Here is a 111,649-nt window from a genome sequence, read left to right on the forward strand (position 1 = left end):
CGATGCCGGGGTCGGCCACTTCGTCCACGACGTCGTCCACCTCGCGGCAGAACGCATAGAACGCGGTGATCGCCTCGCGGCGGGGCTTGGGCAGGAAGAGGAAGGCGTAGTAGAAGCTGCTGCCGGATGCTGCCGCCTTCTCCTGGACGTATTGCTCCGGGGTCATGGGGGCGATTGTCACATCCATGCGGACCGCCACAGGATGCGCGGGATGTCGGCGCGGCCGACGGTCGGCCGGCTCGCGAGCGTGTCGAAGCCCTGGGCCTCGATCCGGTCGAGGATGCGCAGTCCGCCCTGCACCACGGCGCGCAGCTCCCAGCCGGCGCGGCCCGGCACCCGGTGCACGAGCGGCGCGCCCTCGCGCATCAGCGAGCGGGCCCACGCGCATTCGGCCGCGAGCAGGCGGGCCCGGGCGGGCGCCGGGGCCGACTCGGGATGCCTCGGATCGATGCCGTGCGCGGCGCAATCGGCATCGGGCAGGTAGCGCCGGCCTCGCGCGAGGTCGCGCCCGAGGTCCTGCCAGAAGTTGATCAACTGCAGCGCGCTGCAGATCGCATCGCTCTCGCGCAGCGCCTGCGCGCCGTGCACGCCGTACAGGTGCAGGAGCAGGCGGCCGACCGGGTCGGCCGAGCGGCGGCAGTAGTCCAGCAGTTCGGCGCGATCCGCATAGCCGGCGCCGTCGCGCGTCTTCACGACGTCCTGCTCGAACGCGCTGAGCAGGTCCTGCAGCAGTGGCATGGGCAGGCCGAAGGCGGCGATCGCCCGGCCCAGGGGACCGAACACCTCGGGCCAGCGACCGGACACGTGGGAGGGATCCGCGGTGCCGGCCAGCTCGGCCCGGTAGGTCGCCAGGTCGGCCAGCCGCTGCGCGGCGGGCGCGTCGCCTTCGTCGGCGATGTCGTCGGCGGTCCGCGCAAACCAGTAGATGGCGGCGATGGGCGGGCGCAATCGGGGCGGGCACAGCCACGAAGCCACCGGAAAGTTCTCGTAATGGTCGACCGGTCGTGCCGGATGCTCTTCAGTCACGGGGCACGATTGTCGCTTGACACCCGCGATCTGCCACAATAGATTACTAACCAGTCAGTCAGTAAGAGGTCGCTTCGCCATGTCCACGCTCGTCCACGGCCGCCTGCTGCCGCTCCTTGCCGCCGCCGTGCTGGCCAGTGCGTGCTCCAAGCCGGAGCCCGCCCCGGAGCCGATCCGCTCGGTCAAGGTGATCACCACCGGCGTGAGCAGCTTCGAGTCCGGGCACGAGTTCTCCGGCGAGGTGCGCCCGCGCATCGAATCGCGCCTGGGCTTCCGGGTGGCGGGCAAGATCGTGCGCCGCCAGGCCGAGCTCGGCCAGCGGGTCAGGCCCGGCGACGTGCTCGCCCAGCTCGATCCGCAGGACTACCGGCTGGCCGCCGAAGCGGCCCGCGCCCAGGTCACGGCCGCCCGGACCAACCGCGACCTGGCCGCCGCCGACTTCAAGCGCTATGCGGCGCTGCGCGACCAGAACTTCATCAGCGGGGCCGAGCTGGAGCGCCGGGACACGGCGTTCAAGGCCGCCCAGGCGCAGCTGGACCAGGCGCAGGCGCAACTGGCCTCGCAGAGCAACCAGGCCCAGTACACGACCCTGGTGGCCGACGCCGCCGGCGTGGTCACCGCCATCGAGGCCGAGCCCGGCCAGGTCGTCACGGCTGGCGCCCCGGTCGTGCGCATCGCGCAGGACGGCCCGCGCGACGTGGTGTTTTCCGTGCCCGAGGACAAGGTGGCGGCGATCCGACCCGGCTCGCCCGTGGCCGTGAAGGTCTGGGCCGGCGGCGCCTTCGACGGCAGGGTGCGCGAGGTGGGCGCGAGCGCCGACCCGGTCACGCGCACCTTCACCGTGAAGGTGGGCATCGAGGGCGCGAACCAGCCGCCGCTCGGCACCACGGCCAGCGTCACGCCGCAGGCCCTGAGCCTGGCCGGCACGCCGGTGATCAAGCTGCCCACCAGCGCCTTGCGGCAGGACGGCAAGGCGACGGCCGTGTGGGTGCTCGACCGCACCACGATGACCGTGCGCTCGCAGCCGGTGCAGGTGGCCACCGCCGACGGCAACGAGGCCGTCATCGCCTCCGGGCTGCAGCCCGGCATGACCGTCGTGGCGGCGGGCGTGCACGTGCTGTCGCCCGGGCAGAAGGTGCGCATCTGGGAGGAGCGCTCGTCGGCCGCCGCCATGGCGCCGTCCGCTTCGGTGGCCGACAGCGCCGTGCACCCCGTGGCGATCCGGTGAGGGCGGGCATGAGCGACGACGACACCGGCCAGTCCGGCTTCAACCTCTCGCGCTGGGCGCTCGAACACCCGGCGCTCACCCGCTACCTCATGGTGGTGCTGATGGTCTTCGGCCTGGCGGCGTACTTCCAGCTCGGCCAGGACGAGGACCCGCCGTTCACCTTCCGCGCGATGGTGGTGCGCACGTACTGGCCGGGCGCCACCGCCCAGCAGGTGGCCGAGCAGGTGACCGACAAGCTCGAGCGCACGCTGCAGGAAGTGCCGTACGCGGACAAGATCCGCAGCTACTCCAAGCCGGGCGAGTCGCAGATCATCTTCCAGATCAAGGACTCCTCGCGCCCCGGCGACGTGCCCAACGTCTGGTACGCGGTGCGCAAGAAGATCGGCGACATGCGCTACCAGCTGCCCGCCGGCATCCAGGGGCCGTTCTTCAACGACGACTTCGGCGACGTGTACGGCGTGATCTATGCGCTCGAGGGCGACGGCTTCAGCTACGCCGAACTCAAGACGTTCGCCGACGACGTGCGCCAGCAGTTGCTGCGCCTGCCGGACGTGGCCAAGGTCGAGCTGTTCGGCGTGCAGGACGAGAAGCTGTACGTGGAGATCTCGCAGAAGCGCCTGTCGCAGCTGGGCCTGGACTTCAACCAGGTCCTGCAGCAGCTCGGCCAGCAGAACGCGGTGGAGTCGGCCGGGGCCGTGCAGACGCCGCTGGACGTGGTGCAGGTGCGCGTGGGCGGGCAGTTCCAGGCCGTCGAGCAGCTCGCCGCGATGCCGATCCGCGGCAGCTCGGGCAGCCAGCTGCGCCTGGGCGACATCGCCGAGATCAAGCGCGGCTACGTCGACCCGCCGCAGGTCAAGGTGCGGCACGCCGGCAAGGACGTGATCGGGCTGGGCGTGTCGATGGCCAAGGGGGGCGACATCATCGAGCTGGGCAAGTCGCTGCGCGGCGCCTTCCACCGCATCGAGGACGGGCTGCCCGCGGGCGTGCGCCTGGTGCAGCTGCAGGACCAGCCCAGGGCGGTGGCGACCTCGGTCAACGAGTTCGTGCGCACGCTGGTCGAGGCGGTGGTGATCGTGCTGGCCGTGAGCTTCCTGGCCCTGGGCTTCCACAAGCGGCCGGATGCCGCGGCGCTGCCGCTGTGGAGGCGCTACTACGTCGACATCCGGCCCGGCCTGGTGGTGGGCATCACGATCCCGCTGGTGCTGGCGGTGACGTTCCTGGCCATGGACTACTGGGGCATCGGCCTGCACAAGATCTCGCTCGGCTCGCTGATCATCGCGCTGGGCCTGCTGGTGGACGACGCCATCATCGCCGTCGAGATGATGGTGCGAAAGATGGAGGAGGGTTACGACAAGGTCCGCGCCGCCACCTTCGCCTACGAGGTGACCGCGATGCCGATGCTCACCGGCACCCTGATCACCGCGGCCGGCTTCCTGCCGATCGGCATGGCGCGCTCGACCGTCGGCGAGTACACCTTCGCCATCTTCGCGGTGACGGTCATCGCGCTGGTGATCAGCTGGTTCTGCTCGGTGTACTTCGTGCCCTACCTGGGCACGCTGCTGCTCAAGGCCAAGCCGGTCACCGGCGAGCACCACGAGCACTTCGACACCGCCTTCTACCGCGGCTTTCGCCGCACCGTGAACTGGTGCGTGGCGCACCGCTGGGCGACCCTCGGGCTGACGGTCCTGGTCTTCGTGCTGGGCATCGCGGGCATGGGCCGGGTGCAGCAGCAGTTCTTCCCCGATTCCAGCCGCCCGGAGATCCTGGTCGACATCTGGTTCCCCGAGGGCACGTCGTTCGCCGCCAACGAGGCCACGACCCGCCGCGTCGAGCAGCGGCTGCTGCGCGAGCCCGGCGTCACGGACGTGAGCACCTGGGTCGGCTCGGGCGTGCCGCGCTTCTACCTGCCGCTGGACCAGGTGTTCCCGCAGTCCAACGTGTCGCAGTTCATCATCCAGCCGCGCGACCTGCACACGCGCGAGACGCTGCGCATGCGGCTGCCGGCGCTGCTGGCCACCGAGTTCCCCGAGGTGCGCGGCCGCGTGAAGCTGCTGCCCAATGGGCCGCCCGTGCCGTACCCGGTGCAGTTCCGCGTCGTCGGGCCCGAGCCGCAGGCGCTGCGCGAGCGCGCCGACGAGGTCAAGGCCGCGATGCGCCAGAGCCCCAACACGCGGGGCGTGAACGACAACTGGAACGAGTCGGTGAAGGTGCTGCGGCTGGAAGTCGACCAGGCCAAGGCGCGCGCGCTGGGGGTGACCAGCCAGTCGATCGCGCAGGCCGCCCGCACGATCCTGTCGGGCAACACCGTGGGCCAGTACCGCGAGGGCGACAAGCTGATCGACATCGTGCTGCGCCAGCCGCTGGACGAGCGCAATGCGATCACCGACATCGGCGACGCCTACCTGCCCACGGCCTCGGGCAAGTCGATCCCGCTCACGCAGATCGCCAAGCCGGTGTTCACCTGGGAGCCGGGGGTGATGTGGCGCGAGAACCGCGACTACGCCATCACCGTGCAGGCGGACATCGTCGAGGGCCTGCAGGGCGCGACCGTGACCAGCGAGCTGCTGCCCACGCTCCAGAAGCTGCAGGCCAAGTGGCCGCCGGGCTACCGCATCGACGTGGCGGGCGCGGTGGAGGAAAGCTCCAAGGGCTCCTCGTCGATCGCGGCGGGCCTGCCGGTGATGCTGTTCATCACCTTCACGCTGTTGATGCTGCAGCTGCAGAGCTTCAGCCGCGCGATGCTGGTGTTCCTGACCGGCCCGCTGGGCATCGCCGGCGTCGCCGGGGCGCTGCTGGTGCTGGACCGCCCGTTCGGGTTCGTGGCCCTGCTGGGCGTGATCGCCCTCATGGGGATGATCCAGCGCAACTCGGTGATCCTGATCGACCAGATCGAGCAGGACCGAGCCCGCGGGGTGCCGGCCTGGGACGCGATCGTGGAGTCGGCCGTGCGCCGCCTGCGCCCGATCGTGCTGACGGCCGCGGCGGCGGTGCTGGCCATGATCCCCCTCTCGCGCTCGGTGTTCTGGGGCCCGATGGCGGTGGCGATCATGGGCGGCCTGATCGTCGCCACGGTGCTGACGCTGCTGGCCTTGCCGGCGATGTACGCCGCCTGGTTCCGGGTGCGGCGCGACGAGGTTGCGCTGGCCGGGCAGGGCGCCGGGGAGGCCCGTCCCGCGTAAGCATTAAAATCGCAGACTGACCGAATTCGGGCGGGCGGCCGGTGTTTCCAGATCCGGGCCGCCCGCCCTGCTTTTGGACCGCGCGGGTGGCGAAATTGGTAGACGCACCAGGTTTAGGTCCTGACGCCTTCACGGGCGTGTCGGTTCGAGTCCGACCCCGCGCACCACAGAATCATCGCAAGAGAGAAACACCATGGCCGTGACCGTTGAAACCCTCGAGAAGCTCGAACGCAAGATGACGCTGACCCTGCCGGTCGGCGTGATCCAGTCCGAGGTCGATTCCCGCCTCAAGCGCCTGGCGCGCACCGTCAAGATGGACGGCTTCCGCCCCGGCAAGGTGCCGATGAACGTCGTGGCCCAGCGCTACGGCTACTCGATCCACTACGAGGTGATGAACGACAAGGTGGGCGAGGCGTTCGCCCAGGCCGCCAACGAGGCCAAGCTGCGCGTGGCCGGCCAGCCCCGCATCACCGAGAAGGAAGAGGCGCCCGAGGGCCAGCTCGCCTTCGACGCGGTGTTCGAGGTCTATCCCGAGGTGAAGATCGGCGACCTGGCGACGGCCGAGGTCGAGCGCATGACGGCCGAGGTGAGCGACGCCGCCATCGACAAGACGCTGGACATCCTGCGCAAGCAGCGCCGCACCTTCGCCCAGCGCGCCCAGGACGCCGGCGCCCAGGACGGCGACCGCGTGACGGTCGACTTCGAGGGCAAGATCGACGGCGAGCCGTTCCAGGGCGGCAAGGCCGAGGACTTCCAGTTCCTGGTCGGCGAAGGCCAGATGCTCAAGGAGTTCGAGGATGCCGTGCGCGGCATGAAGGCCGGCGAGAGCAAGACCTTCCCGCTCGCCTTCCCGGCCGACTACCACGGCAAGGACGTGGCGGGCAAGACCGCCGACTTCCTGGTCACCGTCAAGAAGATCGAGGCCGCCAAGCTGCCCGAGGTGAACGAGGACCTGGCCAAGTCGCTGGGCATCGCCGACGGCACCGTGGACGCCCTGCGCGCCGACATCAAGAAGAACCTGGAGCGCGAGGTCAAGTTCCGCCTGCTGTCGCGCAACAAGCAGGCCGTCATGGACGCCCTGGTCGCCAAGGCCGAGCTGGACCTGCCCAACAGCATCGTGCAGGCCGAGGTCGACCGCATGGTGGAAGGCGCCCGCGCCGACCTGAAGCAGCGCGGCATCAAGGACGCCGACAAGGCGCCGATCCCCGACGACGTGTTCCGCCCGCAGGCCGAGCGCCGCGTGCGCCTGGGCCTGGTGGTGGCCGAGCTGGTGCGCGCCAACGACCTGCAGGCCAAGCCGGAGCAGGTCCGCGCCCACGTCGAGGAGCTGGCGGCCAGCTACGAGAAGCCGGCCGACGTGGTCCGCTGGTACTACAGCGACAACCGGCGCCTGGCCGAGGTCGAGGCCGTGGTGATCGAGAACAACGTCACCGACTACGTGCTCGGCAAGGCCCAGGTCAAGGACAAGCAGGTCTCGTTCGACGAGCTGATGGGCCAGGGCTGACGCGGCCGGCCTGCCGGCTGCGGCAGGCGCCAAGGCGGGGCTCGCGCGCGGGACTTGCAGTCCGGCGCCCGGGCCCCATCTCTTTTTTGGCTACAGTCACACCCGAACTTCCCAAATTCCAATGAGCGCACTTGACACCCAGGCCCTCGGCATGATTCCGATGGTCATCGAGCAGTCCGGCCGCGGCGAGCGGTCGTACGACATCTATTCGCGCCTGCTGCGCGAGCGGGTGGTGTTCCTGGTCGGTCCCGTGAACGACCAGACGGCCAACCTGGTGGTCGCCCAGCTGCTGTTCCTGGAGAGCGAGAACCCCGACAAGGACATCTCGTTCTACATCAACTCGCCCGGCGGCAGCGTGAGCGCCGGCATGGCGATCTACGACACCATGAACTTCATCAAGCCGGACGTCTCGACGCTTTGCACCGGCATGGCCGCCAGCATGGGCGCGTTCCTGCTGGCCGCGGGCGCCAAGGGCAAGCGCTTCTCGCTGCCCAACTCCAAGGTCATGATCCACCAGCCGCTGGGCGGCATGCAGGGCCAGGCCTCGGACATCGAGATCCACGCCAACGAGATCCTCAAGACCCGCGCGACGCTGAACAAGATCCTGGCCGAGAAGACCGGCCAGCCCCTGGAGCGCATCGAGCGCGACACCGAGCGCGACTACTTCCTGTCCGCGGACGAAGCCAAGGACTACGGCCTGGTCGACCAGGTCATCGCCAAGCGGCCCTGACGGGCTGAACCCGCCCGCGCCGGCCGGGTCCAACTCCCGGTTGCGGCACAACAACGGCGTCTCCTCCGACAGGGGACGCCGTAGTTGCTTTGGGTATCATTGAAACCACCAGTCGGAAGAGGCAGCGCCAATGGCCGAAAAAAAGGGCTCGTCCAGCGAGAAAACGCTCTATTGCTCGTTTTGCGGCAAGAGCCAGCACGAGGTCAAGAAGCTGATCGCCGGACCCTCGGTGTTCATCTGCGACGAGTGCATCGACCTGTGCAACGAGATCATCCGCGACGAACTCCCCGCGGGTGACGAGCAGCGCGAGGCGCGCGGCGACCTGCCCACGCCCGCCGAGATCAAGGCCAACCTGGACAACTACGTGATCGGCCAGGAGACGGCCAAGCGCGCGCTGTCCGTGGCGGTCTACAACCACTACAAGCGCCTGCGCCACAAGGACAAGGCCAAGAAGGACGACGTCGAGCTCACCAAGAGCAACATCCTCCTGATCGGCCCCACCGGCTCGGGCAAGACGCTGCTGGCGCAGACGCTGGCCCGCATGCTGGACGTGCCGTTCGTGATGGCCGACGCCACCACGCTCACCGAGGCGGGCTACGTCGGCGAGGACGTCGAGAACATCATCCAGAAGCTGCTGCAAAGCTGCAACTATGAAGTCGAGCGCGCCCAGCGCGGCATCGTGTACATCGACGAGATCGACAAGATCTCGCGCAAGAGCGACAACCCCAGCATCACCCGGGACGTCTCGGGCGAGGGCGTGCAGCAGGCGCTCCTGAAGCTGATCGAGGGCACGATGGCCAGCGTGCCGCCGCAGGGCGGGCGCAAGCACCCGAACCAGGACTTCCTGCAGATCGACACGACCAACATCCTGTTCATCTGCGGCGGCGCCTTCGCCGGCCTCGAGAAGGTCATCGAGCAGCGCACCGAGGGCTCGGGCATCGGCTTCGGCGCCGCGGTCAAGAGCAAGAAGGAGCGCAGCCTCACCGACGTCTTCCGCGACGTCGAGCCCGAGGACCTGATCAAGTTCGGCCTCATCCCCGAGCTGGTCGGCCGCATGCCGGTGGTGGCCACCCTGGCCGAGCTGTCCGAGGAGGCCCTGGTCCAGATCCTGACCGAGCCGAAGAACGCGATGGTCAAGCAGTACGCCAAGCTGCTGGCCATGGAAGGCGTCGACCTGGAGATCCGCCCCAACGCACTGCGCGCCATCGCCAGGAAGGCGCTGGCGCGCAAGACCGGCGCCCGGGGCCTGCGCTCGATCCTGGAGCAGTCCCTGATCGACACGATGTTCGAGCTGCCCAACACCTCGAACGTCGACAAGGTGGTGGTGGACGAATCCACCATCGAGGAAAGCAAGCCGCCGCTGCTGGTCTATCGCGAAGCAGCCAGGAAGGCCTGACCGCCCGCATGAGGAAAGGCGTCCGCCGTCTTTCTTTCACCGGAGCGACCACAAGTCCCCCGCGGACAGCCCCGCGGGTTGAAAATCGGCCATTCCAGTCCATCTGGGTCTGGTAACCAAGGAGTCCCATGTCCGGACACGTGCCGCTTCCCTCCACACCGATCGACCTGCCGCTGCTGCCGCTGCGGGACGTCGTGGTGTTTCCCCACATGGTGATCCCGCTGTTCGTCGGCCGGCCCAAGAGCATCAAGGCGCTCGAGGCGGCCATGGAGGCGGAACGCCGCATCATGCTGGTCGCGCAGAAGGCCGCGGCCAAGGACGAGCCGTCGGTCAGCGACATGTTCGAGGTCGGCTGCGTCTCCACCATCCTGCAGATGCTCAAGCTGCCCGACGGCACCGTGAAGGTGCTGGTCGAGGGCCAGCAGCGCGCCCGCGTCAACAAGATCGAGGAAGGCGAGCAGCACTTCGTCGCCAACGTCTCCCCGGTCGACCCGGCCGAGCAGGACAGCAAATCCAGCGAGATCGAGGCGCTGCGCCGCGCCGTGATGCAGCAGTTTGACCAGTACGTCAAGCTGAACAAGAAGATCCCGCCGGAGATCCTCACCTCCATCTCCAGCATCGACGACCCGGGCCGCCTGGCGGACACCATCGCCGCGCACCTGCCGCTCAAGCTGGACAACAAGCAGATCGTCCTGGACCTGGCCGACGTCAAGGGGCGGCTGGAGAACCTGTTCGAGCAGATCGAGCGCGAGGTCGACATCCTGAACGTCGACAAGAAGATCCGCTCGCGCGTGAAGCGCCAGATGGAGAAGAACCAGCGCGACTTCTACCTGAACGAGCAGGTCAAGGCGATCCAGAAGGAGCTGGGCGAGGGCGAAGAGGGCGCCGACATCGAGGAGATCGAGAAGAAGATCAAGTCGGCCAAGATGCCCAAGGACGCGCTGAAGAAGGCCGAGGGCGAGCTCAAGAAGCTCAAGCTGATGTCGCCCATGTCGGCCGAGGCCACGGTGGTGCGCAACTACATCGACGTGCTCACCGGCCTGCCCTGGAGCAAGAAGACCAAGATCAAGCACAACCTGGCCCATGCCGAGGACGTCCTCAACGAGGACCACTACGGCCTGGAGAAGGTCAAGGACCGCATCCTCGAGTACCTCGCGGTGCAGCAGCGCGTCGACAAGGTCAAGGCCCCGATCCTGTGCCTGGTGGGCCCCCCCGGCGTGGGCAAGACCTCGCTCGGCCAGTCGGTGGCCAAGGCCACCGGGCGCAAGTACGTGCGCATGGCCCTGGGCGGCATGCGTGACGAGGCCGAGATCCGCGGCCACCGCCGCACCTACATCGGCGCGCTGCCGGGCAAGGTGCTGCAAAGCCTGTCGAAGGTCGGCACGCGCAACCCGCTGTTCCTGCTGGACGAGATCGACAAGCTGGGCACCGACTTCCGCGGCGACCCCTCGAGCGCGCTGCTCGAGGTGCTGGACCCGGAGCAGAACCACACCTTCGGCGACCACTACGTCGAGGTCGACTTCGACCTGTCGGACGTGATGTTCGTGGCCACGTCCAACTCGATGAACATCCCGCCGGCGCTGCTGGACCGGATGGAGGTGATCCGCCTCTCGGGCTACACCGAGGACGAGAAGACCAACATCGCCATCAAGTACCTGCTGCCCAAGCAGAAGAAGAACAACGGCGTGAAGGACAACGAGCTCGAGGTGACGGACGACGCCATCCGCGACATCGTGCGCTACTACACGCGCGAAGCCGGCGTGCGCTCGCTCGAGCGCGAGCTGTCCAAGATCTGCCGCAAGGTGGTCAAGGGCCTGCAGCTGAAGAAGCTCACGCCCAAGGTGGTCGTCGACGCCGGGAACCTGAACGAGTACCTGGGGGTGCGCAAGTTCACCTACGGCCGCGCCGAGCAGCAGAACCAGGTCGGCCAGGTGGTCGGCCTCGCGTGGACCGAGGTGGGCGGCGACCTGCTCACCATCGAGGCGGCGCTGATGCCGGGCAAGGGCAACATCCTGCGCACCGGCTCGCTGGGCGACGTGATGAAGGAGTCGGTGGAAGCCGCGCGCACCGTGGTGCGCAGCCGCGCGCGTCGCCTGGGCATCAAGGACGAGATGTTCGAGAAGAAGGACATGCACGTGCACGTGCCCGACGGCGCCACGCCCAAGGACGGCCCCAGCGCCGGCGCCGCGATGACCACCGCCATGGTCTCGGCGTACACCGGCATCCCGGTGCGCGCCGACGTCGCGATGACCGGCGAGATCACGCTGCGCGGCGAGGTCACGGCGATCGGCGGCCTGAAGGAGAAGCTGCTCGCGGCCCTGCGCGGCGGCATCAAGACGGTGCTGATCCCCGAGGAGAACACCAAGGACCTGCAGGACATTCCCGAGAACGTGAAGAACGGCCTCGAGATCGTGCCGGTCAAGTGGATCGACAAGGTGCTCGAAGTCGCCCTGGAGCGCCAGCCCACGGCATTGCCGGACGACGAACCGCCGACGGCGGAACCCGCGCTCGCCCCGGCGCGCCCGGGTGCGGAACCCGGGGCGAAGCCGGTGTCGGTGAAGCACTGAGTTTTTTTCGCACGCCGGCGAAAGCGCGATTTTTTCGCGCTACAATGGCGTCCTCACGCGGGAGTAGCTCAGTTGGTAGAGCGCAACCTTGCCAAGGTTGAGGTCGAGAGTTCGAGACTCTTCTCCCGCTCCAGATGCAAAAGGGAAGCAGCCGCTTCCCTTTTTTCTGTGGCCCCGAATGCCTCAGTGGCGCGGTAGCAAAGCGGTTATGCACCGGATTGCAAATCCGTGTAGGTCGGTTCGACTCCGGCCCGCGCCTCCAGACACCCGCAGCCCCGCATCCGTGCGGGGCTGTTTTTTTTTGGCGTACAGTGGGTGCGCCGCGGGCCTCGATGGTGGAATTGGCAGACACAGCGGACTTAAAATCCGCCGCTTGCTGAAAGGCGGCGTACCGGTTCGACCCCGGTTCGAGGCACCACCGCCCCCGCGCGCGGCAAGCGCCGCACAGGCAACTTCCCAGATGGCCAACTACGACAACGCTCCCTTCGAGATCCACGTGCACGGGGACGTGCCCCTGCGCGCGGACGTCACCTATGCGCAGCTGCAGGAAGCACTCAGGCCGCTGTGGAAGTACGCCGGGGCCAAGTCGCTCGCCGACGGCGCCGAGAGTGCCTACGAGGAGGAGCCGGGCATCAAGTTCGACGCCCACGAGCACCTCCTCACCATGTGCTGGACCGTCGCCGGCGACGAGGACTTCCGCCAGTCGCTCGACGAGATGTGCATGAGCCTCAACGAGCTGGCCGAGCAGGGCGCCGCGATCGAGGTGACCTTCTACGACGCCGAGTTCGACGAGGAGGAGGAGCCGCCCGAGGCCGAGTCGCGCGACGACTTCATCATGCTGTTCGTCGGCCCCACCCCCGCGGCCATCATGCAGGTGCAGCGCGACCTGCTGGTCGAGGACGTGGTCAACCTGATGGAGCGCCATTTCGACAGCGCCGAGCTGGGCGGGGTGGTGGCCGAGATCGACAAGCTGTTCTCGCAGCGCTTCGACGCGCTGGTCAGCTCGCTGGAGATCGGCAAGCCCCCGCGCGGCAGCGGCGGCGGCGGCAGCCACGGCGGCGGACGCCGCCCGCGGCACCTGCACTGAGCGCGCTCACGCCGGCGCGGCGTGCTGCTCGTACAGCCTGGCGATCTGGGTCGCGAAGCGCTCGACCAGCTGCTTGCGGCGCAGCTTCATGGTCGGCGTGATCAGCCCGTTGTCGGTGGTCCAGGGCTCCAGCGTGAGCCACACGTCGCGCACCCGGGCATAGGACGGGAACGCCGCCACGCGCGGCTGGATCCGCCGCAGCACTTCCTCCTTCAGCGCGGGCTGCTCCAGCGCGTCCGGCGCCTCCACGTCGATCCCCAGGTCGCGCACGAGCGAGCGCAACGTGTCCTCGTTCAGCACGGCGAGCGCCGAGACGAACGGCCGGCCTTCGCCGATGACCATCACCTGCTCGAACAGCGGGTCTTCCATGATCGCCAGCTCGACGTCGGCCGGCGGGACCTTCTCGCCGGTGGAGGTGACGAGGATCTCCTTGAGCCGCCCGACGATGTAGATGTGCCCGCGCTCGTCGATGCGTCCGATGTCCCCGGTGCGCAGCCAGCCGTCGGCATCGATCGTGTCTGCCGTCTTGGCCGGATCGTTCCAGTAGCCCAGCATGACGTTCGGCCCGCGCACCAGCAACTCGTCGCGCTCGCCCAGGCGCACCTCCAGCCCCGGCAGCGGCAGGCCGACCGATTCGGGCACGTTGTCCTCCAGCGTGTTGGCGCTGACGATGGGCGCGGCCTCGGTGAGCCCGTAGCCTTGCAGCAGCGGCAGGCCCAGGCCGATGAAGCAGTGCATCAGCCGGGCCGAGACCGGCGCGCCGCCCGACACCGCGATGCGCAGGCGCCCGCCCAGGCGGGCCAGCAGCTTGTCGGCAACCAGGTGTCGCAGCGCGGGCCACATCATGTGGGCCAGCGGGCCGGGCTCCTGGCCTCGGTGCTGGGCGGCCTCGAAGCGGTGCCAGCCGATCTGCTCGGCCCAGGCGAACAGCGCCTTCGCCGGCGCGCCCTTGTCCTCCAGGCCCTGCTGCAGCTTCGCGTACACGCGCTCGTACACGCGCGGCACGGACACCAGCACGGTCGGGCGGATCGTGACGAGGTCTTCGGCCAGATCCTGCACCGAACGGGAGAACGCGACGCAGCTGCCCGTGGCCATCGGCAGGTAGTAGCCCACCGTGCGCTCCAGCGTGTGCGACAGCGGCAGGAACGACAGGAAAAGGTCGTCGGCGTAGCAATCCACGCGTTGCAGCACGGCCTCGACGTTCGCGAGGATGTTGCGGTGCGACAGCATCACGCCCTTGGGCCGGCCGGTGGTGCCCGAGGTGTAGACGATGGTCGCGAGGTCGCCGGGCGCCGCGGCACGCGTGACTGCCGGTCCCCCGGCGGCAGCGAGCCACTCCGGCAGGGATCGCACGTCGCCGGCGGCCGGGTCCTGCGGCGGCACCGCGTCGAGGCACACGATGCGCGCCAGTTGCGGCAGCCGGGCGCGCAGCCCCGCCAGCGGCCGCCAGGCCGCGAACTGGCCCACCAGCAGCGCGCGCGCGCCGCAGTCGGCCAGGATGTACGCGAGGTTCTCGGCGTTGTCGGTGGGGTAGAGCGGCACGACCACCAGCCCCAGCGACTGCGCGGCCTGGTCGAAGCACACCCACTCGACGCTATTGCGCAGCAGGATTGCCACACGGTCGCCCGGGGCGAGCTCTTCCGCGGCGAGCGCCGCGCGCCATCGCTCCACCTGCGCGCGCATCTGCGACCAGGTGAACGACTGCCAGCCCGAGGCCGCGTCGAACTGCCGGTAGGCCTCGCCGTCGGGGGTGCGCGCGCAGCGCTCCTCGAACATGGCCGGCAGCGTCTTGCCGGCCAGGGCGGGGATGGGATCGAGGTGGTGGGGGGCGGCTGCCTGCATGGCCTGTCTCCTTGGGGCGGCGGGGCATCGTCGGTCGTCCTGCCAGTATGGGCGGCACGCGGCGCCGCGACGTGAGGCAGATCAAGCCGCGTCGTCCATCGCGGCTCAGCTATCCTGCGCGCAAGAGGAGGTCGCATGGCCGTTTTTTCCGCAGATGCCCTGAACCCCGGCGTGCGCAAGCGCGAGGTGTTCGGCTGGGCCATGTATGACTTCGCGAACTCCGGCTACACCACCGTCGTCATCACGGCCGTCTTCGCCGCCTATTTCGTCGGTGGCATCGCGGGCAAGGCGCCGTGGGCCACCTTCGCCTGGACCGCCGCGCTGAGCATCTCCTACGCGATCGTGATGCTCACGATGCCCAGCCTCGGCGCGTATGCCGACCTGCGCGCCGCCAAGAAGCGCATGCTCGCCGTCGTCACGGCCGCCTGCGTGGTGAGCACGGCCGCGCTGGCCTTCGCCGGCCCGGGGTCGGTCGCGCTGGCCATGCTGCTGATCGTGGTGTCCAACACCTTCTACAGCTACGGCGAGTCGCTCACCGCCGCCTTCCTGCCCGAGCTCGCGCGGCCGCAGGCCATGGGCAAGGTCAGCGGCTGGGGCTGGGGCTTCGGCTATTTCGGCGGCATGCTGGCGCTCGGGCTGTGCCTGGGCTACGTGCTGTGGGCACAGAAGCAGGGCCTGCCCGCCCGGCAGTTCGTGCCGGTGACCATGGTGCTGACCGCGGCCCTGTACGGGCTGGCTTCGCTGGTCACGTTCCGGTTGCTGCGCGAGCGCGCGCAGCCCGATCCATCGGCATCGCGGCAAGGGGGCCTGCGGGCTTCGCTGCAGCAGCTGCACCGCACCTTCCTGCAGGCGCGCCGCTACCGCGATTTCATGTGGCTCATGGGCTGCGCGGTGTTCTACCAGGGCGGGGTGGCCGTGGCCGTCTCGCTGGCCGCGATCTATGCCGAGCAGGTGATCGGGTTTGAGCAGCAGGAGACCATGGTCCTGATCTTCGTGCTCAACCTCGCGGCGGCCGGCGGCGCCTTCGCCTGGGGTTACCTGCAGGACCGCATCGGTCACAAGCTGGCGCTGGGAAGCACGCTGGTGGGCTGGATCGCCACCTGCCTGATCGCCGCGGCCTCGGCGACCAAGGGCCAGTTCTGGTGGGCCGCCGCGATCGCCGGCCTGTGCATGGGATCGAGCCAGTCGGCCGGGCGGGCACTGGCCGGCGTGTTCGCACCGCCGCGCCAGGTGGCCGAGTTCTTCGGCCTGTGGACCTTCGCCATCCGGCTGGCCAGCATCATCGGGCCGCTGATGTACGGCGCGATCACCTGGGCCACCGGCGGCAACCAGCGCGCCGCCATCGTGGCGACCAGCGGCCTGTTCGCCGCCGGCCTGGTGCTGCTGCTGCCGATCGACATCGCACGCGGTCGCGCGGCCGCCGCACCGCTCGAGGAGGTCCCCGGATGAGCGCCCTGTTCGATCCCGCGCGCCACGAGCCGCTGCAGGCCGGCAGCTGGCAGCCGGATGTGGCGCGTGACGCCATCCACCGCATCGTCGCCGGCACCCTCGCCGGCTACCAGCCGGGCCGGGGCTGGGCCACGCATCCCAACGACCACCCCAGCCCCGAGCCGATGCAGGGCCTGTACTTCGGGTCGTGCGGCATCGCGTGGGCCTTGCGCTACCTGCATGCGCGCGGGATCGGCGACGCGCCGCCGGACCTGGGCGGGCACCTGCGGGCGCTGCGTGGCGAACCGGACCACCCGGGCTCCTACCTGTTCGGGGAAGTGCCGGTGCAACTGCTGCTGCATGCGATGGATCGCGAGCCGTCGCGAGCCGACCGGCTCGCCGTGCTGATCCGCCAGACGCGGGACGCGCCGGAACGCGAGCTCATGTGGGGCTCGCCCGGCACCATGCTCGCGGCCCTGTTCATGCACCGGCGCACGGGCGAGCCGCGGTTCGCCGACCTGTTCCGCGCGACGGCGGCGACCCTGCGCTCGCAGCTGCAATGGTCCGACGAGTTCCTGTGCGACTACTGGACGCAGGACCTGTATGGCACCACGTCGACCTACCTCGATGCGGTCCACGGCTTCGTCGCCACGGCCAGCGTGCTGGCGCAGGGCCGCGACCTGCTGCCGGCGGGTGCGTGGGACGACTGGATGCACCGCATCGGCCGCACCGTGCGCGCGACGGCTGACTGGGAGGACGGGCTGGTGAACTGGCGGGCCTGGCTGGTGCCGCCGGCCGGCCGGCCGGCCGGGCCCGCGCGGCCGAAGCTGGTCCAGTTCTGCCATGGCGCGCCGGGCTTCGTGATCTGCCTGGCCGACAGCCCCGACGCGTCGCTGGACGAGATCCTCCTTGCCGCGGGCGAGACCACCTGGAGGGCTGGGCCGCTGCGCAAGGGCAGCAACCTGTGCCACGGCACCGGCGGCAACGGCTACGCGTTCCTCAAGCTGTTCGGCCGCACCGGCAACGAGGCCTGGCTGGAGCGGGCGCGGGCGTTCGCGATGCACGGCATCGCACAGGCCGACGCCGACCACCAGCGCTTCAGCCAGTGGCGCCACGGCCTGTGGACCGGCGACATCGGGTTCGCTGTCTACCTGCTCGACTGCATCGAGGCGACCAGCCGGTTCCCGACGCTGGACGTCTTCGACGCCTGAGGGCGGGGCAGGGCGGCCGGGGCCGCCCCGGCTCAGGCCGCCGCGACGGGAATGCTCTTGAACTCGCCCGTGGCGATGCGCTTGCTCCACTCGGCCGGGCCGGTGATGTGGGCGCTGGTGCCGCCGGCGTCCACCGCCACGGTGACCGGCATGTCGACCACGTCGAACTCGTAGATCGCTTCCATGCCCAGGTCCTCGAAGCCGACCACGCGGGCCGTCTTGATCGCCTTGGAGACCAGGTAGGCGGCGCCGCCGACGGCCATCAGGTAGGCCGACTTGTGCTTCTGGATCGCCTCGATGGCCGCCGGGCCGCGCTCCGCCTTGCCGATCATCGCGATCAGGCCGGTCTGCGACAGCATCATGTCGGTGAACTTGTCCATGCGGGTGGCGGTGGTGGGACCCGCGGGACCCACGGCCTCGTCGCGCACCGGGTCCACCGGGCCGACGTAGTAGATGACGCGGTTGGTGAAGTCCACCGGCAGCTTCTCGCCCTTGGCCAGCATGTCCTGGATGCGCTTGTGCGCGGCGTCGCGGCCGGTGAGCATCTTGCCGTTGAGCAGCAATGTGTCGCCCGGCTTCCAGCTGGCGACCTCCTGCCTGGTCAGCGTGTCCAGGTTGACGCGCTTGCTCTTTTGCGTGTCGGGCGCCCATTCGACCTTGGGCCACAGGTCCAGGCTCGGCGCCTCGAGGTAGACCGGGCCGGAGCCGTCGAGGACGAAGTGGGCGTGCCGGGTGGCCGCGCAGTTCGGGATCATCGCCACCGGCTTGCTGGCCGCGTGGGTCGGGTACATCTTGATCTTGACGTCCAGCACGGTCGTCAGGCCGCCCAGGCCCTGAGCGCCGATGCCCAGCGCGTTGACCTTCTCGAACAGCTCCAGGCGCAGTTCCTCGACCTGCGTGAGCTTCTCGCCCCGCGACGCCTTGGCCTGCAGCTCGTACATGTCCAGGTCGTCCATCAGGCTTTCCTTGGCCATCAGGACCGCCTTCTCGGCCGTGCCGCCGATGCCGATGCCCAGCATGCCCGGCGGGCACCAGCCCGCGCCCATGGTGGGCACCGTCTTGAGCACCCAGTCGACGACGGAGTCGCTGGGGTTGAGCATGACCATCTTGCTCTTGTTCTCGCTGCCGCCGCCCTTGGCGGCGACGGTCACGTCGACGGTGTTGCCCGGCACGATCTCGGTGAAGATCACCGCCGGCGTGTTGTCCTTGGTGTTCTTGCGCGCGAACTGCGGATCGGCCACGACGCTGGCGCGCAGCGTGTTGTCCGGGTGGTTGTAGCCGCGGCGCACGCCCTCGTTGATCGCGTCCTCGAGGCTGCCGGTGAAGCCCTCCAAGCGCACGTCCATGCCCACCTTCAGGAAGACGTTGACGATGCCGGTGTCCTGGCAGATCGGCCGGTGGCCGAAGGCGCTCATCTTGCTGTTGGTCAGGATCTGCGCGATCGCGTCCTTGGCCGCCGGGCTCTGCTCGCGCTCGTAGGCGCGGGCGAGATGGGCGATGTAGTCGGCGGGGTGGTAGTAGCTGATGTACTGCAGCGCGGCGGCGATCGATTCGATCAGGTCGTCGGCTTTGATCATTGTCGGCATGGTTTCAGGGAAGGAAAGAAGGCCTTGCGGCGGATTATCCCAGACGCTGTTGAGCCCGCTTCTGCCACGCTTGGGCGGCACTTGGAACGCTCGGGGCCGCGCTGCTGCAACGCTGCGCACCTGCACAAGATCAGCACAAACGCCTGGTTGTCGCGCTGAAGAAGTTCGACCACATGCTGAGCTTTCCCCGACGCTGCTGAGACCTTCCTGCAGCGACCAACTGTGCAGCCGTCCATCCCGATGACTCCTTGGCTAGGGAGAGAAGTCGTTGCCCGCCGCCCCTGACGGTTGATGCATGTCAAAACCCCGGACATTGCCGGCGTCAAAGTAGGCGGGTGCAGGTCGATTGCATGTTCATAGGTTGGAGGTACCACCATGCCGATTCGAACGTTCGCTGTTGAGCATTTCATGGCCGGCTCGGTAGCGGCTCTTGCACTCACATGGAGCCTGCCGGCGGCAGCGCACTGCGACACGCTCGACGGCCCGGTGGTGGGGGCGGCACGAAAGGCGCTGGAGAGCGGAAACGTCAACCCCGTCCTCGTCTGGGTGCAGCAGAAGGACGAGGGGGAGATCAGGAATCAGTTCCAGAAGACCGTCGCCGTGCGCAAGGTCAATGCGCAAGCCAGAGATCTCGCGGACATGTATTTCTTCGAGACCTTGGTGCGCCTGCACCGCGCCGGCGAGGGTGCCGGCTACACGGGGCTGAAACCGGCAGGCTCCGTCGAGCCGCCCATAGCGGCAGCTGACAAGGCGCTGGAATTTGGGAAGCTGGACGACGTGGTGAAGCTCGTCAGCGACCGAATGCACGCCGGCCTCGAGCAGCAATTCAACGCCGTGATGTCGAAGAAGAACTACAACGCCAATGACATTGGCGCTGGGCGCGCCTTTGCGAGCGCTTATGTCGAGTACACGCATTACGTCGAGCGCTTGTACGACGCGGGGGAGACCCTGGCTCCCGGCCGGGTGCAAAAGGAGGCGCCGGGTCTGGCGCACACGCATTAGGCCAAGCGATGGCGAGGTGCCCCTTCGTGCCCGCCGCGTGACCGGCACTTTGCATCCGCAAGGGCGACAGGAGGACTGCGGGTGAAGCGGGCTTCGGCAGCACGGTAAAAGCCGCAGTGACGGCCTCGTGCAGCCTGTTGGTGTAACCCGTCATGAGCACGACTGGTATCTGCGCCATCTGCACGCTGCGCAACACGCTGGCCGAAGCCGCTTGCTCCGACGCTTCCGCTGACTGCTGACTTAGCTGATGTACTGCAGCGCGGCCGCGATGGACTCGATCAGGTCGGCTGCTTGGATGGTCGTCGGCATGGTGTTCGCACAGTAATGGAGGGGCCTACATCCATAAAAGGGGACGGGAGGGCACGCCAATGGTGCCGAACACGTGCTCACAGTCCGTCACCGCCGCGCGCCCACCGATACGCCGCGGCGCACTAGCCTGCGGGGTTAGCACACACGTTGGTTGGGGGTTGCCATGGTCACGCATGGATTGCTGGTGCGCCTCGAAGCGCAGCACGGCCGCGGCGAGGAGCTGGAGACGTTCCTGCGGTCGGCGCAGCCCCTCGTGCGCGCCGAGCCGGACACGACGGCCTGGTTCGCCCTGCGGTTCGGGCGCTCGGCGTACGGCATCTTCGACGTCTTCCCGCACGAGGCGGGCCGGCAGGCCCACCTGTCCGGCGCGGTGGCTGCGGCGCTGGGCAACGAGGGCCGCTGGCTGCTGGCCGCCGACCCGCGCATCGAGAAGGTGGCGATCCTGGCCAGCAAGCTGCCGGGCCAGCCGCCGGCCGCCAGCGCGATCACGCGCGGCCTGCTGCTGACCTTCCGGGCCAGGCAGGGGCACGAGGCCCAGGTCGAGGAGTTCCTGCGCGGCGGCCGCGCGCTCGTGCAGGAGGAGCCGGGCACGCTGGCCTGGTTCGCGCTGCACCTGGACAGCGGCGACTACGGGATCTTCGACGTGTTCCCCGACAACGGCGCCCGCATCTCGCACCTGACGGGGCGGGTGCCGCGCGAGTTGACCAAGCAGGCGCTGGCGCTGCTGGGCGGCATGCCGCACGTGGACACGGTGCAGGTGGTGGCCGCGACGTTCTCCGAGCGGGAGCTGGCGCACCCCGAGCCAGCCTGAGCCACGGCGCTGCAGCGTGGAGCCCCGCCCGCCTGGCCGCGCGCACGCGGTCCCCGCGCGCGCACCCAAGCGCACCCGAGTCTGCTACGGTGCGGTGGCCGCCACTTCACCGCCATCCGCACCATGCCCAGCCGCACCGAGAAAGACACCTTCGGCCCGATCGAGGTCCCCGCCGAACGCCTGTGGGGCGCGCAGACGCAACGCTCGCTGCAGAACTTCGACATCTCCGGCGAGCGCCAGCCGCGCGAGATCATCCGCGCGCTGGTGCAGGTCAAGCGTTCGTCCGCGGTGGCCAACCACCTGCTGGGCCTGATGGACGACCGCAAGGCGTCGGCCATCATCGCCGCCGCCGACGAGGTGCTGCGCGGCGGGCATGACGGCGAGTTTCCGCTGGTCGTCTGGCAGACCGGCTCGGGCACCCAGACCAACATGAACGTGAACGAGGTGCTGGCCAACCGGGCCAGCGAACTGCTCGGCGGCCAGCGCGGCGAAGGGCGGCTGATCCATCCCAACGACGACGTGAACCGCAGCCAGTCGTCCAACGACGTGTTCCCCACCGCGATGCACGTGGCGGCGGTGGAGGCGATCCGCAACCGCCTGCTGCCTTCGCTGATGACGCTGAAGGAGACGCTGGCGGCCAAGAGCGAGGCGTTCCGCGACATCGTGAAGATCGGCCGCACCCACCTGCAGGACGCGACCCCGCTCACCCTGGGGCAGGAGTTCTCCGGTTACGTCGCGCAGCTGGAGCAGTGTGACCGCCACCTGCACGCCAGCCTGCCGCACCTGTGCGAACTGGCGCTCGGGGGCACGGCCGTGGGAACCGGCCTGAACGCGCCGCCCGGCTATGCGGAGAAGGTCGCGCAGGAGCTCGCGCGGCTGACGGGGCTGCCGTTCACCACGGCGCCCAACAAGTTCGAGGTCATGGCGGCGGCCGACGCCCTGGTGCATGCGCACGGCGCGCTCAAGACGCTGGCGGCCAGCCTGTTCAAGATCGCCAACGACATCCGCTGGCTGGCCAGCGGGCCGCGCAGCGGCATCGGCGAGATCTCCATCCCGGAGAACGAGCCCGGCTCGTCCATCATGCCCGGCAAGGTCAACCCGACCCAGTGCGAGGCGCTGACCATGGCCTGCTGCCAGGTGTTCGGCAACGACGTGGCCATCAACTTCGGCGGCGCGTCGGGCAACTTCGAGCTGAACGTCTTCCGGCCCATGATCGCCCACAACTTCCTGCAGAGCGTTCGGCTGCTGGGCGACGGCATGCGCAGCTTCAACGACCACTGCGCGGTGGGCATCGAGCCGAACCGCGAGCGCATCGGCGAACTGGTGGGCCGCTCGCTGATGCTGGTGACGGCGCTCAATCCGCACATCGGCTACGACAAGGCCGCCCAGATCGCCAAGAAGGCGCACAAGGAGGGCACCAGCCTGCGCGAGGCGGCGATCGCCACCGGCTTCGTCACCGCCGAGCAGTTCGACCAGTGGGTGCGCCCCGAGCAGATGGTCGGCCCGGGCCGCTGAGCCACGCCCGGAGCGGACAATCCGGGCCATGACCTTTGCGACCGAGACCCACCCCGGCGTCAGTGACACCTCGCCCGAAGCGACCCGCGGCTTCGTCCTCAACCACTCGATGCTGCGGGTGAAGGACCCGCGGGTGGCACTGGACTTCTACAGCCGGGTGCTGGGCATGCGCGTGCTGCGCAAGCTCGACTTTCCGGAAATGAAGTTCTCGCTGTACTTCCTGCACCGGCCGCAGGAGGGCGAGCAGCCGCCGGCGGACGCCGGCGAACGCACCGCCTGGACCTTCAGCCAGCGCGGCATCCTCGAGCTGACCCACAACTGGGGCACCGAGGACGACCCGCAGTTCCGCTACCACGACGGCAACGCGCAGCCGCAGGGCTTCGGCCACATCTGCTTCTCGGTGCCCGACCTCGATGCCGCCGTGGCCTGGTTCGACCAGAACGGCGTGACCTTCGTCAAGCGTCCCGACCAGGGCAAGATGCGCGACGTCGCCTTCATCAAGGATCCCGACGGCTACTGGATCGAGATCGTCGAGCCGGGGCGGCTCAAGGCGCTCGGCCGGGCCTGAAGCCGCTCGCCGCGGAACGAAAAAAAAGGGACCGTGAAGGTCCCTTTTTTTCGATGTTGCGAAGGCCTGTGGGGCCCCGCCGCTCACAGCGTGTCGATGAAGCTGCGCAGCTTGTCGCTGCGGCTCGGGTGCTTGAGCTTGCGCAGCGCCTTGGCCTCGATCTGGCGGATGCGCTCGCGCGTGACGTCGAACTGCTTGCCCACTTCCTCGAGGGTGTGGTCGGTGCTCATCTCGATGCCGAAGCGCATGCGCAGCACCTTGGCCTCGCGCGGGGTGAGCGAGTCGAGGATGTCCTTGACCACGTCGCGCAGGCCGGCCTGCATGGCGGCTTCGATCGGCGCGGTGTTGTTGGTGTCCTCGATGAAGTCGCCCAGGTGGCTGTCGTCGTCGTCGCCGATCGGCGTTTCCATGGAGATCGGCTCCTTGGCGATCTTCATGATCTTGCGGATCTTGTCCTCGGGGATCTCCATCTTGGCCGCCAGGATGCTGGCGTCCGGCTCGAAGCCGAACTCCTGCAGGTGCTGGCGCGAGATGCGGTTCATCTTGTTGATGGTCTCGATCATGTGCACCGGGATGCGGATCGTGCGGGCCTGGTCCGCGATGGAGCGGGTGATGGCCTGGCGGATCCACCAGGTGGCATAGGTCGAGAACTTGTAGCCGCGGCGGTATTCGAACTTGTCCACCGCCTTCATCAGGCCGATGTTGCCCTCCTGGATCAGGTCCAGGAACTGCAGGCCGCGGTTGGTGTACTTCTTGGCGATGGAGATCACCAGGCGCAGGTTGGCCTCGATCATCTCCTTCTTGGCGTCGCGCGACGAGGCCTCGCCCTCGTTCATGCGCTTGTTGATCTCCTTGAGCTCGGCCAGGGGCACGACCACGCGCGACTGCAGGTCCGCCAGCTTCTGCTGCAGTTCCTGGATTGGCGGGATGTTGCGGGCGATCACCGTGCTCCAGGGCTTGCCGGCCGCGGCCTGCTTCTCCACCCACTTGAGGTTCAGCAGGTTGGGCGGGAATTCCTTGATGAAGGTTTCCTGCGGCATGCCGCACTTGTCCACGATGATGCGGCGCAGCTCGCGCTCCTTCTTGCGCACGTCGTCGACCTGCGAGCGCACCATGTCGCACAGCTTCTCGATGGTCTTGGCCGTGAAGCGGATGGTCATCAGCTGCTCGGACAGGGCGTGCTGCGCCTTCATGTACGCCGGCGTGCCGTAGCCTTCCTTGTCGTAGACCTTGTGCACCTTCTCGAACAGCTCGGCGATGCGGTCGAAGCGCTCGAGCGCCTGCGACTTGAGCTCCTCGAGCTTCTTGGTCAGCGCCTTGGAGCCGCCGTTGCCGTCGTCGTCGTCGTCGGCGTCGAACTCGTCGAAGTCCTCCTCGGCCACGTAGTCGTCGGCCTCGTTGGGGTTCGAGAAGCCGTCGACGATGCTGGAGATGACGACCTTGCCCTCGCGGATGTCGGCCGCCAGGCGCAGGATCTCGGCGATGGTCGCCGGCGAGGCGGAGATGGCCTCCATCATCGCCTGCAGGCCGCCTTCGATGCGCTTGGCGATCTCGATCTCGCCCTCGCGCGTGAGCAGTTCCACCGTGCCCATCTCGCGCATGTACATGCGCACCGGGTCGGTGGTGCGGCCGAACTCGCTGTCCACGGTGGACAGGGCGGCCTCGGCTTCCTCCTCGGCTTCCTCCACCGTCGCCGCCGTGGGCGTGGTGTTGTTCAGCAGGAGCATCTCGGCGTCGGGCGTCTGCTCGTACACCGCCACGCCCAGGTCGTTGAGCATGGTGACCACGACTTCCAGCGTCTCGGCGTCCACCAGCTTCTCAGGCAGGTGGTCGGTGATTTCGCCGTGGGTCAGGTAGCCGCGCGTCTTGCCCAGCGTGATCAGCGTCTTCAGGCGCTGACGGCGCTTGGTCATCTCTTCCTCGGACAGGACGGTCTCGTCCAGGCCGAATTCCTTCATCAAGGCCCGTTCCTTGGCCTTGCTGATCTTCATGCGCAGCGGCTTGACCTTCTCGGTCGTCTCGACGGCCGCCGGTTCCTCGGCGAACTCGGCCTCGATGTCGGACAGGTCGTCTTCCTCACCCTCGGCCTTGTCGGCCGCGGCCTTGGGCTTGCGGCCGCGCTTGGCGCCAGCGGCCTTCGGGGGCGCGTCCGACTCGGCGGCAGCCGCCTTGGGCGGGCGGCCGGGCTTCTTCTTGACCGGCTCGTCGGTGGCGGGGGCGACAGCCTTCAGGGTCTTCTTGGTCTCCTCCTTGGCGGAGGCCTTCTCGGGCTTGGCGGCAGGGGCCTTGGTACTGCTGGGCACTGGCTTGGCTTTCGTGGACTGCTTGCTGCTGGCCTGGACCTTCGGCGCGCTGGGGGCCTTGACGACCTTGAGCGCGCCCTTGGCGGGCGGCGAAGCGGGTTTGATCGGTTTTTTCGCGCTGGGTTTCGCTTGCGGCTTGGCGAGCTTCGCGGACTTTTGAGCGGGCATGAGCACCTCGGAACAAACAGAACGGCAGAAACAGGGGCGCCACAAAACTACCCGGCGCGGGCGAGAGGACGGCTGCCTGGGGGCGGCCGGTCCTTCATGGGCAAGATGGGTGGGCGAACATTTGGAGTGCAGTCCTTGCGGTGAAGTGGCTCGGTCGTGCTCGCTTGGGAGTCACTGTCGGCCGGCCCGGAGGTGCTGCTGTCGCTCTTGCCGCTGACAAACCCTACATTATACCGTCAGGGCGCGAATTCAAGACCGCAGCTGGCGCTTTTGCTGCAGCAATTGTTGCTGCCGGCGGCTGAGGTCGAGCAGCCGGGCGTGGCGGCCGGGGTCGGATTGCGGCAGCCGGCCTGCCTCATCGATGGCGGTGGCCACCAGGTCGAGGTGGATCTCGAGCATCGACAGCCGCAGGTCGCGCTCGGTGGTGTCGATGTCCTCCACGGCGCCCGCCAGCGGCTGGCTGGCGTCGTAGTCCATCAGTGCCGTCGCGCGGTCCGCGAACGGCTGGCCTTGCAGGCCCACCTGCAGGGCCGCCCAGGGCTGGCCGCCGTGCTCGTGGCTGCCCGCGTCGACCCAGGAGAACAGGTCGCCCAGCGGCGGCTGCAGGCCGCAGAGCACCTCGTGGTCCGGCGCGCCCAGCAGTTCCCAGGTGCGCGAGTGGCGCAGCACCAGCCGGGCAATGGTCTCGGCGAAGGCGATGGTGCGCGACTTGATCGGCTGGCGCACGCCCGTGCCGTAGGCCCGCTGCTGCGGCTTCGGACGCGGGCGGCTGGCGGCGCGGGGCAGCCGCCACAGGTCGGCCAGTTCGTGCGAGCCGACCTGCGAGCGCTCGGCGATGTCGGCGAACAGCTGGCGCTTGAGGGCGCCGTCGGGCAGCAGCATCCACAGCGGGTGCGCCGCGGCCAGCATGCGCGATCGGCCCTCGGCCGTGGCCAGGTCGCAGTCAGCGCTGGCCGCCTCGACCAAGAACACGCTCAGCGGCACGGCCTGGCGCACATAGCGCTCGAACTCCTCGCGGCCGTGCTCGCGGATGAAGCTGTCGGGGTCGTGCTCGGGCGGCAGGAACAGGAACTTCACCGTGCGCACGTCGGTGGCGTAGGGCAGGGCGCCTTCCAGCGCCTTGCGGGCGGCGCGCCGCCCGGCGGCGTCGCCGTCGAAGCTGAAGACCACGCTGTCCGTGAAGCGGAACAGCTTGTGCACGTGTTCGGGCGTGCAGGCCGTGCCCAGCGTGGCCACCGCGTTCGGGAATCCGAGCTGCGCCAGGGCGACCACGTCCATGTAGCCCTCGGTCACCAGCACGTAGCCGAACTCGCGCAACTGGTTGCGCGCCTCGTACAGCCCGTAGAGCTCGCGGCCCTTGCTGAACACCGGCGTCTCGGGCGAGTTGAGGTACTTGGGCTTTTCGTCGCCCAGGACGCGCCCGCCGAAGCCGATGCACTCGCCCTTGACGTTGCGGATCGGGAACATGACCCGGTCGCGGAAGCGGTCGTAGCGTTTGTCATCGTCCTCGTTGACGATCACCAGCCCGCTCTCGGCCAGCAGTGGGTCGTCGTACTGCGGGAACACGCCGGCCAGCGTGCGCCAGCCCTCGGGCGCATAGCCGAGGCCGAACGCCTTGGCGATCTCGCCCGAGACGCCGCGGCCCTTGAGGTAGGCGATCGCCCGCGGCGAGCCGCGCAGGTGCTTGCGGTAGGCCTGGCCCGCCTTTTCCAGCACGTCGGTGAGCGTGGCCTGCTTCTGCCGCTGCTGGGCGGCGCGCTCGCGCTCCTGGGGCGAGGTGTCGTCCTCGGGCACTTCCATGCCGTACTGGCCGGCCAGGTCCTTGACCGCCTCGACGAAGCCCATGCCCGCGTGCTCCATCAGGAAGCCGATCGCATTGCCGTTCTTGCCACAGCCGAAGCAGTGGTAGAACTGCTTGCTCGGGCTGACGGTGAACGAGGGGCTCTTTTCCGCGTGGAACGGGCACAGGCCGGAGAAGTTGGCCCCGGTCTTCTTCAGCTGCACGTAGCGGCCGACGATCTCCACGACGTCGGCGCGCGACAGCAGGTCCTGGATGAATGACTGGGGAATGGCCATCAGCAGCGGTATTCTGGCGCAACGGTGCCGGCCGCCGCCGGCACCCGGGCAAACCACGGAGGAACGTGCGACATGAGCAGCATCTTCGACCAGGACCTGGCGCGCAACGAGGCGAACTTCGCGCCCATGACGCCGCTCTCGTTCCTCGCGCGCACCGCGCAGGTCTATCCCGACCGCCTCGCCATCGTGCACGGGGCCCTGCGCCAGACCTGGGCGCAGACCGAGGCCCGCTGCCGCCGGCTCGCGTCGGCGCTGGCCGCGCGGGGCGTGCGGCGCGGCGACACTGTCGCCGTCATGCTGCCCAACACGCCGCCCATGGTCGAGGCGCACTTCGGCGTCCCGATGGCCGGCGCCGTGCTGAACGCTTTGAACACGCGCCTCGATCCGGAGAGCATCGCCTTCATGCTGGACCACGGCGAGGCCAGGGTGGTGATCGTCGATCCCGAGTTCGCCCCGGCGCTGAAGAAGGCGCTGGCGCTGCGCACGCGCAGCGGGCCGCTGCTGGTGGTCGACGTCGAGGACGAGCTGTACCAGGGGCCGGTGGAGCGGCTGGGCAGCCTGACCTACGAGGAACTGCTCGCCGGCGGCGACCCTGCCGGGGCCTGGCTGATGCCCGAGGACGAATGGGATGCGATCGCCCTGAACTACACCAGCGGCACCACCGGCAACCCCAAGGGCGTCGTGTACCACCACCGCGGCGCGGCGACGAACGCCGTGTCGAACATCCTCGAGTGGGACATGCCCAAGCACGCGGTCTACCTGTGGACGCTGCCGATGTTCCACTGCAACGGCTGGTGCTTCCCGTGGACCGTCGCGGCCCGGGCCGGGGTGAACGTCTGCCTGCGCCGGGTGGAGGCGGGCGCGATCCTGGACGCGATCCGCCAGCATGGCGTGACGCATTACTGCGGCGCGCCGATCGTGCACGGCATGCTGGTGAACGCGCCGGACGAGATGAAGCGTGACCTGCCGCGCGGCGTCAAGGCGATGGTGGCCGGCGCCGCCCCGCCGGCGTCGATGATCGAGGGCATGGAACGCCTGGGCTTCGACCTGACGCACGTGTACGGGCTGACCGAGGTCTACGGCCCGGCGACGGTGTGTCCCAAGCACGAGGCCTGGGACCGGCTGGACATCGGCGAGCGGGCCCGCCTGAACGCCCGCCAGGGGGTGCGCTACCACCTGCAGCAGGACGCCCGCGTGATGGATCCCGGGACGATGCAGCCGGTGCCGATGGATGGCGAGACCATGGGCGAGATCATGTTCCGCGGCAACATCACGATGAAGGGCTACCTCAAGAACCCCAAGGCCACGCAGGAGGCTTTCGCCGGCGGCTGGTTCCACACCGGCGACCTGGCGGTGCAGTACCCGGACGGCTACATCAAGATCAAGGACCGCAGCAAGGACATCATCATCTCGGGCGGCGAGAACATCTCCTCCATCGAGGTCGAGGACGTGCTGTACCGCCACCCCGACGTGCTGGCCGCGGCGGTGGTGGCCAAGCCCGATCCGAAGTGGGGCGAGACCCCGTGCGCCTTCGTCGAACTCAAGGCCGGCGCGGCCACCACCGCGCAGGACATCGTCGCCCACTGCCGCAAGCACCTGGCCGGCTTCAAGCTGCCGCGCGCCGTGGTGTTCGGCGAGCTGCCCAAGACCTCGACCGGCAAGATCCAGAAGTTCGAGTTGCGCAAGCGCGCCGGCTCGGCCCAGGCCATCGACGTCTGACGGTCGCGTTGGCGCCTGTCACAGCGGCCTGCGCGCCGCGCCGCGCAGCCCTAGACTGGGGCGGATGCGAGTGATCAGCCCGGCCACGGCCCACGTGCTGGCGAACCCCGGCGCGTTCGCGCGCCAGGTGGTGCGCGGGTTCATGCGCAACCAGGGCCTGCTGCTGGCCGGCGCGGTGGCGTACTACGCGCTGCTGTCCGTCGTGCCGTTGCTGATCCTGGCAGTGATCGCGCTGTCGCACGTGGTCGACCAGCGCGAATTGCTGGGCACCCTCGGCCGCTACCTGGAGTGGCTGCTGCCGGGGCAATCGAAGGCGTTCATGGCGGAGCTGGCGTCCTTCGTCGCCCACCGCGACGTGGTCGGCTGGGTGCTGCTGGCCACCATGCTGTTCTTCAGCTCGCTGGCGTTCACCGTGCTGGAAAAGGCGATGTCGGTGATCTTCCTGCACCGCGTCACCGTGCGCCGGCGCCACTTCCTCGTCTCGGCGCTGATGCCGTACTGCTACGTGTTCTTCCTCAGCCTGGGCTTGCTGGTGGTGACGCTGGTGGCCGGCAGCCTGGAGGCGCTCGGCCAGGAGAACGTGGAGTTGCTCGGCCACGCCTGGTCGCTCAAGGGCTTCTCGGGCGTGCTGCTGTACCTGCTCGGCCTGCTGGGCGAGATCTTCATGCTGACCTCGCTGTACATGGTGATGCCGGCCGGGCGGCTGACGTGGCGCCACGCGCTGCCCGGCGGCATCACGGCGGCGCTGCTGTGGGAGGTCACCCGGCACCTGCTGGTCTGGTACTTCGGCACCTTGTCGCAGGTGAGCGTGGTGTACGGCTCGCTCACGACGGCCATCGTCGTGCTGCTCAGCCTGGAGATCGGCGCCACCTTCCTGCTGTTCGGCGCGCAGGTGATCTCCGAATACGAGCGCCTGCTCAAGGCGCATGGCGGCTGAGCAGGCTCAGTCGCCCATCACCACGCCTTCGCGCCGCGGGTCCGCGCCGCCGAACCAGGTCATCCGGCCCGGTGCGTCGCCACGCACCAGGGCCTGCAGGCCGCTGGTCATCTCCTGCTCGCGCACTTCGGCGCCGCGTGCACGCAGCGCCTGGACCGTCGCGGGCGGGAAGCGCTTCTGCTCGAGCAGGGTGGGGCCGTTGAGCGAACCGAAGTTCGGCAGGTCGATGGCCTGCTGCGGCGCGAGGCCCCAGTTGAGCACGCCATAGAGCGTCTTGGCGGTGAAGTGGATGATCAGCGCGCCGCCGGGGCTGCCGCCGCTCATCACGAGCCGGCCGGTGGCCTTGTCGAACACGAGCGTGGGCGCCATCGACGAGCGCGGCCGCTTGCCGGGCTGCACGCGGTTGGCGATGGGCCGGCCCTGCGCGTCGGCGGGGGTGAAGCTGAAGTCGGTGAGCTCGTTGTTCAGCATGAAGCCGCGCACCATCTGGCGCGCGCCGAACTGGTCCTCGATGGTGGTGGTCATGGCGACGGCGTGGCCACCCGCGTCGACGATGCTGATGTGCGAGGTGCCGTGCTCGGGCTGGTCGGGCATGGGGGCCAGGGCGCCGCGCGTGCCGGGAGTGCCGGGTTGCGCGACCTTCATGCTCCGCGGGCCGATCAGGCGGGCGCGCTGGCGCAGGTAGGCGGGGTCGAGCAGCGTCATCCAGCTGCCGCCCGGCGGCTGGACGAAGTCGGGGTCGCCCAGGTACTGGCCCCGGTCCGCGAATGCCAGGCGCGCGGCCTCGTTGTACAGATAGAGCCAGTCGGCCGACGGCAGTCCTTCCACGAGCGGCAGCGAGGCCGCGTTCGTGTCGTTCAGGATGCCCAGGATCTGGCCGATGGCGATGGCCCCCGAGCCCGGCGGCGGGAAGCCACAGATGCGGTACTCGCGTGCCGGCGCGCGGTAGTCGTGGCAGATCGGTTCGCGCTGCTTCGGCTGGTAGCCCGCCAGGTCGGCCAGGGTGAGCCGGCCGGGATTGGTCGGGTGCCCGCGCACCTTGTCGACGATGGCCTGCGCGATGTCCCCTTCGTGGAGCGCCCTGGCGCCCTCGGCGGCGATGCGGCGCAGGACGGCGGCCAGCGCCGGGTTGCGAAGCCGCTCGCCGACCCGGCGCGGTTCGCCGTCCGGCCGGTAGAAGTAGACGGCCGCGACCGGGTCCTTCTTCAGGTGGGCGTCGGCCTGCAGCACGGCGTGCAGCCGCGGGCTCACGGGGAAACCGGACTCGGCCAGCCGGATGGCGGGCTGCAGGAGCGCCGACCAGGGCAGCTTGCCATGCCGGCGGTGCGCCATCTCGAGCATCCGCACGGTGCCGGGGACGCCGACCGAGCGGCCGCCGACCACCGCGTCGTAGAAGGCGAGGGGCTTGCCGTCGGCGCCGAGCAGCAGCTTCTCGTCCGCCGCGGCCGGCGCGGTCTCGCGGCCGTCGAACGCCTCGACATGCGCGCCGTCGAAATGCAGCAGGAAGGCGCCGCCGCCGATGCCGCTGGACTGCGGCTCCACCAGCGTGAGCACCATCTGCACCGCGACCGCCGCATCGACCGCGGAGCCGCCGGCCTGGAGCGCCTGGTAGCCCGCCTCGGTGGCGAGCGGGTTCGCGGCGGCGACGGCGAATCGGTGCGCCGCCCAGCCCGGCTTCCGCGTGGAGCCCGAAGCCGCTTCGGGCAGGACGGGCCGCTGGTCCTCGAAGGCGGGCGGCGGAGCGCTCGCGCACCCGGCCAACGCCAGGGTGGCGATCGCCAGCGCAGCGAGCTGCCGTCTCATGCCTGGGGACCCGCGTGGGATCCGGCCCCGGCGGGGCGGGCCATCAGCGCGGCGCGAGCCGGATGGCGCCGTCCAGGCGGATCACCTCGCCGTTGAGCATGTCGTTCTCGAAGATGTGCTTGGCCAGCTTGGCGTAGTCCTGCGGCGTGCCCAGGCGCGAGGGGAACGGCACGCTGGCGGCCAGCGAGTCCTGCACCTCCTTGGGCATGCCGAACAGCATGGGCGTGCCGAAGATGCCGGGAGCGATGGTCATGTTGCGGATGCCGTTGCGCGACAGGTCGCGCGCGATCGGCAGCGTCATGCCGACCACGCCGCCCTTGGAGGCGCTGTACGCCGCCTGGCCGATCTGGCCGTCGTAGGCGGCGACGGAGGCGGTGGAGATCAGGCAGCCGCGCTCGCCGGTGGGCTCCGGGTCGTTCTTGGCCATGGCTTCGGCGGCCAGGCGGATCATGTTGAAGCTGCCCACCAGGTTGACCATGATGGTCTTGGTGTACAGCGCCAGGTTGTGCGGGCCGTTCTTGCCGACCGTCTTTTCCGCCGGCGCGATGCCGGCGCAGTTGACCAGGCCCATCAGCTTGCCCAGGGACACGGCCTTGGCCACGACGGCTTGGCCGTCCGCTTCCTGGCTCACGTCGCACTTGACGAAGGCGCCGCCGATCTCGCGCGCGACGGCTTCGCCCTTGTCGGCCTGCATGTCGGCGATGACGACCTTGCCGCCCTCGGCGGCCAGCATGCGTGCCGTGCCTTCGCCGAGGCCGGAAGCGCCGCCGGTGACGATGAAGACCTTGCCCTTGATGTCCATGGAAGCTCCTTCTTGGTTGACGTTCACGTCAATTATCGGGGCGAAAGCAGAAGGGGCCGCGATGCGGCCCCCGTGACTGCGTGCGCGGCGGCAACTCCGCCGCGGGGCGGGCTCACTTGAATCCGGCGCGGTCGAGCATCTGCTGGACCTTGACCTGGTTGGCGCCGACGGCCGCCAGCGGAATGGTCTCGGCCTTGAAGTCGCCCCCGCTCATGGCCTGCAGCGCCGGGTTGGCGACCTTCACGCCACGCGCGACCGGCCACTCGTTGTTGCCGTTGGCGAAGTGGTTCTGCGCCTCGGGGCTGGCCAGGTACTCGAGGAACCTGACCGCCGCGGCGGGGTTCCTGGCGTTCCGGGCCACCGCGCCGCCCGCGATGTTCAGGTGCGTGCCCCACGACTGCTGGTTCGGGAAGACCACCGCCACCTTCTCCATCACGGCGCGGTCCTCGGGCTTGTCCGAGCGCATCAGGCGGGCGATGTAGTAGGTGTTGCTCAGCGCCACCTGGCACTCGCCGGCCGCGACGGCCTTGATCTGGTCGGTGTCGCCGCCCTTGGGGTCGCGCGCCAGGTTCGACTTCACGCCCTGGAGCCACTCCTGCGCCCGGGCCTCGCCGAGGTGCTCGGTCACCGAGCCGAACAGCGACAGGTTGTACGGATGCGAGCCGGAGCGCACGCACACGCGGCCCTTGTTCTTCGGGTCGCCGAGCTCCTCGTACGTGTCGACGTCCTCGCGCTTGACCCTGGCCTTGTCATAGACCACGACCCGGGCCCGGGTGGAGAAGCCGAACCAGGTGGTGCCCTCGGGGCCCGCCGCCGCGCGGTACTGCACCGGGATCGCGTCCTCCAGCACCTTGGATCGGACCGGCTTGAACAGCCCGTCGACATCGCCCTTGGCCAGGCGCGCCGCGTCCACCAGCAGGATCACGTCGGCGGGCGACGCGGTGCCCTCGGCCTTCAGGCGGGCGAGAATCCCGGCGTCGTCGGCGTCCACGCGGTTGATGCGGATGCCCGTGGCCTTGGTGAAGTTCGCGTACAGCGCTTCGTCGGTGGGGTAGTGGCGCGCGGAGTAGAGGTTCAGGACCTGGTCCTGCGCGGCGGCCGGCAGGCTGGCCGCCCCGGCGAGGGCGAGGCAGAAGGCAAGGGCGGATCGGCGCATGAAGTGGAGTCTTTCGAAGGTGGATGCGAAGAGGGCGATCATAATCCAAACAAGAATCATTCTCAGTTGGTGGCGGGGCCGGGGGTCGGGCGCGAGCCTCGCTTCGCGCTGGCGGGACGGTCTGCTGGTGGCCGTGCTGCTGGCGCTGGCCGGGTGCGCGAGCACGAAGCCCGAGCCGACGGTGCCGGCCGCGCCGCCGGTGGTGGCGGCGCCCGTCGTGGTGCCGCCACCCAAGCCACCGCGCATCGCGCTGGCGCTCGGCGGTGGCGCCGCACGCGGCTTCGCCCACGTGGGCGTTATCCAGGTGCTCGAGGAGGCCGGGCTGCGGCCCGACCTGGTGGTGGGCACCTCGGCGGGCAGCCTGGTGGCCGCGCTGTATGCCAGCGGCCGCAGCGGCGCACAGTTGCAGCAGGTGGCCGAGGCCATGGACGAGGCGGCGTTCACCGACTGGACGCTGCCGCTGTTCAACCGCGGCATGCTGCGCGGCGAGGCCCTGTCGCGCTACGTGAACGCGCAGGTGGGCAACCGGCTCATCGAGCAGATGGCGCTGCCGCTGGGCATCGTCGCCACCCGGCTCGACACCGGCGAAGGCGTGCTGTTTCAGCGCGGCGATGCCGGGACCGCCGTGCGCGCGTCCAGCGCCGTGCCGGCCGTGTTCCTGCCCGTGAAGATCAGCGGCGCCGAGTACGTCGACGGCGGGCTGGTGGCCCCGGTGCCCGTGCGCTATGCGCGGCAGATGGGCGGGGAGTTCGTGATCGCCGTCGACATCTCGGCGGCGCCCGAGGGCAACCCGTCGGGCGATCCGCTGCAGATCCTGCTGCAGACGTTCGCGATCATGGGCAAGAGCATCAATCGCGGCGAACTGCAGCAGGCCGACCTGGTGGTGCGCCCGCAGCTCGTCGGCATGGGCAGCGCCGACTTCACGGCCAGGCGCCGGGCGATCGAGGCCGGCCGCGCCGCGATGCGCCGGCTGCTGCCGCAACTGAAGGCCGCGCTGGCGGCCAGAATGCTGCACTGAGGTCGAGCGCTCGCACCCCGACGGCGGGAGCGGACGTAAAAAAGCCCCAGCCTTGCAGCTGGGGCGAAGGATCCCTGAACCTGTGAAGGTGTCGAAAGGACCCGAGGAGACAACCTGAAGAACTCCCGTCCATCACGGAAGTCCTGGATAGATGCTCCGCATCGAGCGGAGTTCCCGTCCTCACGAAGTGCGGGCGGGACCCGCCGATTCAAGTGCTCAGCGCTTGGCCTTGGCGGCCGTCTTGCCGGCGTTCACCGCCGTGTTGGCCACGGCGTTGAAGTTGGCTTCGGCCACGTCGGAGGCCTGCTTGACGGCCTTCTGCACCGACTCCAGCGCGTTGTTGCCGGCGGCGATGGCGCTCTTGAACACGGCCACGGCGGTCTCGGAGCCGGCCGGGGCGTTCCTGGCGGCGTTGTCGACCACGGCCATGAACTTCTTCTGCGCGTCGGTCGCCTGCGACTCGAAGGTCTTGCCGAACTCGGCGCCGGTGCCGGCGGCGATGTCGTACAGGTGGCGGCTGTAGGCGGCGGTCTTCTCGGCCAGGGGCTGGAACAGGCTCGCCTGCAGGGCCAGCAGTTCCTGGGCGTCCTTGACAGCCAGCATGGAGGTGGTGGTGTCGGCGGCTTCGACCAGCGCGGCCTTGGACGCGGTGAGGTTCAGCTCGACGAGCTTCTCGACGCCTTCGAAGGCCTTGGAGGTCAGGCCGAAGAGGGTTTCGACGGTGGCTTTCTGGGAAGCGAGGATCTGTTCAGGGGTCAGCATTTGCGGTTCTCCGGGTGGTTGCAAAAGGGCTGCCCCGGGCGAAGTCGCCATGTTGCGGTGCAGCAATTCACGTGAGTATAGGGAAGCCGCCCCGGAGTGCAAGTGTTTTTTGTTGCGGCGCAACATTCTAGGAGTCTCCCTCTAGCCCGCGGCCGGGCACGGGCGCCGGGACAATCGCCGGATGCAGGTCTTCTATGCGACCCAGTTCGTCCTGCCGCTGCCGCCCGGGCACCGTTTCCCGATGGGCAAGTACCAGCTGCTGCGCGACAGCCTGGCGGCCGAGGTGCCCGAGGTGCAGCTCCAGCAAGCCCTGCCCGCCAGCGACGGCGAACTGGCGCTGGTCCACACGCCGGGCTACGTCCAGGCGATCTCGGACGGGACCGTCGAGCCGGCGATCGTGCGCGAGATCGGCTTTCCCTGGAGCGAAGCCATGGCCGAGCGGGCCAGGCGGTCGGTGGGCGCGACCATCGCCGCCTGCCGGGCCGCTTTCGCGCAGGGGGTGGCGGCCAACATCGCCGGCGGCACCCACCATGCGTGCGCGGACCGCGGCGGGGGCTTCTGCGTCTTCAACGACGCGGCGGTCGCGGCCCGCCTGATGCAGGCCGAGCATGGCCGCCGCGGCCGGCAGCTGCGGGTGGCCGTGATCGACCTCGACGTGCACCAGGGCAACGGCACCGCCAAGGTCTTTCGCGACGATCCCAGCGTCTTCACGCTGTCGCTGCACGGCCAGAAGAACTTCCCGTTCCGCAAGGAGCGCAGCGACCTGGACGTCGACCTGCCCGACGGCTGCCGGGACGACGCCTACCTCGAGGCGCTGGAGCAGGCGCTGGGTGAACTGGAACGCCGGTTCGACCCCGGCCTGGTGATCTACCTCGCCGGGGCGGACCCGCACGAAGGCGACCGGCTCGGGCGCCTGAAGCTCACCTGGGACGGCCTGGAGGCCCGCGACCGGCGCGTGTTCGACTGGGCCTGGCAGCGCGGCGTGCCGCTGGCCTTCGCGATGGCGGGCGGCTACGGCACGCGCATGGAGGACACGGTGCAGGTGCAGGTGAACACGTTCCGCGCGGCGGTGCAGTTCTGGCGGCGCTGGCAGAATCGGCGTCGATGAGTGACCGCCCCACGGCCCGGCCGGAGCCCGAATCCCGCAGCGCCTACCGCGCTTTCCGGCCCATCACCACCCGCTGGATGGACAACGACGTGTACGGCCACGTCAACAACGTCGTCTACTACAGCTGGTTCGACACCGCCGTCAACGCGCACCTGATCGAGCGCGGCGTGCTCGACATCCACGGCGGCGACACGATCGGCCTGGTGGTCGAGACCCAGTGCAACTATTTCGGTCCGCTCGCATTCCCGCAGACCGTCGAAGCGGGCCTGCGCGTGGCGCGCCTGGGCGGCTCGAGCGTGCGCTACGAGGTCGGCCTGTTCGCCGCCGGCGAACCGCTGACCGCCGCCAAGGGGCATTTCGTGCACGTCTATGTCGATCGGGCGACCCGCCGGCCGGTGCCGCTGCCCGCCGCGCTTCGCACCGTCCTGGAGGAACTGCAATGACCACCCCGCAGGTCAGCACCGTCGTCGCCGACCCCGCCAGCGTGGCGGCCGCCATCGAGAGCCGCTTCTCGGCCCGCGCCTTCCTGCCCACGCCGGTTCCGCGCGAGACGATCGAGCGGCTGCTGCAACTGGCCAGCCGCGCGCCGTCGGGCACGAACACCCAGCCCTGGAAGGCCTACGTGCTGCAGGGCGCGAGCCGCGACCGCCTGGTCGAGAAGGTCTGCAAGGCGCACGACGCCATCTATGCCAACCCCGCGCTGGCCGCGGAGTACCGCGAGGAGTACGACTACTACCCGGAGAAATGGGTGCCGCCCTACATCGACCGGCGGCGCCAGAACGGCTGGAGCCTGTACGGCCTGCTGGGGATCGGCAAGGGCGACAAGGACAAGATGCACGCGCAGCACCAGCGCAACTTCCGCTTCTTCGACGCGCCGGTCGGCCTGATGTTCACGCTCGACCGCGTGATGGGCCGCGGCTCGCTGGTCGACTACGGCATGTTCCTGCAGAACCTGATGGTCGCCGCCCGCGCGGAGGGGCTGCACACCTGCCCGCAGGCGGCCTGGAACGGGTACGCACGGATCATCCTGCCGCACATCGGCGCGGGTGAGGACGAGATGCTGGTCTGCGGCATGTCCCTGGGCTACGCGGACCCGCAGGCCCCGGTCAATTCCTTCCACACGCCGCGCGAGCCGGTGGCGGCCTTCACCCGGTGGCTGGAGTGAGCGCGGTGCGAATCCTTCCTGCGTCCCTGCTGGCCGTGGCAGGCCTCCTCGCTCCCGGGCTGGCTGCGGCCGCCGACTTCGATGGCCGGCAGCTGTCGGCCGTCTGGGGCCTGCCGTTCGCGGGCCTCCTGCTGTCGATCGCGCTGATGCCGCTGCTGGTGCCGTGGTTCTGGCACCGCCACTTCGGCAAAGTCGCGGCGGGCTGGTCGCTCGCCTTCCTGCTGCCGTTCGCGCTGGTGTTCGGCCCGGCCGCCGCCGGGGGCGCCTTCGTGCATGCGGCGGTGGCCGAGTACATCCCGTTCGTGATCCTGCTCACGGCGCTGTTCGCCGTGGCCGGCGGCATCCACATCCGCGGCAACCTGCACGGCAGCCCGGGGCTCAACACCGCCGTGCTGGCCATCGGCGCGGTGCTGGCCAGCTTCATGGGGACCACCGGCGCGTCCATGCTGATGGTGCGGCCCCTGATCCGGGCCAACGACAACCGCCGCCACAAGGCGCACGTGTTCGTGTTCTTCATCTTCGTGGTGTCCAACGCGGGCGGCTCGCTCACGCCGCTGGGGGATCCGCCGCTGTTCCTCGGCTTCCTCAAGGGCGTGGAGTTCTTCTGGACGGTGCGCCAGATCCTGCCGGAGACGCTGTTCCTGGTGGGCTCGCTGCTGGCGATCTTCTATGCCCTGGACAGCTGGTACTACCACCGGCGCGAGGAAACGCTGCCGGTGGATCCGACGCCCGACACGCGCGCCATCGCCTTCGACGGCGCGCGCAACTTCTGGCTGCTGGGTGCGATCGTGGCGCTGGTGCTGCTGTCGGGCGTCTGGAAGTCCGGCATCGCCTTCCACGTCGCCGGCGTGGAGGTCGGGTTGCCGGGACTGGTGCGCGACGTCGGCCTGGTGCTGGTCACGTTGCTGTCGCTGCGCATCACGCCGGCGGCCGTGCATTCCGAGAACCAGTTCTCCTGGGGGCCGATGCAGGAGGTGGCCAAGCTGTTCGCCGGCATCTTCCTGACCATCATTCCCGTCATCGCCATGCTGCGCGCCGGGCTCGAAGGCCCGTTCGCCCCCGTCATCGCGGCCGTGACCCGCGCCGACGGCACGCCCGATCCGGCGATGTATTTCTGGGCCTCCGGGGCGCTCAGTTCCTTCCTCGACAACGCGCCGACCTACCTGGTGTTCTTCAACACCGCGGGCGGCGACGCCCAGGTGCTGATGACGCAACTGGCCGCCACGCTGGCCGCGATTTCGGCCGGTTCCGTGTTCATGGGTGCCAACTCCTACATCGGCAACGCGCCCAACATGATGGTCAAGGCGATCGCCGAGGAGCGCGGTGTCAAAATGCCCTCCTTCTTCGGCTACATGGCCTGGTCGGGCGCGGTGCTGATCCCGCTGTTCGTCCTCATGACCGTCCTTTTCTTCCGCTAGCCCACCATGAACAAGCCCCCCATCCTGGTCGCGCGCGCCGTCTTCCCCGAGGTCATCGCCCGCCTCGAGCAGCACTTCACGGTGGAGCACAACCAGGCCGAGGAAGCCTGGTCGCGCGAGCAGCTGATCGCCCGCCTGCAGGGCAAGGTGGGCGCGTTCACCACCGGTGGCGAACGCATCGACGCCGACCTGATCCAGGCCTGCCCCAGCCTGCGCATCTGCGCCAACATGGCCGTGGGCTTCAACAACTTCGACCTGCCGGCGATGACGGCGGCGAAGGTGCTGGGCACCAACACGCCCGACGTGCTGACGGAGACGACCGCCGACTTCGGCTTCGCGCTGCTGATGGCCACCGCCCGGCGCCTGACCGAGAGCGAGCATTACCTGCGCGCGGGCAAGTGGCAGAAGTGGAGCTACGACATGTTCGCCGGCGCCGACGTGCACGGCACCACGCTGGGCATCCTGGGCATGGGCCGCATCGGCCAGGGCATCGCGCGCCGCGGCGCGCACGGCTTCGGCATGAAGGTGATCTACCACAACCGCTCCCGGCTCGCGCCCGAGGCCGAGGCCGCCTGCAAGGCGACCTACGTCAGCAAGGAGCAGCTGCTGCGCGACGCCGACCACCTGGTGCTGGTGCTGCCGTACTCGGCGCAGTCGCACCACGCGATCGGCGCCGCGGAACTGGCACAGATGAAGCCCACCGCCACGCTGGTGAACATCGCCCGCGGCGGCATCGTCGACGACGCGGCGCTGGCCGCCGCCCTGCGCGAGCGGCGCATCGCCGCCGCCGGCCTGGATGTCTACGAGGGCGAGCCCAAGGTCCACCCCGACCTGCTCACCGTGCCCAACATCGTCCTCACGCCCCACATCGCCAGTGCCACCGTGCCGACCCGGCTCGCGATGGCCAACCTGGCCGCCGACAACCTGATCGGCTTCCTGGTGAACGGCAAGCCGCTGACGCCGCTCAACCCCGAGGTGCTGGGTGCCTGACGCGCCGCAGGCTTTCTCCACCGGGGTGTTCGGTTTCGCCGTCTTCGCCGTCCTGCTGCTGGCCGGCGTCGTCGCGGGCTGGTTCCTGGCGCGGCGCGGTGCCGGCGCCCAGCTGGATGCGATCGCGGCGAAGGTGAAGGCCGAGGCCGCCGTCGAACTCGCCACGGCGTCCGAGCGCGTGCGCAGCCTGGAGAACGAACGGCAGCAGCTCGCCGCGGAGGTGCACGATCTGCGCGCGCAGAGCGCCACCTACCGCGATGCGCTCGACAGCGCGCGCGACGAGAAGGCCCAGCTCGGCGAGCGCGCCGGCCGGGTCGCGGTGCTGGAAGCCGAGATGGCGGCCATCGTCACCCGCGCGGAGCGGCTGGCGCAGGACCTCTCGGGCGCCGAGCGGCGGGCCGCGGCGCTCGATGCCTCGCTGAAGGCGGAGAGCGAGACCGGCGAGACCCTGCGCCGCGAACTCGCCGTCGCCGTCCAGGCGCGCGATGCCCTGCAGCGGCAGGTGGTCGAAGCCGACAAGCAGGTGGTCGAGCTGACGACGCAGCTGCAGGCCGAGCGGTCCCAGGCGCAGGAGAAGCTCGCCTTGCTGGCCTCGGCGCGCGACGAGCTGTCCAACCAGTTCAAGTCGCTGGCCAGCGACATCCTGGACGAGAAGAGCCGCAAGTTCGCCGAGCAGAACCAGGCCAACCTCGGCCAGCTGCTCGATCCCCTGCGGCTGCGCCTGCAGGAATTCCAGGGCAAGGTCGAGCTGATGTACGACACCGAGGGCAAGGAGCGCTCGGCGCTCGCGCAGCAGGTGCTGCAGCTCCTGGAGTTGAACCGGACGCTCGCGGACGAGGCCAAGAGCCTGACGTCGGCGCTCAAGGGGTCGACCAAGACGCAGGGCAACTGGGGCGAGTTGATCCTCGAGCGCGTGCTCGAGGGCTGCGGGCTGCGCAAGGGGGTGGAATACGAGACCCAGGCGAGCGTGAACCGCGAGGAGGGCGGCCGCGCGCAGGCGGACGTGGTGATCAGGCTGCCCGAGGAGCGGCACCTCGTCATCGACGCCAAGGTGTCGCTGCTGGCCTACGAGGAATACGCGACCAGCGACGACGACGCCGTCCGTGCCGCCGCCCGCAAGCGCCATCTCGATTCCATCCGCGCGCACGTCAAGGGCCTGTCCGAGCGCAACTACCAGCTGCTCTACGGGCTCAAGTCGCTGGACTTCGTGCTCATGTTCGTGCCGATCGAGCCGGCGTTCATGCTGGGTGTCACCGACGACAACGGCCTGTTCATGGAAGCCTGGAACAAGAACGTGCTGCTGGTCAGCCCCTCCACGCTCATGTTCGTGCTGCGCACCGTGGCGCACCTGTGGCGGCAGGAAGCGCAGAGCCGCAACGCGCAGGAGATCGCGCGCCGCGGCGCCGAGCTGTACGACCGCCTGACCGCCTTCGTCGCGGACATGGAGAAGGTCGGCCGCGGCATCCAGCAGGCCGGCGATGCCTACGGCGACGCGTTCGCGAAGCTGTCGAAGAACAAGGGCAACGTCATCCGCCAGGCCGAGATGCTCAAGAGCCTGGGCGTCAAGCCCACCAAGTCGCTGCCCGCCCCGCTGGTCGCCGCCTCCGGCATCGAAGGGGACGAGGCCCCTTGACCCGCGGGCAGGGCGTCGGCCTCGCGCGCCTCATCACCGGGCAGGTGTTCCTGCATGCCAGCATGGCGGGCATGCGCATGGCCGCGCCGCTGATGGCCCTGCGGGAGGGCTACAGCGAAGCCGCGGTCGGCGTGCTGCTGGCGCTGTTCGCGCTCACACAGGTGTTCCTCGCGCTGCCCGCCGGGCGCTACGCCGACCGGCATGGCCTGCGCCGGCCGTTCGGCCTGTCGGTCATCGCGGCCGCGCTGGGTGGCGCCGCGGCCGTGGCCTTCCCCGTCTTCCCGGTGCTGTGCCTGTCGGCCCTGCTCACCGGCGGGGCGACGGGCACCGCGGTGATCGCGCTGCAGCGGCATGTGGGCCGCGCGGCCGATGGCCCCGCCGAGCTCAAGCGCGTGTTCTCGTGGCTGGCGATCGGCCCCGCCTTCTCGAACTTCGTCGGTCCGTTCACCGCCGGCCTGACGATCGACCACGGGGGCTTCCGCCTGTCGTTCCTGCTGGTGGCGATCCTGCCGCTGGTGGGCTGGTTCTGGGTGCGCGACGTCAAGGAGCTGCCGCCGGTGCAGGCGCCCCCCGGTGCCCGGCCCAGTCCGGCCTGGGACCTGGTGCGCGAGCCCATGTTCCGCCGCCTGCTGCTCGTGAACTGGGTGCTGTCCTCCTGCTGGGACGTGCACACGTTCGTGGTGCCCGTGCTCGGCCACGAGCGGGGCCTGTCGGCGTCCGTGATCGGCACCATCCTGGGCGGCTTTGCCATCGCCGCCGCCGCGGTGCGCGTGCTGCTGCCGGTGATCGCGGCCCACCTCAAGGAATGGGTGGTCATCATGGCGGCGATGGCCGCCACCGCGGTGCTGTTCGGCGTGTATCCGCTGGTGCACTCGGCGCTGGCGATGGGCGTGTGCTCGGTGCTGCTGGGCGTGGCGCTCGGCACGGTGCAGCCGATGATCATGAGCACGCTGCACCAGATCACGCCGGAGCACCGCCACGGCCAGGCCATCGGGCTGCGGATGATGGCGATCAACGCCTCCAGCGTCACGATGCCGATGCTGTTCGGCGCCGCCGGCGCGGTGATCGGCATCGCCGGCGTGTTCTGGGTCGTGGCGGCGGTCGTCGGCGGCGGAACGCGGCTGGCGTTCCGCCTCAACGACGCCGGGCCTCACAAGCCGTAGAAGCCGCGGATCGCGTCCCAGGCCGCTTCCGGCTCGTCGGCGTACTTGAACAGGTCGAGGTCGGCCGGCGAGATGACGCCTTCGTCGATCAGCACGTCGAAATCGATCAGGCGCTTCCAGTAGTCGGATCCGAACAGCACGATCGGCACCTGCTTGGCCTTGCGCGTCTGCACGAGCGTGATCACCTCGAACAGCTCGTCGAGCGTGCCGAAGCCGCCGGGGAAGGCCACCAGCGCCTTGGCCCGCATCATGAAGTGCATCTTGCGCAGCGCGAAGTAGTGGAACTTGAACGACAGCGCAGGCGTCACGTAGGGGTTGGCCGCTTCCTCCATCGGCAGCGCGATCGACAGCCCGACGCTGATGCCGTCGCCCTCGTAGGCGCCGCGGTTGGCCGCCTGCATGATGCCCGGGCCGCCGCCGGTGCAGATGAACAGCATGTCGCGCGGTTCCTTGCCCGCGCTGTACTGCGCGACCAGCTTGCCGAAGGCGCGCGCCTTCTCGTAGTAGTGCGAGTTGCGCGCCAGGGCGCGGGCGCGGCGGATCACCGCCTCGTCGCCGCCGGCCTCGGCCGCGGCGAGCAGCGTCTGGGCCTCCTCCTCGCTGCGAAAGCGCGCGCTGCCGAACACCACGATGGTGTTCTCGATGCCATGGGCCTGCTGCTCCAGGTCGGGCTTGAGCAGCTCGAGCTGGAAGCGGATGCCGCGGGTCTCGCGGCGCAGCAGGAATTCGGGGTCGGCGAAGGCGAGCCGGCTGGCGTCGCGGTCCAGCGGGAGTCCCGCGTCCGAGTGCGCCTTGAGCGTGGCCCAGGCGTCGGCCAGCCGCTGGTCGTGGATGTTGCTGGTGGAAGACATGGACCGATTTTGACGGGATTGGCGCCGCTGCTGGCGTTATCCTTCGCGCCGGCGACAACAAGCAGAGGGGACAGCCGTGACGCAGCGGAAGGAGCCGCAGTTCCACGTCGTGCTCGAAGGCCGCAAGGTCGGGCCGTACGACCGCCGCACCATCGTCGGCATGCGCATCCGCCACACGCTGACGAGCGAGCATGTCCTCATCGATGCCGACGGCGCGCAATGCACCGTCGCCGATCTCATCGGGCGTCGCCCCCGCGCCAACGACTTCAGCCCGCAACGCACCGGGGGCCATTCCATCGTCCGGGCCACGTATCCGGCCAGCCTGCGCTCGGTGCACGGCAAGGGCTTCGACATCCTGCCGTTCAAGGGTGAACTGGAGGCACGCATCCAGCCGGACGTGCTGCGCCTGGCCGGGCGGTTCCGCCGCGGCTTCGGCTGGAAGGAAGACCGCATCAAGCTGCCGCTGAAGGACATCCTGCACGCGCGCGTGCGCGGCTCGGAGCTCGAACTCGCGCTGCGCGCGGGCGCCGGCCAGCCGCCGCAGCGGGTGTGCCTGGAGCTCTTCACGCCCGGGATGGCGGCCGAGATGCGCGAGTGGCTGCCTCAGGCGACGCCCTGGCCCGACCACCTGGCCGGCGCCGGGGCGCTGGCCGAGCGGCGGGGCCAGCACATGCTGTGGTTGTCGGTCGCCAGTGCGACCTTCGCCGTGGGCGTGGTGCTGGCGGTGTTGCTGGCGCGCCGCCTCTACTGAGCCGGCAGCGCCACGGCCAGGGCGAGCGGCACGAACAGCGCCGCGAGCGCGTTCCCCAGGAGGATCATGGCGGCCACGCGGCGCGGCTCCTGGCCATAGCGCTCGGCCAGCATGAACTGCATGACGGCCGGGGGCAGGGCGGCGAAGAGCACGAGCTGGCCGCGCGCCGCGGCATCCAGGCCGAAGGCCCAGGCCAGCGGCAAGGCCAGCCCGAGCCCGATCAGCGGCCGCGCGAAGGCGCCCAGCAGTCCCTGCGACAGGTCCTCGCGGCGCAACTGCGTGAGCCGCACGCCCAGCGACAGCAGCATCAGGGGCAGCATCGGCTCGCCCAGCAGCCGCATGCCGGTCATCAGGATCTCCGGCGGCCGCACGCCGGTCGCGGCGCTGAGGAAGCCCAGCGCGGACGCGACCATCAGGGGGCTGAGCAACAGTTCGCGCGTCGCGGCCCGCGCGCTGGTGATGCGCGCCCCCACCGAAAAGTGCAGCAGGCAGCTGACGGAGAAGAGCGCGACGGCGGCGCCGAACTGCGAGGGCCCGAACGCCAGCAGCGCCAGCGGCAGGCCCATGTTGCCCGAGTTGTTGAACATGACCACCGGCACGAGCGTGCGCGCCTGGGTGCGGCTGGCCCGCGCGACGATCCACGCGACGGCGCCGGACAGCAGCACCAGCACCGCCGCCGCGGCGATGAGCAGCCGGTGCTCCTGCAGGTGGAACTCGCGGTTGGCCAGGCCGGTGTAGACCAGCAGCGGCGTCATGACGTCCAGCACGATGCGGTTGAACGTCGACAGGTCGGGCCGCGCGCGCCGGCCATAGGCATAGCCGATCGCGACGACGAAGAACACGGGAACGATCACCTGCGCGACGCGCGCCAGCAGGTCCATCAGCGCCTCCGCGCCAGCCAGGCGAGCAGGGGGGCGCGCGCCGGCGCGAGGCCCTTGTAGTCGAGGACCGCGTCGCTCATGGACGCCAGCGCGTCATGCAGCCTGGCCGCCTTGGCGGGCGTGTCGACCACGTCCGGGAGCGGCTCCACCATGACCCGGATCGTGAACACCGCCTGCCCGCTCGCCCCCCGGACCAGGAAGAAGGTCTGGCGCTCCGCGCGGAAGTGGCACCGGGCCGCGAACGCGTCCGGGTCCGTGGCCAGGGGCCAGGGCGTGCGCGGATGGCGCCGCGGGTGCTGGTCGTGCCGCGCGGACGCGCTGACCGTCCACACGTGGCGTTCCCACTGCTCGCCGCCGGTGGCCAGTTGCACCAGTTGCCTGCCGGCCGCCCGCAGCAGGCGGGCATCGGCCACGGGCGCGTGCACGGCGGCGAAATCCAGGCCCAGCTTGTCCTCGGGGGCCCAGTGCGAGGGCGCGCAGACGCACAGCCACTGCAGCCGGCCGGTGGCGCCGTCCAGGACCGCGAAGTCCTGCTCGAAGGCCAGTTCGAGCGGCGTGCCGGGCGCCACCGCGATGCCCTCGCGCGCCGCCTGCGCTTCGATCGCCGCGATCGCGGCGGCCGGGTCGAACCCCGGTGCGACCAGCCGCGTGCCGCCGGCCCGCATGGCCAGGCGCTTCTCCTCGGCCAGCGGCGAGCCGGGCCGCAGGGCCGTCAGGTGGCGCGCATCGTCCGGCAGCCGGCGCAGGCCCGGCTGCATGCGGAAGGGCGTGGCGATCAGGTCGAAGTCGAAGTCCACGGGGCGGGCAAGAAAAAGGCTCCTTGCGGAGCCTCGTTCAGTCGTGATGCCGGCCGGCCGCAGCCGCGGTCAGACGCGGCGGCGGTATTCGCCGGTGCGGGTGTCGATCTCGACCTTGTCGCCCTGGGCGACGAAGATCGGCACGCCGATCTCGAAGCCGGTGGCGATCTTGGCCGGCTTGAGCACCTTGCCCGAGGTGTCGCCCTTGACGGCCGGCTCGGTCCAGGTGATCTCGCGCTCGACGCTGGTGGGCAGTTCGACCGAGATGGCCTTGCCTTCGTAGAACACCACCTCGGCGGGCATGCCTTCCTCGAGGTAGTTCAGGGCGTCGCCCATGTTCTCCTTCTCGACCTCGTACTGGTTGTACTCGCCGTCCATCCAGACGTACATCGGGTCGGCGAAGTAGGAGTAGGTGCAGTCCTTCTTGTCCAGGACGATCTGGTCCATCTTGTCGTCGGCCTTGAAGACGACTTCGGTGCCCTGGTTGGACAGCAGGCTCTTGAGCTTCATCCGCACGGTGGCGGCGTTGCGGCCGCCGCGGGCGTATTCGGTCTTCAGCACGACCCAGGGCGCGCTGTTCTGCATGATCACGTTGCCGGCGCGGATTTCTTGAGCGATTTTCATGGTCTGTGGCGTTGGTAGGCCGCGGGGCGCTCGCGCATGGAGCGGGGCGGCGATGCGCGCGGCCCACCGGGGTGGCCATGACCGCGCAAAACCTTGGATTTTACCTTTTTTCCGCCGGGCTTCCCCGGCGCCGCGCAGGGCCGTGGTCGCGCTGGCGCGATACTTGAGCCCGATGCGCTTGCGCCGACCGACCCTGCACACCGAAACGCTCGTGCTGATGACGGCGGTGTACCTGCTCGCCGTGTGCAACGGGCCGTTCTGGCGGGCCGCCCTGGCCGGGCGCGACTGGTCGGCGCCCGGCACCTGGGCTTTGCTGGTGGCCATGTTCGGGTCGTTCACGGCCGCGTACGTCGGCTTCACCAGCCTGGTGGCCACGCGCTGGACGGTGCGGCCGCTGCTGGCGCTGCTCGTCCTGGCGGCCGCCGCGCTGTCCTACTACATGGACCGCTACGCCATCTTCTTCGACCGCAGCATGCTGCGCAACGTGGTGGCGACGCACTGGAGCGAGGCGCGCGAGCTGCTCGGCTGGGACTTCGTCGTCCACATGGCCGTGTTCGGCGCGCTGCCGGCGGCCCTGCTGTGGTGGCCGCGCCAGGCGCAGCGCCCCCCGCTGCGGGCGGCCGCCGTGCGGGCCGGCTGGGTGGCGGCCTCGGCGGTGCTGATGATCGGCTGCCTGCTGCCGGTGTTCGCCGACTTCGCCTCCCTCATGCGCAACCATCGCCAGGTGCGCTTCCTGCTCAACCCGGGCAACGCCGTCGCCGCCGTGATCGCGGACGCCTGGGGCAGCACCGGCCGCCCGGCGCCGGGTTCCCAGGCGGTGGGGACCGACGCGCGGCTGGCGCCGACGTGGCAGCAGCGGCGTCCGGCCCTGCTGGTGCTGGTCGTCGGCGAGACGGCGCGGGCGCAGAACTTCGGCCTGAACGGCTATGCCCGCCAGACCACGCCCGAGCTGGCCCGGCGCGACGTGGTCAACTTCCCGGACGTCACGGCCTGCGGCACGTCCACCGAGGTGTCGCTGCCGTGCATGTTCTCGGACCTCGGCCGGCGGCATTACGACAGCGACCGGATCGCCTCGCACGAGTCGCTGCTGCACGTGCTCAGCCGGGCCGGCGTCGGCGTGCTCTGGCGCGACAACCAGTCGGGCTGCAAGGGCGTGTGCGGCGGATTGCCGACCGAGCAGGTGATCGACGTCGCCGGGGCCGGCGCCTGTCCCGGCGGGGCCTGCACGGACGAGATGCTGCTGCACGGCCTGGCCGACCGCGTGGCGGCGGCCAAGGGCAGCCTGGTGGTGGTGCTGCACCAGCTCGGCAGCCACGGCCCCGCCTACTTCCGCCGCTACCCGCCGGCGTTCCGCCGCTTCACGCCGGCGTGCGAGCAGGAGGAGCTGCGCCGCTGCACGCAGGAGGAGATCGTCAACGCGTACGACAACACGGTGCTGTACACCGACCATGTGCTCGGCCGCGTGATCGATTTCCTGGCCACGCAGGACCAGCGGTTCGACACGGCGATGCTGTACGTGTCGGACCACGGCGAGTCGCTCGGCGAGGCCGGGCTGTACCTGCACGGCGTGCCGTATGCGATCGCTCCCGATGTGCAGAAACGCGTGCCGATGGTGGCCTGGTTCTCGCCGTCGTTCGCGCGCGGCGCCGGCCTGGACGTCGCCTGCGCGCGCACCCAGGCGGCCTCGACCGAGGCCAGCCACGACAACCTGTTCCATTCCGTGCTCGGCCTGTTCGACGTGCAGACCTCGGTCTACGAGGCCGGGATGGACCTGTTCCGGTCCTGCCGCTCCGCCGGTTAGCCGGTCGGCCGGGGACTGATCAGCCCCAGTCGGCCTGCCGCTCAGCTGGTCGCGAACCGCTGCAGCTGGGTGACGAGGTCGGCCTGCGCGACGAGGCGCGCCCGCGCGCCCTCGACGGCGTTGCGCCACGCGGGCAGGTCCCACGCCCCGGCCCCGTCGCCGCCGAAGTTCCAGCCCTGGTGCAGTTGCCGCAGCGAAGCCGGCGCCTGCAGCCAGCCGAGGAAGGCGTCGAGCTTGGCGGCATGGGCGCCGTCGTCCTGCGGATAGATGTGCCACGCGAAGGGCTGGCCGGCCCACAGCGCGCGCACCAGCGAGTCCTCGCCACGCACGAAGTTGAAGTCGCACGACCACAGCAGGTGGTCGTAGTCCTCCTGGGTCAGCAGCGGCAGCCAGTGCACGGACACGGCGCCTGGCGGCAGGCCTTGGTCGAGGAGGGCGCGCAGGGCCCGCGAGGCCCGGCCGTGCGTCGCCAGCAGGCGCACGGGCGTACCGCCGGCGGCCCGCGCGGCCAGCCAGGCGGCAAGGCCCGGCGGCTCGTAGCAGAAGAGGCTCACGACCGTCTCTCCGGCCCAGTCGATGCCGTGGCCGGAGAGCCAGGCACCCCGGTCGAACGCGGCGCGCCGGCGCAGCAGGTCCTGCTCGCGCAGCAGGCCACCGGTGCGCTCGGTGAAACCCGGATAGAAGAACCGCTTGACCAGGCCCTGGGCCGGGCCGCTCATCACCGGCGAGGGCAGCCCATGGCAGCGCTCCACCCAGGATTCGGCCGAGAGGTATTCGAGGTTGATCCAGGCCGGCTGGCGGCCGCGCAGCCGCGCCGCCTGCGCGATGCCGGCCGCCACCTCCGGATCGAGCTCGCAGCCGAAGGCCTCGACGACGACATCACCCGGCGCCTGGCCGCGGGCGGCGTCCCAGGCGCCCACCTCGACGCCCGGCTGCCCGTGCGGGGCCATCCACGCCAGGGCGCTGGCGTCGTCGATCCACAGGCGCACCTGCCCGCCGCGACGGGCCAGGTCGGCCGCCAGGCGCCAGCACACCCCGATGTCGCCGTGGTTGTCGATGACCTTGCAGAAGATGTCCCAGCGCATGCTGCCGGGATAATACGGAACCTATGTCGTCCGACCGCGCCGTGCATTCCGAACAGCTGCTGGCCGAAGTCGCCGCGCTGCCCCAGATGCCGGGGGTCTACCGCTACTTCGACGCCGACGGCGGCGTGCTGTACGTGGGCAAGGCGCGCAACCTGAAGAAGCGCGTCTCCAGCTACTTCCAGAAGAACCATGGCGGCACGCGCATCGGCCACATGGTGTCGAAGATCGTGCGCATGGAGACCACGGTCGTGCGCTCCGAGGCCGAGGCCCTGCTGCTCGAGAACAACCTCATCAAGGCGCTCAACCCGCGGTACAACATCCTCTTCCGGGACGACAAGAGCTACCCGTACCTGAAGATCCACGGCGCGCCCGACAAGGTCGGCTTCGACGACGGCGCCCACGGCCCGGCCGCCTTCCCGCGCGTCGCCTACTACCGCGGCGCCGTCGACCGCAAGCACCGCTATTTCGGCCCTTACCCGAGCGCCTGGGCCGTGAAGGAATCCATCCAGCTGCTGCAGAAGGTGTTCCGGCTGCGCACCTGCGAGGACACGGTGTTCGCCAACCGCACGCGGCCCTGCCTGCTGTACCAGATCAAGCGCTGCTCCGGGCCCTGCGTGAACCTCGTCTCGCCGCAGGAATACCAGCACGACGTGCGCAACGCCGAGTCGTTCCTGCGCGGCGAGACGCAGGCCGTGCTGGCCCAGCTCGAGCAGCGCATGCTGCAGCACGCCGAGCGGCTCGAGTTCGAGCAGGCCGCCGAACTGCGCAACCAGATGGCGGCGCTGTCCAAGGTGCTGCACCAGCAGTCGGTCGACACCGGCTCCGACAAGGACGCCGACATCCTGGCGGTCAAGGTGCAGGGCGGCAAGGCGTGCGTGAACCTCGCCATGGTGCGCGGCGGCCGCCACCTGGGCGACCGCGCCTACTTCCCCACCCACGTCGAGGACGCCGCGGCGGTGCAGGACTTCGACGACACCGAGGATGCGGTGCCGGTCCAGCCGGTCGAGGTGCAGGTGCTCGAAGCCTTCATCGCCCAGCACTACATCGGCGTGCCGGTCCCGCCGGCGCTGATCACCAGCGTGCCGGTCGCCCGCGAGCTGGTCGAGGCGCTGTCCGAGCAGACCGGCGTGAAGATCAATGCCGTGCACAACCCGCGCGAGCAGCGCCGGCTGTGGCTGGAGATGGCGGAGAAGAACGCATCGATCCAGCTCGCGCGCCTGCTCGCGGAGGAGGGCTCGCAGCAGGCCCGCACGCGCGCGCTGGTCGACTCGCTGGACCTCGCGCCCGACGAGCTCGACAACTTCCGGGTCGAGTGCTTCGACATCTCGCACACCGCCGGCGAGGCCACGCAGGCATCGTGCGTCGTGTTCCACCACCACCGGATGCAGAACAGCGAATACCGCCGCTACAACATCGACGGCATCACGCCTGGCGACGACTACGCGGCCATGCGGCAGGTGCTCACCCGCCGCTATGCGCGCCTGGCCGACGTCGGCCGCGACCCGCCCGATGCATCGCCGCCGCCGGGCGAAGCCGACGCCGAGCCCCCCAGGAAGGGTGGCGCGCGCGGCGGCGCGACCCGGCTGCCCGACCTGGTGCTGGTCGACGGCGGCCGCGGCCAGGTGAGCATGGCGCGCGAGGTGTTCGCCGAACTCGGCCTCGACCTCTCGGTGATCGTGGGCGTGGAGAAGGGCGAGGGGCGCCGCGTGGGCCTGGAGGAGCTGGTCTTCGCCGACGGGCGCGACAAGGTCTACCTGGGCAAGGATTCGGCGGCGCTGATGCTGGTGGCGCAGATCCGCGACGAGGCGCACCGGTTCGCCATCACGGGCATGCGGGCGCGGCGGGCGAAGGTGCGCATCGGCGGCAGCAAGCTCGAGGAGATTCCCGGCATCGGCGCCAAGAAACGGGCGCGGCTGCTGCAGCGTTTCGGCGGCATCCGCGGCGTCGCCTCGGCCGGGGTGGACGACATCGCCGCGGTCGAGGGCATCGGCCGCGATCTCGCGGAGGAGATCTATCGTGCGCTTCACTAAGCTGCTCGCCACTGCATGGGCCGGCCTCGTGGCCGCCTGCACCTCGCCCGTCCAGGCGCCCGGCCCGGGCGGCGCGCAGCCCGCCACCGTGGCCGGCGCCATGCCCCGCGCGGCGCCGGGCGCGGCCGCCCGGTCGTGGGAGGAGTACAAGATGCGCGCGGCACGCCGCATCCACGACACCAGCGCCGGCGAGACGTTCGCGGGCCCGCTGCCCGACCCGCTGCAGTCCATCCCGGTGCTGCAGGTGGAGCTCAATCGCGACGGCAGCGTGCGCGACATCCGCGTGCTGCGCGTGCCGCGCCAGTCCCCGCAGACGGTGCAGATGGCCGTGCGGGCGATCCGGCGCGCCGCGCCGTTCGAGCCGGTCGGGCACCTGCCGCGCCCGTGGCAGTTCAACGAGACGTTCCTGTACAACGACGACCTGAAGTTCCAGCTGCGCACGCTCGCCGAGGCGCCGTGAACGCCCCGCGGCCGCCGGGGCATGTGAGAATCGCGCCATGTTCTTCACGGTCCCGACGATCCTCACCTGGACGCGCATCGTCGCGATTCCCCTGATCGTCGGCGTGTTCTACGTCGGCCTGCCGGTGCCGGTGCAGAACCTGGTGGCCACCGTCATGTTCGTGGCGTTCGCGCTGACCGACTGGCTGGACGGCTTCCTGGCCCGGCGCCTGAACCAGACCTCGGCGTTCGGCGCCTTCCTCGATCCGGTGGCCGACAAGTTCCTGGTCTGCGCCTCGCTGCTGGTGCTGGTGCACCTGGGGCGCGCCGACGTCTTCGTGGCGCTGATCATCATCGGCCGCGAGATCGCCATCTCGGCCCTGCGCGAATGGATGGCCCAGATCGGCGCATCGCGCAGCGTCGCCGTGCACATGCTGGGCAAGGTGAAGACGACCGTGCAGATGGTGGCGATCCCGTTCCTGCTGTTCGACGGCAGGCTGTTCGGCGCCATCGACACGGGCGTGTGGGGCCACTGGCTCATCTGGCTGGCCGCCATCCTGACCGTCTGGTCGATGGCCTACTACCTGCAAAAGGCGCTTCCCGAGATCCGGCAGCGGGTGCGGTGACCGGCATGCAGGCGCAGGACCGCCAGGACGCGCTGGTGCGGGCGATGCCCGCCGTCTTCGTGCTGATCTGGAGCACCGGCTTCATCGTGGCGCGCTACGGCATGCCGCACGCGCCGCCGATGAAGTTCCTGGCGGTGCGCTACATCCTCTCGGTCGCCTGCTTCCTCGCCTGGGCCCTGGCGGCGCGGGCGGCCTGGCCGCGCGGGCGGGCGCAGTGGGCGCACCTGGCCGTCACCGGCATCTTCATGCACGCCGGCTACCTGGGCGGCGTGTGGGCCGCGGTCAAGGCGGGCATGGGCGCCGGCCTGGCGGCGCTGCTCGTGGGCCTGCAGCCGGTCTTGACCGCCATCTGGGTGTCCATGCGCGGCGGCACGGTGGCGCGCCGGCAATGGGCCGGGCTCGTCCTCGGCCTGGCGGGCCTCCTGCTGGTGGTCTGGCAGAAGCTCGGGTTCGGCGAGGTCCACCCGCTGAACCTGTCGTTCGCGATGATCGCGCTGGCGTGCATCACCGCGGGCACGCTCTACCAGAAGCGCTTCGTCGCCCCCTGCGACGTCCGCACCGCCAACCTGGTGCAGCTGGCCGCGGCCTTCGCGGTCACGCTGCCGCTCGCTGCGCTGGAGACGGAGCCCATGCGCTGGTCCTTGCCGGGCGGCGGCTGGAACACCGAGCTCGCCGGCGCCATGGGCTGGTCGGTCCTCGGGCTCACCCTGGGCGGCAGCTCGCTGCTGTACCTGCTGATCCAGCGCGGCGCGGCCACCACCGTCACCAGCCTGATGTACCTGGTGCCGCCGAGCACCGCCCTGATGGCCTGGCTGCTGTTCGGCGAGCCGATCACGCCGCTGATCGTCGCCGGCGTCGCGCTCACCGCGGTGGGCGTGAGCCTCGTGGTGCGGGCGCCGCGCCAGCCTTGAGCTTCCAGGGCTCGCCGCGAAAGCGCTCGGCGAGGAAGTCCACCAGCAGCCGGATGCGCTTCGGGCTGGACGTGGTGTGCGGCGCGAGCCAGTGGATGTCGGCGTCGACCATCGCGTAGCCGGGCAACACCCGCACCAGGTCGCCGCTCGCCAGGTCGCCGGCGATGTCCCACAGGCTGCGCAGCATGATCCCGTGGCCGGCCAGGCACCAGTCGCGCACCAGTTCCCCCGAGTTGCTCGACAGCCGCCCGCCGACCCGCACGCGCACCTCGGCCCGGTCGCGCTCGCGTTGCAGCCGCCAGACGTCGAACTGATCGTTCTCGCGTGCCACCAGGCAGTCGTGCGCCGCCAGCTCCGCCGGCGTGGACGGCGCACCGCGCCGGCGCAGGTAGTCGGGCGAGGCGGCCAGCACGCGCTGGTTGCGCGCCAGCCGCCGCCCCGTCCATTCGTCGGCTCGCTGCCCGCGCACGGCCCACAGCCACACCGCGCCGTCGAATCCCTCCACCGCCAGGTCGGGCAGCTGCTCGGTGAGCTGCAGCTGCAGCTCCAGGTGCGGATGGCGGGCCTGGAACTCGGCGAGGGCCGGGCCGAGCCACACCCGGCCGAAACCGAAGGTGGCCGCGAGCCGGATGCGGCCGACCGGCTCGTGGTGACGTTCCTGCAGTTCGGATTCCAGGGCGTCGAAGCCGGCCAGCAGCCCCGCGGCGCGTTCGCACAGCGCCTCGCCATCCGGCGTCGGCACCACGCGGCGCGTGGTGCGCTGGAACAACTTGAGGCCCAGCCGGGCCTCGAGCGCGGCCAGCCGCTTGGTGATCACCGAGGGCACCACGTCGGCGGCAGCCGCCGCGGCCGCCAGGCTGCCGTGCTGGCGGATGGCCAGCAGCAGGTCGAGGTCGGGGCGGTTCAGGCGCGGCTTCATTGCTTCCAAGGAGGAAAGAATCGGTTGCCGGATTATTGCTTGGTCGCGCCATGGCCCGCTGCCACAATGCCGGCATGCTGGACGGCTTCGAATCCCTGCAGGTGCAGCGCGACGGCGTGGTGCTGAACGTGCGCCGCGCTGGGCAGGGCGCACCGCTGCTGCTGCTGCACGGCCACCCGCAGACGCACGCGATGTGGCACCTCGTCGCGCCGCGGCTGGCCGAGCGCTTCGAGGTCGTGCTGATGGACCTGCGCGGCTACGGCGACTCGGGCCGGCCGCTGCCGGGCGCCGAATCGGCGGCGTACGCCAAGCGCGAGATGGCGCTGGACGCCGTCCATGTCATGCGCCACTTCGGGCACGCGAGCTTCCAGGTGCTCGCCCACGACCGCGGCGCGCGGGTCGCGCACCGCCTCGGCCTGGACCACCCGCATGCCGTCGAGCGCCTGCTGCTGCTGGACATCGCGCCGACGCTGGCGATGTACCGCGGCACCGGCGAGGCCTTCGCCCGCGCGTACTGGCACTGGTTCTTCCTCATCCAGCCGCCGCCGTTGCCCGAGGCGCTGATCGCGTCCGACGGCGCGCGCTACGTGCGCAGCATCATGGGCGCCCGGCATGCCGGCCTGGCGGCGTTCGCGCCCGAGGCGCTGGCCGAGTACGAGCGCTGCGCCGGCATCCCCGGCACCGCCGAAGGCATCTGCGCCGACTACCGCGCCAGCGCCGGCATCGACCTGCGCCACGACCAGGCCGATGCCGATGCCGGCCGCCGGCTGGCGCAGCCGCTGCGCGTGCTGTGGGGCGAGCACGGCGCGGTGGGCCGCTGCTTCGACGTCCCGGCTCTGTGGCGTGCCGCGGCCACCGAATTCTCCGGCCGCAGCCTGCCCTGCGGCCACTACATCGCGGAGGAAGCCCCCGGGCTCCTCCTGGAAGAATCCCTCTCGTTTTTCAGGAGCAAGTCATGAGCAAGAAGCGAATCGCAGTCATCCCCGGCGACGGGATCGGCAAGGAAGTCATGCCCGAGGGGCTGCGCGTCATGGAGGCGGCCGCCTCGAAGTTCGGCATCGACCTCGAGTTCGACCATTTCGACTTCGCGAGCTGGGACTATTGCGAGAAGCACGGCAAGTACATGCCCGACGACTGGAAGGACCGCATCGGCGGCCATGACGCCATCTTCTTCGGCGCGGTCGGCTGGCCCGAGAAGGTCGCCGACCACGTGTCGTTGTGGGGCTCGCTGGTGCTGTTCCGCCGCGAGTTCGACCAGTACGTGAACCTGCGGCCCGCGCGCCTGATGCCCGGCATCATGGCCCCGGTGGTGCGGCGCGACGGCAGCCCGCGCCAGCCCGGCGAGATCGACATGTACATCGTGCGCGAGAACACCGAGGGCGAGTACTCCATGGTGGGCGGCCGCATGTTCCCGGGCACCGAGCGCGAGATGGTGATGCAGGAGACCATCATGACCCGGCACGGCGTGGACCGGGTGCTCAAGTTCGCCTACGAACTGGCCAGTTCGCGCCCGAAGAAGCACCTGACCAGCGCGACCAAGTCCAACGGCATCGCGATCACCATGCCGTACTGGGACGAGCGCGTCGCCGAAATGGCGAAGAAGTACCCGCAGGTGAAGACGGACAAGTTCCACATCGACATCCTGACGGCGCACTTCGTGCAGCGCCCCGACTTCTTCGACGTGGTCGTGGCCAGCAACCTGTTCGGCGACATCCTGAGCGACCTGGGTCCGGCGTGCACCGGCACCATCGGCATCGCGCCCAGCGCCAACCTGAACCCGGACCGGCGGTTCCCGTCGCTGTTCGAGCCGGTGCACGGCTCGGCGCCGGACATCTACGGCAAGAACATCGCCAACCCGATCGGCCAGATCTGGTGCGGCGCGATGATGCTGGAGTTCCTGGGCCACAAGGACGCGCACGACGCGGTGCTGGCGGCGATCGAGAAGGTGCTCGATCCCAAGTCCGGCGCGCCGCGCACGCCGGACATCGGCGGCAAGGGCACCACCACCGACCTGGGCAAGGCCATCGCCGCCGCGCTCTGACGCATAAGCACGCGCAACGCGTGACAAAGTTTGCGTCGCCGCTGCCCGCCGGATCGCCCGCCGGCGCGGCGGCGCGCCGCGCCGGCCCTAGAATCCGCGGCCCGGCTGTTGTAAAGCTGCGAGACTTATTGACACACCTGAGGGGGGTGGCTTTAATCGACGGCAGTGGCCCGCGGCCGCGGAAAGAAAGTCTCCCCCATCCTAGGTTCGCAAGCCGGCCGCGGCGCGCCAGGGTCCGGGAGACAATAATTTTTGAGAAGACGACCTGTCCAACTCTTTCTCTCCATGAGGGGCTCTTGTGAACAAAACCGAACTGATTGAGCACATCGCGAAGCACGCCGACATCTCCAAGGCGGCGGCCACGCGGGCGCTGGAGTCGATGATCGGCGCCGTCAAGACGACGCTGAAGAAGGGCGGCTCCGTGTCGCTGGTGGGTTTCGGCACCTTTGCCGTCGGCAAGCGCGCCGCCCGCAGCGGCCGCAATCCCCGGACCGGCGCGCAGATTAAAATCAAGGCCGCCAAGGTGCCCAAGTTCCGTCCTGGCAAGGCGCTCAAGGATGCGCTGAACTGAGGCGGCAACGCCGGTGGGGTGCTTAGCTCAGCTGGTAGAGCGGCGCCCTTACAAGGCGTAGGTCGGCGGTTCGATCCCGTCAGCACCCACCAACACAGCGAAGGCGAACAGCATGTTCGCCTTTTGCGTTTTCTGGGCACACCCCGTTTTTTTCGATACGAGAGTCGCGCATGTTTGAATTCGTCCGCAAGCACAACCGGGTGATGCAGGTCCTGCTGTTCCTGCTGATCTTCCCGTCGTTCGTGCTGTTCGGCGTGGAGCGGTACAACTCGGCCAACAAGGGCGGTCCCGCCGTGGCCAAGGTCGACGGGCACGAGATCACGCAGTCCGACTGGGACGCCGAGCACCGGCGCGAGGTCGACCGCCTGCGCCAGCAGATGCCCACGCTGGATCCCAAGCTGCTCGACACGCCGCAGGCGCGCTACGGCACGCTGGAGCGCATGGTGCGCGACCGCGTGCTGGCCGCCGCCGCCGCGAAGGACCGCCTCGCCACCAGCGACCAGCGCCTGGCGCGCGAGCTGCAGGCCAACGAGGTGATCGCCTCGCTGCGCGGGCCCGACGGCAAGCTGGACATGGAGCGGTACAAGCAGCTGGTCGGCGCGCAGGGCCTGACCCCGCAGATGTTCGAGGACCAGGTGCGCAACGACATCGCCAGCCGCCAGGTGCTCGCCGGCGTGCAGGGCAGCACAGTGCAGGCCGCCGCCCCGGCCGACGTCGCGCTCGCCGCGTTCTTCGGCAAGCGCGAGATCCAGGTCGCCCGCTTCAATGCCGCCGACTACGCCGCCAAGGTGAGCCCCACGCCGGCCGACATCGAGGCCTTCTACAAGCAGAACCCGCAGCTGTTCCAGGCGCCCGAGCAGGCTTCGGTGGAATACGTGATGCTGGACCTGGACACGGTCAAGAAGGGCGTCACGGTCAACGAGCAGGACCTCAAGACCTACTACGAGCAGAACGCCTCCCGCCTCGAGGAGCGGCGCGCCAGCCACATCCTGATCGCCGCGCCCAAGGACGCGCCGGCCGCCGACAAGGCCAAGGCCAAGGCGCGCGCGCAGGAGCTGTACGAGCAGGTGAAGAAGTCGCCCGACAGCTTTGCCGAGGTGGCGAAGAAGAACTCGCAGGATCCGGGCTCGGCCGCGAACGGCGGCGACCTCGAGTTCTTCGCGCGGGGCGCGATGACCAAGGCGTTCGAGGACGCGGTGTTCTCGCTCAAGAAGGGCGAGATCAGCCCGCCGGTGGAGACCGAGTTCGGCTGGCACGTCATCAAGGTCACCGACGTGCGCGGCAAGACCTTCGAGCAGATGCGCCCGGAGCTGGAGGAGCAGGTGCGCAAGCAGCAGGCCCAACGCAAGTTCGCCGAGTCGGCCGATGCGTTCAGCAACGCGGTCTACGAGGCGGCCGACGGCTTCAAGACCGTGGCCGAGCGCTTCAAGCTCGAAGTGAAGACGGCCGCCAACGTGCAGCGCACGCCGCCCGCCGGCGCCAAGGGCCCGCTCGCCAATCCCAAGCTGCTCGGGGCGCTGTTCACGCCCGACAGCATCGAGAAGAAGCGCAACACCGAAGCCGTCGAGACCGGCCCGAGCCAGCTCGTGTCGGCGCGCATCGTGCAGTACAGCCCGGCGCGCACGCTGCCGCTGGCCGAAGTGCAGGACGCGGTCAAGCAGCGCATCGTCGCGACGCGCTCGGCCGAGATGGCCAAGAAGGAAGGCATGGACAAGCTGGCCGCCTGGAAGGCCGATGCGGCTTCGGCCACCGGCCTGTCCGAGAAGGTCGTCGTCTCGCGCGACGACCCGGCCAGGCAGCCGCGCGAAGTGGTCGAGGCGGCGCTGCGCACCGACGCCGGCGCCTTCGCCGGGGTGGACCTCGGCACCACCGGTTATGCGGTGGTGAAGGTCATCCAGGCGCTGCCGCGCCAGGCGCCCGAGGCCGCGGTCGCGAAGCAGGAATCCTCGCAATACGCCAAGTGGTGGGGCGGGGCGGAGTCGCTGGCCTACTACAACCTGCTCAAGGATCGCTTCAAGGCACAGATCCTGGTGGCCAAGCCGGCGGCCGATGCCGTCGAGCCGGCGCAGCGCTGAGCCCGCGACGACTCGGCCGCGGCTATAATCGCGGTCTTCGACGGTGGCTGTAGCTCAGTTGGTAGAGTCCCAGATTGTGATTCTGGTCGTCGTGGGTTCGAGTCCCATCAGCCACCCCAAGATCGACGAAGGCCGGTTGCAGTGCAACCGGCCTTTTTTCTTGCGCGTCAGCCGTTCACCAGGACCAGCTTGCCCTTGACCCCGCGCGAGCCCATGTGGGCGTACGCGGCCTTGAGCTCCGACAGGGGCATGGTGCGGTCGATCACCGGCTTGATGCGGCCCTGCGCGTACCAGGCGGCCAGCTCGGCCATCATGGCGGCGTTGGCCTTGGGCTCGCGCCGCGCGAAGTCGCCCCAGAACACGCCGACGATCGACGCGCCCTTGAGCAGCGGCAGGTTCAGCGGCAGCGACGGAATCGGCCCCGCCGCGAAGCCCACCACCAGGTAGCGGCCGCGCCAGGCGATCGAGCGGAACGCCGGTTCGGCGAAGTCGCCGCCCACGGGGTCGTAGACGACATCCGGGCCCTTGCCGCCGGTCGCGGCCTTGATCGCGTCGCGCAGGTTGCCCTGGCTGTAGTTGATCGTCGCGTCGGCGCCGATCGAGGTGCACAGCGCGCACTTCTCGTCGCTGGAGGCGGCGGCGATGACCCGCGCCCCGGCGGCCTTGGCGATCTGGATCGCGGCCGTGCCGACACCGCCGGCGGCCCCCAGCACCAGCACGGTCTCGCCGGGCTGCAGGTGCGCCCGGTCGATCAGCGCGTGGTGCGACGTCGCGTACGTCATGATGAACGCGGCGGCATCGACGAACGGGAAATCGGGCGGCAGCGGCATGCACAGCGCCGCGGGCGCGATGGTGTGGGTGCCGAACCCGCCGGTGCCCGACAGGCAGGCCACGCCCTGGCCCACCTTCAGCTGCGTCACGCCTTCGCCCACCGCTTCCACCACGCCGGCGTATTCCGAGCCCGGCACGAAGGGCAGGGGCGGCTTGTGCTGGTACTTGTTCTGGACGATCAGCAGGTCGGGAAAGTTCAGGCTCGCGGCGCGGATCGCGATGAGCACCTCGCCGGCCTTGGGCTGGGGCGTGGGCAGTTCCTTCCACTGCAGGGCGTCGACGCCGACGGGGTTCTCGCAGAGCCAGGCATGCATGGGATTCGTCTCCTTGGGCGGCAAGCGGCGGATCATAGGTCGCGCGCCGGGCGCCGCGATGTCCCTGCGGCGACCGGACCCCTACAATGCCCGCAGGGCCAAGCCGCATGAAGATCCTCCTTTCCAACGACGACGGCTACCAGGCGCCGGGCCTGCGCGCCCTGCACGAAGCCATCCAGGACCTCGGCGACGTCGCGGTGGTCGCTCCCGAACACAACAACAGCGCCAAGTCCAACGCGCTCACGCTGCATTCGCCGCTGTACGTGCACGAGGCGGGCAACGGCTTTCGCTACGTCAACGGCACGCCGGCCGACTGCGTGCACATCGCGCTCACCGGCGTGCTCGGCTATCGGCCCGACCTGGTCGTCAGCGGCATCAACAACGGCGCCAACATGGGCGACGACACCATCTACTCCGGCACCGTCGGCGCCGCGATGGAGGGCTATCTGTTCGGCATCCCGGCGATCGCGTTCTCGCAGGTCGAGAAGGGATGGGCCCACCTCGACGCCGCCGCGCGCCGGGCCCGCGAGCTGGTGCAGCAGGTGATCGCCCAGGGGCTGGACCCCGAGCATCCGTTCCTGCTGAACGTGAACATTCCCAATCGCGCCGACGAGCAGCTCGGCCCGTTCGAGGTCTGCCGCCTGGGCCGCCGGCATGCGGCCGAGAAGGTCATCTCGCAATCCAGCCCGCATGGCCAGACCATGTACTGGATCGGCGGCGCGGGGCCGGCCAAGGACGATGCCGACGGCACCGACTTCCATGCGACCACGCAAGGGCGCGTGTCCGTCACGCCGCTGAAGGTGGACCTGACGGACCACGACGGCCTGCGCGACTGGTCGGCGCGCGTCGCCCGCTTCGGGACGCGCCGGTGAACCGCCGCCCCGGCTTTCCGGCGCGCGGTGTCCTGCCGCAGCCTTCGCCGGCCGCGCCGCGCCGGCCCGCCGCGGCGCCCAGCCTGCGCCCGCCCGCGCCCCCCGCGGTGCAGGGGGTGGGCCTGGACTCCGGCGCCGTGCGCGCCCGCATGGTGCAGCGGCTGGCGGCCGACGGCATCACCGATGCGCGCGTGCTCGCCGCGATGGGCGCGGTCGAGCGGCACCGCTTCGTCGACAGTGCGCTGGTGAACCAGGCGTACGAGGACACCAGCCTGCCCATCGGGCTGGGCCAGACCATCTCCAAGCCGAGCGTGGTCGCGCGCATGATCGAATTGCTGCTCGGCGGGCAGCCTTCTGGCAAGCCCGGACGGGTGCTCGAGATCGGCACCGGCTGCGGCTACCAGGCGGCGGTGCTCGCGCAACTGTGCACCGAGGTCTACAGCATCGAGCGGCTGCGCGGCCTGCACGACAAGGCGCGCACCAACCTGCGGCCGCTGCGCATCGCCAACGTCCACCTGCTGTTCGGCGACGGCATGCAGGGCTTCGCCCAGGGCGCGCCGTATGCGGGCATCATCGCCGCAGCCGGCGGCGACGCGGTGCCGCAGGCGTGGCTCGACCAACTCGCCATCGGCGGCCGCATCGTCGCGCCCACCGTGATGCCGGGCGGGCGGCAGGCGCTGGTCGTGCTGGAGAAGACGGCGCGCGAGGTGCGCCAGACCATTCTTGAGGCGGTTCACTTCGTCCCCCTAAAATCCGGCATCGCTTGAAGGAAGAACACAAGATGAAGGGCATGGGCGGGCGGATGGCCAAGGGAGCCGCGCTGTTGCTGGCGGGACTGGTGCTCGCCGGATGCGCGTCGAGGACCCGCGCCCCGGCGCCGGTGGAGGATCGCAGCAACACCACGCGCGCACCCGCGGTCGTGGCCTCGGAGCCGGCGCGTCCGCTGCCGGGCGCCGAGAACGCGGGCAAGCCGGGTTACTACACGGTGCGCCAGGGCGACACGCTGATCCGCGTGGCCCTCGACCATGGACAGAACTGGCGCGACCTCGTGCGCTGGAATTCCATCGACAACCCCAACATCATCGAAGTGGGCCAGGTGCTGCGCGTCGTGCCGCCGCCGTCCGAGCCGGTGGCGCGCCCCGTGGCGCAGTCCGCGGTGGCTGCGGCCTCGGTGCCGGCCGCGGGCGCCAGCGCCCCGGCGGCCCCCGCGTCGACCGCCGCCGTGCCGGCTTCGGCCGCATCCAGCACGGCCCGTGCAACCGCGACGGCTGCCGTGACGGCGGCGTCGGCGGCCCCCGCTGCCGCTGCCGTGCCCGCGACGCCGGACGACGATGTGCCCTGGGGCTGGCCGGCGCCGGGCAACCTGGCGGTGCTGGCCGGCTTCGACGAGGTGAAGAACAAGGGCGTGGACATCGCCGGCAAGGCTGGCGATCCGGTGCTGGCGGCCGCCGACGGCCGCGTGGTGTATGCGGGCGCGGGGCTGCGCGGCTACGGCAACCTGATCATCCTGAAGCACAACAACACCTACCTGACGGCCTACGCGCACAACCAGACCCTGCTGGTCAAGGAAGACCAGACCGTGCGCAAGGGGCAGAAGATCGCCGAGATGGGCGCCAGCGACACCGATCGCGTGAAGCTTCACTTCGAGATCCGCCGCCAGGGCAAGCCGGTCGATCCCGCCAGATACCTGCCAGCGAGGTAGTCATGCCGCGCAAGCGCCACGGCCAAGGCAGTTCGCCGGACCCGGGCGCGATGGAGCACGGTGTGCCGCCGGAGGCGGCGCCGCCCGGCGAGGCGCCTGCCGAGCCGCCGCTGCGCGAGTGGGCGCGCGACGTCGGCGCCGATGCAGCCGACACCCTGACGCTGTACCTGCGCGACATCCGGCGCACGGAGCTGTTCACCCCCGAGCAGGAGTTCGAGACCGCGACCCGCGCGCGCGCCGGCGATTTCGCGGCGCGCCAGTCGATGATCGAGCACAACCTGCGGCTGGTGGTGAGCATCGCCAAGGCCTACCTGGGCCGCGGCGTGCCGCTCTCCGACCTGATCGAGGAGGGCAATCTCGGGCTGATGCACGCCATCGACAAGTTCGAGCCCGAGCGCGGCTTCCGCTTTTCCACCTATGCGACCTGGTGGATCCGGCAGTCCGTCGAACGCGCCGTGATGAACCAGGGCCGCGTGATCCGCCTCCCGGTGCACGTGGTGCGCGAGCTGCAGCAGGTGCTGCGTGCCCGGCGCACGCTGGAGAACGACCCGGCCTTCCAGGCCGCCCGCGGCAGCGTGGGGGGCGAGGGCGTGCGGGTCGAGGACGTGGCGGCGCTGCTCGGTCGCAACGTGCAGGAGGTGGCCGACCTGCTCGCGCTGGCCGAGAACCCGCGGTCCCTGGACGCTTCGCTGGACCGCTCCGACGAGGACTACACGCTCGGCGATTCCATCGCCGACGAGCAGTCGGCCGATCCCACGGGCATCACGCAGCTCCATGAGGTGGAGCGCCTGCTGGCCGGCTGGGTCGAGACGCTCTCGCAGCGTGAGAAGGAGGTGCTGGAGGGCCGCTTCGGCCTGCACGACCGCGAGCCCGAGACGCTCGAGGTCCTGAGCGACCGCCTGGGCCTGACCCGCGAGCGCGTGCGCCAGATCCAGAACGAGGCGTTGCTGAAGCTGCGCCGGCAGATGACGCGCAGCGGCATCACCAAGGAAGCCCTGTTCTGATCGGCTAGAGTCCGGGCATGCCTTGGCCCGTGCTCGTCTTCGACATCGAATCCATTCCCGACGTCGCGGGGCTGCGCGCGCTGCGCGGCGCCCCGGCGGAGCAGACCGACTCGCAGGTTTACGAGGCATGGTGCCAGGAGCGCAAGGCCAACGGCCAGAGCGACTTCCTGCCGCTGCACCTGCAGCGGGTGCTGGTCATCAGCTGCGTGTTCCGCAACGGCGAGGGCCTGCGGATCCACTCGTTCGCCGACCGCGACGGCGCGAGCGAGGGCAAGGTGGTGCAGTCGTTCTTCAACAGCATCGAGAAGCACGTGCCGCAGCTGGTGAGCTGGAACGGCGGCGGCTTCGACCTGCCGGTGCTGCACTACCGCGGGCTCAAGCATGGCGTCGTCGCCGACAAGTACTGGGACATGGGCGACGACGACCGCGAGTTCAAGTGGAACAACTACATCAGCCGGTACCACATGCGCCACCTGGACCTGATGGACCTGCTGGCGATGTACCAGCCGCGCGCGAGCGCGCCGCTGGACGCCATGGCCAAGCTGTGCGGCTTCCCCGGCAAGCTGGGCATGGACGGCGGGCAGGTCTGGCCCGCGTACCAGGAGGGCAAGCTCGAGGACATCCGCCGGTATTGCGAGACCGACGTGATGAACACCTACCTGCTGTACTGCCGCTTCCAGAAGATGCGCGCGGGGCTGACCGAGGCCGAGTACGCGCAGGAGATCGCCTTCGTCAAGGAGACGCTGGGCGGGCTCGTGCCGGCCGAGCCGCACTGGCGCGAGTACCTCGACGCCTGGGCCTGAGCCGCCGCCCTGAGACAATCGGGGGAATGAGCGACAAGACAGGACCCGCGGCGACGCCGCAGGAAGGCTGGCTCGCCGTCGACGCCCTGGACATCGAGGCGCAAGGCGTGGCCCGGCGGCCGGACGGCAAGGTGGTTTTCATCGACGGCGCGCTGCCGACGGAGCTGGTGACCGCGAACGTCACGCGGCGCAAGAACAACTGGGAGCAGGCCGCGCTGGTCTCCATCCACCGGGAATCGTCCCAGCGGGTGCGGCCGCGCTGCCCCCATTTCGGCCTGCACGAGGGCGCCTGCGGCGGCTGCAAGATGCAGCACCTGCATCCCGCCGCGCAGGTGGCGATCAAGCAGCGCGTGCTCGAGGACAACCTGTGGCACCTGGGCAAGGTGCGCGCGGAACTCGTGCTGCGGCCGATCCAGGGGCCGGACTGGAACTACCGCTGGCGCGCCCGCTTTTCCGTGCGGCACGTGCGCAAGAAGGGCACGGTGCTGGTGGGCTTCCACGAGCGCAAGAGCCGCTACGTGGCCGACATCCGCGAATGCCACGTGGTGCCCCGGGAGGTGAGCGACCTGCTGCTGCCGCTGCGGGCGCTGGTCGGCTCGATGGATGCCATCGAGACCTGCCCGCAGATCGAGCTGGCCTGCGGCGACGACGTCGTCGCCCTGGTGCTGCGGCACCTGGAGCCGCTGAGCGCCGGCGACCTGGCGCGGCTGCGCGAGTTCGCCCGCGCGCACCCCCGCGTGCAGTGGTGGCTGCAGCCCAAGGGGCCGGACACCGTGCACCTGCTGGACGAGGGCGGGCCGCAGCTGGCCTACGCGCTGCCCGACTTCGGCATCACGATGCCGTTCCGGCCCACCGACTTCACGCAGGTCAATCCGCACATCAACCGCACCCTGGTGGGCCGCGCCCTGCAGCTGCTCGACGTGCAGCCGGACGATCGGGTGATCGACTGGTTCTGCGGGCTGGGCAACTTCACGCTGCCGCTGGCGACACGGGCGCGCGAGGTGCTGGGCATCGAGGGCAGCGAGGCGCTGGTGGCGCGCTCGCGCGAGAACTACGAGCGCAACCGGACCGCGCGGCCCCTCGCGCCCACGACCTTCGTCGCCCGCAACCTGTTCGAGATGACACCGCAGCAGCTCGCCGCGGACGGTGTCGCCGACCGCTGGCTGATCGATCCGCCGCGCGAGGGCGCGTTCGCCCTGGCCAAGGCACTGGCCGACGTGCACCAGCAGCCCGACCTGGCGCCGGGCTGGTCGGCGCCGCGGCGCATCGTCTACGTGAGCTGCAATCCGGCCACCCTCGCGCGCGACGCCGGCCTGCTGGTGCACCAGGCCGGCTACCGCTGCACCGCCGCGGGCGTCGTGAACATGTTCCCGCACACCGCGCACGTGGAAAGCATCGCGGTGTTCGAGCGCGGCTGACGGCCCCGCGCGACAAACGACAAGGGCCCCGAAGGGCCCTTGTGCGTTGGGGAGCGCGGCGGCTCAGTCGTTGCTGCCCGCGATGCCCAGCAGGGCCAGCAGGCTCTGGAAGACGTTGAACGCGTCCAGGTACAGGGCCAGCGTCGCCGTGATGTAGTTGGTCTCGCCGCCGTCGACGATGCGCTTGAGGTCGTACAGCATGAAGCCGCTGAAGATGCCGATGGCCATCACGCTGATCACCAGCATGCCGATGGTGGAGCCGACGAACACGTTGATGATCGAGCCGATCACCAGCGCCAGCGCGCCGACGAACAGGAACTTGCCGAAGCCCGACAGGTCGCGCTTGATCATCGTCGACAGGCTGGCCATGACGAAGAACACGCCGGCCGTGCCGCCGAAGGCGGTCATGATCAGGCTGGGGCCGTTCTTGAACCCGAGGACCATCGCGATCAGGCGCGAGAGCATCAGGCCCATGAAGAAGGTGAATCCCAGGAGGACGCCGATGCCCGCGGCCGAATTCTTGGTCTTCTCGATCGCGAACATGAAGCCGAACGCACCGCCCAGGAAGACGACCAGCCCGAGGCCGCCGCCGAGCGAGCGGGTGATGCCCGTCGCGACGCCCAGCCAGGCTCCCAGCACCGTCGGCACCAGGCTCAGGGCCAGCAGCCAGTAGGTGTTGCGCAGGACGCGGTTGCGCTCCTGGGCGGAGGGAAGGGCATAGCCGGAACCCCACGGGGTGACTTGCTCGTTCATACGAAAGCTCCTTGGACTGGGTGTCGATTCAGACGGAAGAATTCTAGATTGGTTCCAGCCGCGCACGGGATTCCCCTGCGCTGGCCGGCGTTTATGCTTGCCGTTTTCGCACCCAACCCATGAAGACCAAACCTGCACTCGAACTGGCCGACGCCAAGGCCATCGCCGCCGCCGCCGAAGCCGAAGCCCTCAAGCACCAGTGGGCCGTGTCCATCGCCATCGTCGACGACGGCGGCCACCTGCTCTGGCTGCAGCGCCTGGATGGCGCCGCCCCCGTGTCGGCGCAGATCGCCCCGGCCAAGGCGCACACGGCCGCACTGGGCCGGCGCGAAAGCCGCGTGTACGAGGAGATGATCAACGGAGGCCGCGTGTCGTTCCTGAGCGCGCCGGGCCTGCAGGGGCTGCTGGAAGGCGGCGTGCCGATCGTCAAGGACGGCCAGTGCATCGGCGCCGTCGGCGTCAGTGGCGTCAAGTCGACCGAAGACGCGCAGATCGCGCGCGCCGGCATCGCCGCGCTGGGGCTCTGACCCGGTCAGCCGACCCGCGCGCGACGGGCGGCTGGCAACGCGAACGCGAAGCTCAGGCCGGGCGGCCGGGGCAGGACGAGCACGCCCCTGCCGAGCCGTCCCGGCCGCCCTGTTCGGCGCGCAGCGCCGCCACCGGGGCGGTCGAGCTGCACTGCGCCACGATGTCGCGCGCGCATCCCTCGCACTGACCGCACTGGGTCGCCACGCCGAGCTCGAACTGGATGTCGTCGAAGCTCATGCCGGCGCGCGCATGGCGGCTGATCTCGCGATCGGAAACTCGGCGGCAGACACAGACGATCATGGTGCGGGCTGGGGCAAAGGCTGGGGTGGTGGGACGACCTCAGTATAAATGAGAACTCTTCGCATTCGCAAAGACCGTGGTGCGGCAAGGTCATCGATCCAACCGTTCCTTGACCCGCATCAACGTCTGCGGCAGGGAGAAATGTCGGTTCGCCTAGCAAATGCGAATTCATCTCATTTAGAATGCAGGCAACGAGCATCCGCTCTGCCGAACCAGGAGTCCCCATGCTGCAAACCCTGCTGATCGCCTTCCGGGAAGGGCTGGAAGCGCTGCTGATCGTCGCGATCGCCGCGCTCTACCTGCGCCGCTCCGGACGTGAGCAGCTGGTCGGCGCGATCCGCGCCGGCGTGGGCACCGCGCTCGCGCTGTCCGCCGTGCTCGGCCTCGTGCTGTCGAAGGTCGGCGCGATGTCACCCGCGACCGAGGGCCTCATGGCCTGGATCGCCGCGGCAGCGGTGATCAGCTGCACCGTGCACATGCTGCGCATGGGCAAGCACATGAAGCGGCACATCGACGGCCGGCTGGGCGAGGCCACCGCGCAGGAGGGGACCTCGGGCTGGTGGGCGGTGTTCCTCTTCGCCGTCTTCATGGTCGGCCGCGAAGGCGTGGAAACCGCCACCATGATCGCGTCGCTCGCGGTCAACGGCGACCTGGTCCACATGGCCTGGGGCGGCGCCATCGGATTCGCGCTGGCGGCGTGGATCGCCTGGCTGTGGACGCGGCACGGCAGCAAGGTGAACCTGAGCCGCTTCTTCCAGGTCACCGCGGTCTTCATGGTGGTGTTCTCGGTGCAGTTGCTCGTCGGCGGCTTCCACGAATTCACCGAGGCCGCGCTGGTGCCGGGCATCGACAACGCCTACTGGCACCAGGCGACGGAGAGCATCGCCGAGGGCAGCGTGGCCCAGGTGATCTCGCTGCTGATGGTGGCGCTGCCGTCGGTGTGGCTGGTGGGCGCCTTCTGGAAGGACCGCCAGGGCCGCCTGGCCGCGTCCGTCGAACCGCGCGCCCAGTGAGCGCGCGGCGGGCCGCTCAGCCCGGCTCGCCCATCTGCGACTGCAGGTAGTTCTGCAGTCCCACCTTGGCCAGCAGGTCGATCTGCGTCTCGAGGAAGTCGATGTGCTCCTCGGTGTCCTCGAGGATGTGCTGCAGGATCTCGCGCGAGACGTAGTCCTTCGCCTGCTCGCACGCCGCGATGCCTTCCTTGACGGTCGCCTGCGCGCCCCGCTCGCTCTGCAGGTCGGCGTTGAGGATCTCGGGCACGTCCTCGCCGACGAGCAGCTTGCCCAGGTCCTGCAGGTTCGGCAGCCCGTCGAGCATCAGGATGCGCTCGATCAGCCGGTCGGCGTGCTTCATCTCGCCGATCGACTCCTCGTATTCCTTCTTCGCCAGCCGGTCCAGGCCCCAGTGCTTGAGGATGCGGTAATGCAGGAAGTACTGGTTCGTGGCGGTCAGTTCGTTCTTCAGCTGCGCCTGCAGCTGCTGGATGACTTGGGGATGGCCTTGCATGAGCGGTGCTCCGGTCGTTCGAATCGGCGACGATTGTGGCCCAAACGACAGGCCCGCCGGCCGGCGTCTGCCGGGCGGCGGGCCTTCACGGCCGCTCCCGTTCAGGCGGGCGCGGAGCTGCGGATCAGGTGATCGAAGGCGCCGAGCGCCGCCTTCGCGCCGTCGCCGGCGGCGATGATGATCTGCTTGAACGGCACGGTGGTCGCATCGCCCGCGGCGAACACGCCCGGCACCGACGTCTGGCCCTTGGCGTCGACGACGATCTCGCCGTGGCGCGAGAGTTCGACGGCGCCGCGCAGCCATTCCGTGTTCGGCACCAGGCCGATCTGCACGAACACGCCCTCGAGCGCGACGCGGTGCGACTCGCCCGTGGCGCGGTCGGTGTACACCAGGCCATCGACCTTCTGCCCGTCGCCGGTCACCTCGGTCGTCTGCGCGTTCAGGAGGGTGGTGACGTTGGGCAGGGTGGCGAGCTTGCGCTGCAGCACCGCGTCGGCGCGCAACTGGTCGGCGAACTCGAGCAGCGTCACGTGGCCGACGATGCCCGCCAGGTCGATCGCCGCCTCGACACCGGAGTTGCCGCCGCCGACGACGGCGACCCGCTTGCCCTTGAACAGCGGGCCGTCGCAGTGCGGGCAGTAGGCGACGCCCTTGTTGCGGTACTGCTCCTCGCCGGGCACGCCCAGCTTGCGCCAGCGCGCGCCGGTGGACAGGATGACGCTGCGCGCCTTCAGCGCGGCGCCGTTCTCCAGCTCGATCTCGATCAGGCCGCCATCGGGCTTGAGCGCCTTGGCGCGCTGCAGGTTCATGATGTCCACGTCGTAGTGGCGCACATGCTCCTCCAGCGCCAGCGCGAACTTGGGCCCCTCGGTCTCCTTGACGGAGACGAAGTTCTCGATGCCCAGCGTGTCCAGCACCTGGCCGCCGAAACGCTCGGAGGCGATGCCGGTGCGGATGCCCTTGCGGGCCGCGTAGACGGCCGCCGCGGCGCCGGCCGGCCCGCCGCCGACGATCAGCACGTCGAACGGGTCCTTCTGCGCGATCTTGCGCGCCTCCCGCGCTTCGCCGTCCTTGTCGACCTTGGCCAGGATCTCCTCCAGGGTCATGCGGCCGGTGCCGAACATGGTGCCGTTGAGGAACACCGTGGGCACGCCCATGATCTGGCGCTCCTCGATCTCGCGCTGGAACAGGCCGCCTTCGATCATCGTCGCGCGGATGCGCGGGTTCTGCACCGCCATGAGGTTCAGCGCCTGCACGACGTCCGGGCAGTTGTGGCAGGTGAGGGACACGTAGACCTCGAACTCCAGGTCCTGGTCCAGCGCGCGGATCTGGTCGAGGACGTCCTGTTCCACCTTGGGCGGATAGCCCCCGACCTGCAGCAGCGCCAGCACGAGCGAGGTGAACTCGTGGCCCATCGGCAGTCCCGCGAACCGCGGCCCGTGGTTCTCGCCGGGCCGGTTGACCGCGAACGAGGGCACGCGGTTCGACCCGCCGGGCTCGCCGCGCGTCTCGCTCACGCGCATCAGCGGCGAGGCGGCGGCGATGTCCTGCAGGAGCGCGCGCATGTCCTGCGACGCCTTCGAGTCGTCGAGGACGGCGGTGATCTCCACCGGTTGCGAGATGCGCTGCAGGTAGGCGGCGAGCTGGGCCTGGAGGTTGGCGTCGAGCATGATGGGTGTCCGGAAAGCAATCAGGAACGACAAGGCCCGGGGCGCGTGGCGCACCCGGGCCCGAGGAAAGGCGGCGAGGCGCCGGCGGTCAGATCTTGCCGACGAGGTCGAGCGAGGGCTTGAGCGTCTCCGCGCCTTCGCTCCACTTGGCCGGGCACACCTCGCCCGGGTGGGCGGCGATGTACTGGGCGGCCTTCACGCGGCGCAGCGTTTCCTTGGCGTCGCGGCCGATGCCGTTGTCGTGCACCTCGATGGTCTTGATGCGGCCCTCGGGGTCGATGACGAAGGTGCCGCGCAGCGCCAGGCCGGCATCCTCGCCCTCGGTGATCAGCACCTGGAAGAAGCGGGCCAGCTGGTGGTTCGGGTCGCCGATCAGCGGGTACTGCACCTTCTTGATCGTGTCCGAGGTGTCGTGCCACGCCTTGTGGGTGAAGTGGGTGTCGGTCGACACGCCATAGATCTCCACGCCCAGCTTCTTGAATTCGGCGTGGTTGTCGGCCAGGTCGCCGAGCTCGGTGGGGCACACGAAGGTGAAGTCGGCCGGGTAGAACACCACGACGGACCACTTGCCCTTGAAGGTCTCCTCGCTCACCGGCACGAACTTGCCGTTGTGGTAGGCGGTGGCCTGGAAGGGAATGACTTGCTGGTTGATCAGGGACATGGTTGTGGTTCCTCTCTAGTCGGACGAATCTCGTTCGCGGAAAGACAGTTTGCCGGTCCGCGCTGGATTGATCCAATTCATTGATTCAATGCAGCCCATGGCTTTCGCCTATTGACCGCGCGAAGGCTGCGCGACCGGCGGCCGGCGACCGGCGACCGGCGGCCGGCGGGGCAGGGCGGTCAGTACTCCAGCCGCTCGGGCCGGATTTCCTGCAGGATGGTGGTGGCGATCTCCTCGATCGACTTGGTCGTCGTCGAGAGCCACCGGATGCCGGCCCGGCGCATCATCGCCTCGGCTTCGGCGACTTCCATCCGGCAATTGTCGAGCGAGGCATAGCGCGAACTCGGCCGTCGCTCGTTGCGGATCTCGGCCAGCCGTTCGGGCTGGATGGTCAGCCCGAAGATCTTCTTGCGGTGCGGCACCAGCGCGCCGGGCAGCTGCTGGCGGTCGAAGTCCTCGGGGATCAGCGGGTAGTTGGCGGCCTTCAGGCCGTACTGCATGGCCAGGTAGAGCGAGGTGGGCGTCTTGCCGCTGCGGCTGACCCCCACCAGGATGACGTCGGCCTGCTCGAGGTCGCGGTTGCTCTGCCCATCGTCGTGCGCCAGGCTGAAGTTGATGGCCTCGATGCGGTCGTGGTATTCCTTGCTCTTGCTCACGTCGGAGAAGCGCCCGACGCGGTGGTTCGACTTCATGCCCAGCTCGATCTCCAGCGGGCGCACGAAGGTGCCGAACATGTCGAGCAGCATGGCCTTGCAGCCGTCCTCGATGACCTGCAGGATCTCCACGTTCACCAGCGTGGTGAAGACGATCGGCCGCCGCCCCTCGAGCTCGGCCGTGTGGTTGACCTGCCGCACGACCTGGTGCGCCTTGTCGACGGTGTCGATGAAGGGCAGCCGGACGTGGCGCGGCTTGAACTCGAACTGCGCCAGGATGGCGTTGCCGAAGGTCTCGGCGGTGATGCCGGTGCCATCGGAGATGAAAAAGACGGTGCGGGAATGCATGGACACGCCCGCATCCTAGCGCTGCCGGGCCATCCGCGCGGGCGCACTCCGTGCCTACAATGGCTGGCAACGATCAAGCGCCCTGTCCATGCCCGCCGCCGGCCCATTCCAAGAACACCAAAGCCCAAGCGCCGGACAGCGCCTCCTGCGCCCGCGCGCAGACCTGGTTTCAACTTCCGGAGCTATCCCATGTCTGCACTGTTCAGCGCGACCGCCTTGGTCGTACCGTTTGAGAACCTGAGGATGACCGACGTCGAGGCGGTGGGCGGCAAGAACGCCAGCCTCGGCGAGATGATCTCCCAGCTGCCCCAGGGCGTGCGGGTTCCCACGGGCTTCGCAACGACCGCGCATGCCTTCCGCGAATTCCTGGCTTTCGGCGGCCTTGACGCGCGCATCAAGCAGCGCCTGGACACGCTCGACACCGAGGACGTCCGCGCGCTCGCCGTGGCCGGGGCGGAGATCCGCGGCTGGGTCGAGGCCCAGCCGTTCCCGGCCGATCTCGAGCGCGAGATCCGCACCGCGTTCGAGACACTGCATGGCGGCGATCCGAACGTGAGCTTCGCGGTGCGCTCGTCGGCCACGGCCGAGGACCTGCCCGACGCCTCGTTCGCCGGCCAGCAGGAGACGTTCCTGAACGTGATCGGCATCGAGGAGGTGCTGCACAAGGTCAAGGAGGTGTTCGCCTCCCTGTACAACGACCGCGCCATCAGCTATCGCGTGCACAAGGGGTTCCAGCATTCGGACGTGGCGCTGTCCGCCGGCGTGCAGCGCATGGTGCGCAGCGACCTGGGCGCCGCGGGCGTGATGTTCACCATCGACACCGAGTCGGGCTTCCAGGACGTCGTGTTCATCACCTCCAGCTACGGGCTGGGCGAGACCGTGGTGCAGGGCGCCGTGAACCCGGACGAGTTCTACGTGCACAAGCCCATGCTGCGCGACGGCAAGCGCGCCGTGATCCGCCGCAACCTCGGCTCCAAGCTGATCCAGATGGTGTTCAGCAGCGAGCAGGAGAAGGCGGCGACGGGCAAGCTGGTCAAGACGTCCGACGTGCCGCTCGAGCAGCGCAACCGCTACTCGCTCACCGACGCCGAGGTGGAGGAACTGGCCCGCTATGCGCTGGTGATCGAGCAGCACTACGGCCGGCCGATGGACATCGAGTGGGGCAAGGACGGCGCCGATGGCCAGCTGTACATCCTGCAGGCGCGCCCCGAGACGGTGAAGAGCCAGCAGCACGGCAAGGCCGAGATGCGCTACAAGCTCAAGGGCAAGGGCACCGTGCTGGCGGAAGGACGCGCGATCGGGCAGAAGATCGGCACCGGCCCGGTGCGCCTGGTCCACAACATCTCCGAGATGGACCGCGTCCAGCCCGGCGACGTGCTGGTCACCGACATGACCGACCCGAACTGGGAACCGGTGATGAAGCGCGCCAGCGCCATCGTCACCAACCGGGGCGGCCGCACCTGCCACGCGGCGATCATCGCGCGCGAGCTGGGCATTCCGGCGGTGGTCGGCTGCGGCGATGCCACCAGCACGCTCAAGGACGGCACGCTCGTCACCGTCAGCTGCGCCGAGGGCGACACGGGGTTCATCTATGACGGCCTGCTGGAGACCGAGGTCAGCGAGGTGCAGCGGGGCGAGATGCCCGAGATCGCCGTGAAGATGACGATGAACGTGGGCAACCCGCAGCTGGCATTCGACTTCGCGCAACTGCCCAACCACGGGGTCGGCCTGGCGCGGCTGGAATTCATCATCAACAACAACATCGGCGTCCACCCGAAGGCGATCCTCGACTACCCGAACGTCGACGCCGACCTGAAGAAGGCGGTCGAATCGGTGGCGCGCGGCCATGCGTCGCCGCGGGCGTTCTATGTCGACAAGGTCGCCGAGGGCGTGGCCACCATCGCCGCGGCCTTCTGGCCCAAGCCGGTGATCGTGCGGCTGTCGGACTTCAAGAGCAACGAGTACCGCAAGCTGATCGGCGGCAGCCGCTACGAGCCCGAGGAGGAAAACCCGATGCTGGGCTTCCGCGGCGCGGCCCGCTACATCAGCGAGGACTTCCGCGAGGCCTTCGCCATGGAGTGCGAGGCGCTGCTGCGCGTGCGCCGCGACATGGGGCTGACCAACGTCGAGATCATGGTGCCGTTCGTGCGCACGCTGGGCCAGGCCGAGCGCGTCACCCGCCTGCTGGCCGACCAGGGCCTGCGGCGCGGCCAGGACGGCCTGCGCGTGATCATGATGTGCGAGGTGCCGAGCAACGCCATCCTGGCCGACGAGTTCCTGGAGTACTTCGACGGCTTCTCGATCGGCTCCAACGACCTCACCCAGCTCACCCTGGGCCTGGACCGCGATTCCGGCCTGGAACTGCTGGCCGTGGACTTCGACGAGCGGGACCCCGCCGTCAAGGCCTTGCTCTCGCGCGCCATCGCCGCCTGCCGCAAGCAGGGCAAGTACGTGGGCATCTGCGGCCAGGGCCCCAGCGACCATCCGGACTTCGCCAAGTGGCTGGCGGACGAGGGCATCACCTCGATCTCGCTGAACCCGGACAGCGTCATCGACACCTGGCACCAGCTGGCCAGGCACTGACGCGAGCAATCCCTGAGGGGCCGGTGGCCCCCGGGGTGCGATCATCGGGGCGGAGGGCCCGACCACCCGATGGCTGACAACGACCGCCAGGAGGCACGCTACGCGCGCCGGCTGGCCCGCATCCTGGGGCTGTACATCCTTGGCCTGTGCAGCGTGCTGCTGCTGCTCGCGTGGGCGGAGCAGCGGGGGCTCGCCCGTCACTGGCTGGGACCGCTGTTCCTGTTCGGCACGGTGATGGTCTATGCCGCCATCGGCATCTGGGGACGCACGACCGACCCGGAGGAGTACTACGTCGCGGGCCGGCGTATCCCGCCCCTGTACAACGGCATGGCCACCGCCGCCGACTGGATGAGCGCGGCGTCGTTCATCAGCCTGGCCGGCGGGCTGTACCTGCAGGGGTTCTCGGGCAGTCCGGGGCAGCCGGGCGGCCTGGCCTACGTCCTGGGCTGGACGGGCGGTTTCTGCCTGGTGGCGCTGCTGGTGGCGCCGTACCTGCGCAGCCTCGGCCTGTACACGCTCCCCGACTATTTCCAGGTGCGCTACGGCGGCGCCTGGCCCAGGCGGCTGGCGGCGGTGGGCGCCATCGCCTGCTCGTTCACCTATGTCGTGGCGCAGATCTATGGCATCGGCCTGATCGCCTCGCGCCTGACCGGCGTGCAGTTCGAGATCGGCATCCTGCTCGGGCTGGGCGGCGTGCTCCTGTGCTCGTTCCTGGGCGGCATGCGCGCCGTCACCTGGACCCAGGTCGCGCAGTACGTCGTGCTGCTGCTGGCCTTCCTCATCCCGGTCTCGTGGCTTGCCTACAAGCAGGTCGGCAACCCGCTCGCACCGCTGGTCGTGGGCCAGCAACTGGCGAAGATCGAGGAGCTCGAGAAGAAACTCGTCGCCGCGCCGGAGGAGAAGCAGGTGCAGGCGGAATACCTGCGCCGCGCGCAGCGCTATCGCCTGTGGCTGACGGACGTGGAGGGCTCGCTGCAGCGCGAACGGGCCGCCGCGCAGGAGCGCGTGCGCCAGCTCAAGTCCCGCGGCGCCGACTCGTCGCAGGTGCTGGCGGCGAACCGCGCGCTCGCCGCGCTGCCGCGCGACGTCGCTTCCGCGCGCGAGCAATGGACCCGCGCGCTGCAGGACAGCCTCGAGCGGTCGCGGCCCCTCACCGGATTGCCGCCCCATGGCACGCCTTTCGCCGGGGATCCGGACGGCACGCCGGCCGAACGCGAGGCCTTCGAGGTGTCGCGCCGGAATTTCCTCGCGCTGATGTTCTGCCTGATGGTGGGCACGGCGGGCCTGCCGCACCTGCTCACGCGCTTCTACACGACCACCGGCGTGCCGCAGGCGCGGCAGTCCGTCGCCTGGGCCCTGTTCTTCATCGCGCTGCTGTACCTGAGCGTGCCCGCGCTGGCCGTGCTGGTGAAGTTCGAGGTGATGCAGCACCTGGTGGGCAGCCGCTTCGACGCCTTGCCCTCCTGGATCGTGCAGTGGGCGCGCGTCGACCCCGCCCTGGTCTCGGTGGCCGACGTCAACGGCGACGGCCGGCTTCAGTTCGGCGAGATCCGGCTGGGCACCGACATCATCATGCTCGCCACGCCGGAGATCGGCGGCATGCCCTACGTGGTCTCCGCGCTGGTCGCCGCGGGCGGCCTGGCGGCGGCGCTGTCGACGGCCGACGGGCTGCTCCTCACGATCAGCAACGCCATGGTGCGCGACCTGTACAGCCACGACGTGCGCCCGCAGATGGCGCCGGAGCAGCGGGTCATCCTGTCCAAGTTCGCGCTGCTGTCCGTGGCGCTCCTCGCCGCGCTGGTGGCGTCGCTCAAGCCGGCCGACATCCTGCCCCTGGTCTCGGCCTCGTTCTCGCTCGCCGCGTCGACCTTCGTGCCGGCCCTGGTGCTCGGGATCTTCTGGCCCCGTGCGACGCGGGCGGGGGCGACCGCGGGCATGGCCACCGGCCTCGCCGTCACGGCGTGGTACCTGGCGGCCAATGCGCCGTCGCTGCGCGCGGCGCTCGGCCTCGCGGGGCCGGGACCCCAGTGGTTCGGCATCGTTCCCGTCTGCTCCGGCGTGTTCGGCGTCGCGGCGGGGGTGGCCGCGACGGTGGCGGTCAGCCTCGCGACGCGTCCGGTCCCCGTGCCTGTCCGCGCATGAGCGGCGCCGGCAGGGCCTCGGGCATGGCCCTGTCGGCGTCCTGCCTGGCGGGCAGCCGGTCGGGGTCGCCGAGGCAATCCGCACGGGCCCGCCGCGCACGCACGGTGTCAGCCACGGGTCAGAGCGGGCCGCGAGCATGCGGACATGGACGTGCCACCTTCCGCTGAGCCGCAAGACCCCGCGAGCGCGCCGCACCGGCGCGGCACCCTGCGGATCACGGCGGTGCTGCTGGCGGCCTGGCTGCTGACGTTCGTGCTGGCGTTCTTCGCCCGCGACCTGCATTTCCGGGTGTTCGGCTGGCCGTTCAGCTTCTGGATGGGCGCGCAGGGCGGACCGCTGCTGTACGTGCTGATCACGTGGCTGTACGCGCGCTCGATGGATCGCCTGGATCGCCAGGCGGCCGGCGCCCAGGGCTGAGCCCGGCGCGCGCGGTGGGGCGGGGCGCATGGGCCGATGTATAATCTTTCGCTTTGCCTTGCCGCACTCCGTCTGACGCCGGGGGCGGCTGCCACTGCCGGGCAACCCCGGCCATCCACAAGGAGAGTCCATGCGTCATTACGAAATCGTGCTGCTGATCCACCCGGACCAGAGCGAGCAGGTTCCGGCCATGCTGGAGCGTTACAAGGGCATGATCACCGCCGGCGGCGGGAAGGTGCACCGGGTCGAGGACTGGGGCCGCCGCCAGCTGGCCTACCAGATCAACAAGCTCGCCAAGGCGCACTACCTGTGCGTCAACATCGAGGCCGACCAGAACGTGATGGGTGAGCTCGAGCACGCCTTCCGCTTCAACGACGCCGTGCTGCGCCACCTGACGGTGCAGAAGAAGAAGGCCGAGACCGGCCCGTCGTCGATGATGAAGACGGTCGAGCGCGAGGAAGCTCGCAAGGCCCAGCAGGCGGAGTACCAGTCGTAACGCGCATCGGGAATGGCCCGGCCCTGAACCAGGTCGTGCTCTCCGCCCGGATCGACGAAGCCAGCGCCCTGCGCTACACCCCGGCCGGCATCCCGGCCCTGGACCTGAGGCTCGAACACGAGTCGCAAGTCATCGAGGCGGGTGGGCCCAGGCAGGTGAGGGCGGCGGTCAAGGCGGTGGCGATCGGCAGCGTGGCGGAAGGCATCGTCCGCCAGCCTGTCGGCAGCACCTGGCACTTCAAGGGATTCCTGGCGACCCCGCGCAACGGCAAGCACCCCGTGCTCCACATCCAGTCATTCGAACCAGCTGATTAACGAGAGGTCCAACATGGCCACGTTCAAGAAATTCAACAAGGACAAGCGTCCGAAGCGCAACACGCAGTCGCTGCTGTTCAAGCGCAAGCGCTTCTGCCGCTTCACCGTCGCCGGCGTCGAGGAAATCGACTACAAGGACATCGACACCCTGCGCGACTTCATCTCCGAGAACGGCAAGATCATCCCGGCGCGCCTGACCGGCACCCGCGCGATCTACCAGCGCCAGCTGAACACCGCCATCAAGCGCGCGCGCTTCCTGGCCATGGTGCCGTACAGCGACCAGCACCGCATCTGAGGAGAACGAACATGCAAGTCATTCTTCTGGACAAGGTCGTCAACCTGGGCAGCCTGGGCGAGATCGTCAAGGTCAAGGACGGGTACGCCCGCAACTTCCTGATCCCGTCGGGCCGCGCCCGCCGCGCCACCGAGGCGAACAAGGCCGAATTCGAAGCCAAGCGCGTCGAACTCGAGAAGGCCGCGGCCGCCAAGCTGTCCGAGGCGCAGGCCCAGGGCGAGAAGCTCTCCGGCACCACGCTGAAGCTGACCCAGAAGGCCGGCGTCGACGGCCGCCTGTTCGGCTCCGTGACCAACTTCGACATCGCCGAAGAGCTGGGCAAGCAGGGCTACAAGGTGAGCAAGTCGCAGGTGCGCATGCCCAGCGGCCCGATCAAAACGGTGGGCGATTCCACCGTCAGCGTGGCGCTGCACACCGACGTGGTCGTGGACATCAACGTCACCGTCTACGGCGAAACCGCGTAATCCGCTTCGCCCGAACGGGCAGCCAGGCAGTCCTTCGCGGCAGCCTGGTCCTCGAGAAGACCGCCCCTTCGGGCGGTTTTTCTTTTTGCCCGCCTGCAATCCACAGGTTCCGGCCAGTCATCCACAGCCTGTCCACGCGATCTTCCCAGCGTTGTGCCTCGACATTTCCACAGTGGCACCGCTAGCATCGCCCTCGAGGAGAACCCCCGCGCATGTCCGCCGTCCTAACGTCCGTCAACGACGACTTGCCGCGTGACCGGCAGATCGCGCAGCTGCGCGTGCCGCCCCATTCGGTCGAGGCCGAGTCCAGCGTGCTGGGCGGCCTGCTGATCGACAACGGCGCCTGGGACCGGGTCGGCGACCTGCTCACCGACGGCGACTTCTACCGCTACGAACACAAGCTGATCTACGCAGGCATCGGCGCCTTGATCAACGGGTCGCGGCCGGCCGACGTGATCACCGTCTACGAGCACCTGCAGGGCCTGGGCAAGGCCGAGGAGGTGGGCGGCCTGGCGTACCTGAACGGCCTGGCGCAGTACGTTCCCAGCGCCAGCAACATCCGCCGCTACGCCGAGATCGTGCGCGAGCGCTCGATCCTGCGCAAACTGGTGTCGGCTTCCGACGAGATCGCCACCGCCGCCTTCAACACGCAGGGCAAGGCGGTCGACCAGATCCTGGACGAGGCCGAGCAGAAGATCTTCAACATCGGCGAGGAAGGCTCGCGGATGAAGCAGGGGTTCCAGGCGATGGACAGCCTGGTGGTGCAGCTGCTGGACCGGGTCCAGGAGATGGCCGACAACCCCAACGACATCACCGGCGTGCCCACCGGCTTCCACGACCTGGATCGCATGACCTCGGGCCTGCAGGCGGGCGACATGGTGGTGCTCGCGGCGCGGCCGTCGATGGGCAAGACGGCGTTCGCCATCAACATCGCCGAGCACGTGGCGCTCAACGAGGGCCTGCCGGTGGCGGTGTTCTCGATGGAAATGGGCGCCTCGCAGCTGGCCGTGCGTATCGTCGGCTCGATCGGCCGCATCGACCAGGGGCACCTGCGCACCGGCAAGCTCACCGACGACGAGTGGCCGCGCCTCACCGAGGCCATCGAGCGCCTGCGCAACGTGTCGCTGCACATCGACGAGACGCCGGGCCTGACCGTGAGCGAACTGCGCGCCAACGCCCGGCGGCTGGCGCGCCAGTGCGGCGGCAAGCTGGGCCTGATCGTGATCGACTACCTGCAGCTCATGAGCGTGTCCTCGGGCATGAGCGACGAGAACCGCGCCACGGCCGTGGGCGAGATCTCGCGCGGCCTGAAGATGCTGGCCAAGGAGCTGGGCTGCCCGGTGATCGCGCTGTCGCAGCTGTCGCGCGGCGTGGAGTCGCGCACCGACAAGCGGCCGATGATGAGCGACCTGCGCGAATCCGGCGCCATCGAGCAGGACGCGGACGTGATCATGTTCATCTACCGCGACGACTACTACAACAAGGACTCCAAGGAGCCCGGCGTCGCCGAGATCATCATCAGCAAGCAGCGAAACGGCCCCACCGGGACCGTCAAGCTCGCCTTCCTGAAGCCGCTCACGAAGTTCGAGTCGCTGGCCAGCGGCGGCAGCGACGACTTCTGAGCGCGGCGCTCACCAGGCCCAGTACGGGCCGGGCCCGGCCGGCGTGCTGGCGCCGCTGATCGCGGTGAACACCGTGCGGCCGAAGAAGAACGGCAGGCCCCAGTCGAAGCTCTGGGTCAGGGCCGCGCCCGGGTCGCCGCCGACGTGCGCGGCTGCGGTGCTCTGCGACAGGTTGTCGACCGCCTCCACGGTGAACGTCACGTCGCGCGAGGTGCCGGTCACCGACACCTGCGTGGCCGTGAGGTCCGTGGGCGAGGGCGGGCAGTAGAAGTCGGTCGAGCGGCTGCAGCGCGGCAGGGCGCTGTCGGTGAAGAAGAAGCCGTTGGAGCCGCTGTCGATGAAGCTGCGGGCGTAGGTCACGCCCTTGTAGGTGGTCTTGAAGTAGCCGCGCTGGTCCGTCGCCAGCACGGTGGCGCCGTTGAGCTGGTTGTTGCTCTGCGTGCCGATGCCCAGGATGAGCGAGCCGGTGACGCGGGTCGCCCCACCGGGGGGCACCTGCGGCATGACCAGCGCCACGCCGTTGTTGTTCGTGGCCAGCAAGGCCACGGGGTTGGTCACCTGCGAAGCGGTGGCGAGCGTGGTGGAGTTGCAGCTGCCGCTGCTGCAGTCGTAGTAGATCTTCGGGGTGGTGCTCAGCTGGCAGGCGAGGCCGCAATCCTGCACGAACAGCCCGACACCCAGGATGCCCTTGGCCGCGCCGGCACCCGCGTTCAGGTTGCCGCCGACCGCCGTGCAGTCGCTGGCCACGGTCGGGAACGCGGGATCCGAGATCACCTGGATGGATGCCGAGGACGCCGTCTGGCTGGCCAGGCGCACGTCGGCCCGGCGCACGCCGCCCCAGGTGAAGCCGCTGGCGAACTGCGCGCACTGCGCCACGGGGGCGCCGGTGCCGTTGGTCACCGCGGGAAGGCCGAGAGTGGCGACGGCGGAGGCGGCCACGCGCAGCCCGGTGGAGCCGGTGTCGACCAGCACGTGGTCGATGTCCTGGCACACGGAGGTGCCCGGCTGGCAGACCGTCACGGTGACGTAAGGTGCATTGATGGTGCTGCCGTCCAGGCCCTGGTCCACCACGACCTGCAGGACGTTGGCGCCGCTGACGGCAGGCGTCGAGACGGTGCCGCCGTCGACCGGCGGCGACGAGGTGGTGCTCGCGGGGGCGGGGCTCTCGCCACCGCCGCCACCACCGCCGCAGCCGGCGAGCAGCAGGGCCAGGCCGAGGCCGGCCAGCCAGGAACGGATGGAGAGGGGAGCGCGGACGGTCATGGGATCTGGCGGATGTCGAAACCTGCGGGCAGGCGGGGCGGCAGCCACGCGCGGCCGTCGAAGGCGCCCATGCGGCCCGAGGACACCAGCACCAGGTCGGGCCGGCTCACGCTGATGGCGGAGGTGGTGCCGCGGCTCGTGCCGGCCGATGCGAGGGCGGGGAACGACGGACCGAGCAGCTCGCGCAGGTCCGGCAGGAACGGGCCGGACCAGGACACCGCGAACACGGTGCCGGAGGCATCCGCGAATTCGTGCAACACCGTGCCGGTGTCCAGCGTCCGCTGCACGTGCGTGTACGCGGCGCCGGATGCGGTGCTGGCGCGCTGCACGGTGGCCGCGGGTGCGGGCGTGCCGGCACGTTCGCCGAGCCCGGCGAAGGACGGGGAGCCGAGCGCCAGGAGCGTCGCGGCCACGATGGGGCGGAGAAGGACTTGCATGTGGAACGTTCTGTCGGACGAGGCGGCCCCTCGTGGGGCCGCCTCTGGCGCCATCATGGCGGGCATGCGGCTCGGCTGCAACCGGGCTACAGGACCTCGCTCGCGAAATCGGCGAGCCGGGAGCGTTCGCCGCGCGCGAGCGTGATGTGCCCGCTGTGCGGCCAGCCCTTGAACTTGTCGACCGCGAACGTCAGCCCGGAGGAGCCTTCGGTGAGGTAGGGCGTGTCGATCTGGGCCAGGTTGCCCATGCAGATGATCTTGGTGCCGGGGCCGGCGCGCGTGATCAGGGTCTTCATCTGCTTGGGCGTGAGGTTCTGCGCCTCGTCGAGGATCACGTACTTGTTCAGGAACGTGCGCCCGCGCATGAAGTTCATGCTCTTGATCTTGATCTTGCTGCGGATCAGCTCGTTGGTGGCCGCGCGGCCCCATTCACCGGCGCCGGTGTCGGTCTTGCCGAGGACCTCGAGGTTGTCGTCGAGGGCCCCCATCCACGGGCCCATCTTCTCCTCCTCGGTGCCGGGCAGGAAGCCGATGTCCTCGCCGACGCTGACCGTGGCGCGGGTCATGATGATCTCGGTGTAGCGCCGGTCGTCCAGCACCTGCGTCAGGCCCGCGGCCAGCGCCATCAGCGTCTTGCCCGTGCCGGCGGTGCCCGTGAGGGTGACGAAGTCCACCTCCGGATCCATCAGCAGGTTCATGGCGAAGTTCTGCTCGCGGTTGCGCGTGGTGACGCCCCAGACGGCGTTCTTCAGGTGGCCGTAGTCCTTCAGCGTGCGCAGCACCGCGGTCTTGCCGCGGATCTCGGTGACGCGCGCGTACAGGCTCGGCTCGCCCGGCGCCTCGAAGTACACGAACTGGTTGATCATCAGGCTGGGCACGATGGGCCCGCTGATCCGGTAGAAGGTGTGCTGTCCGCTCTGCCAGCTCTCCACGGTCTTGCCGTGCTTGGCCCAGAAGTCGGCCGGCAGCGCGAGCGAACCGGCGTACATCAGCTCGAGGTCGTCGAGCGTCTTGTCGTTGCGGTAGTCCTCCGTGGCCAGGCCCAGCGCGCGCGCCTTGACGCGCATGTTGATGTCCTTGGAGACCAGGACGACCTCGCGCGGGGCATATTGCTCGCGCAGCGCCTGTACCACGCCCAGGATCTGGTTGTCGGCCTTGCCCTGCGGCAGGCTCGGCGGCAGGTGGTTGGCGAGCGACTGGGTCTGGAAGAACAGGCACCCGCCGGCCTCGGTGTGGCCGGTGGAGTTCAGCTTCAGCCCGGCGCCGATGTCCGCGCCCTGGCCCCCGGCCAGCGCGTCGAGCGAGCGGCTGGCCTGCCGCGCGTTGCGTGCGACCTCGGTCGTGCCCTTCTTGTGGCCGTCCAGCTCCTCCAGCACGATCATCGGCAGGTAGATGTCGTGCTCCTCGAAACGGAACAGGCACATCGGGTCGTGCATCAGCACATTCGTGTCCAGCACGAAGAGCTTGGCGGGACCGTTGGGCTTGGATTTGCGGCGCGGCGCGGGTTCCGCGGCCGGCGCGGCGGCCGCCCGGCGCTTGCCCGCGGGCCGCTCGACCATGGGCGGCTCCTCGAGCAGCGCGGCCGGATGCTCGGCCTCGGCGCCGCCCGCGCCGCGCGCGTCGAAGTCCTCCAGCTGCGGCTTCTCAGCCAGCGGCGTGTCCGCGCCGGGCGCCTCCGATTTTCGCGCCGCCTTGTGCGAAGACCGGGCCGGGGCGTCGTACGCCTCGGCCGGAAGCAGGGCAGCGCGTTTGGTGGGGGCGGGGGGCAGCGGCATAGGGCGAGGGCGTCCCGAAAAAGGAGGTCAACAAACGAAAAAGCCGCCAGGCGAGCCGGGCGGCTTGATCTTCGGGTGCGGTGACGACGCCGTGCGTCAGGATCAACAGCATGAATTCATGATACACGACGCTCCAGTCGCGCCGGGCAACCGTTGCTTGCTGTTGCTGGCAGGCGTCACGCCGCTCAGGCGGCCTTCTTCAGCAGCTTGACGGCCTTGAGGACCTCGTCGACGTGGCCTGGAACCTTCAGGCCGCGCCATTCCTGCTTGAGGATGCCGTCGGCGCCGATCAGGAACGTGCTGCGCTCGATGCCCTTGACCTTCTTGCCGTACATGATCTTGTTCTTGACCACGCCGAACATGTGGCACATCTTTTCCTCGGTGTCGGCGATCAGCTCGAAGGGCAGCTCCAGCTTGGCCTTGAAGTCGTCGTGCGACTTCATGTTGTCGCGCGAGACCCCGAACACCGTGGCGCCCGCCTTCACGAAGTCCTTGTACTTGTCACGGAACTGCATGGCCTCGGTCGTGCAGCCCGGCGTGTTGTCCTTCGGATAGAAGTACAGGACGAGGATGTGGCCCAGATGCGAGGTGTTGCTGACCTTGATGCCACCCGTGGCGTTCGCTTCGAATTCGGGAATGGGCTTGTTGACAACGATCGCCATGGATTCTTGTATCTCGTGTGACAGGGGTTGGTCGTTGCTGGGCGGGCGCGGGGGCCGGGCCGCGACCTGGGATTTTACCTTAATCCCCGCTGCGGCGCGGGGGCTCCAGCAGCAGCGCGGCGGCGACGTGGCGGCCCTCCTGGGCCAGGATGTTGTAGGTGCGGCAGGCCGCCGCGGTGTCCATCGTCTCGAGGCCGATCCCCAGTTCCACGAGGGGGCGCAGCCACGCTGCGCGCGGAAACCGGATGCGGCCGCCACTGCCGAAAATCACCACTTCGGGACGCAGATCGGCCAAACGGGTGAAGTGCTCCTGGCCGAGGTCGTCGAACGAGCCGGAGTGCCAGTCGAGGCGCTCGCCGCGCGAGCCGATGATCACGCTGTGGGTGATGCGGTCGGTCCCCACGCCGACCCAACCGGGGCCGTAGCCGGTGATGGCTTGCACGTCGAACTGGTCGGGCTGGAGCTTCATGCGGGAAGAGGGCGAAAAAGAGGGCTCGCGAGACGGAAGAAGCCCAACGGAACTATGGTCAAATTATAGGTTTCACCCTTGACACGCCGCTGCAGGAGGGGCTTTGAAAACCGTCCAGAAATCCGCCAAGCTCGCCAATGTGCTGTACGACATCCGCGGGCCGATCATGGACGCGGCCCGGCAGATGGAAGAGGAGGGGCACAAGATCATCAAGCTGAACATCGGCAACCTCGCCGTGTTCGGCTTCGACGCCCCCGAGGAAATCCAGCAGGACATGATCCGCAACCTGGCCAACTCGGCCGGGTATACCGACAGCAAGGGCATCTTCGCGGCCCGCAAGGCGGTGATGCACTACACCCAGCAGCAGGGCATCAAGGGCGTCACGCTCGACGACATCTACCTGGGCAACGGCGCCAGCGAGCTGATCGCGATGGCCACCAATGCCCTGCTCAACGACGGCGACGAGCTGCTGCTGCCGTCCCCGGACTACCCGCTGTGGACGGCGGCCACCAGCCTGTCGGGTGGCTCGCCCGTCCACTACCGTTGCGACGAGGCCAATGGCTGGATGCCCGACCTGCAGGACCTGCGCAGCAAGATCACGCCGCACACCAAGGGCATCGTCGTCATCAACCCGAACAACCCGACCGGCGCGCTCTACTCGGACGAGCTGCTGCGCGAGATCGTGGGCATCGCGCGCGAGCACGGGCTGGTGATCCTGGCCGACGAGGTCTACGACAAGGTCCTGTACGACGACGTGAAGCACACGGCGATCGCCAGCCTGTCGGAGGACGTGCTGACGCTCACCTTCAACTCGCTGTCCAAGAGCTATCGTTCGTGCGGCTACCGCGCGGGCTGGCTGGTGGTGTCGGGCGACCGGCGGGCGGCGGCCGACTACATCGAGGGCCTGAACATGCTCTCGAACATGCGCCTGTGCGCCAACGTGCCGGGCCAGTACGCCATCCAGACGGCGCTGGGCGGCTACCAGAGCATCAACGAGCTGATCGCCCCCGGCGGGCGCCTGCGCCGCCAGCGCGACCTCGCTTACGAGCTGATCACCGCCATTCCCGGCGTCACCTGCGCCAGGCCGCAGGCGGCGCTGTACATGTTTCCGCGGCTGGACCCGAAGCTGTACCCGATCCACGACGACCGCCAGTTCTTCCTCGAGCTGCTGCAGGAGACCCGCGTCATGCTGGTCCAGGGCTCGGGCTTCAACTATCCGGACAACCAGCACTTCCGCATCGTGTTCCTCCCGCACGAGGACGACCTGCGCGAGGCCATCGGCCGCATCGCGCGCTTCCTCGACAACTACCGCAAGCGTCATTCTTCATGAGCCCCCACGCTCCGTCTTTCGCGTCTTCGCTGCCCGTCGCCAGGGCGCCATCCTTCCCTCGGGCGGCTCGCCGGGAGGCAAGATGAAACCGATCCAGGTCGGCCTGCTGGGCATCGGCACCGTCGGCAGCGGCGTCTTCAACGTCCTCCAGCGCAACCAGCAGGAGATCCAGCGCCGCGCCGGCCGCGGCATCGAGATCGCCATGGTCGCGGACCTCGACACCGAGCGCGCCCGCGCCGTGGTCGGCGACGGTGTCCGCGTCGTCAAGGACGCCCGCGAGGTCATCGCCAATCCCGACATCGACATCGTGGTCGAACTGATCGGCGGCTACGGCATCGCCCGCCAGCTGGTGATGGAAGCCATCGCCGCCGGCAAGCACGTGGTCACCGCCAACAAGGCCCTGCTGGCGGTGCACGGCACCGAGATCTTCGCCGCCGCGCACCAGCGCGGCGTGATGGTCGCCTTCGAGGCGGCCGTGGCCGGCGGCATCCCGATCATCAAGGCGCTGCGCGAGGGCCTGACGGCCAACCGCATCCAGTGGATCGCCGGCATCATCAACGGCACCACCAACTTCATCCTGTCGGAGATGCGGGACAAGGGCCTGGACTTCGACACGGTGCTGAAGGAGGCGCAGCGCCTGGGCTACGCGGAAGCCGATCCCACGTTCGACATCGAGGGCATCGACGCGGCCCACAAGGTCACGATCATGAGCGCCATCGCGTTCGGCATCCCGGTGCAGTTCGACAAGGCCTACGTCGAAGGCATCACCAACCTCGCCGCGCAGGACATCCGCTATGCCGAGCAGCTGGGCTACCGCATCAAGCTGCTGGGCATCACCAAGCGGGTGGCCAAGGGCATCGAGCTGCGCGTGCACCCCAGCCTGGTGCCGGCCAAGCGGCTGATCGCCAATGTCGAGGGCGCGATGAACGCGGTGGTGGTGCAGGCCGACGCCGTGGGCGCCACGCTGTACTACGGCAAGGGCGCCGGCAGCGAGCCGACGGCCAGCGCCGTGATCGCCGACCTGGTCGACGTCACCCGCCTGCACACGGTCGACGCCGCGCACCGCGTGCCCCACCTGGCGTTCCAGCCCGACCAGATGAGCGACCAGCCGGTGCTGCCCATGTCCGAGGTCGTCACCAGCTACTACCTGCGCCTGCGCGTGGCCGACCAGGCCGGCGTGCTGGCCCAGGTGACGGGCCTGCTGGCCAATGCCGGCATCTCGGTCGACGCGATGCTCCAGCGCGAGGCCGGCGAAGGCGAGAAGCAGACCGACCTCATCATCCTCACGCACGGCGTGCGCGAAGGCACGATGAACGACGTGCTGGCGCAGATGCAGAAGCTGCCGACGGTGCTGGCGCCGGTGATTCGCATCCGCAAGGAAGAACTGTCCTAGATGCTGTACCTGTCCACGCGGGGCCATCCGGACCGCAAGCGTTTCTGCGAGATCCTGCTGGAGGGGCTCGCGCCCGACGGCGGCCTGTACCTTCCCGAGCGCTACCCGCGCGTGGACGCCGGGCAGCTCGCGCGCTGGCGCGGCCTGCCGTACCATGAGCTCGCGTTCGAGATCCTGTCGCTCTACATCGACGACATCCCGGCCGACGACCTGCGCGCCATCTGTGCGAAGACGTACACCGCCGATGTGTTCGGCACGCCCGCGATCGTGCCGCTCAGGCGGCTGGAGGACGGGCTGTTCCTGGAGGCGCTGTCCAACGGGCCGACGCTCGCCTTCAAGGACATGGCGATGCAGCTGCTGGGCAACCTGTTCGAGTACGAGCTGGGCCGGCGCGGCGAGCAGTTGAACATCCTCGGCGCGACGTCGGGCGACACGGGCAGCGCCGCCGAGTACGCCATGCGCGGCAAGCAGGGGGTGCGGGTGTTCATGACCTCGCCGCACGGCCGCATGAGCCCGTTCCAGCAGGCGCAGATGTTCAGCCTGCAGGACGCCAACATCCACAACCTGGCGATCCAGGGCGTGTTCGACGACTGCCAGGACATCGTCAAGGCGGTGTCCAACGACCTCGACTTCAAGCGTCGCTACCGCATCGGGACGGTCAACTCGATCAACTGGGCGCGGCTCGTGGCCCAGGTGGTCTACTACTTCGCCGGCTACTTCCAGGCGACCGACGACAACGGCCAGCGCGTGAGCTTCGCCGTCCCGTCGGGCAACTTCGGCAACATCTGCGCCGGCCACGTCGCGCGCATGATGGGCCTGCCGATCGAGCGGCTGGTGCTGGCCACCAACGAGAACGACGTGCTCGACGAGTTCTTCCGCACCGGCGTGTACCGGGTGCGCTCGGGGGCCGACACGCACGAGACCTCCAGCCCCTCGATGGACATCAGCAAGGCCAGCAACTTCGAGCGCTTCGTGTTCGACCTGCTGGGCCGCGACGCCGCGGCCACGCGCCGCCTGTTCGAGGACGACCTCGCGCGCCACGGCCGCTTCGACCTCTCGCGCCATCCCGCTTTCGCCGATGCGGCGCGCCGTTTCGGCTTCGCCAGCGGCCGCAGCACGCACGCGGACCGGGTGGCCACCATCCGCGACACCTGGGAGCGGCTGCACGTCATGGTCGACACGCACACCGCCGACGGCCTGAAGGTCGCCCGCCGGCACCTGCAGCCGGGCGTGCCGATGCTGGTGCTCGAGACCGCGCTGCCGGTGAAGTTCGCCGCCACCATCGTCGAGGCGCTCGGCCGCGAACCTGAGCGGCCTGCGCGCTTCGAGGGCATCGAGCTGCTGCCCAAGCGCGTCACGGTGCTGCCCGCCGACGCCGGGCAGGTCAAGGCCTACATCGCCGCCCACTGCACGCAATGAAGGTCGTCGGTTTCGCCGGCTATTCCGGCTCGGGCAAGACCACGCTGATCGAGCGCCTGATTCCCGCGCTCAAGGCGCGCGGACTGCGCGTGTCCGTGGCCAAGCACGCGCACCACAACTTCGACATCGACCAGCCGGGCAAGGACACCTGGCGGCACCGCCAGGCCGGCGCGTTCGAGGTCGTCGTCGCCTCCAACCGCCGCTTCGCGCTGATGCGCGAGTTCGAGCGGCCGGCCGAACTCTCGGTGCACCACCTGCTGGCCGAGCTGTACGACGGCGTCGACTGGGTGCTGGTCGAAGGGTTCAAGAGCAGCAACCTGCTCAAGGTCGAGGTCTGGCGGGCCCAGGCCGGCGCCGGCGTGCGCTATCCCGACGACGACTTCGTGGTGGCGATCGCCACCGACCAGCCGGCCGTTCCCGTGGAGACCCTCAGGCCCGTGCTGGACCTCAACGACGCCGAGGCGGTGGCCGCGTGGCTGACCGACAATGGCGACCGGTTCGAATACCGACCGGAGATCTACGCGTGAGTGCCCGCCCGCCGCTGCGTCCGCTGGACGATGCCCTGGCCGACCTGCTCGCCCGCGCGCACCCGTTGCAGCAGGCCGAGGAGGTGCCGACCTTCGAGGCGGACGGCCGTGTGCTGGCCGAGGACCTGGTCGCGCCGCTGCAGGTGCCGCCGCAGGACAACAGCTCCATGGACGGCTACGCCGTGCGCCGCGCCGAGCTCGCCGACGAGGGCGTGGCGTTGCCGGTGAGCCAGCGCATCCCGGCGGGACAGGCCGCGCAGCCGCTGCAGCCGGGCACGATCGCGCGCATCTTCACCGGCGCGCCCGTGCCCGAGGGGGCCGACGCCATCGTGATGCAGGAAGACACCGAGACGCTCGCCGACGGCGAAGTCCGCATCCTGCGCCTGCCCGACCCCGGCCAGTGGATCCGCCGCAGCGGCGAGGACGTCACGCGCGGCGCCGTCGTGCTGAGTCGCGGCGAGCGGCTCGGCCCGGCCGCCTGCGGCCTGGCCGCCGGCATCGGGCGCGACCGCCTGCGCGTCGCCCGTCGCCCGCGGGTGGCGCTGTTCTCCACCGGCGACGAGCTCGTGATGCCGGGCACCGTGCCGCCCGAGCAGATGCCGCCTGGGGCGATCTACAACTCCAACCGGTTCTTCCTGCGCCAGCTGCTCGCCCGCTGCGGCTGCGAGGTGAGCGACCTGGGCATCGTGCCCGACCGGCGCGACGCCACCGTGGCGGCGCTGCGCGGCGCGGCGGCCGCGCACGACCTGATCCTCACCAGCGGCGGCGTCTCGGTGGGCGAGGAAGACCACATCAAGCCGGCGGTCGAGCAGCTCGGCTCGCTCGACCTGTGGCAGGTGGCGATGAAGCCGGGCAAGCCGTTCGCGCACGGCCGGGTGGGCGAGGCGCACTTCATCGGGCTGCCGGGCAACCCGGTGTCCAGCTTCGTCACCTTCCTGCTGCTGGTGCGCCCCTTCCTGTTGCAGCTGCAGGGCGCGACCCGGCTCGAGCCGGCCGCCATCCGGATGCCCGCGCACTTCGACTGGAAGCGCCCCGACAGGCGACGCGAATTCCTGCGCGTGCGGCGCGACGCGGATGGCGGGCTGGCCCTGTTCCCGAACCAGAGTTCGGGCGTCCTCACCTCGGCCGTGTGGGCCGACGGCCTGGTCGACAACCCCCCGGGGCAGGCCATCGCCCGCGGCGACGCGGTCCGGTTCCTGCCGTTCGCGGAGCTGCTGGCATGAAGGTCACGCTGCGCTACTTCGCCTCCGTGCGCGAGGCGCTCGGCCGCGGCAGCGAGCAGCGCGAGACGGGCGCCACCACGCTGCAGGCGTTGCGCGCCGAACTCGTCGCGCTCGGCGAGCCGTATGCCCAGGCCCTGGCGCCGGGGCGCGCCGTGCGCATGGCGCTGGACCAGGTCATGGCCACCGACGACGCCGCGCTTCGCGACGGCTGCGAGGTCGCCTTCTTCCCGCCCGTCACCGGGGGCTGAGGTGGCCGCGCCGCGCGTGACCATCCAGCAGGCCGACTTCGACGTCGGCGAGGAGCTGGCTCGCCTGCGCGCGGGCGACCACCGCGTCGGCGCCGTCTGCAGCTTCGTGGGCACCGTGCGCGGTGGCGCGGGCGAGGGCGACGTGCTCGACATGGAGCTGGAGCACTACCCCGGCATGACCGAGAGTTCGATCGAGTCGATGGTCGACGAGGCGCACCGCCGCTTCGACATCTTCGGCGCCCGCGTCGTCCACCGCGTCGGCCTGCTGCGCCCGGGCGAGCAGATCGTGCTGGTGGCGGTGACGTCCGCGCACCGGGGCCAGAGCTTCCAGGCCTGCGAATTCCTGATGGACTACCTCAAGACGCAGGCGCCGTTCTGGAAGAAGGAGCGCACCCCGCAGGGCGAGCACTGGGTGGATGCGCGCGTCAGCGACGACGCCGCGCTGGCCCGCTGGGGCATCCAGGCCGGCAACGCCGGCTGAGCCTCAACCGCCGTTGCCCTGGGGCGGAACGAACGCCGCCCGGGCATCGTCCTCCAGCTCGCCGGTCAGCAGTTGCAGCAGGCCGATCAACTGCTGCTGCTGCGCGCGATCCAGCGGGGCCATCAGGCGGCGGTAGGCCTTCTCGGCGGGCTGCTGCGCCTGCTCCAGCAACGCGGTGCCCTCGGTCGTCAGCGACACCGAAACCTGGCGCCGGCCGCTGTCCACCTGCCGCTCGACCAGCCCGCGTGCCTCCAGCCCGCGCAGGACGCGCAGCACCGTCACCTTGTCGAAGCCGAGCGCGCGCGCCAGCGTCGACTGGCCGAGTCCGGGATGCGCTTCCAGCACGGTCAGCACGCCGAACTGCGCGGGCGTGAGCTGCAATGCGCGGCACTCGTCCTCGAACACCGCGGCCGAGATCTGGTGGGCGCGGCGAAGCAGGAATCCGGGCCGGGCGTACAGGCGCGAGAGGGTGGCGGGGCGGGGCTTGGCGGCGGGCAAGGGTGGTCGTCGTGCGCTAGGGAATCCATGGATTGTGCATGGGACGCCCCCCTCTGATAATGGTTAGCATGCAAACACATGATGAGCAAGCCGCGCCCGGCGCGGTCCGGCGCCGCGCGCTGGTGGCGCTGGGCGCGTTCGCGCCCCTGCTCGGCCTGGCACAGCAGCCCGCCGCCGGCGCGTCGACGCCCCTTCGCCTGATCGTTCCCTTCACGCCGGGCACCGGCATCGACCTGATCGCGCGCACCGTGGGGCCCAAGCTCGGCGAGCGCCTGGGCCGCCCCGTCGTGGTGGACAACCGCGCGGGCGCCTCCGGCAACATCGGCACCGAAGCCGTCGTCCGCGCACCAGCCAACGGCAGCACGCTGCTGGTGAGCGTGAACACGCTGGTGATGAACCGCAGCCTCTACCCCAAGCTGCCGTTCGACCCCGTCAAGGACCTCGTGCCCGTGACGCTGACCAGCTGGGGGCAGCTGCTGCTGGTGGCCAACCCGGCCGCGGGCTGGCACAGCGCGGCCGACCTGCTGCGCGACGCGAAGGCCCGCCCCGGCAAGATCAACTACGCCAGCCCGGGCGTGGGAACGCCGCACCACCTGGCGATGGAGCTGCTCAAGTCGACCAACGACGTGTTCCTCACCCACATCCCGTACCGGGGCTCCGCCCCCGCGGTGACCGACCTGCTCGGCGGCCAGATCGAGCTGATGTTCCTGCCCATCCACGTGGCGCTGCCGCACGTCAAGTCGGGCCGGCTGGTCGCGCTGGGCATCGGCAGCGACAAGCGCCATCCGCTGCTGCCGCAGGTGCCCACGCTGGCCGAAGCGAAGGCCGGCGACGTGAACGTGGCCATGTGGTACGGCATCTTCGCGCCGCCCGGGACCAAGCCGGATGACGTCGCGCGCCTCAATCGCGAGGTGCGCGACATCCTGCTGCTGCCCGAGGTGCGCACCGCGTTCGAGACCCAGGGGATGGACCCCGCCGGCAGCACGCCCGAGGAATTTCGCCGCCTCGTGGAACAGGACGCCAATCGCTGGGCCGCCCTGATCAAGGCGCAGGGGATCACGGCAGAGTGAACTCCGACCTGCGTATCGCCATCGCCGGCGGCGGCATCGGCGGGCTGGCCCTGGCGCTGGCCCTGCACCAGCGCGGCATCGCCTGCGACATCTATGAAGCGGTTCCCGAGGTGCGGGAGATCGGCGTGGGCATCACGCTGCTACCGCATGCCATGCGCGAGCTCGCCGCGCTCGGCCTGCAGGACGCGATCGTTGCCGAAGGCATCGAGAACCTGGAGAGCGTGTTCTTCAACCGCTGGGGACAGTACGTCTACCGCGAGCCGCGGGGCCGCCACGCGGGTTACCCGCTGCCCGAGATCGGCATCCACCGCGGCAAGCTGCACCGCATCCTGTTCGAAGCCGTGCTGCAGCGGCTCGGGCCGGCCGCGCTGCACCTGGACCACCGCTGCGTCGGCGCCGAGCAGGATGCGGGCGGCGTCACGCTGCGCCTGCAGTCCAGCAGCGGCCAGATGCACGCCGCCGCGCGCGCCGACGCCCTGATCGCCTGCGACGGCGTGAACTCGGCGCTGCGGCGGCAGTTCTATCCCGGCGAGCAGCTCGCCTTCGCCGGCATCAACACCTGGCGCGGCGTCACCGTGCACCGGCCCATCCTGACCGGCAAGAGCTACCTGCGCATCGGCTCGATCGAGACCGGCAAGATGGTCATCTACCCGATCGTGGACAACGTCGACGGCCAGGGCAACCAGCTGGTGAACTGGGTCGCGGAGATCCAGCGCCCCGGCGCGGCGATGAACGACTGGAACCGGGGCGGCTCGCCCGAGGACTTCGTCGGCCTGTTCGACGACTGGCGCTTCGACTGGCTGGACGTGCCCGCGCTGATCCGCGGCGCGTCGCAGGTCTTCGAATACCCGATGGTGGACCGGGACCCCGTGCAGCGCTGGACGTTCGGGCGCGTCACGCTGCTGGGCGACGCGGCGCACCCGATGTACCCGCGCGGCTCGAACGGATCCGCCCAGGCCCTCATCGATGCGCGCGTGCTCGCTGCCGAACTGGCGTCGGGCGACGTGGCGGGCGCGCTCGCGCGCTACGAGGCGCTGCGCCTCGGGCCCACCGCCAAGGTGGTGCAGACCAACCGCACCGTGCCGCCGGACTTCATCATCATGAAAGCCGACGCGCTCAGCGGCGGCAGGCCGTTCGCCGGCTCGGTGGACGACGTGATCAGCCAGGACGAGCTGCGCCGCATCTCGGACGACTACAAGCGCGTCGCCGGCTTCTCGCTCGAGAGCGTCGCGGCGCCGCCGGCGGGCTAGTTCAGGTAGCGCGGGCGGCTGCCGCCCTCGGCGGGGTCGGCCTCGTTCACGGCCGCGGGCACGGTGAACGGCTCGCGCCACTGCGCATGGGCCAGCGCCTGCTCCAGCAGGTGCAGCAGGCCCTGCATCAGGCGCGCATCCAGGTCCAGCTGGAACCCCCGCGGTTTGTCGCCGCCGGCGACGGATGCGCGCTCGTTGAGCGACAGCCGCGTGCGGCCGCCGGACAGCGACGAGGCGTCGACGTCGGTCACCAGCAGCGGCTCGGCGCCGAAGGGCAGGGTGGCCTGGTCCTGGTACGGGGTGTCGAAGTCGGCGCGCTGCAGGAACTCCTCCTTGCGGAACTCGGCCAGCATGCGGCGCAGTTCCTCGTCGGCGCCGTCCAGCGCGCTGCCGGCCGCTTCCAGCTTGAGCAGCTGCTCGGTCTGCAGCCGGCTGATGAGCGGCCACAGGCCCAGCATCAGGCGCCGGGTGAGCCACAGCCGCATCTCCTCGCCGCCGGTGCTGCTCACCCGGAGCAGCAGGCGGTCCTGCTCCGCCTGGTAGCTCACGGACAGCTGGTGGATCTGCATCCGGTTGATTTTAGTCAGCCCGTCCGGGCCGCCCGGGGCGGAACATGACCCTTGAAAACCTGTGGCCAAGCCCAAGTTCGGGAAGGAACGGAGATTTCGCCCATGCGACTCGACAAGCTCACCACCAAGTTCCAGGAAGCGCTGGGCGAGGCCCAGAGCCTCGCCCTCGCCAACGACCATGCCTACATCGAGCCCGAGCACGTGCTCGTGGCCATGCTGCGCCAGGAGGACGGCCCGCGCGCGCTGCTGCAGCGCGCCGGCGTGAACGTGCCGGGCCTGCTGGCGGGCGCCGAGGCCGCGATGCACCGCCGCGCGCAGGTCCAGGGCCAGGAGCAGGTCCAGATCGGCCGCGACCTGGTGTCGATCCTGCAGGCCGCCGAGAAGGAAGGGCTCAAGCGGGGCGACGAATACATCGCCAGCGAGCTGTTCCTGCTGGCGCTGGCCGACAGCAAGCAGGACATCGGCCGCATCGCCCGCGAGAACGGGCTGTCGCGCAAGTCGCTCGAATCCGCGGTGGACGCCGTTCGCGGCGGCCAGAAGGTCGACAGCGCGGAGTCCGAGGGGCAGCGCGAGGCGCTCAAGAAATACTGCCTCGACCTCACGGAGCGCGCCCGCCAGGGCAAGCTCGACCCGGTGATCGGCCGCGACGAGGAGATCCGCCGCGCCATCCAGGTGCTGCAGCGCCGCACCAAGAACAACCCGGTCCTGATCGGCGAGCCGGGCGTGGGCAAGACCGCCATCGTCGAGGGCCTGGCCCAGCGCATCGTGGCCGGCGAGGTGCCCGAGACGCTCAAGAACAAGCGCGTGCTGTCGCTCGACATGGCGGCGTTGCTGGCCGGCGCCAAGTACCGCGGCGAGTTCGAGGAGCGGCTGAAGAACGTGCTCACCGAACTGGCCAAGGACGAGGGCCAGACCATCGTCTTCATCGACGAGCTGCACACCATGGTTGGCGCCGGCAAGGCCGAGGGCGCGATGGACGCGGGCAACATGCTCAAGCCGGCCCTGGCGCGCGGCGAGCTGCATTGCGTCGGCGCCACCACGCTGGACGAGTACCGCAAGTACATCGAGAAGGACGCCGCGCTCGAGCGCCGCTTCCAGAAGATCCTGGTCGGCGAGCCGACCGTCGAGGCCACCATCGCCATCCTGCGCGGGCTGCAGGAGAAGTACGAGGTGCACCACGGCGTGGAGATCACCGACCCGGCCATCGTGGCCGCGGCCGAGCTCTCGCACCGCTACATCACCGACCGCTTCCTGCCCGACAAGGCCATCGACCTGATCGACGAGGCCGCCTCCAAGATCAAGATCGAGATCGACTCCAAGCCCGAGGCGATCGACCGCCTCGACCGGCGCCTGATCCAGCTGAAGATCGAGCGCGAGGCCGTGAAGAAGGAAACGGACGAGGCGTCGCGCAAGCGGGCGGGCCTGATCGAGGACGAGATCGTCAAGCTGCAGAAGGACATCGCCGACCTCGAGGAGATCTGGAAGGCCGAGAAGGCCACTGCCCAGGGCAGCGCCCAGGTCAAGGAGGAGATCGACAAGGTCCGCTTCCAGATCGAGGAGTTCAAGCGCAAGGCCGACTTCAACAAGGTCGCCGAGCTGCAGTACGGCAAGCTGCCGCAGCTGGAAAAGCAGCTCAAGGAGGCGCAGGACGCCGAGTCGGCCAAGGGCAAGAGCGGCAAGCCCCAGCTGCTGCGCACCCAGGTCGGCGCCGAGGAGATCGCCGAGGTGGTGGCGCGCGCCACCGGCATCCCGGTCTCCAAGCTGATGCAGGGCGAGCGCGAGAAGCTGCTGCACATGGAGGAGCGCCTGCACACCCGCGTGGTGGGCCAGGACGAGGCAATCAGCGCCGTGTCCAATGCCATCCGCCGCTCGCGATCGGGCCTGTCGGATCCGAACCGCCCCACCGGCTCGTTCCTGTTCCTCGGCCCCACGGGCGTGGGCAAGACCGAGCTGTGCAAGGCGCTGGCGAACTTCCTGTTCGACAGCGAGGAGCACCTGATCCGGGTCGACATGAGCGAGTTCATGGAAAAGCACTCGGTGGCCCGCCTGATCGGGGCGCCCCCGGGCTACGTGGGGTACGAGGAGGGCGGCTACCTCACCGAAGCCGTGCGCCGCAAGCCCTACAGCGTGATCCTGCTCGACGAGGTCGAGAAGGCGCACCACGACGTGTTCAACGTGCTGCTGCAGGTGTTGGACGATGGCCGGCTGACCGACGGCCAGGGCCGGACGGTGGACTTCAAGAACACGGTGATCGTGATGACGAGCAACATCGGCTCGCACATGATCCAGGCCATGGTCGGCAAGCCGTACGAGGACGTCAAGGAAGCCGTCTGGGACGAGCTGAAGAGCCATTTCCGGCCGGAATTCCTGAACCGCATCGACGAGACGGTGGTGTTCCATGGCCTGGGCGCGGACCACATCGCGCAGATCGCCCGGATCCAGCTCAAGGTGCTGGAGCAGCGGCTCGCGAAGATGGACCTCACGCTGCAGGTCTCGCCGGCGGCACTGGAGGAGCTGGCCAAGGTCGGCTTCGATCCGGTGTTCGGCGCGCGGCCGCTCAAGCGGGCGATCCAGCAGCGCATCGAGAACCCGCTGTCCAAGCTGATCCTGGAGGGCCGCTTCCCGCCCAAGAGCGTCATTCCGGTCGAGGTCGATCCGGTGCGCGAGCCCGGCGTGTTCCACTTCGGCGGCACCCGGGCCGCCGCGCCGGAAGAAGCCACGGCCTGACGCGGGCGCGGGCGCGCGCGGCCGGCCGGCGGCAGAATCGGCGCAACGCCTTCGGAGCCGCCGCCATGTTTCCTGCCCTGGTCCTCGACAAGTCGCCCGAGTTCAGCGCCACCGTCCGGGAGGTCGGCGACGACTTCCTGCCGGAAGGCGACGTCACCATCGACGTGGCGTATTCCACGCTCAACTACAAGGACGCGCTCGCCATCACCGACCGCTCGCCGGTCGTTCGCCGCTGGCCCATGGTGGCCGGCATCGATGGCGCCGGCACCGTGGCCGAGAGCACGTCGCCGCGCTGGAAGCGGGGCGACGAGGTGATCCTCAACGGCTTCGGGGTGGGCGAGACGCATCCCGGCTGCCTGGCGGGCCGCGCGCGGCTGCGCGGCGAGTGGCTGGTGCGCCGGCCCGCGGCCTTCAGCGCGAAGCAGGCGATGGCGATCGGCACGGCCGGCTACACCGCGATGCTCTGCGTGCTGGCGCTGGAGCGGCATGGCTTGCGCGCGGGCGAGGGCGATGTGCTGGTCACGGGTGCGACGGGCGGCGTGGGGTCGATCGCCGTGGCGCTGCTGGCCCGCCTCGGTCACCGCGTGGTCGCGGCGACCGGCAAGGCGGGCGAAGCCGGCTACCTGCGGCAGCTGGGCGCCGCCGAGGTCATCGACCGTGCCGAGCTCGCCGCGCCCGGCAAGCCGCTGCAGAAGGAACGGTGGCGCGCCGTGGTCGATGCCGTGGGCAGCCACACGCTCGCCAATGCCTGCGCGCAGACGCGCTACGGCGGCGCGGTCGCCGCCTGTGGACTGGCGCAGGGGATGGACTTCCCGGCCACCGTGGCGCCCTTCATCCTGCGCGGCGTGAGCCTGCTCGGCATCGACAGCGTGATGGCGCCGATGGCCCTGCGAGAACAGGCTTGGGAGCGGCTCGCCCGCGACCTCGACCCCGCGCGGCTCGATGCCGCGACCACGGAGATCGTCCTCGACGAGGCGATCGCGCAGGCGCAGCGGCTCATGGCGGGCCAGGTGCGCGGGCGCATCGTCGTCCGTACGCGCGGCTGAGGCTGTTGCGGCTCGTTGCATCGTCGGGGCAGACCCTGTCGCTCGCGGCCGCAGCGCTCGCGTTGAGGACGGGAAAGGGGCTCCCCATGCTCGTTCAACGCACCGACCTTCCCGCGCCCGAGGCGCAGGCCTTCGAAGCGGCCATCCTGGCCAACGGGCAGGACCCGCGCGCCTTCCGCGTCGAGACATTCGAGGCCGGCTGCGATGGCGGCGAGCGCCTGCGACGCGTGCACGTGGTCAACGACCACGCGGCCGTGCAGTACGACGCCAGCCCCGGCGCGTCGTGGACCGACAGTTTCGCGCGGCATCTCGCGCGCGGCTGCTTCGGTTGAGCGGGGAATCTCAGCGGATCGCCGGCGTGGCGACCAGCAGCGCGGGGAGCGCCGTCTTGTACAGCACCGTGCCCACCGTGAGCAGCGCGAAAGCTGCCGTGCCCGCCACCAGGCCCCACGGCCAGGTCGCCGCGAACCGCGACGGGCGGGCGGCCGCCGCCGCGACTTCCGCCACGCGCCGAGCGTGGCGGGCTCGCAGCCACAGGTCGTAGCTGGCTCGGCGCTCCGGATGCGACAGGACCGCATACGCCTCGTTGATCGCCGCCATCCGCCGTTGCGCGTCCGGGTCGCCGCCGCAGCGGTCGGGGTGGTGCCGCTGCGCCGCGCGGCGATAGGCCGTGCGCAGCACCTCGCGGGTCGCGTCGGCGGGGACGGACAGCAGGTCGTAGTGGCTGGGTTGCGAGTCGCTCATGGGGGCGGTGCGGGGCGCTACGGAAAGTGTAGCTTCGGGGCTCGCGGCGGCCAATCGTCGAGGCTGTCCGGTGCAACGCCAGATGCGTCGATGCAACATTCGCGGGCCGGGTCGGGGTGGGTAACCACTTGTAGGACGAGGCCGGCAGTTGTCGAGTTGCCGGCGCGGCCGTGTAACGAAACGCATACGATCGCGCTTCCAGCCGCGCACGAATGTCCAGGTCTTCCGTCTCCCTGTTGTTGTTGCTGTCGTCGTGCACCGCCGCCATCGCGCAAGCACAGCCGTTGCCCGCCGCGGCCAGCGTCGTGGCCTCGGTCCGCCAGCTGGGCGACCTCACGCTCGAGGAACTTGGCTCGATCGAGGTGACCTCGGTGTCCGGACGCGCGGAGAGCATCGGGCAGGCGGCCGCCTCCATCTTCGTCATCACCGACCAGGACATCCGCCGCTCCGGCGCCATGAGCCTGCCCGAGGCCTTGCGGCTCGCGCCCAACCTGCAGGTGGCGCAGACGAGCTCGGGGCAATGGGCGATCAGCGCGCGCGGCTTCAACGACTCGATCTCCAACAAGCTGCTGGTGCTGGTGGACGGCCGCACGGTCTACTCGAGCCTGTTCGCGGGCGTGTTCTGGGACGCCAACGACGTGGTGCTGGAGGACGTGGACCGCATCGAGGTCATCAGCGGCCCGGGCGGCACGCTGTGGGGCGCCAACGCGGTCAACGGCGTCATCAACGTCGTCACCCGCGCCGCGGGCGAGTCGGCCGGCACCCTGCTGTCCGTCACGCGCTCCGGCTCGGGCGGCAGGGAGGTCGCGCGCTGGGGCGGGCGGCTGGGCGAGTCGACCGACGTGCGCGTCTACGCGCTCGCGGTCGACCGCGGCCACACCCGGCTGGCCAGCGGCGCGCTCCGGCCGGACGCCACAAGCCGCCACCAGGCCGGATTCCGCGCCGACTGGAACGGCGGCGGCACGGGCACGCTCACGCTGCAGGGCGACCTCTATCGCGGCGGCGACCAGCCCGCCAACAACTTCGCGCCGGAACTGCGCGGGGGCAACCTGCTGGGGCGCTGGAGCAGTCGCCTGCAGGACGGCTCGCCGTACCGGTTGCAGGCCTCCTACGACACGGTGGACCGGGACGACGCCAACCTGTTCCGCACGCACGCAAACACGGTCGACGTGCAGTTCTCGCACGAGCCGCGGGTGCCGGCGGGGGAGTTGCTCTGGGGCGCGGGCTACAAGCAGACCCGTGACGGCAACCGCCCGACCGCCCTGATCCTCTTCAGCCCCGAGGAGCGCACGCTGACCTGGTCGAACCTGTTCGCGCAGTACCAGGTCTCGGTGCGCGAGCAGTTGCAGCTGACGGCGGGCGTGAAGCTCGAGCGCAACAGCTACACCGGCCTGGAGGTGCTGCCCAGCCTGCGCGCGGCCTGGGCGCACTCGCCCGGGTTCACCACCTGGGCCTCGGTGTCGCGCGCCGTACGCGCGCCCTCGCGCATCGACCGCGATTTCTTCCTTCCCAGCCGGCCGCCGTTCCAGATCGCGGGCGGGCCCGGCTTCCGGTCCGAGACGGCGAACGTGTTCGAGCTGGGGCACCGCGGCCAGCTGGGCGGCCGGCTGAACTATTCCCTGACGCTGTTCCGCCAGCAGTTCGAGGGCTTGCGCGCCGGCCTGCCGGGCCGGACCCCCGCCACGGTGATGAACCTGGTCGAAGGACCCGTGCAGGGCGTCGAGGCATGGGCGCAATGGCAGGCGACGCCGGACTGGCGCCTGATGGCGGGTTACCTGGCGATGCACGAGCGCCTGCGCTACATGCACGGCTTGAGCCCCGCGACGACCTCCTTCTCCGGCCTGGGCAACGACCCGACGAACCAGTGGACGCTGCGCTCCAGCCTCAACGTCGGCAGCCGCGGCGAGTTCGACGTCCTCGTGCGGCGCGTCGGCGCGCTGCCCGCGCCGCTGGTGCCCGCGTACACGGCCGTGGATGCGCGCTACGCGCTGCAGGTCACGCCGGCGCTCAATCTCGCCATCATCGGGCGCAACCTCTTCGATCCGCGCCACGTGGAGTTCGGGGCGCCGGCCGCGGCCAGCCAGATCGAGCGGCGCGTGCTGCTGCAGGCCACCTGGCGGCTGTGACCCGGATGATCCCCGGCGTGCAGGACCCCCGGATGACGCTGGATCGTCTGCGCCTCGCGGCCGTGGGGCTGCTGGGCGCGGCGCTGCTGCTGGCGGCGGCACCGTCCTGGCCGCAGCCGGGCCCGGCGACCGAGAGCGCGGTCAAGGCGGCATTCCTGTTCAAGTTCGCCGGCTTCGTCGAGTGGCCCGCCGGCACCTTCCGCCGCCGCGAGGACCCGCTGGTGTTCGGCGTGATCGGCGACGAAGCCGTCGCCGCCGACCTCGAGCAGATCGTCGCGGGGCGCGCGTTCGAGGGCCGGCCCGTGGCCGTCAGGCGGCTGCGCGAGAGCGAGGCCGGCGCGGGGGTGCACGTGCTGCTGGTGGCGCCCGGGCGCGAGGCCCGCGTGCGGGAACTGATCGAGGCCGTGCCCGGTCCGGTCCTCGTCGTCACCGAGCAGGACGGCGGGCTGCGCCTCGGCGGCGTGCTCAACTTCATGACCGACGGCGGCCGCGTGCGCTTTGCCGCCTCGGTGCCCGCGGCGGAGGCCCGGGGCCTGCGGCTGAGCGCCCGCCTGCTGGGCGTGGCGCAATCGGTCGAGGGAGGGCGCGCCCGATGAGCCTGCCCAAACGCCGCTCCATCCGCAGCAAGCTCAACGCGATCCTGGTCGCGACGACGGTCACGGCGCTGCTGCTGGCGGCGGTGGCCCTGTTCGTGCTGGACCTGCGGCGCGAACTGGCCGACACGCGGGAGGACCTCGTCACGCAGGCCGACGTCATCGCGCTGGCCAGCGCGCCCGCGCTCGCGTTCGGCGACCGGAAGGTGGCCGGCGAGAACCTGTCGATGCTGCGCGCCAAGCGTGGCGTCACCGCCGCCGCGCTGTACGACGAGCAGGGCGCGCTGTTCGCCAGCTACCGCGCGCAGCAGTCCGAGGGCGACCTGCCGCAGCGCGCCGCCGCGCCGGACGTGTCCGTTCGCGGGGACTGGGCCGTGGCGTGGCGACCCGTGCTGTCCAACGGCGAGCGGGTCGGCTCCGTCTACCTGCAGCTGCGGCATGACCGCCTGCGGCAGGCGCTGGGCACCGTGTCGGTGCTGGTGCTGATCATGGGCGCCAGCCTGTTCGGCGCGCTGCTGCTGTCCAACCGGTTGCAGCGCTCGGTGACGCGGCCGATCCTCGACGTCGCCGAGGTGGCGCGCAAGATCCTGCGCGGCGAGACCGGCAACCTGCGCGCGTCCAGGACGAGCGACGACGAGGTGGGCGACCTGGTGGACGCGTTCAACGCCATGCTCGACGACCTGGAGCGCCGCGCGCAGACGCTGGAGGAGGCCAACCGGGCGCTGCGCACGAGCGAGGCCCGCTACCAGCTGGCGGTGCGCGGCTCCAGCGCCGGCTTGTGGGACTGGGACCTGCCGGCCGGCACGATGTTCTATTCGCCGCGCTTCAAGGCGCTGCTCGGCTACGCCGACGAGGACTTCCCGGACCGGCCCCAGTCGATCGAGCGCATCCTGCATCCCGAGGACCAGGCGATGGTGCGGGCCGCCCTGACCGCGCACCTGCGCGAGCGCCAGCCCTACCAGGTCGAGTGCCGGCTGCGCGACGCGGGCGGCCGCTGGCGCTGGTTCTTCGTCGCCGGCGCCGCGCTGTGGGACAACGCGGGCCAGCCGTTCCGGATGGCCGGCTCGGTGATCGAGGTCACCGAGCGCAAGGAGGCCGAGCGCGTGCTGCAGGACGCCAGCCGCGCCAAGGACGAATTCATTGCGACGCTGGCCCACGAGTTGCGCAACCCGCTCGCGCCGATCCGCACCGGGCTGGAGATCCTCAAGAAGGACCCGGCCAACGGCCCCGCGTCGCAGCGGGCCAGGGCGACGATGGAGCGGCAGCTCGCGCACATGATCCGCCTGATCGACGACCTGCTCGACATCTCGCGCATCAGCAGCGGCAAGATCCGCCTGGACGTGTCCCGGATCCGGCTGCGGCCCGTGATCGACAGCGCGCTCGAGATCAGCCGCCCCGCGGTCACCGCCGCCGGGCACGCCCTGGAGGTCGACCTGCCCGCGGAGGACATCGAGGTGATGGGCGACCCGACGCGCCTGTCGCAGGCGCTGGGCAACCTGCTGAACAACGCGGCGAAGTACACGCCCGGCGGCGGCAGCCTGGCCCTGCGGCTGCGGCGCGAGGGCGACTGGGCCGTCTTCCGGGTCGAGGACAACGGCGAGGGCATCCCGCCGGACATGCTCGAGACCGTGTTCTCGCTGTTCGCGCAGGTGCGCAGCACGCTGGACCGCGCGCAGGGGGGCCTGGGCATCGGCCTGTATCTCGTGCGCAGCCTGGTGGCCCTGCACGGCGGCACCGTCACGGCCGCGAGCGAGGGGCCGGGGCGCGGCAGCGTGTTCACCGTGCGCGTGCCGTGCCTGCCCGCCCAGGCCGTTGCCGCGCCGCCGCCGGACGCCGCGGCGGGCCAGGTGGCGCCGCACGGCCTGCAGGTGCTGGTGGTGGACGACAACGTCGATGCCGCAGAGACGCTGGGGATGGTGTTGGAGATGGAGGGGTGCCGCACCCGCCTGGCGCACGACGGCCTGGCCGCGGTCGAGGCGGCGCGCGAGTTCCGGCCGGACGTGGTGCTGCTGGACATCGGCCTGCCGGGCCAGAACGGCTACGAAGTGGCCGCGGCGCTGCGGCGCGACGCCCGGTTCGCGGCCACGCTGCTGATCGCCATCACAGGCTGGGGGGCCGAGCAGGACCGCCGCCGGGCGCAGGAGGCGGGCTTCGACCACCACCTGACCAAGCCGGTGGACGTGGCGGCCTTGCGGCCGCTGCTGTCGCAGGGGCGAGGCGAAGAGACCACCCGCCCGCGGTGACGGCGCCGCCAGCGGCGGGCCTCAGGCGCGCCCGGGGTGCTCCGGTGCCGTGTCTCCCGGTTGCAGCTGCGCCAGCCGCTCGATGAAGGGGCGCTGGCTGGCCAGCACCTTCGCTCGCGCCTGCGCCAGTTCGAACCAGGCCACGCGGTCCACTTCGGGGAACTGCTGGATGCGCCCGGAGCCGGGCGGCCACTCCATCTCGAACGGATTGCTGCGCAGCTGCGCGGGGTCGAAGTCGCCGGCCGTCGCCCAGGCCAGCACGCGCTTGCCGCCCTTCTGGCGCACCTCGCCGAGGGAGGCGAACGGCCCGCCGGGCACGACGCCGATCTCCTCGCCGAATTCGCGGCACGCGGCGGACAGGGGATCCTCGCCGGGCTGCAGTTCCCCCTTGGGCAGCATCCAGGCGCCGTCGTCCTTGCGGGCCCACCACGGCCCGCCGGGATGCGCGAGCAGCACTTCGAGGCCGCGCGCGCCCGGGCGGAACATCAGCAGGCCGGCACTGGTGGCGGTCGCCATGTCATGCCGCCTTGCCCGGCTGGAACCGCCGCGGCGGCTGCCCCATCGCGGCCTTGAACATCGCGCTGAAGGCGCTCTCGCTGGCGTAGCCCGTGGCGGCCGCGACCTGGCCCACCGGCAGCCCCTGCGCGAGCATCGGCAGCGCGTGCGCCAGCACGGCCTGCTGGCGCCACTGCTGGTAGCCCGTGCCGAGTTCGGCCTGGAACAGGCGCGCCATCGTGCGCTCGCTCGCGCCCACATCGGCGGCCCACGCGGCCAGGCTGGCGCGCTCGCCGGGCGAGCGGAGAACGGCTTCGCACAGCGCGCGCAGGCGCTTGTCGCCGCCGGCGGGCGGCAGCGGCACGCCCAGGGGCTGCAGGCTCGCCCGCCCGAGTTCGTCCAGCACGATGGTCGACAGCAGCTGTTCGCGCTCGCGTGCCGGCGCGTCGGCATCCAGGGCCTCGATCAGCTCGCGCAACAGCGCCGAGACCACGATCACGCGGCAGCCCGTCCAGCCGCGCGGCGTCACGCTGGCATGCAGGTACAGCGTGCGGAACTGCGCTCGCTCCAGCACGTGCACCGCGTGCCGGGCGTTCGGTGCGATCCACACCGCGCGCGAGGGCGGCACGATGAACGTGACCTCGTCGCCCGCGCCGGTGTCGCGCTCCGCGCTCACCTGCAGCACGCCGCTCGCGCAGTAGGCCAGCTGGGCCCAGGCGTGCCGGTGCGGCTCGAAGTGCGCGTCGGCCGGCAGGTTGCGGGTGCGCAGCCGCACCGGTCGCAGGCGACTCGGCTCGTAGTTGTCGGTGTCGCCGACGGGCAGCGACAGCGGGGTGGGGCGGCGGGGCATCGGCGCGATTTTGGCCGGAATCCGCAGGCGAGTGGCGTTCCGTCGCATTTCGGAAACGGCGGGTGCTCGCTAGCATCCCAGCCATGACGACAGCCACCCATGCCGCCGGCCCCCGCGCCTTTCGCGACGACGCGAACGTGATCGGGCTGGTGGGACTCGCCCACCTCATCAGCCATTTCAGCCAGCTGCTGCTCGCGCCCCTGTTCCCCTGGCTGAAGGACGCGTTCCATGCCAGCTACACCGAGCTGGGCTTCCTGATGACGATCTTCTTCGTCGTCTCCTGCTGCGTGCAGACCGCCTCCGGCTTCCTGGTGGATCGGCACGGCCCGCGGCCGGTGCTGTTCGGCGGGCTGGCGCTGGTGGGCCTGGCCGCCTTCGGATTCGCCGCCAGCACCAGCTACTGGATGCTGATGGCGTCGGCGCTCGTGGCGGGGCTGGGCAACGGCGTGTTCCATCCGGTCGACTACACGCTGCTCAACCGGAAGGTGAGCCCGCCGCGCCTGGGCCATGCCTACAGCTTCCACGGCATCACCGGCAGCCTGGGCTGGGCGCTGGCGCCGGCGTTGCTGGTGCCGATCGCGATGGCCTCCTCGTGGCGGCTCGCCCTCGCGTGCGCGGGGGGCCTGGCCTGGCTGGTGCTGCTGGTGCTGTGGCTGCATCGCGGCTCGCTCGACCTGCCGCGCGCCGCCCGAACCGAGCAGCATCAGGGTGGCAGCGCCGACGCCACCTTCGATTTCCTGCGCATCCCGGCGGTGTGGATGTGCTTCGGCTTCTTCTTCGTCTACGCCGTGGTCCTGAGCGTCATCCAGTCGTTCGCGCCCGAAGCGGCGCGCCGGCTGCACGACGTGCCCGTGGGGCTGGTGGCCATGTGCCTGACCATCTACATGGTCTGCAGCGCCGGCGGCATGCTCTTCGGCGGCTTCCTGGCCTCGGACCCCTCGCGCTGCGAGCGCATCGTGGCCGCCGGTTTCGGCATCGCCGCGCTGATCGCGCTGGCCATCGGGCTCGCGCCGCTGCCCGCCCTGGCGATCCCGCTGCTGTTCGGCTTCATGGGGTTCGCCAGCGGCATCGCCGGCCCGTCGCGTGACCTGCTGGTGAAGCGTTCGACGCCCGACCACGCCAGCGGCCGCGTATACGGCATCGTCTACTCGGGCCTGGACATCGGGCAGGCGCTGGCGCCGCTCGTGTTCGGCCGGCTGATGGACCATGGCCAGTACGCCGGCGTCTGGGTGGGGCTGGTGGCCGCGCAGCTGCTGCTGATCACCAGCGCCTTCAACGTCCGGCGCGCGCGTCGAACCCGGCTCGCACCGGCCTGAGTCGCGCCGGCGCCGGCGCGGCGCGCCTGCGCGATGCCCGCGGGGGGTATCCTTGCGGCCCATGTACGCGCCGTATTTCGGGCTGTCGCAGGAGCCGTTCTCGATCGCGCCGGATCCGCGCTACCTGTTCATGAGCGAGCGCCATCGGGAGGCGCTCGCCCACCTGCTGTATGGCCTGGGCGGCGGTGGCGGGTTCGTGCTCCTGACCGGCGAGATCGGCACCGGCAAGACCACCGTCTGCCGCTGCTTCCTCGAGCAGATCCCCGAGACCTGCAACGTCGCCTACATCTTCAATCCCAAGCTGACAGTCACCGAGCTGCTGCAGTCCGTGTGCGAGGAGTTCCGCATCCCGCTGCCGCCCAAGGACGGCGGGGCGCGCACGGTGAAGGACTACCTCGACCCGCTCAATGCCTTCCTGCTCGATGCGCACGCCAGGGGCCGCAACAGCGTGCTGATCATCGACGAGGCGCAGAACCTCTCCGAGGACGTGCTGGAGCAGCTGCGGCTGCTGACCAACCTGGAGACCAGCGAGCGCAAGCTGCTGCAGATCATCCTGATCGGCCAGCCCGAGCTGCGCGCCATGCTCGCGCGGCCGGGGCTCGAGCAGCTGGCGCAGCGGGTGATCGCGCGCTACCACCTCGACGCCCTGGCGCCGCAGGAGACGGCGCAGTACGTGCGCCACCGGCTGGAGGTCGCGGGCCTGTCGCGGGCGGTGCCGTTCCAGCCGCGCGCGCTCGAGCGGGTGCACCGGCGCGCCGGCGGCGTGCCCCGGCGCATCAACCTGCTGTGCGACCGTGCGCTGCTCGGAGCCTATGCCCGCAGCGAAGCCGCGGTGACGCCGGCGATCGTCGACCAGGCCGCGCGCGAGGTGTTCCCGGCCCTGGCAGGCGCCGGCAAACCGGCGCCGCGGCAAGCCCTGCTGGTGGCGCTGGGCGTCGCGGCGGGCCTTGGCCTGGCGGTGCTGTCGCGCGAGGCCTGGATGCCCGCGTTGGGAACGGCGAGCGAGCCGGTGGTGGCCCAGCCCGCGGCGAAGGCGGGGCCGGCAGCACCGGCCGCGGTGGCGGCTGCGTCCGCGCCCGCCGCCGCCGCCGCACCGGCCAGCGCGGCCAGTGCGGCCAGTGCATCCGGCGTCGTCCCGGTCGCTGCCCTGGCGGCAAGCCCGGCGTCCCCGACCCTGCTGCGCGACGAACGCGCGGCGTGGCGCGAACTGGCGCGGGCCTGGCACGTGGAACCGGGCGAGGGCGAGCCGTGCGCCGCGCTCGCGCGCCAGTCGGTGCAGTGCTACTCGCGCGTGACGCCGCTGGCCCTCATCCGCCAACTGGACCGGCCCGGCATCGTGACGCTGGACCGCGATCGCGGCAGCCCCTCGTATGCGTTGCTCACCGCCCTGGGCGACAGGACCGCGACGCTGGTCGCGGGCGGCACCACGCAGACCGTGACGCTCGCGGCGCTGGCCGAGCGCTGGAACGGCGAGTGGTCCACGATGTGGAAGGCGCCGCCCGGGTTCGGCCCGCAGGGGCGCGACAGCGCCCAGCTCACCCGGTGGGCGCAGGAGCAGCTCGCGGGCGCCGGCCTGGGCGCGGCACGCGACGGCGCCGGCGACGGCGCCGCCTCCATGAAGGCCCGCGTGCGCAGCTTCCAGCTCGCGCAGGGCCTGCCCGCCGACGGCGTGCTGGGCCCGATGACCCTGATGCAACTCAATCGCAGCGCGCGCGTGGACGAACCCCGCCTGCGGCCGCTGCCCTGACCGATGTCGTACATCCTCGATGCCCTGCGCAAGGCCGACGCCCAGCGGCAGCGCAGCCTGCCCGGGCTGCATGACCAGCCCCTGTCCTCCAGCGCCGCGGATGGGCGCGGTGGCTGGGCGCGATCGCCCCTGGCCTGGGCACTGCTGGCGGGCGTGGTGCTGCTGGCCGCGGGCGCGCTGTGGCTGCTGACGGCCCGCGCGCCCGAGCCGTCACCGACGGTGGCGAGCGCGACGCCCCCGGCTGCTCCGCCGCTGGCCGCCACTGCCCCTGCGGCCGCGCCGGAAGCGGCAGCAGGGACTGCGGCTGCGCCGCCCGCCGCGGCAGCGATCTCGCCCGCGCCGCCGCCCAGGCCCGTCGCGCCCGCACCTGCACCGGCGCCTGCGAGACATGCTGCGGAGAGGCTGCTCGCCACCGGCCCAGCCGCCACGTCGGCGCCCGCGAGGGGCGCCACGACGCCGGTGGCGCAACCGCAGCCGCAGAGCGCGCAGCCCCAGCCGCAGAGCGCGCAGCCCCAGCCGCAGAGCGCGCAGCCCCAGCCGCAGAGTGCCCCGACGCAGCCGCAGGCGGCCACGAAGCAGGCCCAGGCAAGCGCCGTGGCGCCGGCCCGCCCCGCCGTGGAGGCCTCCGCCCCCCGGGCGGCGGAGGGCGCGCCGCCCGCGGATGCGCCCAAGCTCGCGATCAGCGGCGGCGTGTACTCGCAGGACCCCGCCCAGCGGATGCTGATCGTCGGCGGCCAGGTCTTCAGCGAAGGCAGCGAGGTGGCGCCCGGCGTCGTCCTCGAGCGGGTGCGTCCGAATCAAGCGCTGCTGCGCTACCGCGGCCAGAGCTACACGGTGCGCTACTGAGGCAGGTGCATCGGCGGCTGGAACACCGACCAGTGGCCGCCCTGGAACAGGTACAGGGCCGACGAGACGCGGCTGCGCGCCGAGCCCGCGTAGATGGCCGCGGCGCTGAACCGCAGCGCCGCCACGGCGTCCTCGTTGCCCGCCGGGGCGTAGAGGAGCCCGCCGCGCTGCGGCACGGCCACCACGAGGCCGCCGGGGTGGCGTGACTCCTCGGCCAGCCAGAAGTCGCGATCGAGGAAGTAGCTGCTGTTCAGGTCGTCCGCACGGCCCACGACCTGCATCAGGCCGCCGGTCCAGGGGCGCGCCACCGGTTCGCCGTACACGCGCCGCAGGTTGGCCACCGCGAGCTGCACCGCCTGCTCGGGCTGCAGGCGCAGGCGGTCCAGGTCGGCAGGCGAGGCGCTCTGCAGCTGCGTGCGGCTGTCGAACACCAGCCGGATGTGCATGTCGCCGACATAGCGGAACCAGCTGGTTTCCAGCTCCACCTCGGTGCCGTCGGGCATCTGCGCGCGCAGCTTGCCGTACGGCTGCAGCGTTTCGTCGGGCTGGTTGGCCCCCGACGATTCGCGCAGCACCGCCAACAGGTTGCCCAGCCGTGTGTCGAAGGCCTCCGCCCCCGCCTGCGGTTGCGCCCGCGCCTGCAGCGCCAGGCACACGCCCAGCACGGCCATCCACGTGCGTTTTTTCATCGTTCGTCCCGTCCTTGGGGACCATCGTGCATGGCAGTGCAGGCGGCCTGCAAATGCTATTACTCGTCCTGTGGCGCCGCCGCCGCGGCGCTGCCACATGTAAACGGTTACGGAACTTGCTCAGCCGTGGATGCGTGTAAGCAACCTCGTCCATAGCATCCGAGACTCTTCAACACCACACGCTGAGGTATCGCGATGGCCCTGCAGTCCCCCTTCTTCAACAACAACAACAAGCGCGAGAACGATCTGCGCCCGAACACGCCGAACGCGAACGCGCTGGCCGCCGCCACCGTCGCGCCCACCGCA

The 111,649-nt window shown here is 70.1% G+C and carries 103 protein-coding genes and 6 tRNA genes (2 of these 109 running past the window's edge); 75 read left to right on the plus strand and 34 right to left on the minus strand.

From position 1 onward, the window contains the following. Nucleotides 1-166 carry the 5' end (the start) of a presqualene diphosphate synthase HpnD gene (hpnD, locus tag AC3ANR_RS09535; protein ID WP_488291639.1) on the minus strand. 674 nt of this gene lie to the left of the window's left edge, so the window shows 166 of its 840 coding nt (coding positions 1-166); its start codon is at nt 164-166; the stop codon falls past the left edge of the window. Nucleotides 167-177: 11 nt separating this feature from the next. Beyond that, the gene (gene hpnC / locus AC3ANR_RS09540; RefSeq protein WP_488291640.1) at nt 178-1,026 is read right to left on the minus strand and encodes a squalene synthase HpnC; all 849 of its coding nucleotides are present in this window, start codon (nt 1,024-1,026) and stop codon (nt 178-180) included. Nucleotides 1,027-1,105: 79 nt separating this feature from the next. Here hpnC and AC3ANR_RS09545 point away from each other — a divergent pair, with 79 nt between their 5' ends. The 11 genes from AC3ANR_RS09545 (at nt 1,106) to AC3ANR_RS09595 (ending at nt 12,717) form a co-directional block, all read left to right on the plus strand. Further along, on the plus strand, nt 1,106-2,254 hold the full coding sequence (locus AC3ANR_RS09545; protein WP_488291641.1) for an efflux RND transporter periplasmic adaptor subunit: 1,149 nt from the start codon (nt 1,106-1,108) through the stop codon (nt 2,252-2,254). Nucleotides 2,255-2,262: 8 nt separating this feature from the next. Continuing rightward, entirely contained in the window at nt 2,263-5,433 is a 3,171-nt protein-coding gene (locus tag AC3ANR_RS09550; RefSeq protein ID WP_488291642.1) for an efflux RND transporter permease subunit, read from the plus strand. A gap of 80 nt (nt 5,434-5,513) precedes the next feature. After that, a tRNA-Leu gene (locus tag AC3ANR_RS09555) sits at nt 5,514-5,600 on the plus strand. A gap of 26 nt (nt 5,601-5,626) precedes the next feature. Next, nucleotides 5,627-6,937, plus strand: a complete 1,311-nt coding sequence (gene tig, locus AC3ANR_RS09560) for a trigger factor (RefSeq protein WP_488291643.1) — start codon at nt 5,627-5,629, stop codon at nt 6,935-6,937. Between the two features lie 121 nt (nt 6,938-7,058). Further along, nucleotides 7,059-7,667 (plus strand): ATP-dependent Clp endopeptidase proteolytic subunit ClpP, encoded by a 609-nt coding sequence (gene clpP, locus AC3ANR_RS09565; protein ID WP_488291644.1) that lies wholly within the window; start codon nt 7,059-7,061, stop codon nt 7,665-7,667. A gap of 130 nt (nt 7,668-7,797) precedes the next feature. Further along, nucleotides 7,798-9,063: an ATP-dependent Clp protease ATP-binding subunit ClpX gene (clpX, locus tag AC3ANR_RS09570; protein ID WP_488291645.1), complete on the plus strand. Its 1,266-nt coding sequence runs from the start codon at nt 7,798-7,800 to the stop codon at nt 9,061-9,063. Between the two features lie 128 nt (nt 9,064-9,191). Then, a complete protein-coding gene (gene lon, locus AC3ANR_RS09575) occupies nt 9,192-11,630 on the plus strand; it encodes an endopeptidase La (RefSeq protein WP_488291646.1) in 2,439 nt (812 codons plus the stop codon). A 57-nt stretch (nt 11,631-11,687) separates the two neighbouring features. Further along, a tRNA-Gly gene (locus AC3ANR_RS09580) sits at nt 11,688-11,763 on the plus strand. 55 nt (nt 11,764-11,818) lie between these two features. Next, nucleotides 11,819-11,892: transfer RNA gene (locus AC3ANR_RS09585), tRNA-Cys, on the plus strand. A 64-nt stretch (nt 11,893-11,956) separates the two neighbouring features. Then, a tRNA-Leu gene (locus AC3ANR_RS09590) sits at nt 11,957-12,048 on the plus strand. 42 nt (nt 12,049-12,090) lie between these two features. Continuing rightward, nucleotides 12,091-12,717: a DUF6806 family protein gene (locus AC3ANR_RS09595; RefSeq protein ID WP_488291647.1), complete on the plus strand. Its 627-nt coding sequence runs from the start codon at nt 12,091-12,093 to the stop codon at nt 12,715-12,717. 6 nt (nt 12,718-12,723) lie between these two features. On the opposite strand, the gene AC3ANR_RS09600 is transcribed toward AC3ANR_RS09595, so the two are convergent. Then, entirely contained in the window at nt 12,724-14,559 is a 1,836-nt protein-coding gene (locus AC3ANR_RS09600) for an AMP-dependent synthetase/ligase (protein ID WP_488291648.1), read from the minus strand. A 135-nt stretch (nt 14,560-14,694) separates the two neighbouring features. Between AC3ANR_RS09600 and AC3ANR_RS09605 the strand changes: the two genes are divergently transcribed. Both AC3ANR_RS09605 and AC3ANR_RS09610 read left to right on the plus strand, forming a co-directional pair. After that, nucleotides 14,695-16,008, plus strand: a complete 1,314-nt coding sequence (locus AC3ANR_RS09605; RefSeq protein WP_488291649.1) for an MFS transporter — start codon at nt 14,695-14,697, stop codon at nt 16,006-16,008. Continuing rightward, on the plus strand, nt 16,005-17,198 hold the full coding sequence (locus tag AC3ANR_RS09610; protein WP_488291650.1) for a lanthionine synthetase C family protein: 1,194 nt from the start codon (nt 16,005-16,007) through the stop codon (nt 17,196-17,198). The genes AC3ANR_RS09605 and AC3ANR_RS09610 overlap by 4 nt, the downstream gene beginning before the upstream one ends. 32 nt (nt 17,199-17,230) lie before the next feature. Here AC3ANR_RS09610 and AC3ANR_RS09615 read toward each other — a convergent pair whose 3' ends face one another. Continuing rightward, nucleotides 17,231-18,784, minus strand: coding sequence for a fumarate hydratase (locus AC3ANR_RS09615; protein ID WP_488291651.1), 1,554 nt, complete (start codon nt 18,782-18,784; stop codon nt 17,231-17,233). Nucleotides 18,785-19,159: 375 nt separating this feature from the next. On the opposite strand from AC3ANR_RS09615, the gene AC3ANR_RS09620 reads away from it, so the two are divergent. The 4 genes from AC3ANR_RS09620 to gloA all read left to right on the plus strand — a co-directional run bounded on the left by AC3ANR_RS09620 (nt 19,160) and on the right by gloA (nt 22,989). Further along, complete coding sequence (locus AC3ANR_RS09620; RefSeq protein WP_488291652.1) at nt 19,160-19,786, plus strand: DUF6448 family protein; 627 nt, start codon at nt 19,160-19,162, stop codon at nt 19,784-19,786. A gap of 472 nt (nt 19,787-20,258) precedes the next feature. Continuing rightward, nucleotides 20,259-20,906: a putative quinol monooxygenase gene (locus tag AC3ANR_RS09625; protein ID WP_488291653.1), complete on the plus strand. Its 648-nt coding sequence runs from the start codon at nt 20,259-20,261 to the stop codon at nt 20,904-20,906. Between the two features lie 123 nt (nt 20,907-21,029). Further along, the gene (gene fumC, locus AC3ANR_RS09630) at nt 21,030-22,421 is read left to right on the plus strand and encodes a class II fumarate hydratase (protein WP_488291654.1); all 1,392 of its coding nucleotides are present in this window, start codon (nt 21,030-21,032) and stop codon (nt 22,419-22,421) included. Nucleotides 22,422-22,449: 28 nt separating this feature from the next. Beyond that, nucleotides 22,450-22,989, plus strand: coding sequence for a lactoylglutathione lyase (gene gloA, locus AC3ANR_RS09635; RefSeq protein WP_488291655.1), 540 nt, complete (start codon nt 22,450-22,452; stop codon nt 22,987-22,989). Nucleotides 22,990-23,072: 83 nt separating this feature from the next. On the opposite strand, the gene rpoD is transcribed toward gloA, so the two are convergent. After that, nucleotides 23,073-25,292 carry an RNA polymerase sigma factor RpoD gene (gene rpoD / locus AC3ANR_RS09640; protein WP_488291656.1) on the minus strand — a complete coding sequence of 740 codons (2,220 nt, stop codon included), beginning with the start codon at nt 25,290-25,292 and terminating at the stop codon, nt 23,073-23,075. A gap of 4 nt (nt 25,293-25,296) precedes the next feature. Here rpoD and AC3ANR_RS09645 point away from each other — a divergent pair, with 4 nt between their 5' ends. Next, complete coding sequence (locus AC3ANR_RS09645; RefSeq protein WP_488291657.1) at nt 25,297-25,452, plus strand: hypothetical protein; 156 nt, start codon at nt 25,297-25,299, stop codon at nt 25,450-25,452. A gap of 257 nt (nt 25,453-25,709) precedes the next feature. Here the strand turns inward: AC3ANR_RS09645 and dnaG are convergent, their stop codons facing one another. After that, the gene (dnaG, locus tag AC3ANR_RS09650; RefSeq protein WP_488291658.1) at nt 25,710-27,536 is read right to left on the minus strand and encodes a DNA primase; all 1,827 of its coding nucleotides are present in this window, start codon (nt 27,534-27,536) and stop codon (nt 25,710-25,712) included. Nucleotides 27,537-27,608: 72 nt separating this feature from the next. Here dnaG and AC3ANR_RS09655 point away from each other — a divergent pair, with 72 nt between their 5' ends. Both AC3ANR_RS09655 and AC3ANR_RS09660 read left to right on the plus strand, forming a co-directional pair. After that, nucleotides 27,609-29,255: an acyl-CoA synthetase gene (locus tag AC3ANR_RS09655; RefSeq protein ID WP_488291659.1), complete on the plus strand. Its 1,647-nt coding sequence runs from the start codon at nt 27,609-27,611 to the stop codon at nt 29,253-29,255. 64 nt (nt 29,256-29,319) lie between these two features. Further along, nucleotides 29,320-30,192, plus strand: a complete 873-nt coding sequence (locus tag AC3ANR_RS09660; RefSeq protein WP_488291660.1) for a YihY/virulence factor BrkB family protein — start codon at nt 29,320-29,322, stop codon at nt 30,190-30,192. A gap of 6 nt (nt 30,193-30,198) precedes the next feature. Here AC3ANR_RS09660 and AC3ANR_RS09665 read toward each other — a convergent pair whose 3' ends face one another. The 3 genes from AC3ANR_RS09665 to AC3ANR_RS09675 all read right to left on the minus strand — a co-directional run bounded on the left by AC3ANR_RS09665 (nt 30,199) and on the right by AC3ANR_RS09675 (nt 33,953). Next, nucleotides 30,199-31,995 carry a gamma-glutamyltransferase family protein gene (locus AC3ANR_RS09665; protein ID WP_488291661.1) on the minus strand — a complete coding sequence of 599 codons (1,797 nt, stop codon included), beginning with the start codon at nt 31,993-31,995 and terminating at the stop codon, nt 30,199-30,201. A gap of 43 nt (nt 31,996-32,038) precedes the next feature. Then, nucleotides 32,039-32,797 (minus strand): 3-hydroxyacyl-CoA dehydrogenase, encoded by a 759-nt coding sequence (locus tag AC3ANR_RS09670; protein ID WP_488291662.1) that lies wholly within the window; start codon nt 32,795-32,797, stop codon nt 32,039-32,041. A 112-nt stretch (nt 32,798-32,909) separates the two neighbouring features. Further along, entirely contained in the window at nt 32,910-33,953 is a 1,044-nt protein-coding gene (locus tag AC3ANR_RS09675) for an extracellular solute-binding protein (RefSeq protein WP_488291663.1), read from the minus strand. Between the two features lie 127 nt (nt 33,954-34,080). Between AC3ANR_RS09675 and AC3ANR_RS09680 the strand changes: the two genes are divergently transcribed. Further along, nucleotides 34,081-34,971, plus strand: a complete 891-nt coding sequence (locus AC3ANR_RS09680; RefSeq protein ID WP_488291664.1) for a patatin-like phospholipase family protein — start codon at nt 34,081-34,083, stop codon at nt 34,969-34,971. Between the two features lie 216 nt (nt 34,972-35,187). On the opposite strand, the gene AC3ANR_RS09685 is transcribed toward AC3ANR_RS09680, so the two are convergent. Continuing rightward, complete coding sequence (locus AC3ANR_RS09685; protein ID WP_488291665.1) at nt 35,188-35,733, minus strand: phasin family protein; 546 nt, start codon at nt 35,731-35,733, stop codon at nt 35,188-35,190. Nucleotides 35,734-35,914: 181 nt separating this feature from the next. On the opposite strand from AC3ANR_RS09685, the gene AC3ANR_RS09690 reads away from it, so the two are divergent. The 7 genes from AC3ANR_RS09690 to AC3ANR_RS09720 all read left to right on the plus strand — a co-directional run bounded on the left by AC3ANR_RS09690 (nt 35,915) and on the right by AC3ANR_RS09720 (nt 43,210). Continuing rightward, nucleotides 35,915-36,841 (plus strand): histone deacetylase family protein, encoded by a 927-nt coding sequence (locus AC3ANR_RS09690; RefSeq protein WP_488291666.1) that lies wholly within the window; start codon nt 35,915-35,917, stop codon nt 36,839-36,841. Beyond that, nucleotides 36,838-37,284 carry an acyl-CoA thioesterase gene (locus tag AC3ANR_RS09695; RefSeq protein ID WP_488291667.1) on the plus strand — a complete coding sequence of 149 codons (447 nt, stop codon included), beginning with the start codon at nt 36,838-36,840 and terminating at the stop codon, nt 37,282-37,284. The genes AC3ANR_RS09690 and AC3ANR_RS09695 overlap by 4 nt, the downstream gene beginning before the upstream one ends. Then, nucleotides 37,281-38,006, plus strand: coding sequence for a nitroreductase (locus tag AC3ANR_RS09700; protein ID WP_488291668.1), 726 nt, complete (start codon nt 37,281-37,283; stop codon nt 38,004-38,006). The genes AC3ANR_RS09695 and AC3ANR_RS09700 overlap by 4 nt, the downstream gene beginning before the upstream one ends. 5 nt (nt 38,007-38,011) lie before the next feature. Continuing rightward, nucleotides 38,012-39,424, plus strand: coding sequence for a sodium:proton antiporter (locus AC3ANR_RS09705; RefSeq protein ID WP_488291669.1), 1,413 nt, complete (start codon nt 38,012-38,014; stop codon nt 39,422-39,424). A 6-nt stretch (nt 39,425-39,430) separates the two neighbouring features. Next, nucleotides 39,431-40,414, plus strand: coding sequence for a 2-hydroxyacid dehydrogenase (locus AC3ANR_RS09710; protein WP_488291670.1), 984 nt, complete (start codon nt 39,431-39,433; stop codon nt 40,412-40,414). Further along, entirely contained in the window at nt 40,407-42,047 is a 1,641-nt protein-coding gene (locus AC3ANR_RS09715) for a DNA recombination protein RmuC (protein ID WP_488291671.1), read from the plus strand. The genes AC3ANR_RS09710 and AC3ANR_RS09715 overlap by 8 nt, the downstream gene beginning before the upstream one ends. A 62-nt stretch (nt 42,048-42,109) precedes the next feature. Then, on the plus strand, nt 42,110-43,210 hold the full coding sequence (locus tag AC3ANR_RS09720) for an MFS transporter (RefSeq protein WP_488291779.1): 1,101 nt from the start codon (nt 42,110-42,112) through the stop codon (nt 43,208-43,210). On the opposite strand, the gene AC3ANR_RS09725 is transcribed toward AC3ANR_RS09720, so the two are convergent. Further along, nucleotides 43,198-44,061: an LOG family protein gene (locus AC3ANR_RS09725; RefSeq protein WP_488291672.1), complete on the minus strand. Its 864-nt coding sequence runs from the start codon at nt 44,059-44,061 to the stop codon at nt 43,198-43,200. The genes AC3ANR_RS09720 and AC3ANR_RS09725 overlap by 13 nt on opposite strands. A 76-nt stretch (nt 44,062-44,137) precedes the next feature. Between AC3ANR_RS09725 and AC3ANR_RS09730 the strand changes: the two genes are divergently transcribed. Beyond that, the gene (locus tag AC3ANR_RS09730; protein ID WP_488291673.1) at nt 44,138-44,812 is read left to right on the plus strand and encodes a hypothetical protein; all 675 of its coding nucleotides are present in this window, start codon (nt 44,138-44,140) and stop codon (nt 44,810-44,812) included. Here AC3ANR_RS09730 and AC3ANR_RS09735 read toward each other — a convergent pair. The 3 genes from AC3ANR_RS09735 to efp form a co-directional block, all read right to left on the minus strand. Then, nucleotides 44,806-45,693, minus strand: coding sequence for an AEC family transporter (locus AC3ANR_RS09735; protein WP_488291674.1), 888 nt, complete (start codon nt 45,691-45,693; stop codon nt 44,806-44,808). The genes AC3ANR_RS09730 and AC3ANR_RS09735 overlap by 7 nt on opposite strands. After that, nucleotides 45,693-46,490 carry a heme-dependent oxidative N-demethylase subunit alpha family protein gene (locus AC3ANR_RS09740; RefSeq protein ID WP_488291675.1) on the minus strand — a complete coding sequence of 266 codons (798 nt, stop codon included), beginning with the start codon at nt 46,488-46,490 and terminating at the stop codon, nt 45,693-45,695. Before AC3ANR_RS09740 ends, AC3ANR_RS09735 begins: the two co-directional genes overlap by 1 nt. A gap of 69 nt (nt 46,491-46,559) precedes the next feature. Further along, nucleotides 46,560-47,114 carry an elongation factor P gene (gene efp / locus AC3ANR_RS09745; protein WP_488291676.1) on the minus strand — a complete coding sequence of 185 codons (555 nt, stop codon included), beginning with the start codon at nt 47,112-47,114 and terminating at the stop codon, nt 46,560-46,562. Nucleotides 47,115-47,331: 217 nt separating this feature from the next. On the opposite strand from efp, the gene AC3ANR_RS09750 reads away from it, so the two are divergent. Then, entirely contained in the window at nt 47,332-48,915 is a 1,584-nt protein-coding gene (locus AC3ANR_RS09750) for a phosphoethanolamine transferase (protein WP_488291780.1), read from the plus strand. 41 nt (nt 48,916-48,956) lie between these two features. Here the strand turns inward: AC3ANR_RS09750 and earP are convergent, their stop codons facing one another. Continuing rightward, nucleotides 48,957-50,000, minus strand: coding sequence for an elongation factor P maturation arginine rhamnosyltransferase EarP (gene earP, locus AC3ANR_RS09755; RefSeq protein WP_488291677.1), 1,044 nt, complete (start codon nt 49,998-50,000; stop codon nt 48,957-48,959). A gap of 23 nt (nt 50,001-50,023) precedes the next feature. Here earP and uvrC point away from each other — a divergent pair, with 23 nt between their 5' ends. The 4 genes from uvrC to AC3ANR_RS09775 are packed head-to-tail and all read left to right on the plus strand — an operon-like array spanning nt 50,024 to nt 54,005. Continuing rightward, nucleotides 50,024-52,030 (plus strand): excinuclease ABC subunit UvrC, encoded by a 2,007-nt coding sequence (uvrC, locus tag AC3ANR_RS09760; protein ID WP_488291678.1) that lies wholly within the window; start codon nt 50,024-50,026, stop codon nt 52,028-52,030. Then, on the plus strand, nt 52,017-52,490 hold the full coding sequence (locus tag AC3ANR_RS09765; protein ID WP_488291679.1) for an energy transducer TonB: 474 nt from the start codon (nt 52,017-52,019) through the stop codon (nt 52,488-52,490). Before uvrC ends, AC3ANR_RS09765 begins: the two co-directional genes overlap by 14 nt. A gap of 37 nt (nt 52,491-52,527) precedes the next feature. Then, nucleotides 52,528-53,094, plus strand: a complete 567-nt coding sequence (pgsA, locus tag AC3ANR_RS09770; RefSeq protein WP_488291680.1) for a CDP-diacylglycerol--glycerol-3-phosphate 3-phosphatidyltransferase — start codon at nt 52,528-52,530, stop codon at nt 53,092-53,094. A gap of 5 nt (nt 53,095-53,099) precedes the next feature. After that, a complete protein-coding gene (locus AC3ANR_RS09775; RefSeq protein ID WP_488291681.1) occupies nt 53,100-54,005 on the plus strand; it encodes a DMT family transporter in 906 nt (301 codons plus the stop codon). On the opposite strand, the gene AC3ANR_RS09780 is transcribed toward AC3ANR_RS09775, so the two are convergent. Beyond that, the gene (locus tag AC3ANR_RS09780) at nt 53,956-54,924 is read right to left on the minus strand and encodes a LysR family transcriptional regulator (RefSeq protein WP_488291682.1); all 969 of its coding nucleotides are present in this window, start codon (nt 54,922-54,924) and stop codon (nt 53,956-53,958) included. The genes AC3ANR_RS09775 and AC3ANR_RS09780 overlap by 50 nt on opposite strands. A 74-nt stretch (nt 54,925-54,998) precedes the next feature. Here AC3ANR_RS09780 and AC3ANR_RS09785 point away from each other — a divergent pair, with 74 nt between their 5' ends. The 6 genes from AC3ANR_RS09785 to AC3ANR_RS09810 all read left to right on the plus strand — a co-directional run bounded on the left by AC3ANR_RS09785 (nt 54,999) and on the right by AC3ANR_RS09810 (nt 59,730). Next, nucleotides 54,999-55,883, plus strand: a complete 885-nt coding sequence (locus AC3ANR_RS09785) for an alpha/beta fold hydrolase (protein ID WP_488291683.1) — start codon at nt 54,999-55,001, stop codon at nt 55,881-55,883. Continuing rightward, complete coding sequence (locus tag AC3ANR_RS09790; RefSeq protein WP_488291684.1) at nt 55,880-56,965, plus strand: tartrate dehydrogenase; 1,086 nt, start codon at nt 55,880-55,882, stop codon at nt 56,963-56,965. The genes AC3ANR_RS09785 and AC3ANR_RS09790 overlap by 4 nt, the downstream gene beginning before the upstream one ends. 298 nt (nt 56,966-57,263) lie before the next feature. Then, nucleotides 57,264-57,536 (plus strand): HU family DNA-binding protein, encoded by a 273-nt coding sequence (locus AC3ANR_RS09795; protein WP_013901776.1) that lies wholly within the window; start codon nt 57,264-57,266, stop codon nt 57,534-57,536. Nucleotides 57,537-57,552: 16 nt separating this feature from the next. Then, nucleotides 57,553-57,628, plus strand: a tRNA-Val gene (locus AC3ANR_RS09800). Nucleotides 57,629-57,706: 78 nt separating this feature from the next. Then, nucleotides 57,707-59,611 carry a SurA N-terminal domain-containing protein gene (locus AC3ANR_RS09805; RefSeq protein WP_488291685.1) on the plus strand — a complete coding sequence of 635 codons (1,905 nt, stop codon included), beginning with the start codon at nt 57,707-57,709 and terminating at the stop codon, nt 59,609-59,611. Nucleotides 59,612-59,654: 43 nt separating this feature from the next. Continuing rightward, nucleotides 59,655-59,730 (plus strand) — tRNA-His (locus AC3ANR_RS09810). Between the two features lie 48 nt (nt 59,731-59,778). Here the strand turns inward: AC3ANR_RS09810 and AC3ANR_RS09815 are convergent. Next, nucleotides 59,779-60,756, minus strand: a complete 978-nt coding sequence (locus AC3ANR_RS09815; protein ID WP_488291686.1) for an NADPH:quinone oxidoreductase family protein — start codon at nt 60,754-60,756, stop codon at nt 59,779-59,781. Between the two features lie 107 nt (nt 60,757-60,863). Here AC3ANR_RS09815 and surE point away from each other — a divergent pair, with 107 nt between their 5' ends. Genes surE through rlmD form a run of 6 tightly spaced genes read left to right on the plus strand, consistent with a single transcriptional unit; the run spans nt 60,864 to nt 66,555 of the window. Continuing rightward, nucleotides 60,864-61,628 carry a 5'/3'-nucleotidase SurE gene (gene surE / locus AC3ANR_RS09820; RefSeq protein ID WP_488291687.1) on the plus strand — a complete coding sequence of 255 codons (765 nt, stop codon included), beginning with the start codon at nt 60,864-60,866 and terminating at the stop codon, nt 61,626-61,628. After that, nucleotides 61,625-62,395 carry a protein-L-isoaspartate(D-aspartate) O-methyltransferase gene (locus AC3ANR_RS09825; protein ID WP_488291688.1) on the plus strand — a complete coding sequence of 257 codons (771 nt, stop codon included), beginning with the start codon at nt 61,625-61,627 and terminating at the stop codon, nt 62,393-62,395. The genes surE and AC3ANR_RS09825 overlap by 4 nt, the downstream gene beginning before the upstream one ends. 14 nt (nt 62,396-62,409) lie before the next feature. Then, nucleotides 62,410-63,330, plus strand: a complete 921-nt coding sequence (locus tag AC3ANR_RS09830) for a peptidoglycan DD-metalloendopeptidase family protein (protein WP_488291781.1) — start codon at nt 62,410-62,412, stop codon at nt 63,328-63,330. Between the two features lie 2 nt (nt 63,331-63,332). Continuing rightward, nucleotides 63,333-64,334 (plus strand): RNA polymerase sigma factor RpoS, encoded by a 1,002-nt coding sequence (gene rpoS / locus AC3ANR_RS09835; protein ID WP_488291689.1) that lies wholly within the window; start codon nt 63,333-63,335, stop codon nt 64,332-64,334. 17 nt (nt 64,335-64,351) lie between these two features. Then, nucleotides 64,352-65,137, plus strand: coding sequence for a 3'-5' exonuclease (locus AC3ANR_RS09840; RefSeq protein ID WP_488291690.1), 786 nt, complete (start codon nt 64,352-64,354; stop codon nt 65,135-65,137). Between the two features lie 26 nt (nt 65,138-65,163). After that, nucleotides 65,164-66,555, plus strand: a complete 1,392-nt coding sequence (rlmD, locus tag AC3ANR_RS09845) for a 23S rRNA (uracil(1939)-C(5))-methyltransferase RlmD (RefSeq protein ID WP_488291691.1) — start codon at nt 65,164-65,166, stop codon at nt 66,553-66,555. Between the two features lie 63 nt (nt 66,556-66,618). On the opposite strand, the gene AC3ANR_RS09850 is transcribed toward rlmD, so the two are convergent. Further along, nucleotides 66,619-67,308 carry a Bax inhibitor-1 family protein gene (locus AC3ANR_RS09850; protein ID WP_488291692.1) on the minus strand — a complete coding sequence of 230 codons (690 nt, stop codon included), beginning with the start codon at nt 67,306-67,308 and terminating at the stop codon, nt 66,619-66,621. A 119-nt stretch (nt 67,309-67,427) separates the two neighbouring features. Here AC3ANR_RS09850 and AC3ANR_RS09855 point away from each other — a divergent pair, with 119 nt between their 5' ends. Continuing rightward, the gene (locus AC3ANR_RS09855) at nt 67,428-67,835 is read left to right on the plus strand and encodes a GlcG/HbpS family heme-binding protein (protein ID WP_488291693.1); all 408 of its coding nucleotides are present in this window, start codon (nt 67,428-67,430) and stop codon (nt 67,833-67,835) included. A 52-nt stretch (nt 67,836-67,887) separates the two neighbouring features. On the opposite strand, the gene AC3ANR_RS09860 is transcribed toward AC3ANR_RS09855, so the two are convergent. Then, on the minus strand, nt 67,888-68,136 hold the full coding sequence (locus AC3ANR_RS09860) for a (2Fe-2S)-binding protein (protein ID WP_488291694.1): 249 nt from the start codon (nt 68,134-68,136) through the stop codon (nt 67,888-67,890). 224 nt (nt 68,137-68,360) lie between these two features. On the opposite strand from AC3ANR_RS09860, the gene AC3ANR_RS09865 reads away from it, so the two are divergent. Beyond that, nucleotides 68,361-69,149 (plus strand): FTR1 family iron permease, encoded by a 789-nt coding sequence (locus tag AC3ANR_RS09865; RefSeq protein WP_488291695.1) that lies wholly within the window; start codon nt 68,361-68,363, stop codon nt 69,147-69,149. 16 nt (nt 69,150-69,165) lie between these two features. On the opposite strand, the gene bfr is transcribed toward AC3ANR_RS09865, so the two are convergent. The 4 genes from bfr to ppsR form a co-directional block, all read right to left on the minus strand. Further along, the gene (gene bfr, locus AC3ANR_RS09870) at nt 69,166-69,642 is read right to left on the minus strand and encodes a bacterioferritin (protein ID WP_488291696.1); all 477 of its coding nucleotides are present in this window, start codon (nt 69,640-69,642) and stop codon (nt 69,166-69,168) included. A gap of 101 nt (nt 69,643-69,743) precedes the next feature. Beyond that, complete coding sequence (ahpF, locus tag AC3ANR_RS09875) at nt 69,744-71,312, minus strand: alkyl hydroperoxide reductase subunit F (RefSeq protein ID WP_488291697.1); 1,569 nt, start codon at nt 71,310-71,312, stop codon at nt 69,744-69,746. Nucleotides 71,313-71,400: 88 nt separating this feature from the next. Next, nucleotides 71,401-71,973, minus strand: coding sequence for an alkyl hydroperoxide reductase subunit C (ahpC, locus tag AC3ANR_RS09880; RefSeq protein ID WP_488291698.1), 573 nt, complete (start codon nt 71,971-71,973; stop codon nt 71,401-71,403). Nucleotides 71,974-72,152: 179 nt separating this feature from the next. Next, on the minus strand, nt 72,153-72,974 hold the full coding sequence (gene ppsR / locus AC3ANR_RS09885) for a posphoenolpyruvate synthetase regulatory kinase/phosphorylase PpsR (protein WP_488291699.1): 822 nt from the start codon (nt 72,972-72,974) through the stop codon (nt 72,153-72,155). A 189-nt stretch (nt 72,975-73,163) separates the two neighbouring features. On the opposite strand from ppsR, the gene ppsA reads away from it, so the two are divergent. From ppsA to dnaB, 8 genes are all read left to right on the plus strand, one after another. Then, entirely contained in the window at nt 73,164-75,557 is a 2,394-nt protein-coding gene (ppsA, locus tag AC3ANR_RS09890; RefSeq protein WP_488291700.1) for a phosphoenolpyruvate synthase, read from the plus strand. A 69-nt stretch (nt 75,558-75,626) separates the two neighbouring features. Beyond that, entirely contained in the window at nt 75,627-77,699 is a 2,073-nt protein-coding gene (locus AC3ANR_RS09895) for a VC_2705 family sodium/solute symporter (protein WP_488291701.1), read from the plus strand. A 144-nt stretch (nt 77,700-77,843) separates the two neighbouring features. Next, nucleotides 77,844-78,116: a DUF4212 domain-containing protein gene (locus AC3ANR_RS09900; RefSeq protein WP_488291702.1), complete on the plus strand. Its 273-nt coding sequence runs from the start codon at nt 77,844-77,846 to the stop codon at nt 78,114-78,116. A 130-nt stretch (nt 78,117-78,246) separates the two neighbouring features. Next, nucleotides 78,247-78,612: a 30S ribosomal protein S6 gene (rpsF, locus tag AC3ANR_RS09905; RefSeq protein ID WP_325000715.1), complete on the plus strand. Its 366-nt coding sequence runs from the start codon at nt 78,247-78,249 to the stop codon at nt 78,610-78,612. A gap of 35 nt (nt 78,613-78,647) precedes the next feature. Beyond that, nucleotides 78,648-78,926, plus strand: a complete 279-nt coding sequence (gene priB, locus AC3ANR_RS09910) for a primosomal replication protein N (protein WP_488291703.1) — start codon at nt 78,648-78,650, stop codon at nt 78,924-78,926. Between the two features lie 13 nt (nt 78,927-78,939). After that, nucleotides 78,940-79,221: a 30S ribosomal protein S18 gene (rpsR, locus tag AC3ANR_RS09915; protein WP_488291704.1), complete on the plus strand. Its 282-nt coding sequence runs from the start codon at nt 78,940-78,942 to the stop codon at nt 79,219-79,221. Between the two features lie 11 nt (nt 79,222-79,232). Beyond that, nucleotides 79,233-79,685, plus strand: coding sequence for a 50S ribosomal protein L9 (rplI, locus tag AC3ANR_RS09920; RefSeq protein ID WP_488291705.1), 453 nt, complete (start codon nt 79,233-79,235; stop codon nt 79,683-79,685). Between the two features lie 212 nt (nt 79,686-79,897). Further along, nucleotides 79,898-81,307, plus strand: coding sequence for a replicative DNA helicase (gene dnaB / locus AC3ANR_RS09925; RefSeq protein WP_488291706.1), 1,410 nt, complete (start codon nt 79,898-79,900; stop codon nt 81,305-81,307). 9 nt (nt 81,308-81,316) lie between these two features. On the opposite strand, the gene AC3ANR_RS09930 is transcribed toward dnaB, so the two are convergent. The 5 genes from AC3ANR_RS09930 to AC3ANR_RS09950 form a co-directional block, all read right to left on the minus strand. After that, entirely contained in the window at nt 81,317-82,570 is a 1,254-nt protein-coding gene (locus AC3ANR_RS09930; protein ID WP_488291707.1) for a DUF3443 domain-containing protein, read from the minus strand. After that, a complete protein-coding gene (locus AC3ANR_RS09935) occupies nt 82,567-83,007 on the minus strand; it encodes a DUF2844 domain-containing protein (protein ID WP_488291708.1) in 441 nt (146 codons plus the stop codon). The genes AC3ANR_RS09930 and AC3ANR_RS09935 overlap by 4 nt, the downstream gene beginning before the upstream one ends. 86 nt (nt 83,008-83,093) lie before the next feature. Further along, nucleotides 83,094-84,782, minus strand: a complete 1,689-nt coding sequence (locus AC3ANR_RS09940; protein WP_488291709.1) for a PhoH family protein — start codon at nt 84,780-84,782, stop codon at nt 83,094-83,096. A gap of 185 nt (nt 84,783-84,967) precedes the next feature. Continuing rightward, nucleotides 84,968-85,444 (minus strand): peroxiredoxin, encoded by a 477-nt coding sequence (locus AC3ANR_RS09945; RefSeq protein WP_488291710.1) that lies wholly within the window; start codon nt 85,442-85,444, stop codon nt 84,968-84,970. A gap of 79 nt (nt 85,445-85,523) precedes the next feature. After that, nucleotides 85,524-85,913: an Mth938-like domain-containing protein gene (locus AC3ANR_RS09950; protein WP_488291711.1), complete on the minus strand. Its 390-nt coding sequence runs from the start codon at nt 85,911-85,913 to the stop codon at nt 85,524-85,526. 103 nt (nt 85,914-86,016) lie between these two features. On the opposite strand from AC3ANR_RS09950, the gene AC3ANR_RS09955 reads away from it, so the two are divergent. The 7 genes from AC3ANR_RS09955 to AC3ANR_RS09985 all read left to right on the plus strand — a co-directional run bounded on the left by AC3ANR_RS09955 (nt 86,017) and on the right by AC3ANR_RS09985 (nt 92,534). Further along, entirely contained in the window at nt 86,017-87,243 is a 1,227-nt protein-coding gene (locus tag AC3ANR_RS09955) for a pyridoxal phosphate-dependent aminotransferase (protein ID WP_488291712.1), read from the plus strand. An 82-nt stretch (nt 87,244-87,325) separates the two neighbouring features. Beyond that, nucleotides 87,326-88,636 (plus strand): homoserine dehydrogenase, encoded by a 1,311-nt coding sequence (locus AC3ANR_RS09960; RefSeq protein ID WP_488291713.1) that lies wholly within the window; start codon nt 87,326-87,328, stop codon nt 88,634-88,636. Then, on the plus strand, nt 88,637-90,055 hold the full coding sequence (gene thrC, locus AC3ANR_RS09965) for a threonine synthase (protein ID WP_488291714.1): 1,419 nt from the start codon (nt 88,637-88,639) through the stop codon (nt 90,053-90,055). After that, nucleotides 90,052-90,582, plus strand: coding sequence for a molybdopterin-guanine dinucleotide biosynthesis protein B (gene mobB / locus AC3ANR_RS09970; protein ID WP_488291715.1), 531 nt, complete (start codon nt 90,052-90,054; stop codon nt 90,580-90,582). Before thrC ends, mobB begins: the two co-directional genes overlap by 4 nt. Then, nucleotides 90,579-91,805, plus strand: coding sequence for a molybdopterin molybdotransferase MoeA (locus tag AC3ANR_RS09975; RefSeq protein WP_488291716.1), 1,227 nt, complete (start codon nt 90,579-90,581; stop codon nt 91,803-91,805). The genes mobB and AC3ANR_RS09975 overlap by 4 nt, the downstream gene beginning before the upstream one ends. Then, the gene (gene moaD, locus AC3ANR_RS09980; RefSeq protein WP_488291717.1) at nt 91,802-92,053 is read left to right on the plus strand and encodes a molybdopterin converting factor subunit 1; all 252 of its coding nucleotides are present in this window, start codon (nt 91,802-91,804) and stop codon (nt 92,051-92,053) included. Before AC3ANR_RS09975 ends, moaD begins: the two co-directional genes overlap by 4 nt. Before the next feature lie 16 nt (nt 92,054-92,069). Further along, entirely contained in the window at nt 92,070-92,534 is a 465-nt protein-coding gene (locus AC3ANR_RS09985) for a molybdenum cofactor biosynthesis protein MoaE (protein WP_488291718.1), read from the plus strand. A 3-nt stretch (nt 92,535-92,537) separates the two neighbouring features. Here the strand turns inward: AC3ANR_RS09985 and AC3ANR_RS09990 are convergent, their stop codons facing one another. Continuing rightward, nucleotides 92,538-93,032, minus strand: a complete 495-nt coding sequence (locus AC3ANR_RS09990; RefSeq protein ID WP_488291719.1) for a MarR family winged helix-turn-helix transcriptional regulator — start codon at nt 93,030-93,032, stop codon at nt 92,538-92,540. A gap of 59 nt (nt 93,033-93,091) precedes the next feature. On the opposite strand from AC3ANR_RS09990, the gene AC3ANR_RS09995 reads away from it, so the two are divergent. Both AC3ANR_RS09995 and AC3ANR_RS10000 read left to right on the plus strand, forming a co-directional pair. Then, the gene (locus tag AC3ANR_RS09995; RefSeq protein WP_488291720.1) at nt 93,092-94,102 is read left to right on the plus strand and encodes a tripartite tricarboxylate transporter substrate binding protein; all 1,011 of its coding nucleotides are present in this window, start codon (nt 93,092-93,094) and stop codon (nt 94,100-94,102) included. A gap of 8 nt (nt 94,103-94,110) precedes the next feature. Beyond that, nucleotides 94,111-95,352, plus strand: a complete 1,242-nt coding sequence (locus AC3ANR_RS10000; RefSeq protein ID WP_488291782.1) for a flavin-dependent oxidoreductase — start codon at nt 94,111-94,113, stop codon at nt 95,350-95,352. Here the strand turns inward: AC3ANR_RS10000 and AC3ANR_RS10005 are convergent. Then, the gene (locus tag AC3ANR_RS10005; protein WP_488291721.1) at nt 95,349-95,921 is read right to left on the minus strand and encodes a hypothetical protein; all 573 of its coding nucleotides are present in this window, start codon (nt 95,919-95,921) and stop codon (nt 95,349-95,351) included. The two genes, AC3ANR_RS10000 and AC3ANR_RS10005, sit on opposite strands and share 4 nt — an antisense overlap. 102 nt (nt 95,922-96,023) lie before the next feature. Here AC3ANR_RS10005 and clpB point away from each other — a divergent pair, with 102 nt between their 5' ends. From clpB to AC3ANR_RS10020, 3 genes are all read left to right on the plus strand, one after another. Further along, entirely contained in the window at nt 96,024-98,648 is a 2,625-nt protein-coding gene (clpB, locus tag AC3ANR_RS10010; RefSeq protein WP_488291722.1) for an ATP-dependent chaperone ClpB, read from the plus strand. A gap of 65 nt (nt 98,649-98,713) precedes the next feature. Next, complete coding sequence (acuI, locus tag AC3ANR_RS10015) at nt 98,714-99,694, plus strand: acrylyl-CoA reductase (NADPH) (protein ID WP_488291723.1); 981 nt, start codon at nt 98,714-98,716, stop codon at nt 99,692-99,694. An 86-nt stretch (nt 99,695-99,780) separates the two neighbouring features. Further along, complete coding sequence (locus tag AC3ANR_RS10020; protein WP_488291724.1) at nt 99,781-100,026, plus strand: hypothetical protein; 246 nt, start codon at nt 99,781-99,783, stop codon at nt 100,024-100,026. A 10-nt stretch (nt 100,027-100,036) separates the two neighbouring features. Here the strand turns inward: AC3ANR_RS10020 and AC3ANR_RS10025 are convergent, their stop codons facing one another. Next, nucleotides 100,037-100,438: a J domain-containing protein gene (locus AC3ANR_RS10025; RefSeq protein WP_488291725.1), complete on the minus strand. Its 402-nt coding sequence runs from the start codon at nt 100,436-100,438 to the stop codon at nt 100,037-100,039. A gap of 212 nt (nt 100,439-100,650) precedes the next feature. Here AC3ANR_RS10025 and AC3ANR_RS10030 point away from each other — a divergent pair, with 212 nt between their 5' ends. Genes AC3ANR_RS10030 through AC3ANR_RS10040 form a run of 3 tightly spaced genes read left to right on the plus strand, consistent with a single transcriptional unit; the run spans nt 100,651 to nt 105,400 of the window. Further along, the gene (locus AC3ANR_RS10030) at nt 100,651-102,564 is read left to right on the plus strand and encodes a TOL_0244 family TonB-dependent receptor (RefSeq protein ID WP_488291726.1); all 1,914 of its coding nucleotides are present in this window, start codon (nt 100,651-100,653) and stop codon (nt 102,562-102,564) included. Between the two features lie 32 nt (nt 102,565-102,596). Further along, on the plus strand, nt 102,597-103,160 hold the full coding sequence (locus AC3ANR_RS10035; protein WP_488291727.1) for a TOL_0243 family YfiR-like periplasmic protein: 564 nt from the start codon (nt 102,597-102,599) through the stop codon (nt 103,158-103,160). Further along, on the plus strand, nt 103,157-105,400 hold the full coding sequence (locus AC3ANR_RS10040) for a sensor histidine kinase, YfiR-like protein-associated (protein WP_488291728.1): 2,244 nt from the start codon (nt 103,157-103,159) through the stop codon (nt 105,398-105,400). The genes AC3ANR_RS10035 and AC3ANR_RS10040 overlap by 4 nt, the downstream gene beginning before the upstream one ends. Nucleotides 105,401-105,421: 21 nt before the next feature. On the opposite strand, the gene AC3ANR_RS10045 is transcribed toward AC3ANR_RS10040, so the two are convergent. Both AC3ANR_RS10045 and AC3ANR_RS10050 read right to left on the minus strand, forming a co-directional pair. Continuing rightward, nucleotides 105,422-105,916, minus strand: a complete 495-nt coding sequence (locus AC3ANR_RS10045; RefSeq protein ID WP_488291729.1) for an NUDIX hydrolase — start codon at nt 105,914-105,916, stop codon at nt 105,422-105,424. 1 nt (nt 105,917) lies between these two features. Next, nucleotides 105,918-106,745, minus strand: coding sequence for an AraC family transcriptional regulator (locus tag AC3ANR_RS10050; RefSeq protein ID WP_488291730.1), 828 nt, complete (start codon nt 106,743-106,745; stop codon nt 105,918-105,920). Between the two features lie 83 nt (nt 106,746-106,828). Here AC3ANR_RS10050 and AC3ANR_RS10055 point away from each other — a divergent pair, with 83 nt between their 5' ends. The 3 genes from AC3ANR_RS10055 to AC3ANR_RS10065 all read left to right on the plus strand — a co-directional run bounded on the left by AC3ANR_RS10055 (nt 106,829) and on the right by AC3ANR_RS10065 (nt 110,654). Next, complete coding sequence (locus AC3ANR_RS10055) at nt 106,829-108,061, plus strand: MFS transporter (RefSeq protein WP_488291731.1); 1,233 nt, start codon at nt 106,829-106,831, stop codon at nt 108,059-108,061. Between the two features lie 61 nt (nt 108,062-108,122). Continuing rightward, nucleotides 108,123-109,808 (plus strand): ExeA family protein, encoded by a 1,686-nt coding sequence (locus AC3ANR_RS10060; protein WP_488291732.1) that lies wholly within the window; start codon nt 108,123-108,125, stop codon nt 109,806-109,808. Between the two features lie 3 nt (nt 109,809-109,811). Continuing rightward, on the plus strand, nt 109,812-110,654 hold the full coding sequence (locus AC3ANR_RS10065; protein WP_488291733.1) for a general secretion pathway protein GspB: 843 nt from the start codon (nt 109,812-109,814) through the stop codon (nt 110,652-110,654). Here AC3ANR_RS10065 and AC3ANR_RS10070 read toward each other — a convergent pair. Further along, complete coding sequence (locus AC3ANR_RS10070; protein WP_488291734.1) at nt 110,648-111,343, minus strand: DUF1444 domain-containing protein; 696 nt, start codon at nt 111,341-111,343, stop codon at nt 110,648-110,650. The two genes, AC3ANR_RS10065 and AC3ANR_RS10070, sit on opposite strands and share 7 nt — an antisense overlap. 195 nt (nt 111,344-111,538) lie before the next feature. Between AC3ANR_RS10070 and AC3ANR_RS10075 the strand changes: the two genes are divergently transcribed. Continuing rightward, a protein-coding gene (locus AC3ANR_RS10075) for a bactofilin family protein (protein ID WP_488291735.1) crosses the window boundary here: on the plus strand, nt 111,539-111,649 show its start. 411 nt of this gene lie beyond the right edge of the window; the window shows 111 of its 522 coding nt (coding positions 1-111); its start codon is at nt 111,539-111,541; the stop codon falls past the right edge of the window.

The sequence above is a fragment of the Ramlibacter sp. JJN2-2R genome, from assembly GCF_057747835.1.

Coding starts and splice junctions, on each gene's coding strand:
- AC3ANR_RS09620 (WP_488291652.1), top strand. CDS start 19,160: ATGCCGATTCGAACGTTCGCTGTTGAGCATTTCATGGCCGGCTCGGTA.
- AC3ANR_RS09865 (WP_488291695.1), top strand. CDS start 68,361: ATGCTGCAAACCCTGCTGATCGCCTTCCGGGAAGGGCTGGAAGCGCTG.
- AC3ANR_RS10055 (WP_488291731.1), top strand. CDS start 106,829: ATGACGACAGCCACCCATGCCGCCGGCCCCCGCGCCTTTCGCGACGAC.
- AC3ANR_RS09665 (WP_488291661.1), bottom strand. CDS start 31,995: ATGAGACGGCAGCTCGCTGCGCTGGCGATCGCCACCCTGGCGTTGGCC.
- AC3ANR_RS09940 (WP_488291709.1), bottom strand. CDS start 84,782: ATGCCGCTGCCCCCCGCCCCCACCAAACGCGCTGCCCTGCTTCCGGCC.
- AC3ANR_RS09615 (WP_488291651.1), bottom strand. CDS start 18,784: ATGCCGACAATGATCAAAGCCGACGACCTGATCGAATCGATCGCCGCC.
- clpB (WP_488291722.1), top strand. CDS start 96,024: ATGCGACTCGACAAGCTCACCACCAAGTTCCAGGAAGCGCTGGGCGAG.
- ahpC (WP_488291698.1), bottom strand. CDS start 71,973: ATGTCCCTGATCAACCAGCAAGTCATTCCCTTCCAGGCCACCGCCTAC.
- AC3ANR_RS09670 (WP_488291662.1), bottom strand. CDS start 32,797: ATGGACATCAAGGGCAAGGTCTTCATCGTCACCGGCGGCGCTTCCGGC.
- AC3ANR_RS09725 (WP_488291672.1), bottom strand. CDS start 44,061: ATGTCTTCCACCAGCAACATCCACGACCAGCGGCTGGCCGACGCCTGG.
- AC3ANR_RS09550 (WP_488291642.1), top strand. CDS start 2,263: ATGAGCGACGACGACACCGGCCAGTCCGGCTTCAACCTCTCGCGCTGG.
- AC3ANR_RS09690 (WP_488291666.1), top strand. CDS start 35,915: ATGCAGGTCTTCTATGCGACCCAGTTCGTCCTGCCGCTGCCGCCCGGG.
- AC3ANR_RS09860 (WP_488291694.1), bottom strand. CDS start 68,136: ATGATCGTCTGTGTCTGCCGCCGAGTTTCCGATCGCGAGATCAGCCGC.
- dnaG (WP_488291658.1), bottom strand. CDS start 27,536: ATGGCCATTCCCCAGTCATTCATCCAGGACCTGCTGTCGCGCGCCGAC.
- AC3ANR_RS09710 (WP_488291670.1), top strand. CDS start 39,431: ATGAACAAGCCCCCCATCCTGGTCGCGCGCGCCGTCTTCCCCGAGGTC.
- rpsF (WP_325000715.1), top strand. CDS start 78,247: ATGCGTCATTACGAAATCGTGCTGCTGATCCACCCGGACCAGAGCGAG.
- AC3ANR_RS09855 (WP_488291693.1), top strand. CDS start 67,428: ATGAAGACCAAACCTGCACTCGAACTGGCCGACGCCAAGGCCATCGCC.
- AC3ANR_RS09945 (WP_488291710.1), bottom strand. CDS start 85,444: ATGGCGATCGTTGTCAACAAGCCCATTCCCGAATTCGAAGCGAACGCC.
- rpoS (WP_488291689.1), top strand. CDS start 63,333: ATGCCGCGCAAGCGCCACGGCCAAGGCAGTTCGCCGGACCCGGGCGCG.
- AC3ANR_RS09840 (WP_488291690.1), top strand. CDS start 64,352: ATGCCTTGGCCCGTGCTCGTCTTCGACATCGAATCCATTCCCGACGTC.
- AC3ANR_RS09805 (WP_488291685.1), top strand. CDS start 57,707: ATGTTTGAATTCGTCCGCAAGCACAACCGGGTGATGCAGGTCCTGCTG.
- AC3ANR_RS09660 (WP_488291660.1), top strand. CDS start 29,320: ATGCGAGTGATCAGCCCGGCCACGGCCCACGTGCTGGCGAACCCCGGC.
- AC3ANR_RS09830 (WP_488291781.1), top strand. CDS start 62,410: ATGAAGGGCATGGGCGGGCGGATGGCCAAGGGAGCCGCGCTGTTGCTG.
- gloA (WP_488291655.1), top strand. CDS start 22,450: ATGACCTTTGCGACCGAGACCCACCCCGGCGTCAGTGACACCTCGCCC.
- AC3ANR_RS09685 (WP_488291665.1), bottom strand. CDS start 35,733: ATGCTGACCCCTGAACAGATCCTCGCTTCCCAGAAAGCCACCGTCGAA.
- AC3ANR_RS09850 (WP_488291692.1), bottom strand. CDS start 67,308: ATGAACGAGCAAGTCACCCCGTGGGGTTCCGGCTATGCCCTTCCCTCC.
- AC3ANR_RS09785 (WP_488291683.1), top strand. CDS start 54,999: ATGCTGGACGGCTTCGAATCCCTGCAGGTGCAGCGCGACGGCGTGGTG.
- AC3ANR_RS09595 (WP_488291647.1), top strand. CDS start 12,091: ATGGCCAACTACGACAACGCTCCCTTCGAGATCCACGTGCACGGGGAC.
- AC3ANR_RS09695 (WP_488291667.1), top strand. CDS start 36,838: ATGAGTGACCGCCCCACGGCCCGGCCGGAGCCCGAATCCCGCAGCGCC.
- AC3ANR_RS10040 (WP_488291728.1), top strand. CDS start 103,157: ATGAGCCTGCCCAAACGCCGCTCCATCCGCAGCAAGCTCAACGCGATC.
- acuI (WP_488291723.1), top strand. CDS start 98,714: ATGTTTCCTGCCCTGGTCCTCGACAAGTCGCCCGAGTTCAGCGCCACC.
- moaD (WP_488291717.1), top strand. CDS start 91,802: ATGAAGGTCACGCTGCGCTACTTCGCCTCCGTGCGCGAGGCGCTCGGC.
- bfr (WP_488291696.1), bottom strand. CDS start 69,642: ATGCAAGGCCATCCCCAAGTCATCCAGCAGCTGCAGGCGCAGCTGAAG.
- AC3ANR_RS09545 (WP_488291641.1), top strand. CDS start 1,106: ATGTCCACGCTCGTCCACGGCCGCCTGCTGCCGCTCCTTGCCGCCGCC.
- pgsA (WP_488291680.1), top strand. CDS start 52,528: ATGTTCTTCACGGTCCCGACGATCCTCACCTGGACGCGCATCGTCGCG.
- AC3ANR_RS09700 (WP_488291668.1), top strand. CDS start 37,281: ATGACCACCCCGCAGGTCAGCACCGTCGTCGCCGACCCCGCCAGCGTG.
- AC3ANR_RS10050 (WP_488291730.1), bottom strand. CDS start 106,745: ATGCCCCGCCGCCCCACCCCGCTGTCGCTGCCCGTCGGCGACACCGAC.
- dnaB (WP_488291706.1), top strand. CDS start 79,898: ATGTCCGCCGTCCTAACGTCCGTCAACGACGACTTGCCGCGTGACCGG.
- rplI (WP_488291705.1), top strand. CDS start 79,233: ATGCAAGTCATTCTTCTGGACAAGGTCGTCAACCTGGGCAGCCTGGGC.
- mobB (WP_488291715.1), top strand. CDS start 90,052: ATGAAGGTCGTCGGTTTCGCCGGCTATTCCGGCTCGGGCAAGACCACG.
- AC3ANR_RS09995 (WP_488291720.1), top strand. CDS start 93,092: ATGGTTAGCATGCAAACACATGATGAGCAAGCCGCGCCCGGCGCGGTC.
- earP (WP_488291677.1), bottom strand. CDS start 50,000: ATGCGCTGGGACATCTTCTGCAAGGTCATCGACAACCACGGCGACATC.
- AC3ANR_RS09720 (WP_488291779.1), top strand. CDS start 42,110: ATGGCGGGCATGCGCATGGCCGCGCCGCTGATGGCCCTGCGGGAGGGC.
- AC3ANR_RS10020 (WP_488291724.1), top strand. CDS start 99,781: ATGCTCGTTCAACGCACCGACCTTCCCGCGCCCGAGGCGCAGGCCTTC.
- AC3ANR_RS09675 (WP_488291663.1), bottom strand. CDS start 33,953: ATGCGCCGATCCGCCCTTGCCTTCTGCCTCGCCCTCGCCGGGGCGGCC.
- AC3ANR_RS10030 (WP_488291726.1), top strand. CDS start 100,651: ATGTCCAGGTCTTCCGTCTCCCTGTTGTTGTTGCTGTCGTCGTGCACC.
- AC3ANR_RS10070 (WP_488291734.1), bottom strand. CDS start 111,343: ATGAAAAAACGCACGTGGATGGCCGTGCTGGGCGTGTGCCTGGCGCTG.
- thrC (WP_488291714.1), top strand. CDS start 88,637: ATGCTGTACCTGTCCACGCGGGGCCATCCGGACCGCAAGCGTTTCTGC.
- AC3ANR_RS10025 (WP_488291725.1), bottom strand. CDS start 100,438: ATGAGCGACTCGCAACCCAGCCACTACGACCTGCTGTCCGTCCCCGCC.
- AC3ANR_RS09790 (WP_488291684.1), top strand. CDS start 55,880: ATGAGCAAGAAGCGAATCGCAGTCATCCCCGGCGACGGGATCGGCAAG.
- AC3ANR_RS09625 (WP_488291653.1), top strand. CDS start 20,259: ATGGTCACGCATGGATTGCTGGTGCGCCTCGAAGCGCAGCACGGCCGC.
- AC3ANR_RS10060 (WP_488291732.1), top strand. CDS start 108,123: ATGTACGCGCCGTATTTCGGGCTGTCGCAGGAGCCGTTCTCGATCGCG.
- rpsR (WP_488291704.1), top strand. CDS start 78,940: ATGGCCACGTTCAAGAAATTCAACAAGGACAAGCGTCCGAAGCGCAAC.
- surE (WP_488291687.1), top strand. CDS start 60,864: ATGAAGATCCTCCTTTCCAACGACGACGGCTACCAGGCGCCGGGCCTG.
- ppsR (WP_488291699.1), bottom strand. CDS start 72,974: ATGCATTCCCGCACCGTCTTTTTCATCTCCGATGGCACCGGCATCACC.
- AC3ANR_RS09600 (WP_488291648.1), bottom strand. CDS start 14,559: ATGCAGGCAGCCGCCCCCCACCACCTCGATCCCATCCCCGCCCTGGCC.
- lon (WP_488291646.1), top strand. CDS start 9,192: ATGTCCGGACACGTGCCGCTTCCCTCCACACCGATCGACCTGCCGCTG.
- ppsA (WP_488291700.1), top strand. CDS start 73,164: ATGTCTGCACTGTTCAGCGCGACCGCCTTGGTCGTACCGTTTGAGAAC.
- ahpF (WP_488291697.1), bottom strand. CDS start 71,312: ATGCTCGACGCCAACCTCCAGGCCCAGCTCGCCGCCTACCTGCAGCGC.
- tig (WP_488291643.1), top strand. CDS start 5,627: ATGGCCGTGACCGTTGAAACCCTCGAGAAGCTCGAACGCAAGATGACG.
- AC3ANR_RS09960 (WP_488291713.1), top strand. CDS start 87,326: ATGAAACCGATCCAGGTCGGCCTGCTGGGCATCGGCACCGTCGGCAGC.
- AC3ANR_RS09900 (WP_488291702.1), top strand. CDS start 77,844: ATGGACGTGCCACCTTCCGCTGAGCCGCAAGACCCCGCGAGCGCGCCG.
- AC3ANR_RS10005 (WP_488291721.1), bottom strand. CDS start 95,921: ATGCAGATCCACCAGCTGTCCGTGAGCTACCAGGCGGAGCAGGACCGC.
- AC3ANR_RS10065 (WP_488291733.1), top strand. CDS start 109,812: ATGTCGTACATCCTCGATGCCCTGCGCAAGGCCGACGCCCAGCGGCAG.
- AC3ANR_RS09895 (WP_488291701.1), top strand. CDS start 75,627: ATGGCTGACAACGACCGCCAGGAGGCACGCTACGCGCGCCGGCTGGCC.
- uvrC (WP_488291678.1), top strand. CDS start 50,024: ATGTCGTCCGACCGCGCCGTGCATTCCGAACAGCTGCTGGCCGAAGTC.
- AC3ANR_RS09735 (WP_488291674.1), bottom strand. CDS start 45,693: ATGGACCTGCTGGCGCGCGTCGCGCAGGTGATCGTTCCCGTGTTCTTC.
- AC3ANR_RS09775 (WP_488291681.1), top strand. CDS start 53,100: ATGCAGGCGCAGGACCGCCAGGACGCGCTGGTGCGGGCGATGCCCGCC.
- AC3ANR_RS10035 (WP_488291727.1), top strand. CDS start 102,597: ATGACGCTGGATCGTCTGCGCCTCGCGGCCGTGGGGCTGCTGGGCGCG.
- efp (WP_488291676.1), bottom strand. CDS start 47,114: ATGAAAATCGCTCAAGAAATCCGCGCCGGCAACGTGATCATGCAGAAC.
- AC3ANR_RS10045 (WP_488291729.1), bottom strand. CDS start 105,916: ATGGCGACCGCCACCAGTGCCGGCCTGCTGATGTTCCGCCCGGGCGCG.
- AC3ANR_RS09815 (WP_488291686.1), bottom strand. CDS start 60,756: ATGCATGCCTGGCTCTGCGAGAACCCCGTCGGCGTCGACGCCCTGCAG.
- AC3ANR_RS09930 (WP_488291707.1), bottom strand. CDS start 82,570: ATGACCGTCCGCGCTCCCCTCTCCATCCGTTCCTGGCTGGCCGGCCTC.
- AC3ANR_RS09610 (WP_488291650.1), top strand. CDS start 16,005: ATGAGCGCCCTGTTCGATCCCGCGCGCCACGAGCCGCTGCAGGCCGGC.
- clpX (WP_488291645.1), top strand. CDS start 7,798: ATGGCCGAAAAAAAGGGCTCGTCCAGCGAGAAAACGCTCTATTGCTCG.
- AC3ANR_RS09655 (WP_488291659.1), top strand. CDS start 27,609: ATGAGCAGCATCTTCGACCAGGACCTGGCGCGCAACGAGGCGAACTTC.
- rlmD (WP_488291691.1), top strand. CDS start 65,164: ATGAGCGACAAGACAGGACCCGCGGCGACGCCGCAGGAAGGCTGGCTC.
- fumC (WP_488291654.1), top strand. CDS start 21,030: ATGCCCAGCCGCACCGAGAAAGACACCTTCGGCCCGATCGAGGTCCCC.
- AC3ANR_RS09950 (WP_488291711.1), bottom strand. CDS start 85,913: ATGAAGCTCCAGCCCGACCAGTTCGACGTGCAAGCCATCACCGGCTAC.
- AC3ANR_RS09605 (WP_488291649.1), top strand. CDS start 14,695: ATGGCCGTTTTTTCCGCAGATGCCCTGAACCCCGGCGTGCGCAAGCGC.
- AC3ANR_RS09935 (WP_488291708.1), bottom strand. CDS start 83,007: ATGCAAGTCCTTCTCCGCCCCATCGTGGCCGCGACGCTCCTGGCGCTC.
- clpP (WP_488291644.1), top strand. CDS start 7,059: ATGAGCGCACTTGACACCCAGGCCCTCGGCATGATTCCGATGGTCATC.
- AC3ANR_RS09780 (WP_488291682.1), bottom strand. CDS start 54,924: ATGAAGCCGCGCCTGAACCGCCCCGACCTCGACCTGCTGCTGGCCATC.
- AC3ANR_RS09750 (WP_488291780.1), top strand. CDS start 47,332: ATGACGGCGGTGTACCTGCTCGCCGTGTGCAACGGGCCGTTCTGGCGG.